Annotated in this window: 102 protein-coding genes, 3 tRNA genes and 2 riboswitches (1 of these 107 running past the window's edge); of the genes, 37 read left to right on the forward strand and 68 right to left on the reverse strand. The window is 71.0% G+C overall.

From position 1 onward, the window contains the following. Positions 1-191: 191 nt before the first annotated feature. The 5 genes from BLT97_RS23205 to ehuB all read right to left on the reverse strand — a co-directional run bounded on the left by BLT97_RS23205 (position 192) and on the right by ehuB (position 4,360). A complete protein-coding gene (locus BLT97_RS23205) occupies positions 192-953 on the reverse strand; it encodes an IclR family transcriptional regulator (protein ID WP_093613671.1) in 762 nt (253 codons plus the stop codon). 231 nt (positions 954-1,184) lie between these two features. After that, the gene (gene ehuA, locus BLT97_RS23210) at positions 1,185-2,015 is read right to left on the reverse strand and encodes an ectoine/hydroxyectoine ABC transporter ATP-binding protein EhuA (protein WP_093613303.1); all 831 of its coding nucleotides are present in this window, start codon (positions 2,013-2,015) and stop codon (positions 1,185-1,187) included. Next, positions 2,005-2,652 (reverse strand): ectoine/hydroxyectoine ABC transporter permease subunit EhuD, encoded by a 648-nt coding sequence (gene ehuD, locus BLT97_RS23215; RefSeq protein WP_093613305.1) that lies wholly within the window; start codon positions 2,650-2,652, stop codon positions 2,005-2,007. Before ehuD ends, ehuA begins: the two co-directional genes overlap by 11 nt. After that, complete coding sequence (gene ehuC, locus BLT97_RS23220) at positions 2,649-3,398, reverse strand: ectoine/hydroxyectoine ABC transporter permease subunit EhuC (RefSeq protein WP_093613307.1); 750 nt, start codon at positions 3,396-3,398, stop codon at positions 2,649-2,651. Before ehuC ends, ehuD begins: the two co-directional genes overlap by 4 nt. 2 nt (positions 3,399-3,400) lie before the next feature. After that, entirely contained in the window at positions 3,401-4,360 is a 960-nt protein-coding gene (gene ehuB, locus BLT97_RS23225) for an ectoine/hydroxyectoine ABC transporter substrate-binding protein EhuB (protein WP_176953871.1), read from the reverse strand. A 137-nt stretch (positions 4,361-4,497) separates the two neighbouring features. Here ehuB and BLT97_RS23230 point away from each other — a divergent pair, with 137 nt between their 5' ends. Next, entirely contained in the window at positions 4,498-4,986 is a 489-nt protein-coding gene (locus tag BLT97_RS23230; RefSeq protein WP_093613311.1) for a DUF3830 family protein, read from the forward strand. Between the two features lie 35 nt (positions 4,987-5,021). Here BLT97_RS23230 and BLT97_RS23235 read toward each other — a convergent pair whose 3' ends face one another. Both BLT97_RS23235 and BLT97_RS23240 read right to left on the reverse strand, forming a co-directional pair. Then, complete coding sequence (locus BLT97_RS23235) at positions 5,022-6,419, reverse strand: amidase (protein WP_093613313.1); 1,398 nt, start codon at positions 6,417-6,419, stop codon at positions 5,022-5,024. A 65-nt stretch (positions 6,420-6,484) separates the two neighbouring features. Beyond that, positions 6,485-7,450 (reverse strand): D-2-hydroxyacid dehydrogenase, encoded by a 966-nt coding sequence (locus BLT97_RS23240; RefSeq protein WP_093613315.1) that lies wholly within the window; start codon positions 7,448-7,450, stop codon positions 6,485-6,487. 602 nt (positions 7,451-8,052) lie between these two features. On the opposite strand from BLT97_RS23240, the gene BLT97_RS23245 reads away from it, so the two are divergent. Next, positions 8,053-8,976, forward strand: a complete 924-nt coding sequence (locus BLT97_RS23245) for a maleate cis-trans isomerase family protein (protein ID WP_093613317.1) — start codon at positions 8,053-8,055, stop codon at positions 8,974-8,976. Positions 8,977-9,009: 33 nt separating this feature from the next. Next, positions 9,010-9,747 carry a maleate cis-trans isomerase family protein gene (locus tag BLT97_RS23250; protein ID WP_093613319.1) on the forward strand — a complete coding sequence of 246 codons (738 nt, stop codon included), beginning with the start codon at positions 9,010-9,012 and terminating at the stop codon, positions 9,745-9,747. A gap of 97 nt (positions 9,748-9,844) precedes the next feature. Here BLT97_RS23250 and BLT97_RS23255 read toward each other — a convergent pair whose 3' ends face one another. Both BLT97_RS23255 and BLT97_RS23260 read right to left on the reverse strand, forming a co-directional pair. After that, the gene (locus BLT97_RS23255) at positions 9,845-10,948 is read right to left on the reverse strand and encodes an LLM class flavin-dependent oxidoreductase (protein ID WP_245769505.1); all 1,104 of its coding nucleotides are present in this window, start codon (positions 10,946-10,948) and stop codon (positions 9,845-9,847) included. Positions 10,949-11,119: 171 nt separating this feature from the next. After that, positions 11,120-12,847: a putative bifunctional diguanylate cyclase/phosphodiesterase gene (locus BLT97_RS23260; protein WP_245769519.1), complete on the reverse strand. Its 1,728-nt coding sequence runs from the start codon at positions 12,845-12,847 to the stop codon at positions 11,120-11,122. A 799-nt stretch (positions 12,848-13,646) separates the two neighbouring features. On the opposite strand from BLT97_RS23260, the gene BLT97_RS23265 reads away from it, so the two are divergent. The 3 genes from BLT97_RS23265 (at position 13,647) to BLT97_RS23275 (ending at position 16,841) form a co-directional block, all read left to right on the forward strand. After that, a complete protein-coding gene (locus BLT97_RS23265) occupies positions 13,647-14,795 on the forward strand; it encodes a M6 family metalloprotease domain-containing protein (protein ID WP_093613321.1) in 1,149 nt (382 codons plus the stop codon). 172 nt (positions 14,796-14,967) lie between these two features. Continuing rightward, entirely contained in the window at positions 14,968-15,945 is a 978-nt protein-coding gene (locus BLT97_RS23270; RefSeq protein WP_093613323.1) for an ATP-binding cassette domain-containing protein, read from the forward strand. Between the two features lie 62 nt (positions 15,946-16,007). Beyond that, positions 16,008-16,841, forward strand: coding sequence for an ABC transporter permease (locus BLT97_RS23275; RefSeq protein ID WP_093613325.1), 834 nt, complete (start codon positions 16,008-16,010; stop codon positions 16,839-16,841). Between the two features lie 69 nt (positions 16,842-16,910). Here the strand turns inward: BLT97_RS23275 and BLT97_RS23280 are convergent, their stop codons facing one another. Next, the gene (locus BLT97_RS23280) at positions 16,911-19,982 is read right to left on the reverse strand and encodes an ATP-binding protein (protein WP_245769507.1); all 3,072 of its coding nucleotides are present in this window, start codon (positions 19,980-19,982) and stop codon (positions 16,911-16,913) included. A 253-nt stretch (positions 19,983-20,235) separates the two neighbouring features. On the opposite strand from BLT97_RS23280, the gene BLT97_RS23285 reads away from it, so the two are divergent. From BLT97_RS23285 to BLT97_RS23295, 3 genes are all read left to right on the forward strand, one after another. Continuing rightward, positions 20,236-21,642: a family 2B encapsulin nanocompartment shell protein gene (locus BLT97_RS23285; RefSeq protein WP_093613327.1), complete on the forward strand. Its 1,407-nt coding sequence runs from the start codon at positions 20,236-20,238 to the stop codon at positions 21,640-21,642. Beyond that, the gene (locus BLT97_RS23290) at positions 21,633-23,861 is read left to right on the forward strand and encodes a terpene synthase family protein (RefSeq protein ID WP_342742767.1); all 2,229 of its coding nucleotides are present in this window, start codon (positions 21,633-21,635) and stop codon (positions 23,859-23,861) included. Before BLT97_RS23285 ends, BLT97_RS23290 begins: the two co-directional genes overlap by 10 nt. 90 nt (positions 23,862-23,951) lie before the next feature. Beyond that, entirely contained in the window at positions 23,952-24,428 is a 477-nt protein-coding gene (locus BLT97_RS23295) for a cupin domain-containing protein (RefSeq protein WP_093613329.1), read from the forward strand. Positions 24,429-24,895: 467 nt separating this feature from the next. Here BLT97_RS23295 and BLT97_RS23300 read toward each other — a convergent pair. The 7 genes from BLT97_RS23300 to BLT97_RS23330 form a co-directional block, all read right to left on the reverse strand. Further along, positions 24,896-24,969, reverse strand: a tRNA-Lys gene (locus BLT97_RS23300). 57 nt (positions 24,970-25,026) lie between these two features. Continuing rightward, positions 25,027-26,697 carry an AMP-binding protein gene (locus BLT97_RS23305; protein WP_093613681.1) on the reverse strand — a complete coding sequence of 557 codons (1,671 nt, stop codon included), beginning with the start codon at positions 26,695-26,697 and terminating at the stop codon, positions 25,027-25,029. 122 nt (positions 26,698-26,819) lie between these two features. Next, positions 26,820-27,278 carry a DUF3592 domain-containing protein gene (locus BLT97_RS23310; protein ID WP_093613331.1) on the reverse strand — a complete coding sequence of 153 codons (459 nt, stop codon included), beginning with the start codon at positions 27,276-27,278 and terminating at the stop codon, positions 26,820-26,822. A 156-nt stretch (positions 27,279-27,434) separates the two neighbouring features. After that, on the reverse strand, positions 27,435-28,034 hold the full coding sequence (locus BLT97_RS23315) for a lytic polysaccharide monooxygenase auxiliary activity family 9 protein (RefSeq protein ID WP_093613333.1): 600 nt from the start codon (positions 28,032-28,034) through the stop codon (positions 27,435-27,437). Positions 28,035-28,190: 156 nt separating this feature from the next. Next, positions 28,191-28,910 carry a nucleoside/nucleotide kinase family protein gene (locus tag BLT97_RS23320; protein ID WP_093613335.1) on the reverse strand — a complete coding sequence of 240 codons (720 nt, stop codon included), beginning with the start codon at positions 28,908-28,910 and terminating at the stop codon, positions 28,191-28,193. Continuing rightward, positions 28,897-30,159 (reverse strand): SPFH domain-containing protein, encoded by a 1,263-nt coding sequence (locus tag BLT97_RS23325; protein WP_093613337.1) that lies wholly within the window; start codon positions 30,157-30,159, stop codon positions 28,897-28,899. Before BLT97_RS23325 ends, BLT97_RS23320 begins: the two co-directional genes overlap by 14 nt. Positions 30,160-30,244: 85 nt before the next feature. Further along, the gene (locus BLT97_RS23330) at positions 30,245-31,537 is read right to left on the reverse strand and encodes a peptidoglycan-binding protein (RefSeq protein ID WP_093613339.1); all 1,293 of its coding nucleotides are present in this window, start codon (positions 31,535-31,537) and stop codon (positions 30,245-30,247) included. Positions 31,538-31,736: 199 nt separating this feature from the next. Between BLT97_RS23330 and BLT97_RS23335 the strand changes: the two genes are divergently transcribed. The 4 genes from BLT97_RS23335 (at position 31,737) to glxA (ending at position 37,119) form a co-directional block, all read left to right on the forward strand. Further along, positions 31,737-31,810 (forward strand) — tRNA-Lys (locus BLT97_RS23335). Positions 31,811-32,133: 323 nt separating this feature from the next. Further along, on the forward strand, positions 32,134-32,847 hold the full coding sequence (locus tag BLT97_RS23340) for a FadR/GntR family transcriptional regulator (RefSeq protein WP_093613341.1): 714 nt from the start codon (positions 32,134-32,136) through the stop codon (positions 32,845-32,847). Positions 32,848-33,190: 343 nt separating this feature from the next. Next, complete coding sequence (locus BLT97_RS23345; RefSeq protein WP_093613343.1) at positions 33,191-35,164, forward strand: glycosyltransferase family 2 protein; 1,974 nt, start codon at positions 33,191-33,193, stop codon at positions 35,162-35,164. Continuing rightward, positions 35,161-37,119 carry a radical copper oxidase GlxA gene (gene glxA, locus BLT97_RS23350; RefSeq protein ID WP_093613345.1) on the forward strand — a complete coding sequence of 653 codons (1,959 nt, stop codon included), beginning with the start codon at positions 35,161-35,163 and terminating at the stop codon, positions 37,117-37,119. The genes BLT97_RS23345 and glxA overlap by 4 nt, the downstream gene beginning before the upstream one ends. A 66-nt stretch (positions 37,120-37,185) precedes the next feature. On the opposite strand, the gene BLT97_RS23355 is transcribed toward glxA, so the two are convergent. Next, on the reverse strand, positions 37,186-38,205 hold the full coding sequence (locus BLT97_RS23355; RefSeq protein WP_093613347.1) for a glycoside hydrolase family 6 protein: 1,020 nt from the start codon (positions 38,203-38,205) through the stop codon (positions 37,186-37,188). 402 nt (positions 38,206-38,607) lie between these two features. Here BLT97_RS23355 and BLT97_RS23365 point away from each other — a divergent pair, with 402 nt between their 5' ends. From BLT97_RS23365 to BLT97_RS23375, 3 genes are all read left to right on the forward strand, one after another. After that, entirely contained in the window at positions 38,608-39,378 is a 771-nt protein-coding gene (locus BLT97_RS23365) for a GAF and ANTAR domain-containing protein (protein WP_245769508.1), read from the forward strand. 407 nt (positions 39,379-39,785) lie between these two features. Further along, positions 39,786-39,943: riboswitch (cobalamin riboswitch) on the forward strand. Positions 39,944-39,977: 34 nt separating this feature from the next. Next, positions 39,978-40,196: a CbtB domain-containing protein gene (locus BLT97_RS23370; RefSeq protein WP_093613351.1), complete on the forward strand. Its 219-nt coding sequence runs from the start codon at positions 39,978-39,980 to the stop codon at positions 40,194-40,196. Positions 40,197-40,213: 17 nt separating this feature from the next. Further along, a complete protein-coding gene (locus tag BLT97_RS23375) occupies positions 40,214-40,975 on the forward strand; it encodes a CbtA family protein (RefSeq protein ID WP_093613353.1) in 762 nt (253 codons plus the stop codon). 135 nt (positions 40,976-41,110) lie between these two features. On the opposite strand, the gene BLT97_RS23380 is transcribed toward BLT97_RS23375, so the two are convergent. The 13 genes from BLT97_RS23380 to BLT97_RS23440 form a co-directional block, all read right to left on the reverse strand. Next, complete coding sequence (locus BLT97_RS23380; RefSeq protein ID WP_093613355.1) at positions 41,111-41,770, reverse strand: class F sortase; 660 nt, start codon at positions 41,768-41,770, stop codon at positions 41,111-41,113. A gap of 4 nt (positions 41,771-41,774) precedes the next feature. Then, complete coding sequence (locus tag BLT97_RS23385) at positions 41,775-42,296, reverse strand: hypothetical protein (RefSeq protein WP_093613357.1); 522 nt, start codon at positions 42,294-42,296, stop codon at positions 41,775-41,777. A gap of 148 nt (positions 42,297-42,444) precedes the next feature. Then, positions 42,445-43,224, reverse strand: a complete 780-nt coding sequence (locus BLT97_RS23390; RefSeq protein WP_093613359.1) for an HAD-IIA family hydrolase — start codon at positions 43,222-43,224, stop codon at positions 42,445-42,447. Positions 43,225-43,346: 122 nt separating this feature from the next. Further along, entirely contained in the window at positions 43,347-44,888 is a 1,542-nt protein-coding gene (locus tag BLT97_RS23395) for an alkaline phosphatase family protein (protein WP_245769509.1), read from the reverse strand. A 103-nt stretch (positions 44,889-44,991) separates the two neighbouring features. Continuing rightward, positions 44,992-46,074, reverse strand: a complete 1,083-nt coding sequence (locus BLT97_RS23400) for an alcohol dehydrogenase catalytic domain-containing protein (protein WP_093613361.1) — start codon at positions 46,072-46,074, stop codon at positions 44,992-44,994. Continuing rightward, on the reverse strand, positions 46,071-46,889 hold the full coding sequence (gene phnE, locus BLT97_RS23405; protein ID WP_093613363.1) for a phosphonate ABC transporter, permease protein PhnE: 819 nt from the start codon (positions 46,887-46,889) through the stop codon (positions 46,071-46,073). The genes BLT97_RS23400 and phnE overlap by 4 nt, the downstream gene beginning before the upstream one ends. Continuing rightward, positions 46,886-47,608 (reverse strand): phosphonate ABC transporter ATP-binding protein, encoded by a 723-nt coding sequence (locus tag BLT97_RS23410; protein ID WP_093613365.1) that lies wholly within the window; start codon positions 47,606-47,608, stop codon positions 46,886-46,888. Before BLT97_RS23410 ends, phnE begins: the two co-directional genes overlap by 4 nt. Continuing rightward, positions 47,608-48,525: a phosphate/phosphite/phosphonate ABC transporter substrate-binding protein gene (locus BLT97_RS23415; protein WP_093613367.1), complete on the reverse strand. Its 918-nt coding sequence runs from the start codon at positions 48,523-48,525 to the stop codon at positions 47,608-47,610. The genes BLT97_RS23410 and BLT97_RS23415 overlap by 1 nt, the downstream gene beginning before the upstream one ends. 174 nt (positions 48,526-48,699) lie before the next feature. Then, positions 48,700-49,422 (reverse strand): phosphonatase-like hydrolase, encoded by a 723-nt coding sequence (locus BLT97_RS23420; RefSeq protein ID WP_093613687.1) that lies wholly within the window; start codon positions 49,420-49,422, stop codon positions 48,700-48,702. A gap of 5 nt (positions 49,423-49,427) precedes the next feature. Beyond that, complete coding sequence (locus BLT97_RS23425; protein WP_093613369.1) at positions 49,428-50,549, reverse strand: TIGR03364 family FAD-dependent oxidoreductase; 1,122 nt, start codon at positions 50,547-50,549, stop codon at positions 49,428-49,430. Between the two features lie 159 nt (positions 50,550-50,708). Continuing rightward, positions 50,709-51,488 carry a GntR family transcriptional regulator gene (locus BLT97_RS23430; protein WP_093613371.1) on the reverse strand — a complete coding sequence of 260 codons (780 nt, stop codon included), beginning with the start codon at positions 51,486-51,488 and terminating at the stop codon, positions 50,709-50,711. An 82-nt stretch (positions 51,489-51,570) separates the two neighbouring features. After that, entirely contained in the window at positions 51,571-52,905 is a 1,335-nt protein-coding gene (locus BLT97_RS23435; protein WP_093613373.1) for a hypothetical protein, read from the reverse strand. A 229-nt stretch (positions 52,906-53,134) separates the two neighbouring features. Next, positions 53,135-54,274 (reverse strand): ROK family transcriptional regulator, encoded by a 1,140-nt coding sequence (locus BLT97_RS23440; protein WP_093613375.1) that lies wholly within the window; start codon positions 54,272-54,274, stop codon positions 53,135-53,137. Between the two features lie 72 nt (positions 54,275-54,346). On the opposite strand from BLT97_RS23440, the gene BLT97_RS23445 reads away from it, so the two are divergent. Both BLT97_RS23445 and BLT97_RS23450 read left to right on the forward strand, forming a co-directional pair. Further along, positions 54,347-55,420: a Gfo/Idh/MocA family oxidoreductase gene (locus BLT97_RS23445; protein ID WP_093613377.1), complete on the forward strand. Its 1,074-nt coding sequence runs from the start codon at positions 54,347-54,349 to the stop codon at positions 55,418-55,420. An 88-nt stretch (positions 55,421-55,508) separates the two neighbouring features. After that, on the forward strand, positions 55,509-55,973 hold the full coding sequence (locus BLT97_RS23450) for a heme-degrading domain-containing protein (RefSeq protein WP_093613379.1): 465 nt from the start codon (positions 55,509-55,511) through the stop codon (positions 55,971-55,973). A 75-nt stretch (positions 55,974-56,048) separates the two neighbouring features. Here BLT97_RS23450 and BLT97_RS23455 read toward each other — a convergent pair whose 3' ends face one another. The 6 genes from BLT97_RS23455 to BLT97_RS23480 all read right to left on the reverse strand — a co-directional run bounded on the left by BLT97_RS23455 (position 56,049) and on the right by BLT97_RS23480 (position 61,237). Continuing rightward, on the reverse strand, positions 56,049-56,900 hold the full coding sequence (locus tag BLT97_RS23455; RefSeq protein ID WP_093613381.1) for a fumarylacetoacetate hydrolase family protein: 852 nt from the start codon (positions 56,898-56,900) through the stop codon (positions 56,049-56,051). Between the two features lie 186 nt (positions 56,901-57,086). After that, positions 57,087-57,833 carry a YidC/Oxa1 family membrane protein insertase gene (locus BLT97_RS23460; protein WP_093613383.1) on the reverse strand — a complete coding sequence of 249 codons (747 nt, stop codon included), beginning with the start codon at positions 57,831-57,833 and terminating at the stop codon, positions 57,087-57,089. A 251-nt stretch (positions 57,834-58,084) separates the two neighbouring features. Continuing rightward, the gene (locus BLT97_RS23465; RefSeq protein WP_093613689.1) at positions 58,085-58,372 is read right to left on the reverse strand and encodes a DUF6412 domain-containing protein; all 288 of its coding nucleotides are present in this window, start codon (positions 58,370-58,372) and stop codon (positions 58,085-58,087) included. An 89-nt stretch (positions 58,373-58,461) separates the two neighbouring features. Then, a complete protein-coding gene (locus BLT97_RS23470; protein ID WP_093613385.1) occupies positions 58,462-59,961 on the reverse strand; it encodes a sodium:solute symporter family protein in 1,500 nt (499 codons plus the stop codon). Further along, the gene (locus tag BLT97_RS23475) at positions 59,958-60,167 is read right to left on the reverse strand and encodes a DUF3311 domain-containing protein (protein ID WP_245769510.1); all 210 of its coding nucleotides are present in this window, start codon (positions 60,165-60,167) and stop codon (positions 59,958-59,960) included. The genes BLT97_RS23470 and BLT97_RS23475 overlap by 4 nt, the downstream gene beginning before the upstream one ends. A 197-nt stretch (positions 60,168-60,364) precedes the next feature. After that, positions 60,365-61,237 carry a class E sortase gene (locus BLT97_RS23480; protein WP_425442751.1) on the reverse strand — a complete coding sequence of 291 codons (873 nt, stop codon included), beginning with the start codon at positions 61,235-61,237 and terminating at the stop codon, positions 60,365-60,367. Positions 61,238-61,409: 172 nt separating this feature from the next. Between BLT97_RS23480 and BLT97_RS23485 the strand changes: the two genes are divergently transcribed. Both BLT97_RS23485 and BLT97_RS23490 read left to right on the forward strand, forming a co-directional pair. Further along, complete coding sequence (locus tag BLT97_RS23485) at positions 61,410-62,432, forward strand: SEC-C metal-binding domain-containing protein (RefSeq protein ID WP_093613389.1); 1,023 nt, start codon at positions 61,410-61,412, stop codon at positions 62,430-62,432. After that, positions 62,432-63,331, forward strand: coding sequence for an SRA domain-containing endonuclease (locus BLT97_RS23490; RefSeq protein ID WP_093613391.1), 900 nt, complete (start codon positions 62,432-62,434; stop codon positions 63,329-63,331). The genes BLT97_RS23485 and BLT97_RS23490 overlap by 1 nt, the downstream gene beginning before the upstream one ends. Before the next feature lie 10 nt (positions 63,332-63,341). Here BLT97_RS23490 and BLT97_RS23495 read toward each other — a convergent pair whose 3' ends face one another. Next, positions 63,342-63,899, reverse strand: coding sequence for a GNAT family N-acetyltransferase (locus BLT97_RS23495; RefSeq protein ID WP_093613393.1), 558 nt, complete (start codon positions 63,897-63,899; stop codon positions 63,342-63,344). A gap of 621 nt (positions 63,900-64,520) precedes the next feature. Here BLT97_RS23495 and BLT97_RS23500 point away from each other — a divergent pair. After that, the gene (locus BLT97_RS23500) at positions 64,521-65,423 is read left to right on the forward strand and encodes an SDR family oxidoreductase (RefSeq protein ID WP_093613395.1); all 903 of its coding nucleotides are present in this window, start codon (positions 64,521-64,523) and stop codon (positions 65,421-65,423) included. 88 nt (positions 65,424-65,511) lie between these two features. Here BLT97_RS23500 and BLT97_RS23505 read toward each other — a convergent pair whose 3' ends face one another. Together BLT97_RS23505 and BLT97_RS23510 are read right to left on the reverse strand one after the other, a co-directional pair. Next, positions 65,512-67,002, reverse strand: coding sequence for an MFS transporter (locus tag BLT97_RS23505; protein WP_093613397.1), 1,491 nt, complete (start codon positions 67,000-67,002; stop codon positions 65,512-65,514). A 118-nt stretch (positions 67,003-67,120) separates the two neighbouring features. Next, a complete protein-coding gene (locus BLT97_RS23510) occupies positions 67,121-68,332 on the reverse strand; it encodes a DUF445 domain-containing protein (RefSeq protein ID WP_093613693.1) in 1,212 nt (403 codons plus the stop codon). A 477-nt stretch (positions 68,333-68,809) separates the two neighbouring features. Between BLT97_RS23510 and BLT97_RS23515 the strand changes: the two genes are divergently transcribed. Both BLT97_RS23515 and BLT97_RS23520 read left to right on the forward strand, forming a co-directional pair. Continuing rightward, positions 68,810-70,120 (forward strand): SGNH/GDSL hydrolase family protein, encoded by a 1,311-nt coding sequence (locus BLT97_RS23515; protein ID WP_093613399.1) that lies wholly within the window; start codon positions 68,810-68,812, stop codon positions 70,118-70,120. Positions 70,121-70,129: 9 nt separating this feature from the next. Then, a complete protein-coding gene (locus BLT97_RS23520) occupies positions 70,130-70,648 on the forward strand; it encodes a GNAT family N-acetyltransferase (protein ID WP_245769511.1) in 519 nt (172 codons plus the stop codon). 14 nt (positions 70,649-70,662) lie between these two features. Here BLT97_RS23520 and BLT97_RS23525 read toward each other — a convergent pair whose 3' ends face one another. Genes BLT97_RS23525 through BLT97_RS23540 form a run of 4 tightly spaced genes read right to left on the reverse strand, consistent with a single transcriptional unit; the run spans position 70,663 to position 74,040 of the window. Next, positions 70,663-71,343 (reverse strand): DUF1707 SHOCT-like domain-containing protein, encoded by a 681-nt coding sequence (locus BLT97_RS23525; RefSeq protein WP_093613403.1) that lies wholly within the window; start codon positions 71,341-71,343, stop codon positions 70,663-70,665. 34 nt (positions 71,344-71,377) lie between these two features. Then, positions 71,378-72,367 carry an ABC transporter ATP-binding protein gene (locus BLT97_RS23530; RefSeq protein ID WP_093613405.1) on the reverse strand — a complete coding sequence of 330 codons (990 nt, stop codon included), beginning with the start codon at positions 72,365-72,367 and terminating at the stop codon, positions 71,378-71,380. A 1-nt stretch (position 72,368) separates the two neighbouring features. Continuing rightward, positions 72,369-73,235: an ABC transporter permease gene (locus BLT97_RS23535; RefSeq protein WP_245769512.1), complete on the reverse strand. Its 867-nt coding sequence runs from the start codon at positions 73,233-73,235 to the stop codon at positions 72,369-72,371. Further along, positions 73,228-74,040 (reverse strand): ABC transporter permease, encoded by an 813-nt coding sequence (locus BLT97_RS23540; RefSeq protein ID WP_093613409.1) that lies wholly within the window; start codon positions 74,038-74,040, stop codon positions 73,228-73,230. The genes BLT97_RS23535 and BLT97_RS23540 overlap by 8 nt, the downstream gene beginning before the upstream one ends. A gap of 205 nt (positions 74,041-74,245) precedes the next feature. Between BLT97_RS23540 and BLT97_RS23545 the strand changes: the two genes are divergently transcribed. Then, positions 74,246-76,723 (forward strand): transglycosylase domain-containing protein, encoded by a 2,478-nt coding sequence (locus BLT97_RS23545; protein ID WP_093613411.1) that lies wholly within the window; start codon positions 74,246-74,248, stop codon positions 76,721-76,723. 96 nt (positions 76,724-76,819) lie between these two features. Here the strand turns inward: BLT97_RS23545 and BLT97_RS23550 are convergent, their stop codons facing one another. Then, positions 76,820-77,122, reverse strand: a complete 303-nt coding sequence (locus BLT97_RS23550; protein WP_425442758.1) for a GroES family chaperonin — start codon at positions 77,120-77,122, stop codon at positions 76,820-76,822. A gap of 108 nt (positions 77,123-77,230) precedes the next feature. Continuing rightward, positions 77,231-77,551 (reverse strand): DUF3618 domain-containing protein, encoded by a 321-nt coding sequence (locus BLT97_RS23555; RefSeq protein ID WP_093613415.1) that lies wholly within the window; start codon positions 77,549-77,551, stop codon positions 77,231-77,233. A 167-nt stretch (positions 77,552-77,718) separates the two neighbouring features. Between BLT97_RS23555 and bcp the strand changes: the two genes are divergently transcribed. The 3 genes from bcp (at position 77,719) to BLT97_RS23570 (ending at position 79,539) form a co-directional block, all read left to right on the forward strand. Continuing rightward, positions 77,719-78,186, forward strand: coding sequence for a thioredoxin-dependent thiol peroxidase (bcp, locus tag BLT97_RS23560; RefSeq protein WP_093613417.1), 468 nt, complete (start codon positions 77,719-77,721; stop codon positions 78,184-78,186). Positions 78,187-78,396: 210 nt separating this feature from the next. After that, positions 78,397-79,290 (forward strand): ATP-grasp domain-containing protein, encoded by an 894-nt coding sequence (locus BLT97_RS23565; protein ID WP_093613419.1) that lies wholly within the window; start codon positions 78,397-78,399, stop codon positions 79,288-79,290. A 165-nt stretch (positions 79,291-79,455) separates the two neighbouring features. After that, positions 79,456-79,539, forward strand: a tRNA-Leu gene (locus BLT97_RS23570). Positions 79,540-79,644: 105 nt separating this feature from the next. On the opposite strand, the gene rdgB is transcribed toward BLT97_RS23570, so the two are convergent. The 4 genes from rdgB to BLT97_RS23590 form a co-directional block, all read right to left on the reverse strand. After that, a complete protein-coding gene (gene rdgB / locus BLT97_RS23575) occupies positions 79,645-80,247 on the reverse strand; it encodes an RdgB/HAM1 family non-canonical purine NTP pyrophosphatase (protein WP_093613421.1) in 603 nt (200 codons plus the stop codon). Between the two features lie 93 nt (positions 80,248-80,340). After that, the gene (locus tag BLT97_RS23580; protein ID WP_093613423.1) at positions 80,341-80,727 is read right to left on the reverse strand and encodes a hypothetical protein; all 387 of its coding nucleotides are present in this window, start codon (positions 80,725-80,727) and stop codon (positions 80,341-80,343) included. 139 nt (positions 80,728-80,866) lie between these two features. Further along, positions 80,867-81,601 (reverse strand): ribonuclease PH, encoded by a 735-nt coding sequence (rph, locus tag BLT97_RS23585; protein ID WP_093613425.1) that lies wholly within the window; start codon positions 81,599-81,601, stop codon positions 80,867-80,869. 174 nt (positions 81,602-81,775) lie between these two features. After that, on the reverse strand, positions 81,776-82,099 hold the full coding sequence (locus BLT97_RS23590; RefSeq protein WP_281251149.1) for a PTS sugar transporter subunit IIB: 324 nt from the start codon (positions 82,097-82,099) through the stop codon (positions 81,776-81,778). Between the two features lie 147 nt (positions 82,100-82,246). Here BLT97_RS23590 and BLT97_RS23595 point away from each other — a divergent pair, with 147 nt between their 5' ends. Both BLT97_RS23595 and BLT97_RS23600 read left to right on the forward strand, forming a co-directional pair. Continuing rightward, on the forward strand, positions 82,247-83,548 hold the full coding sequence (locus tag BLT97_RS23595; RefSeq protein WP_093613429.1) for a PTS transporter subunit EIIC: 1,302 nt from the start codon (positions 82,247-82,249) through the stop codon (positions 83,546-83,548). Between the two features lie 275 nt (positions 83,549-83,823). After that, the gene (locus tag BLT97_RS23600) at positions 83,824-85,071 is read left to right on the forward strand and encodes a PTS transporter subunit EIIC (protein ID WP_093613431.1); all 1,248 of its coding nucleotides are present in this window, start codon (positions 83,824-83,826) and stop codon (positions 85,069-85,071) included. 103 nt (positions 85,072-85,174) lie between these two features. Here BLT97_RS23600 and BLT97_RS23605 read toward each other — a convergent pair whose 3' ends face one another. Continuing rightward, entirely contained in the window at positions 85,175-85,930 is a 756-nt protein-coding gene (locus tag BLT97_RS23605; protein ID WP_093613433.1) for an MBL fold metallo-hydrolase, read from the reverse strand. A 199-nt stretch (positions 85,931-86,129) separates the two neighbouring features. On the opposite strand from BLT97_RS23605, the gene BLT97_RS23610 reads away from it, so the two are divergent. Beyond that, a complete protein-coding gene (locus BLT97_RS23610) occupies positions 86,130-86,591 on the forward strand; it encodes a type II toxin-antitoxin system PemK/MazF family toxin (protein WP_093613435.1) in 462 nt (153 codons plus the stop codon). Between the two features lie 131 nt (positions 86,592-86,722). Here BLT97_RS23610 and BLT97_RS23615 read toward each other — a convergent pair whose 3' ends face one another. The 11 genes from BLT97_RS23615 to clpS form a co-directional block, all read right to left on the reverse strand. Continuing rightward, the gene (locus tag BLT97_RS23615; protein WP_093613437.1) at positions 86,723-87,673 is read right to left on the reverse strand and encodes a PLP-dependent cysteine synthase family protein; all 951 of its coding nucleotides are present in this window, start codon (positions 87,671-87,673) and stop codon (positions 86,723-86,725) included. A 1-nt stretch (position 87,674) separates the two neighbouring features. Continuing rightward, positions 87,675-87,953, reverse strand: a complete 279-nt coding sequence (locus BLT97_RS23620) for a MoaD/ThiS family protein (protein ID WP_093613439.1) — start codon at positions 87,951-87,953, stop codon at positions 87,675-87,677. A 148-nt stretch (positions 87,954-88,101) separates the two neighbouring features. Further along, positions 88,102-88,203: a putative leader peptide gene (locus BLT97_RS39005; RefSeq protein WP_328707661.1), complete on the reverse strand. Its 102-nt coding sequence runs from the start codon at positions 88,201-88,203 to the stop codon at positions 88,102-88,104. A 44-nt stretch (positions 88,204-88,247) separates the two neighbouring features. Beyond that, entirely contained in the window at positions 88,248-89,072 is an 825-nt protein-coding gene (locus BLT97_RS23630; RefSeq protein ID WP_093613443.1) for an ABC transporter ATP-binding protein, read from the reverse strand. A 58-nt stretch (positions 89,073-89,130) separates the two neighbouring features. Then, positions 89,131-90,177, reverse strand: a complete 1,047-nt coding sequence (locus BLT97_RS23635) for a FecCD family ABC transporter permease (protein WP_093613695.1) — start codon at positions 90,175-90,177, stop codon at positions 89,131-89,133. A gap of 14 nt (positions 90,178-90,191) precedes the next feature. Beyond that, positions 90,192-91,184 (reverse strand): ABC transporter substrate-binding protein, encoded by a 993-nt coding sequence (locus BLT97_RS23640; RefSeq protein WP_425442752.1) that lies wholly within the window; start codon positions 91,182-91,184, stop codon positions 90,192-90,194. 38 nt (positions 91,185-91,222) lie between these two features. Next, positions 91,223-91,394: riboswitch (cobalamin riboswitch) on the reverse strand. After that, positions 91,365-91,787, reverse strand: coding sequence for a M67 family metallopeptidase (locus tag BLT97_RS23645; RefSeq protein ID WP_176953872.1), 423 nt, complete (start codon positions 91,785-91,787; stop codon positions 91,365-91,367). (Overlaps the previous riboswitch by 30 nt.) A gap of 84 nt (positions 91,788-91,871) precedes the next feature. Continuing rightward, positions 91,872-93,338, reverse strand: a complete 1,467-nt coding sequence (locus tag BLT97_RS23650; protein ID WP_093613445.1) for an amino acid permease — start codon at positions 93,336-93,338, stop codon at positions 91,872-91,874. Positions 93,339-93,732: 394 nt separating this feature from the next. Continuing rightward, positions 93,733-95,268, reverse strand: a complete 1,536-nt coding sequence (locus BLT97_RS23655; RefSeq protein ID WP_093613447.1) for an alanine/glycine:cation symporter family protein — start codon at positions 95,266-95,268, stop codon at positions 93,733-93,735. Positions 95,269-95,755: 487 nt separating this feature from the next. After that, positions 95,756-96,346, reverse strand: a complete 591-nt coding sequence (locus tag BLT97_RS23660) for a DUF2017 domain-containing protein (RefSeq protein ID WP_093613449.1) — start codon at positions 96,344-96,346, stop codon at positions 95,756-95,758. Between the two features lie 49 nt (positions 96,347-96,395). Beyond that, entirely contained in the window at positions 96,396-96,713 is a 318-nt protein-coding gene (gene clpS, locus BLT97_RS23665; RefSeq protein ID WP_093613451.1) for an ATP-dependent Clp protease adapter ClpS, read from the reverse strand. Between the two features lie 141 nt (positions 96,714-96,854). Between clpS and BLT97_RS23670 the strand changes: the two genes are divergently transcribed. Both BLT97_RS23670 and BLT97_RS23675 read left to right on the forward strand, forming a co-directional pair. Further along, positions 96,855-98,183, forward strand: a complete 1,329-nt coding sequence (locus tag BLT97_RS23670) for a nicotinate phosphoribosyltransferase (protein ID WP_093613453.1) — start codon at positions 96,855-96,857, stop codon at positions 98,181-98,183. A gap of 131 nt (positions 98,184-98,314) precedes the next feature. Further along, positions 98,315-98,902: an isochorismatase family protein gene (locus tag BLT97_RS23675; protein WP_093613455.1), complete on the forward strand. Its 588-nt coding sequence runs from the start codon at positions 98,315-98,317 to the stop codon at positions 98,900-98,902. A 27-nt stretch (positions 98,903-98,929) separates the two neighbouring features. Here BLT97_RS23675 and BLT97_RS23680 read toward each other — a convergent pair whose 3' ends face one another. After that, positions 98,930-99,277 (reverse strand): hypothetical protein, encoded by a 348-nt coding sequence (locus BLT97_RS23680; RefSeq protein WP_093613457.1) that lies wholly within the window; start codon positions 99,275-99,277, stop codon positions 98,930-98,932. Positions 99,278-99,400: 123 nt separating this feature from the next. After that, on the reverse strand, positions 99,401-101,821 hold the full coding sequence (locus BLT97_RS23685; protein WP_425442753.1) for an immune inhibitor A domain-containing protein: 2,421 nt from the start codon (positions 101,819-101,821) through the stop codon (positions 99,401-99,403). 409 nt (positions 101,822-102,230) lie between these two features. Between BLT97_RS23685 and BLT97_RS23690 the strand changes: the two genes are divergently transcribed. After that, on the forward strand, positions 102,231-102,512 hold the full coding sequence (locus tag BLT97_RS23690) for a hypothetical protein (protein WP_093613461.1): 282 nt from the start codon (positions 102,231-102,233) through the stop codon (positions 102,510-102,512). A 128-nt stretch (positions 102,513-102,640) separates the two neighbouring features. Here the strand turns inward: BLT97_RS23690 and BLT97_RS23695 are convergent, their stop codons facing one another. Next, positions 102,641-103,465 (reverse strand): RDD family protein, encoded by an 825-nt coding sequence (locus tag BLT97_RS23695; RefSeq protein WP_093613463.1) that lies wholly within the window; start codon positions 103,463-103,465, stop codon positions 102,641-102,643. A 78-nt stretch (positions 103,466-103,543) separates the two neighbouring features. Further along, entirely contained in the window at positions 103,544-105,163 is a 1,620-nt protein-coding gene (locus BLT97_RS23700) for an RDD family protein (protein ID WP_093613465.1), read from the reverse strand. A gap of 478 nt (positions 105,164-105,641) precedes the next feature. On the opposite strand from BLT97_RS23700, the gene BLT97_RS23705 reads away from it, so the two are divergent. Then, on the forward strand, positions 105,642-106,121 hold the full coding sequence (locus BLT97_RS23705) for an SsgA family sporulation/cell division regulator (protein WP_093613467.1): 480 nt from the start codon (positions 105,642-105,644) through the stop codon (positions 106,119-106,121). Between the two features lie 39 nt (positions 106,122-106,160). Here the strand turns inward: BLT97_RS23705 and BLT97_RS23710 are convergent, their stop codons facing one another. Further along, positions 106,161-107,579 carry an FAD-binding oxidoreductase gene (locus tag BLT97_RS23710; protein ID WP_093613699.1) on the reverse strand — a complete coding sequence of 473 codons (1,419 nt, stop codon included), beginning with the start codon at positions 107,577-107,579 and terminating at the stop codon, positions 106,161-106,163. Between the two features lie 98 nt (positions 107,580-107,677). On the opposite strand from BLT97_RS23710, the gene BLT97_RS23715 reads away from it, so the two are divergent. Next, positions 107,678-109,720 (forward strand): hypothetical protein, encoded by a 2,043-nt coding sequence (locus tag BLT97_RS23715; protein WP_176953873.1) that lies wholly within the window; start codon positions 107,678-107,680, stop codon positions 109,718-109,720. A 108-nt stretch (positions 109,721-109,828) separates the two neighbouring features. Here BLT97_RS23715 and hppD read toward each other — a convergent pair whose 3' ends face one another. After that, positions 109,829-110,974, reverse strand: coding sequence for a 4-hydroxyphenylpyruvate dioxygenase (hppD, locus tag BLT97_RS23720; RefSeq protein WP_093613469.1), 1,146 nt, complete (start codon positions 110,972-110,974; stop codon positions 109,829-109,831). Positions 110,975-111,102: 128 nt separating this feature from the next. On the opposite strand from hppD, the gene BLT97_RS23725 reads away from it, so the two are divergent. Next, positions 111,103-111,600 (forward strand): Lrp/AsnC family transcriptional regulator, encoded by a 498-nt coding sequence (locus BLT97_RS23725; RefSeq protein ID WP_093613701.1) that lies wholly within the window; start codon positions 111,103-111,105, stop codon positions 111,598-111,600. Between the two features lie 36 nt (positions 111,601-111,636). After that, positions 111,637-111,794, forward strand: the beginning of a protein-coding gene (locus tag BLT97_RS23730; RefSeq protein WP_093613471.1) for an ABC transporter permease. Its footprint extends 490 nt past the window's final position; 158 of the gene's 648 nt are visible here — the first part of the coding sequence; it begins with the start codon at positions 111,637-111,639; its stop codon lies beyond the right edge, outside the window.

Consider the following 111,794-nt stretch of genomic DNA (forward strand, 5'->3'; position numbering starts at 1 on the left):
ATGAAAGCAGCATCAGCGGGTCCGGGGTTCGAGTCCCTGGCGGCGCACGCGAAGACAAGGCCCTCCGCTTCGGCGGGGGGCCTTCGTCATGCCCGCAGTGGTAGGGCCGTCACAAGCGGCCGGCCGGCCTTACGCCCACAAACGGGCGGGACCGGCACTCGCCCGCCCCGCCCGCAGCTCGAATCGAACCCTCAGATCGCCAAAGACAACAGCACCGGCGCCGCGCCCCGGTTCAGCGTGTCCGCGGCGGCGCGCAGGCGGTGGGCGTGCTCGACCGGCATCGACAGCGCCAGGCAGCCGACCGCCGCGCCCGCCGTGATCGGGACCGCCGCGCAGACCGTGCCGACCGCGCACTCCTGGAGGTCCAGGACCGGGACGGTCGGGGGCTGGGCGTCGAGGCGGCTGAACAGCAGGCGCTCGTTCGTGATCGTGCGCGAGGTCAGGCGGGCCGGCTTGTGGCGGGAGAGGTGGTCCCGGCGGCCGTTGATGTCGAGCTGGGTGAGGAGCGACTTGCCGACCGCGCTCGCGTGGGCCGCGGAGCGGAAGTCCACCCATTCGTTGACCGCGGGGGCCTCGGGGCCCGCCGCGTACTGCATGATGCGGACCTCGCCGTCCACGTACCGGCTGATGTAGACCGCCGCGCCCACGGAGTCGCGGAGGCGGTCGAGGGTGACCTGGAGCTGGTCCGTGATGGCCTGCTCGCGGCCCGGCGAGGAAGAGCCGAGGCGGGAGAGCGCGTCACCGCTCACGTACGCACCGTCGGTGTCCTGCTGGATGTAGCCCTCGCGGCGCAGCATGAGCAGCAGGGCGGACAACTGCCCTGCGGGCAGGCCGGTTTCGCGGGCGATCTGGACATCCGTCACGCCCGCAGCGTGCCGCGCCACGGTTTCGAGCACGCGTAAGGCGTGCTGCACCGAGTGGTACGGCGCGGTCGACTCAGGCTTCAGCGCCACGGTTTCCCCCTGCATGGACCGGTTCCGGACAGCTGGGCTCGGTACCACGATAGCCGCCAAACGGGTTGCACGGAGGGGCTGTTGACGAGATTGATGGCGCGCTCCCGGCGGCGGACGGGCCGCCTGTCCAGGAACGCGCCACCCTGGCATATGCCACAGTCACTCGCTGGAGCCACTAGCTCGGTGATTGTGCCGGTCACCGGTCCGGCGGCCGCCGTTCACCCAGCGAAGTCACAGGACTGCGCTGAGGAATTCCCGGGTGCGTTCGTGATCGGGATCACCGAAGATCTTGTCCGGCGAGCCCGACTCGATGACCTTGCCGCCGTCGAACATCAGGACCTGGTCCGAGATGTCGCGGGCGAAGTTCATCTCGTGGGTCACGCAGAGCATCGTGATGTCGGTGGTGCGCGCGACGTCGCGGAGCACGTCGAGGACCCCCGCGACGAGCTCCGGGTCGAGCGCCGAGGTCACCTCGTCGAGCAGCAGCACCTGCGGCCGCATCGCCAACGCGCGGGCGATCGCGACACGTTGCTGCTGACCGCCCGACAGGCGCGAGGGGTAGTCGTTGCAGCGGTCCGCGAGCCCCACCATGTCCAGGAGTTCGCGGGCGCGCGCCTCGGCCTCGTCCTTGGACAGGCCGAGCACCTGCACCGGCGCCTCCATGATGTTCTGAAGGACCCGCATGTTCGGGAACAGGTTGAACTGCTGGAAGACCATCCCGATGTTCTTGCGGACCTCGCGGATGTGCTTCTCGCCGGCCGGCACCAGCTTGCCGCCGCGCTCCTCGTGGGTGAGGTAGTCCCCGTTCACCTTGATGGTGCCCTCGTCGGGCTTCACCAGGGTCATGAGCAGCCGCAGGATCGTGGTCTTGCCGGAGCCCGACGGGCCGATGAGCGTCACGTGCTTGCCCGAGTCCACGGAGAAGCAGAGGTTGTCGAGCACCGTGTTGCCGCCGAAGCGCTTGGTGACCTTGTCGAAGCGGATCAGTTCGCTGCCGTCGACCGCGGGGTTCTGATGCGGGTCGGCGGGCGTGGGATCGGTGGGAGTGGTGTCAGCGGACAAGACGACGCTCCAGGGCTCGGAGAAGTACAGAAGCCGGGTAGGCGATGACGATGAAGGCGATGCCGACGACGCTGATCGCCTCGAAGGTGAAGGTCTCGTTGCTGAAGCCGCGTGCCTCGCCGAGCATTTCGAGGGCACCGATGGCGGCCAGCTGCGGGGATTCCTTCAGCATGACGATGACGTAGTTGCCGAGTGCGGGTACCACGCGGCGCACGGCCTGCGGCAGGATCACCGCGTACCACGTACGGGACTTGGGCAGGCTGAGCGCGGTGGCCGCCTCCCACTGACCCGCGGGCACGCCGTCGATGCCGGCGCGGTAGACCTCGCTGGTGTACGTGGAGTAGTGCAGGCCGAGGCCGACGATGCCCGTGACGAGCGGGGACATCGACGGACCCCAGGACGGCACCACGTAGAAGAGGAAGAACAGCTGGACGAGCAGCGGAGTGTTGCGGACGAACTCCGTGAACGCCGCGACGGGCCAGCGGACCCAGCGGTGCGTGGAGCGCAGCGCGATCGCCCAGACCAGGCCGAGGGCGAAGGCGATGACCACACCGCCGGCCAGCGCCTGGAGGGTGACGAGGACGCCGTCCCAGAACCGCGGCATGAACGCGTCGACGTTGGACCAGTCCCAGTTCACTTGGCACCCCCCGTACCCGCAGTGCCGGCCGTACCGGTCACCGCGTCGATGGCCCCGCGCTCGCGCAGGCCGCCGAACAGGCCGCCCTTCGGCGGCGCCTGGCCGAGCTTGGCCTTGGCGCGCCGCTCCAGGAGGCGCATCCCGCGGGTGAGCAGGAAGGCGAGGACGAAGTAGACGACGAGGAGCAGCGTGTAGACGGGCGCGCTGTCACCGGTGACCAGGCGCTGGAGGTTCCCCGCGAAGGTCATGTCGGCCACGACGATCAGGGAGACCAGCGAGGTGCCCTTGAGCAGCTCGATCAGCAGGTTGTTGAACGGCGGCAGCATCTCGGGCCAGGCCTGCGGGATCTCGATCCGGCGAAGGCGCTGCACGCGCGTGAAGTTGAGGGCGATGCCGGCCTCGCGCTGGGCGGGCGGCACCGCGGCGAGGGCGCCGCGCACGATCTCGGAGCCGTACGCCCCGTAGGTCATGCCGAGCGCGATGACGCCGGCGGCCATGCCGATGAACTTGATCTGGAACAGCATCGGGACCGTGAAGGCGATCCAGAACATGAAGACCAGGGAGGAGGTCGAGCGGAAGACCTCGAAGTAGATGCCGGCCAGGATCCGCACGATGCGGCTGGGTGCGGTGCGCGCGAGGCCGATCACGAAGGAGATCACGAAGGCGAGCGCGGCGCTGAGGAAGGTGACCTGGACGGTGATCCACACACCGGGCAGGAACCAGCTCTGGAAGAAAGCTCCGGTCATGGTCAGGCGCCTCCCCTTCCGGCAGGCGGACAGAGCTTCTCGACGGTGAGGTCGGTCATCTCGTCCTGCGTGAAGCCGAACGGCTTGACCACGCGCAGGAGTTCGCCGCTCTCCTTCATCTTGTGGAGCTCTTCGTTGAAGGCGTCGCGCAGGTTGCTCTCGGAGAGCCGGAACGCGAACCCGCCCGCTCCGTAGGCCGGTTCGCCCTCGACGATCGGCTGGAAGGGTTCGGTGGCCTCGACGCCGCGCTTGCCCTTCACGACCTCCTTGACCGTGACGTTCGTGCCCGCGAAGGCATCGACGCGGCCCTGGCGCACGGCGTCGAGTCCGGCCACCTGGTCGGGCAGCACCATGACTTCCTTGACGCCGTTGGCCTTGGCGTACTCGATCTCGGCGTACGCGGTGCCGCTCGCGAGTCTGAGGCCCTTCTTGGCGATGTCCTCGTACGTCTTGATGCCGTGCGGGTTGCCCGCCTTCACGATGAAGGCGTCGAGCATGAGGTAGTCGGGGTCGGAGAAGAGCACCTGCTCGCAGCGGTCGGGCGTGATGTACATGCCTGCGGACACCACGTCGAACTGCTGGGCCTGGACGAGCCCCGGTATGAGCGCGCCGAACTCGGTCGGCACCGCGGTCACCTTGGGCACGCCGAGCCGGGGAAAGACGACCTTGGCGATTTCCGGCGCCTCGCCGGTCACGTCGCCGTTCTTGTCGATGTAGCCGAACGGCACCTCGCCGGCGACACCGATCCGTACCGTCCCGGCATCCCTCAGCCGGTCGAGCAGGTCACCACCCTCCATCTTGCCCGGCGCGGGCACGCGGCTGCACGCGCTCACGCCGAGCGTCCCGAACGCCGCCGCGCCCGCGAGCACGGACCGGCGGCGCAGCGTCCGGCCCGTCCATGGCGTGCGGAGCCGGTGCGTCGGACGGTCTTTCCCGTAGTCGTTCCCAAATGGTGGAGCCATGGCCGCGCGGCTACCCGAAGTCATTCGAGATATGCCGATCAATTTCAGCCCCGATTCGGATGGGGCGTTTCCACTTGCCTTCTCACATGCTCACAAGGCGGTGTTGACCCCGTACGGAGCGCCGGGACCATGAAGGGATGACGGAACGCCACATCGAAGTCTCGCTCGACAAGCGCGGTGTCCGCTGCACCGCCCGACTCCTGACCGACCGGGCCCCCGTGACCTGCGCGGCCGTCTGGGACGCGCTGCCGCTCGGCTCGCCGGTCTACCACGCGAAATACGCGCGGAACGAGATCTACGCGCTTTTCCCCGCCTTCGCGGAAAAGGAGCCCCCGCTGGAAAATCCCACGGTGACCCCGATTCCCGGCGACCTGTGCTATTTCACCTTTTCCGATACGGAATTGGGGACAAAGGCGTATGGATACGACACCGAGCAGCGCGGCACGGTGGTCGACCTCGCCCTGTTCTACGAGCGCAACAACCTGCTGCTCAACGGCGACGTGGGCTGGGTCCCCGGCATCGTCTGGGGCCAGGTGGTGGAGGGCCTAGACGCGATGGCCGAAGCCTGCCAGGACCTGTGGCGGGCGGGGGCGCTCGGCGAGACGCTCAGCTTCCGCAGGCTGTGAGTCGGGCTCCGCCCCGCACGTAACTCACGCTCTTGTCACGGCAGTTGCGGGGCGGGGACCGAAGCGGCCCCCGCCTCGTACAGCGCCTGGGCCGCCCGCAGGACCAGCGCGTCCTTGTGCCGGGCCGCCACCAACTGCACCCCGATCGGCAGCCCGTCGCCGTCCACCCCGCAGGGGACGGTGGCGGCGGGCTGCTGGGTGAGGTTGAAGGGGTACGTGAACGGGGTCCAGCCGGTCCAGCGGCCGCGCCCGCTCGGGGTCTCGCGGCCCGCCTCGAAGGCGGTGAGCGGCAGCGTCGGGGTGACCAGGAGGTCGTACGCGGAGTGGAAGCGCCCCATGCGGCGGCCCAGGTCCATGCGGACGTCCACCGCGGCGAGGTAGTCCAGGGCCGAGTAGCGGGCGCCGCGCAGCGCGACCTCGCGCAGGCCCGGATCGAGAGCGGCGCGCTGCTCCTTGTTGAAGTGCTGGGTGACGCGGGCCGCGCCGGAGAACCACAGGGTGTGGAAGGCCTCGACGGGGTCGCTGAAGTCGGGATCGGCCTCCTCGACGTACGCGCCGAGCTGCGCGAGCCGCTCGACGGCCTTGCGCACGGCGGACGCGACCTGGGGCGCGACGGCGACCTGGCCGCCGAAGGAGGCCGAGTAGGCGACGCGCAGGCCGCGCACCCCGTCGCCGAGGCCCTCGCGGAAGGAGCCCTCGGCGGGCCCGAGCCCGGACCAGTCGCGGTGGTCGGCGCCGCTGATCACGTCCATGACCAGGGCCGCGTCGGCGGCGTCCAGGGTCATCGGGCCCACGTGCGCGAGGGTGCCGAAGGCGCTGGCCGGGTAGAGCGGGACCCGGCCGTAGGTGGGCTTGAGCGCGAAGATGCCGCAGAAGGCGCCGGGGATGCGCACGCTGCCCCCGCCGTCCGTGCCGAGCGCGACGGGTCCGGCGCCGAGGGCCACGGCGGCCGCCGCTCCCCCGCTGGAGCCGCCGGCGGTGCGCGAAGGGTCGTACGGGTTGCGCGTGATGCCCGAGACCGGGCTGTCGGTGACGCCCTTCCAGCCGTACTCGGGGGTGGTGGTCTTGCCGAGGAACACCGCGCCGTGCTCGCGCAGCCGCGCCACGGACGGTGCGTCCTCGTCCCAACGGCCGTCCAGACGCGTGGCCTTGGAGCCGCGCAGGGTGGGCCCGCCCTTCTGGAGCAGGATGTCCTTGACGGACACGGGCACGCCGTCGAGCAGGCCTTCCGGCTCCCCGCGCCGCCAGCGCGCCGCCGACTCCTCGGCCTGGCGCAGGGCCGCCTCGGCGTCCACGCGCACGAACGCGTTGACCGCCGGTTCCGTCTGCTCGATCCGGTCGAGCGCCGCGCGGGTGGCGTCTACGGGGGTCAACTCCCCTTTCCCGTAAGCCGCGACGAGTTGTACGGCGGTCATCCTGCCGAGCTCGGCCATGCGCCCTCCCCTGTCCGCTGACGGTCGACCCATCGACGATCACTCCAGGCGATCATCGCCCGCGGTCAATGTCCAGGGACATACCCGCGTTTCTTGTCGATCACGTTCTTGAGCGGCTTCCCGGCCGCCCACCGCTCGTACAACTCCACGAACTGCACGGCGAGTTCGTCGCGCCAGCCGATGATGTCCCCGCTCATGTGCGGTGAGACGACCAGCCCCGGGACCTCCCACAGCGGGCTGTCCTCGGGCAGCGGCTCGGTCTCGAAGACGTCGAGGGCGGCGCCCGCGATCCAGCGCCGCCGCAGCGCCTCCACCAGGTCGTCCTGGACCACCAGCGGCCCGCGGCCCACGTTGACGAAGTACGCCGACGGCTGCATCACGCCGAAGCGGCGGGTGTCGAACATGCCGCGGGTGGAGTCCGTGAGCGGCGCCGCGCACACCACCCAGTCCGCGTGTGCGAGCAGCCGGTCCAGGTCGCCGGGGCCGTGGATGCCGGTGCGCGGGGTGCGGCCGACCACGGCGGCCTGGATGCCAAGTGCCTTGAGACCGGCGGCGATCGCCCGGCCGATCGGTCCGGAGCCGACCACACACGCCCGCGTCCCCGCGACCCGCCGGGTCTCGCGGTGCCGCCACTCGCGGCGGCGCTGGAGGTCGAGGGTGCGCGGCAGGTCCTTCGCGAAGGCCAGCACGAGCCCGGCCACGTACTCGGCGATCGGCTCGTCGAAGATGCCGCGCGCGTTGGTCACCACCGTGTCGGAGGCGACGAGTTCGGGGCTCATGAGGTGGTCGGCGCCGGCGCTCGCGGTGTGCACCCACACCGGCCGCGGGCCCTCGCCGGGCCAGGCGGTGCGCAGGGCCTGGGAGTGGAAGTCCCAGACCAGCAGCACATCGGCCTCGGGCAGCCGCTCGGCGAGCCGCGCCTCGTCGGTGTGCACGATGCGGGCGCGCCCGGTGAGCTTGCCCAGGCGCGGCGGCGGGTCGGCGTCGAGCACCAGCAGCGTGGGGCGGGTGGCGCGCGACCGTCCGGTCATGGCGGGGAAACCGTTCTGCAATGCGGGTCCGCTTCCCTGGAGTTGGCGTGGTCCGGCGCGGGCGCCCGGTGCGGGCACCCGTGTTGAGCTGCGCGCAGGCACGGCGGGGCGCTATGCGGAGGCCTCGCGAAACGCCTCCGAAGGCAACCGTCTGAAGTGCACGGATTGACCACGCTGGCACCCGAATCTACCTTCGTCAACACGGGCTCTGCACAAGCCCGTACTCCTCGGCACACCTACAGACAGGTACCGACACTTCAGTCGATCGGGCCTCACATCGGGCTTCACCACGAGGCGCACCACCGGGCTTCACCACGAAGCGCACCACCGGCTTCGGCACGAAGCACACCACCGGGCTTCCGCACGAAGTGCACGACCGGCTTCGGCAAGAAGCGCACCACCGGGCCTCACTCGCCACCCGTCCCGACGTCCCGGCAGCCGCTGCCGGTCTCCGCTCGTCACCTGTCCCGACGTCCCCGGCACCCGCTGCCGGTCTCCGCACCACCGGCGCGCTGCCGCCGGAACCGCACCCTCCGGCCCCCGGCCGGCCCTTGGAGCTGCTCAGCTCTCCTCCCCAACTGCTCTGTCCAAAGGGGCCAGTCATGGACGTCTCCTGTCTCGGTGGACCTCACCCGCAGCGCGGCATCGGCGTGGTCGCGCCCTTCGACTTCGCTCTCGACCGCGAGCTGTGGCGCTGGGTCCCCGACGAGATCTCGCTGTACGTCACGCGCACGCCGTACGTCCCCGTCGAGGTCAGCCTCGATCTCGCCCGGCTCGTCAGCGAGCACCAGACCCTGCACGAGGCGGTACGGGCGCTCATCGCCGCCGAGCCCGAGGTGATCGCGTACGCCTGCACCTCCGGCAGTTTCGTGGACGGCGCCCTGGGCGAACGCACGATGTGCGCGGCCATGGAAGCGGCCGGCGAGGTGCCGGCGCTGACCACCTCGGGCGCGCTGATCGCCGCGCTGCACGAGCTCGGCGCCCGGCGGATCGCGCTGGTCACGCCGTACACCGCCTCGGTGACCCGGTCCCTGGAGGACTATCTCGGCGAGGCCGGGATCGAGGTCGCGGGCCGCTCGTACCTGGGCCTGACCCGGCACATCTGGAAGGTCCCGTACCGCGATGTGGTCGACATGGCGCGGCACGCGGTGGGCCGGCTGCCCGCGATGGTCGACGCGCTCTTCATCAGCTGCACGAACCTGCCCACGTACGACGTGATCCCGCAGCTGGAGGCGGAGCTGCGCATTCCGGTCATTTCGGCGAACCAGGTCACGATGTGGTCGGCCCTGCGTCACATGGGTACGCATGCGGTGGGCCCGTATCAGGCGCTGCTGGATACGGCTGCGAGGCGCATGCTGGTGGGGAGCGACGCGTTACCGGACGGCCCGGTCGTGCCGCTCGTGGACCCGCCGGGCGTCGCGCTGACGGACCCCTCGGCGCTCCCGCTGAAGGAGCTGACGGAGCTGCCGGGGGTGCCGCTGCCCGAGCCGCCGGTGGTGCCGGAGGACCCGGCACTGCCCGAATGACCGCCCGTCCGCCCACGTACCGGGAGGCCGCCCATGACCGCACTCGGATTCCTCTATCCCGGCCACAGCGCCGAGGACGACTACCCGCGGATCGAACAGCTCCTCGGCAGCGACATCCGCCTGACCGTGATCCACACGGACATCGGCGAGGACGCGCACCGCGTGGACGCCCTGCTCGAGATGGGGTCGCCCGAGCGGCTCGCGGCCGGGGTCGAGCAGCTGCGGCACTCGGGCGCCGAGGCCGTGGTCTGGGCGTGCACCAGCGGCAGTTTCGTCTTCGGCTGGGACGGCGCGCACGAGCAGGTGCGCGCGCTGGCGAAGACGGCCGGCCTGCCGGCGTCCAGCACCTCCTTCGCCTTCGCCCACGCCGTACGGGAGTTGGGGGTGGCGCGCGTCGCGGTGGCCGCGACCTACCCGGAGGATGTCGCGGACCACTTCGTGGAGTTCCTGCACGCGGATGGGGTCGAGGTGGTGGCGATGCGCGGCAGCGGCATCATCACGGCCGCCGAGGTGGGCACCTGGGGCCGCGAGGAGGTCCTGGCGCTGGCCCGCGCCGGCGACCATCCGAACGCCCAGGCCGTGCTGCTCCCGGACACCGCCCTGCACACCGCGGCCCATCTGCGCGACCTGGAGGCCGAGTTGGGCAAGCCGGTGCTCACGGCCAACCAGGTCACGGTGTGGGAGGGGCTGCGGCTCGCGGGGCGGCGCGTGAACGCTCCCGAACTCGGCACCCTGTTCATGAAGGAGCCGGTGATCCAGGTACCGGAGTGAGGACGGGGGCGGGCCCGGAGTGCGCGCGGAGCCCTGAGCAGGGTGCGTGCCGGGGCCGGGCGCCCCGGGTGTCGGGCCCGGGCACCGGTCCGTCGGCTCAGGAAGCGGCCGTCATCCCGTACGCGTCCGCGACGAGCTCGTACGAGCGCAGCCGCGCCTGGCCGCTGTGGGCGTTGGCGGTCAGCATCAGCTCGTCGGCGCCGGTGCGCTTCTGCAGCTCGTCGAGGCCCTCGCGGACGGCGTCGGGGGTGCCGTGGACGATGTTCTTCAGCCAGCCGTCGACGAACTCCCGCTCCAGCGGGCTGAATTCGTACGCCTCCGCCTCCTCGGGCGTCGGGATCAGGCCGGGCCGTCCGGTGCGCAGGCGCAGCATGGACAGCGCCCCGGTCATCACCTGGCGGCGCGCCTCGCGCTCGTCCTCGGTGGCGAGCGCGGCGACGCCGATCATCGCGTACGGCTCGTCGAGCACCTCGCTCGGCCGGAACGTCTCGCGGTAGAGGTCGAGCGCCGGGAGCGTGTTCTGCGCGGAGAAGTGGTGCGCGAAGGCGAAGGGCAGGCCGAGCACGGCGGCGAGCCGCGCGCTGAACCCGGAGGAGCCGAGCAGCCACACGGGCGGCCGGCCCGCGGGCCCCTGCACCGGTCCGGGAACGGCGTGGATCCGCGCGTACGGGTGCCCGTCCTGGAAGTCGTCGTCGAGGAACCGGGTCAGCTCGGAGAGCTGCTGCGGGAAGTCGTCGGCGCCCTCGTTGAGGTGGTCGGTGCGGCGCAGGGCGGCGGCGGTGGCGCCGTCGGTGCCGGGCGCGCGCCCGAGCCCGAGGTCGATCCGGCCCGGGGCCATGGCCTCCAGCGTGCCGAACTGCTCGGCGATCACCAGCGGGGCGTGGTTGGGCAGCATGACGCCGCCCGAGCCGAGCCGGATGCGCTCGGTGTGGGCGGCGAGGTGGGCGAGGATCACGGCGGGCGAGCTGGAGGCGACCCCGGGCATCGAGTGGTGCTCGGCCACCCAGTAGCGGTGGTAGCCGCGGGACTCGGCGGTGCGCGCGATACCGACGCTGGTGCGCAGGGCCTGCGTGGCGGTGCTGCCCTTGCCGACGGTGGCGAGGTCCAGGACGGAGAGGGGGACGGGGGCGCTGCCCCTGGCCTGTCCGCGGATGTCGTCCCCTCCGCGGATTCCGTCTCGTCCGCGGCTGTCGTCGCTCACCGGGTGCCTCCTGTACGTGGCCTTGCGTCGTGGTGCGTCAGGAGAACCCCGGCCGGGGGCGGGTCTATTCCGGTGGAATGGTGTGGGCCGGGCCACGCCGGTGCGGCCGGGGCGGGGGTCAGGCGGGGCATGCGGGGTCAGGCGGCGCGGCAGGTCAGACGCGCGGGCGGGTCAGGCAGGCCCGTCGCCCCTGAGGAGCGCCGAGATCCGCTCGGGCGGCACGGCCCGCGAGTAGTGCCAGCCCTGCCCCGTGTCGCAGCCGATGGAGCGCAGGCGGTCCGCCTGGAGGGCGGTCTCCACGCACTCCGCGGTGACCGTGAGGCCGAGCCGGTGGGCGAGCTGGACCATGGCCTCGACGATGGTCGCGTCCGCCGGATTGGCGTGGGCGCTGCCGTCCTCGTACTGGAAACCGCGGACGAACGAGCCGTCCAGCTTCAGGACGGAGACCGGCAGGCGGCTGAGGTAGGCCAGGTTCGAGTAGCCGGTGCCGAAGTCGTCGATCGCGATCCGTACGCCCATGTCCGCGAGGGACTGGAGGGCCTGGAGGGGGCGGCCCGCGGAGCCCATGACGGCGGACTCGGTGAGCTCCAGCTGGAGCAGTTCGGGGGCGAGACCGGTCTCGGCGAGGATCGAGGCGACGTCCGCGACCAGGTCGGAGTCCCAGACCTGGCGCACCGCGACGTTGACCGAGACGAACACCGGCGGCACGTCCGGGTGCTCCAGTTGCCAGCGGCGCGCCTGGGCGCAGGCCGTGCGCAGGACCCAGCGGCCGAGCTGGACGATGGAGCCGTCCTCCTCGGCCAATGTGATGAACCGATTCGGCGTGAGCGTGCCGAACTGCGGGTGGTGCCAGCGCACGAGGGCCTCGACACCGCGGACGCCGCCGTCCTCCAGGCCGACCAACGGCTGGTATTCGAGGGCGAATTCACCGCGCTCGACGGCGGGCCGCAGCGTGGAGGAGAGCGCCTGCCGGGTCATGCGGTGCGCGTTGCGCTCGGGGTCGAAGAGGGTCCAGCGGGCCTTGCCGTCGGCCTTCGCCCAGTACAGCGTGGTGTCGGCGGCCTGCATGAGGTGGGTCGCGGTGGTGCCCGCGGCGCGGCGCTCGACCACGCCGATCGACGCGGAGACCGAGAGCCGCTGGCCGGCCAGGTCGAAGGGCTCCTGGAGCGTCTTCAGAACCGATTCGGCAAGGTCGGCGAGCTGCTCGGTGCCCGTGGAGTCCTCCACGAGCAGCGCGAACTCGTCCCCGCCGAGCCGCGCCACGAGCGGCGCCGCGTGGCCGTGCTTCCAGCGGTCGTACGCGACCTGGTCGGCGCACTGGGTGAGGCGGGCGGCGGCCTCGGCGAGGAGCCGGTCGCCGATGCGGTGGCCGAGGGTGTCGTTGACCGCCTTGAACCCGTCGAGGTCCAGGTAGCACAGACCGATCCGGCCGGTGCCCCCGTCGTCGTACGAGGCGGACTCCAGGGCGCTGGTGAGGCGCTCGAAGAACAGGGTGCGGTTGGGCAGCCGCGTCACCGCGTCGTACATCTGGAGGTGCCGCAGCTGGGCCTGGAGCTCGCGCCGGGCGCTGACGTCGGCGAGCGCGAGCAGCACGGTGGCGGTGCCGGGCACGGGCGAGACGGTGATCTGCGCCCACAGGGCGTGGCCGTCGGAATGCTTGAGCCTGCGGGTGCAGCGGAGCTTGGCCTGCCGGCCGCGCAGCACCTCGCGGTAGGCGTGCCAGGTGCGCGCGTCGGAGGCCAGGTCGACGAGGTCGGCGGCGACCTGGCCGGGCAGCTCGCCTGCGGGGGTGCCGAGGAGCGTGGCGAGCGCGTCGTTGCCGGAGACGACGAAGCCGTCGCGGTCGACGACCGCCATGGCGAAGTGCGCGGCGTGGAAGGCGGCCCGGTAGTCGCGCAGCTCCGCGGCGCTGCGGCCGAGGTGCTCCGCGGGAGCGGGAGCGGGAGCGGGGACGGGCGGGTCGGGCACGGCCGCGTGCAGGGGCGGGTCGGGCACGAGCGGGTCAGGCACGAGCGGATCGACGCCCGCAGGCCCCGTACCGGCCTCGGCACCGAGCGCTTCGGCTCCGAGCGCCTCCGCACGAAGCGCCTCCGCGCCGAGCACCTCCGCACCACCGGCCGGGACCAGGGGTGCGCGGCCCAGGACCGAGGCGGTGTGACGTTCCGTGATCGCCGGCCGGGGGCCCTCGGGGGCCGGGCCCGCCGTGGGTGCCTGTCCTTCGGACGCTCCGCTCACCGCACACTCCCGCTGGCAGTCGTCGTGTTCAGGTCTGGTCGGGGGTGGGCCGGCCGGAAAGTGTGCCGATCATAGAGGCTGGCCGGAGGCCCGTTCCAGTTCCGCCGCGGCCCCGGACCCCCCTCAGGGTCAACTTCCGGACTCCCTTTCCCCAAGCGGCTGTTGCCGACAGATCGTTTCTGCGCAAGTCCCGCCCGGATCGTTTCGTACGCCCTCGATCGCATGCCCGTTTCCTTGCCGGCTGTGACGTTCCGTGAACGCCGGGCATGTCCCCGTCTCACTCGACCGGGCCACCCGAACAGGACGAAGTTGAACAAACCACCACAGGCTGAGGGAGGTGTTCCGTCATCCGCATACGGAGGTCTACGTGCCGCGTCAGCTCCCCTCAGGGGGCCTGCCTCGTGAGGGGGACCGGGCGCGCAGTGCCGCTGCGGCTTTCACGTCTCTTGCGGCGCTCGCATCCATGTCCCTCGTGGCGGGTCCGGCGGTGGCCGAACCGGTGGCGGGCCCCTGCGCCCTCGAGCGCACGGCCGCGCACCACTCGGAGGGCCTGGACACCTGGAACGCCTCGTATCCGCGGCCGGTCGAGAAGCTGGACGCGGTGATGGTGTTCCTCTCCTTCCCGGACGCCGCCCCGCTCGCGACGCCGAAGGAGCTCACGGCCGACTATTTCCCCTCGACCAGCCGCTTCTTCGAGCGCGCCTCGTACGGCCGGTTCCAGCTGCGTCCGCATCCGCGCACGGACTGGATCGAGATGCCGCAGGCCTCGACCGAGTACGGCATAGCGCGGGACTGGGACGCGGACAAGCGGAGCATGTACCTCAAGGACGCGCTGTCCGTGGCCGATCCGGTGGTGGACTTCGGCCGGTACGACATCGTCTACTTCGTGGCCGACCCGGACGCGCCGGGGGTGGACTCGGACGCCACGAAGGTCGTCAACTTCGACGAGCCGCTGCGCGCCGACGGCACCGACGTACGGCGGATCGTCACCGTCTTCGAGCAGCACCCGCCGGACCGCAACGTGCTCGCACACGAGACCGGGCACGTCTTCGACCTGCCGGACCTCTACCACCGGCCGCGCGACGGCAAGGGCGACTGGGACACGCACGTCGGCGACTGGGACGTCATGGGCAGCCAATTCGGCCTGGCCCCCGACCTGTTCGGCTGGCACAAGTGGAAGCTCGGCTGGCTGGAGCCGCACCAGGTGACCTGTGTGCAGGGGTCCGATCCGGGGCTGCTCACGCTCGACCCCGTCGCGGCGCCGGCGGAGCGCGGGCAGGCGGGCGGCACCCGGCTCGCGGTGGTGCGCACCGGGCGGGACAGCGCCATCGCCGTCGAGGCGCGCGGCTCGTCCGGCAACGACGGCCAGACCTGCACCGAGGGCGTCCTCGTCTACCGCGTGCGCAACGAGACGGAGTCCGGCGGCGGCCCCATCCAAGTCCTGGACGCCCACCCGGAGTCGGAGGCCTGCTGGGACGCCTCGGTCTACCCGCCGCTCGCGGACGCGCCCGTACGCGTGGGCGAGACCTTCAAGGTCCCGGGCGAGCGCACCCGGATCCAGGTGGTGGGACGGACGCCGTCGGGGTCGTGGACGGTGAAGATCAGGCCCTGACGGCGCCTCCTCGCCGGCGGAGCTCCCGCCGCTGACAGCCCTCTCCGGTCCGCTGACACCCCTGTCAGACCCCCCGTCAGCTCTGTCAGCCCGCTGTCCGCGTGCTGTCAGGAGCTCCCGGCAGTGTCTTGCCCATCGAGAACGGCAAGCCACCACCGAGGAGTTGACCACCATGTCGTACGCGATCGAGGCCGAGGGTCTGGTCAAGAAGTACGGGGACTTCACCGCCCTGGACGGGGTGGACCTGGAGGTCCCGGCCGGCAAGGTCGTCGGGGTGCTCGGCCCCAACGGCGCCGGCAAGACCACCACCGTGCGCATCCTCGCCACGCTGATGCGCCCCGACGCCGGGCACGCCGTCATCGGCGGGCACGACATCGTCAAGGACCCGGTCAAGGTCCGGCAGCTGATCGGTCTCACCGGGCAGTACGCCTCGGTGGACGAGACCCTGACCGGCACCGAGAACCTCGTCCTGATCGGCCGGCTGCTCGGCCTGTCCCGCCGCGACGCCAGGGCCCGCGCCGCCCAGCTGCTCGAGAACTTCTCCCTGACCGACGCGGCCCGCAAGCCGATCGCCACCTTCTCCGGCGGTATGCGCCGGCGCCTGGACCTCGCGGCGAGCCTGGTCGGACGGCCGCGGGTGCTCTTCCTCGACGAGCCCACCACCGGTCTCGACCCGCACGCACGCAACGAAGTCTGGGACGTCGTACGGAACTTGGTCGCCGACGGCTCCACCGTGCTGCTCACCACGCAGTACCTGGAGGAGGCCGACCAGCTGGCCGACTCCATCACCGTCTTCGACCAGGGCCGCAAGGTCGCCGAGGGCCGCCCCGGTGAGCTCAAGCGGCGCGTCGGCGGACAGGTCCTCCAGGTCCGGCCCACCGTGGCCGCCGACGTGCCGGTGGTGGCGTCGCTCCTCGCCGAACTGTCGGGGCACTCCCCCGCCGAGGACTCCGGGGTCCTGACCGTCCCCGTGGACGACCCGCTGCTCGTCGCCGCGGTCGCCCGCCGGCTCGACGGCGCCGGGATCACCGCCGACGAACTCGGGCTGCGGCTGCCGAGCCTGGACGAGGTCTTCCTCGCCCTGACCGGTCACGCGCCCTCCGCCGCCGAGGACGCGAAGGCCGACGTCCAGCAGCCGGCCACCGTCTGAGCCCCGCCCCCCTTGCCCCGCTCAACTCGCCTTCCCCGTACAGCTTCCCGAGAGGACCCGTCATGAGCACCCAGACCATCTCCGCGCCCGCCCCCGCCACCACCCCCGCCGAACTCTCCGGCCGCGTCGGCCTCGCGCAGACCGTCTCGCACAGCTTCGCCCTCGCGGGCCGCGGCTTCACGAAGTTCATGAAGTCCCCGATCCAGCTGGTCGATGTGGTCCTCACGCCGATCATCACCCTGCTGATGTTCATCTACCTCTTCGGGGAGTCGATGGCCCAAGGAGACACCGACTGGTATCTGCACCACGTCGTCCCCGGTGTGATGGTGATGGCCGTCTTCCAGGCCAGCGTCGGCATCGGCTCCTCGCTCGCCGCGGACGCCAGCACCGGCATCTTCGACCGGTTCCGCTCCATGCCGATCGCCCGCTCCGCCCCGCTGATCGGCGCCGTCCTCGCGGACATCGTGCGTTATGTCGGCTGCCTGGCCACGCTGGTCGTCCTCGCCCTGGTGATGGGCTACCGCTTCGGCACCAACCCGGTCGCCTGGCTCGGCGCGCTCGTGCTGCTCATCGGCTTCGCGCTCAGCTTCTCCTGGATGTCCGTCTACCTGGGCATGCTGATCAAGAACCCGACGTCCGTGCAGGGCCTGATGACCATCCTGATCCTGCCGCTGACCTTCGCCAGCAACGTGTTCATGAAGCCGGAGGGCATGCCCGGCTGGCTCCAGGCCTGGTCCGATGTCAACCCGGTCTCGCTCGTCGCCGACGCGGTGCGCGGTCTGCTGAACGGCGGCCCGGTCGCCGAGGGCCTCACCGGCAGCCTGATCTGGATGGCGGCCATCGTCGCGGTCTTCTTCCCGCTGGCCATGCGCGCCTACCGCAGGAGCGCCGGCTGACCTGGGCCGTGGACAGCGCGCAGTGCCGGGCGGGCCCGCACCTTCACGGTGCGGCCCGCCCGGCTTCTCTCATCCGCTCAGCGCCCGTTCCTCCAGCCACCGCAGCGCATCCGTACGCGAATACGCCGCGCCCTTGTCGTACGCCTCCTGGAAACCGTCCTCGCCGAGGGCGGCCCTGAGCCGTTCGACCAGCTCGCACCACTCCGGTTCGCCCCAGTCGAAGGCGCCGCGCAACACCTGGCTCATGCCGAGCGCCATGACGCCCTCGGCGGGCGCGCCCTCCAACGGGAGCAGCCCGCCGAGGAGTTCGGCCACCCAGGCGAGCGCGGCTCCCGCGCCTTGGGCGAGGAGCGCGCCCGCCGCCTCGGGCAGGAGCGCACGGGCGGCTGCCGCGTCTCCCGCGGCGAGACGGTTCTCGATCCGGGTGGACACGATCAGGTCCCTTGCCAGTTCCCGCAGTTGGGGCCGGCGGACGCTGAGCGCCTCCAGGCGGTCGAGGGTCGCGTCGGACTGGGCGAGGTCGCCGGCTCTGCGGTGCACGTTGGCGAGACCGACCAGGATGTTCGCCTCCAGGCGCAGCTGTCCGCGGGCGCGGGCCTGCCGGTGGGCGGCGCGCAGATCGCGGAAGGCGCCCTCGAGGTCGCCGCTGCGCCGCCGCTCGCGCGCGAGGCGCGCCTTGCTGAGGTACAGGTAGTCCTCGGTGCCGAGCTCGGAGGAGATCGCGACCGCCCGCTCCCAGGTGGCGATCGCCTGCGGGTAGGCGGCGCGCAGGGAGTGCTCGGTGCCGATGGGCAGCAAGGCGAGCACGATCCCCCAGCGGTCGCCGACCTCCTCGAACCCGCGCAGCGCCTCCCTGCGCGAGGCTCTGCCGCCCTCCAGGTCGCCCTGCTCGCTGAGCGCGAAGTCGTGCGCGAGGTGTGCGCTCGCCCGGATCCACGGGTCGGGCGAGTGCAGCAGCTCGTCGAAGCCGGGCTGCCCGCCGGAGAACACCGCCCGGGTCAGCTGGAGCAGCTGACCCGCGGGGTGGAACTCGCGGCCGATGGCGCTGCGGTCGGTGCGGTCCGCGGTGCCGGGCAGCTGTCCTGTCATGCCGCGGATGCCCCAGTACCAGGCCATCGCCGCGCCGAAGCGCCGTGCCGTCTCCCCGTCGCCAGGGTCGGTGGACCTGGTGAGGGCCTTCAGGGCGTGGGCGAGGTTGGCGTGCTCGGCGTCGAACACGGCGATGGCGCGCAGCTGGTCGCGGGTGCGCAGCAACGGCTCGTGCCGCTCGGCGAGTTCGAGGCAGTACGCGGTGAAGCGGTCGTTGAGCCGCCGCTGTTCGCCCGGCGCCTCGGCGAGGCGGCGGGCCGCGTAGGCGCGGACGGTCTCCAGCATCCGGTAGCGGCCCTCGTCGCCCGCCGTGGTGTCCTCCGTCACGAGGGACTTCTCGATCAGGGAGCCGACCGTGTAGAGGATGTCGTCGGCCGGCAGCTCCTCGTCGGCGCAGACCGCTTCGAGCGCGTCGAGGGTCGCGCCGCCGGGGAAGGCGGACAGGCGCCGGGCGAGGGTGCGCTCGCCCTGGTCGAGCAGGTCCCAGCTCCACTCGACGAGCGCGAGCAGGGTGCGCTGGCGGGGCAGGGCGGTGCGGCTGCCGGAGGAGAGCAGCCGGAAGCGGTCGTCGAGGCGGCGGGCGATCTGCTCGACGTTCATGGAACGGAGCTTGGCCGCGGCGAGTTCCAGGGCGAGCGGCATCCCGTCGAGGTCGCGGCAGATCCGCAGCACCGCGTCGAGGGTGGAGTCGTCGAGCCGGAAGTCCTGGCGTACGCCGGTGGCCCGGTCCACGAAGAGCCGTACCGCGGCGGTCCGCAGGGCCTCGTCGGGCTCGGGATCGCCCGGCGGCAGGTCGAGCGGGCCGAGGTGGAAGAGGGATTCGCCGGTGATCGCGAGGGGTTCGCGGCTGGTGGCGAGGATGCGCAACTCGGGCAGCCGGACGAGGAGTCGGTCGGCGAACTCGGCGGCCGCCTCCACCAGGTGCTCGCAGTTGTCGAGCATGAGGAGGGTGTCGCCGCTGCCGAAGAGTGCGGCGAGGCGGTCCACGGGGGAGGTCCGGCGGCCGCCGCCCGTCTCGTAGAGCCCGCCGTCGGTGGTGCCCAGCACGCCGAGCACGGCGTCGGCGAGCTGCCCTGGGTCGCTGACGCCCGCGAGCGGGACGTAGTACAGGCGGCCGCGGTCGTGGGCGGGGTCGCGGGCCGCGGCCTCCAGGGAGAGCCGGGTCTTGCCCGCCCCGCCGGGGCCGACCAGGGTGACCAGGCGCGAGGCGGTCATGAGGGCGCCGAGCCGGGCGAGTTCCTCGTCGCGGCCGACGAAGGTGGTGAGGCGGGCGGGCAGGGGGCTCGCGGTGGCCCGCCGGTCCTCGGTGCGCTCCAACTCGCCCCTGAGCAGGGCGAGATGGATCTCCTTCACCTCGGCGGACGGATCCACGCCCAGCTCGTCGCCGAGCCGGGACCGCAGCTGCTCGTAGACGGCGAGCGCGTCGGACTGGCGGCCGGCGGCCGCGAGCGCGCGCATCCGCAGGCCCGCGAGGCGTTCGCTCAACGGGGTGCGTGCGCCCGCCGCTTCGAGGTCGGCGAGGACGTCGGCCGCGCGCCCTTCCCGTATCTCCGCGTCGAATCCGTCCTCGGCCGCGGCGGCCCGCAGGTCGTCGAGGCGGGTGGCGACGGGCCCGGCGAAGGGTGCGTCGCGCACGTCCGCCAGGGCGGGGCCCCGCCACAGGTCGAGGGCGGCCCGGAGCGCGCGTGCGGCCTCGCCGCTGCGGCCCGCGGCGAGGGCGCGCCGGCCGCTCGCGGCGAGCTGTTCGAAACGGTGCGCGTCCACGTCCGCTTCCAGGACGTCGAGGCGGTAGCCGCCGGCGACCGATTCGAGGGAGGCGTGGCCGCGCAGCGCCTTGCGCAGCCGGGAGACCAGGGCTTGCAGGGCGTTGGCCGCGTCGGCGGGCGGCTGCTCGCCCCACAGCCCGTCGACCAGGCCGTCGGCGCCGACGGGCCGGCCGCCTTCGAGGGCGAGCCGGGCGAGCAGCATCCGCAGCCGTACGCCGCCGATCTCCACGGGTCCGGACGCGCTCCCGGCCCGCACCGGGCCCAGCAGGTCCACTTTCAGTGCCACGACTCCCCCGGCCTCCCCTTGTTCGAGCGAATGCGCTCAACGGGGGCCAAGGATCACGCAGTTGGGGTCCGCGGTAAAGGCCCGTCCGGCATACGACGGGCCTGCGGGCCGTCTGCGGCGGCGACCCGCCTCGAACATCGCGCACCTGGAGGGTCCGCTCCGCGCCGCGCGGGTGATCACACCATCACTCCGTGTTGCACAGTGATCACGCGTACAACAACCGCGCTATGAGCGCACTTTGAAAGGCACACGCATGTCCGTAGGCGAAGAGATCCGTACTGCCGAGTCCCGGCCGCAGCAGAGTCTGGGCACGGCGGCCGCGCGGAATCTGGCCACCACGACCAAGTCCACCCCGCAGATGCAGGAGATCAGCTCGCGCTGGCTGCTCCGGGCGCTGCCGTGGGTGCAGGTGCAGGGCGGCGCCTACCGGGTGAACCGGCGGCTCAGCTACTCCGTGGGTGACGGCCGGGTCACCTTCGTGAAGACCGGTGAGCGCGTCGAGGTGATCCCCGCCGAGCTGGGCGAGCTGCCGCCGCTGCGGGACTTCGAGGACATCGAGGTGCTCACCGAGCTGGCGCGGCGGTGCGAGCAGCGGGAGTTCGCGCCCGGCGAGGTGCTCGCGCACTTCGGCAGCCCGTCCGACGAGGTGTTCCTGCTCGCGCACGGCCGCGCGGCGAAGATCGGCAGCGGCCCGTACGGGGACGACGCCAAGCTCGGCGTGGTCGGCGACGGCTCGTACTTCGGCGAGGCGGGGCTCGTCGACCCGGAGGCCATCTGGGAGTACTCGGTGCGCGCGGTCACCACCTGCACGGTGCTCGTCCTGCCCTTGGGCTCCTTCCAGCAGGTCGTCGAGCGCACCCCGGCGCTCCAGGCGCACCTGGAGCAGCTGCGGACGATGCCGAACCAGCGCACCAACAAGTACGGCGAGAAGGAGATCGACCTCTCGGCCGGCCACGTCGGCGAGGCGGACATCCCGAGCACCTTCGTGGACTACGACGCCTCGCCGCGCGAGTACGAACTCAGCGTCGCGCAGACCGTGTTGCGCATCCACACGCGCGTCGCCGACCTCTACAACCAGCCGATGAACCAGACCGAGCAGCAGCTGCGGCTCACGGTCGAGGCGCTCAAGGAGCGCCAGGAGCACGAGTTGGTCAACAACCGCGAGTTCGGTCTGCTCGCCAACTGCGAGTACGACCAGCGGCTCCAGCCGCACGACGGTGTGCCCAGCCCCGACGACATGGACGAGCTCCTGAGCCGCCGCCGGGGGTCGAAGCTGTTCCTGGCGCACCCGCGGGCGATCGCCGCGTTCGGGCGCGAGTGCAACAAGCGCGGGCTGTACCCGGAGCCGGTGATGTTCGACGGGCACCAGGTGCCGGGCTGGCGCGGCGTACCGATTCTGCCGTGCAACAAGATCCCGATCAGCGAGGCCCGTACGACCTCGATCCTGTGCATGCGTACGGGTGAGGACGAGGCGGGTGTGATCGGTCTGCGGCAGGCGGGCATCCCGGACGAGATCGAGCCGAGCCTGTCGGTCCGCTTCATGGGCATCAACGAGCAGGCGATCATGTCGTACCTGGTCACCGCGTACTACTCGGCGGCCGTGCTCGTGCCGGACGCGCTGGGCGTCCTGGAGAACGTCGAGATCGGACGGTGGCGTTGAGCACGCAGGCCTCGCCCGCCTCGCACGCCTCCCGGACGGCGGGGCCGTCGCAGCCGTTCGTGCTGCCGGCCCCGTATCTCCCGTATCCCGCGCGGCTGAACCCGCACACCGCGCGGGCCCGGGAGGAGTCCACGGAGTGGGCGCGCGGCCTGGGCATGCTGGAGGGGTCGGGGGTCTGGGACTCCGCCGACCTCGCGGCGCACGACTACGCGCTGCTGTGCGCGTACACCCATCCCGACTGCACGGCCGAGCAGTTGACGCTGGTCACCGAGTGGTACGTGTGGGTCTTCTTCTTCGACGACCACTTCCTCACCCTCTTCAAGCGGACGCTGGACCGGCGCGGCGGCAAGGCGTACCTGGACCGGCTGCCCGCCTTCATGCCGCTCGACCCGTCGGCGCCGGTGCCGGAGCCGCAGAACCCGGTGGAGGCGGGCCTCGCGGACCTGTGGAAGCGGACGGTCGGGGAGATGACCGGGGCCTGGAGGGAACGTTTCGCGACCAGCACCCGGAACCTCCTCAACGAATCGCTCTGGGAGCTGTCGAACATCAACGAGGGCCGGATCGCCAACCCGGTCGAGTACATCGAGATGCGCCGCAAGGTCGGCGGCGCGCCGTGGTCGGCGCAGCTCGTCGAGTACGTGACGGCGGAAGTCCCCGCCTCGGTCGCCGCCTCCCGCCCCCTCCGCGTCCTCATGGACACGTTCTCGGACGCGGTCCACCTGCGCAACGACCTGTTCTCGTACCAGCGCGAGATCGAGGAGGAGGGCGAACTCAGCAACGGAGTCCTCGTCCTGGAGACCTTCCTCGGCTGTACGACGCAGGAGGCGGCGGACGCGGTCAACGAGCTGATCACCTCGCGGATGCAGCAGTTCGAGAACACCGCACTCACCGAACTGCCGCCGCTCTTCCTCGAGAAGGGCCTGCGCCCGGACGAGTGCGCCGCCGTGGCCGCGTACGTCAAGGGCCTCCAGGACTGGCAGTCGGGCGGCCACGAGTGGCACATGCGCTCCAGCCGCTACATGAACGAGGGCCTGGCCACCGGGCCTTCGCCCCTCGGCATGGGCGCCCTCTCCCTCAAGGACCTGCTCGCGGCGACGGGCGCCGGCCGCGTCCGCAGCCACACCCACATCCCGTACCAGCCGACCGGCTCCTTCCAACTCCCCGAGATCCGCATCCCCTTCCCGCTCACCCTCAGCCCGCACCTGGACGCGGCGCGAGCCGAAGTCCTGCGCTGGGCACGGGAGATGGGCCTGACACGCCCGGACCCCCTCCTCCCCGGCTCCGACATCTGGGACGAACGCAAACTGGCGGGCTTCGACCTCGCGCTCTGCGCGGCCGGCATCCACCCGGACGCGACACCGGAGGGGCTGGACCTGACCACCCAATGGCTGGCGTGGGGCACGTACGGGGACGACCTCTTCCCCGTCGTCTACGGCCGCACGCGCGACCTGGCCGGCGCGAAGGCCTGCGTGGAACGCCTCCGCCTCTTCCTGCCCCCGGACCTCTCACCCGCCCCGCCACCGGCCACGGCGCTGGAGCGCTCCCTCGCCGACCTGTGGCGACGCACCGCGGCCCCGATGGACCCCGCGGCCCGCGCCGCGTTCCGCCGGGCGATCGCCGACATGCTCGACAGCTGGCTGTGGGAGCTCGCCAACCAGGCTCAGCACCGCGTCCCGGACCCGGTGGACTACGTGGAGATGCGCCGCCGGACCTTCGGCGCGGACTTCACGATGAGCCTGTCCCGCATCGGCCACGGCACCTCCGTACCGCCCGAGGTCTACGAGAGCGGCACGATCCGCGCGCTGGAGAACGCGGCGGCGGACACGGCGGGCCTCCTCAACGACCTCTTCTCCTACCGGAAGGAGATCGAGTACGAAGGCGAACTCCACAACGCGGTCCTGGTGGTCCGCACCTTCTTCGCCTGCACCCTCCCCCAGGCCACCGCGATCGTCACGGACCTCCTGCACTCGCGCCTGGCCCAGTTCCAGCACGTGGCAGCCCTCGAACTGCCGCTCCTCCACGAGGACTTCGCCCTCCCCCAGGAGACCCGCACGGTCCTCGACGGCTACGTACGCGACCTGCAGAACTGGCTGAGGGGCATCCTCAACTGGCACGAGAACATCCACCGCTACCGCCCCGAGGACCTGGGCCCGGGCCCACTCCCGCCCTTGACGGGGATGGGGACTGCGGCGGCACGGATGTTCACCTGTCCGGGGTGACACACAGCACGCCGCAACCGCCCGCCCAACTCCCCTCCCCCTCACTACGGTTGCCCCGTATTGATCACCCAAGGGAGGGGACCCACACCCATGTCCGACACCACACGCCCCACGCACCGCCGCACCCGCCTGTACCGGGCCGCCGCGGCGGTGGCCGCCGTGACCGGGCTCGCTCTGCTGCCGTCCGCGGCGGGGGCGACGCCCGGAAGCGGCGTCACCGGGACGAACCTGGCCAAGGGCACCTCGGAGGACACCCTCCGCCTGAAGGCCAAGGGCCGCACGGACGTCACGGTCCGCACGATCACGATCGCCCCGGGCGGCTCCACGGGCTGGCACCACCACCCGGGCCAGGTCCTCGCCGTGGTCCAGGAGGGCACCCTGACCCGCACCCTCGCCGACTGCTCGGTCGAGGTCACCCCGGCGGGCGGCTCCTTCGTGGAGGAGGGCGGCCCGAAGGACATCCACATCGGCCGCAACCTGGGCACGTCGCCGGTGGTCCTCTACGTGACGTACCTCCTGCCGGAGGGAAGCCCGCTGTCGGTGGATGCTCCCGACCCGGGCTGCTGATCTCCGCCCCCGAAGGCGAGGAGGGCCGTACGCTGCGGCGCAGGGCCCTCCGTGCGGGCACGTGGCCGGAGACCGGGGAGCGGCCGTCCGCTACGTCAGATCCTGCCCGTGACCACTCCGCGCCAGGTCCAGCCGGCACTCAGGACGGCTTCCTGGAGGGGGCGCTTCATGTCCGCGGTGTCGAAGGCTCCCTCGACCAGCAGTACGAGGTCACGTGGCTCGGTGACAGGCCGCGGCTCACGGTGCCGGCCGATGCTCAGTGTGGACAGATGCAGACGGACTTCCCGCTGTCGGGAACAAGGCGCATGCGCACCTGGAACACCCGGTTCACCTGCGTACGGCCGACCCCGTCGGCGGGGCGCTTGGTTCCGGCCAGCGGCTCGGTGGGCCCTGCCTCGCCGGAGACGGAGCAGCCGACGAGGATACGAGCGAAGGCCCCCCGCCGAAGCAGAGGGCCTTCCGTCGTGTGCGCCGCCAGGGACTCGAACCCCGGACCCGCTGATTAAGAGTCAGCTGCTCTAACCAACTGAGCTAGCGGCGCTTGACGAGTAAATAGTACCTGGTCCCCGAGGGTGCTCCTGACCATTTTCGCGGGAGGTCAGCGGCCGAGGAGGTCCTCCCTGCCCTGGTCCCGGTAGCGGGACAGGAGGTCCGTCAGGTCCGAGGGCGTGAAGCGGCGGTAGGGCGCGGTCGGGGTCTCGTGCCACCACACCGGGTCCGGGCAGCGGAAGCCCGCGCGGCGCAGGGCCACGCGGTGGACCTTGTTCGTGGCCGTGACCGGCATCTCGTCCACCAGGCGGAGGTAGGTGGGGATCATCTTCGGGCCGAGGTCCGGCTGGGAGGAGAGGAAGTGGGTGAAGGAGGAGGGGGAGAAGGAGGAGGCGCCCTCGTGCAGGGCCAGCGTGGCCATGACCTGGTCGCCCGCGACCGGGTCGGGTACCGCGTAGACCGCGACGGCGGAGGCCGCCTCCCAGCGCGACAGGATGTGCTCGATCATCGCCGCGGCCAGGTTCTCGCTGTCCACCCGCAGCCGGTCGTCGGTGCGGCCCGCGAAGTAGAGGAAGCCGGCCGCGTCCCGGTAGAAGAGGTCTCCGGTCCAGTACCAGCCGTCGCGGACGCGGGCCGCGTCCGCCTCCGGGTTGCGCCAGTAGCCCTCGAAAGGGCTGCGGCCGCGGTTGACCAGCTCGCCGATCGCCTCGTCGCCGTTGAGCAGGCGCCCACGCGCATCGAAGCATGCCGGTGGGCACTCCGTGCGGGTGGCGGGGTCGACCACCGCCAGGTCGTCTCCGGGGGTGGCCCGGCCGATCGCGCCGGGCGGGGTGTCGGCCGTGCGCTGGATGGAGGCGCCGCCCTCGGAGGACCCGTACCCCTCGACGAGCCGCACGCCGAAGCGTTCGGCGAAGCGGCGTGCGTCCACCGCGCCCGCCTCCGTGCCGAACCCGACGCGGAGCGGGTTGTCGTGGTCGTCGGGAGCGGGTTCGGTCGCGAGGAGGTACTGGATCGCGCGGCCCACGTAGGTGAAGTACGTGGCGTTGTAGCGGCGTACGTCCGCTAGGAAGGCCGAGGCCGAGAAGCGGCGGCGCAGGGCCACGCCCGCGCCCGCCGCCAGCGCCGGGGCCCAGTCGGCGATCACCGCGTTGCCGTGGAACATCGGCATGCAGATGTAGTGCACGTCCTCGGGCCGTACGCCGTGGAAGCGCACGAGCGACCGCCCGGCGCCCGCGAGCCGCGCCTGGGTGCAGATCGCGGCCTTGGGCGCGCCGGTCGAGCCGGAGGTGAAGTAGAGGAGGACGCGGGAGCGGGGTTCGACCGGGGCGACGGTGTGTTCGCCCGGCTTCGCGCCCTCGTAGGAACGGAGGAGTGCCGCGTACTCCTCGGTGTCGGTGACGAGCGTGCGGACGCCCGGCAGGTCGAGGCCTTCGACGAGCGGCAGGTGTGCGCGCTCGGTGACGAGGATGCGGGCCTCGGTGTGCAGGATGTCGCGGGCCAGTTCGGGGCCGCGGCGCGTGGGGTTGATACCGGCGACGGCCGCCCCGGCGAGGGCCGCGGCGCTCAACCACTGCGGAAATTCAGGGGTGTTGTCGAGCAGCACGGCCACATGCGGCTCGGCCCCGCGCGGCAGCAGATCGGCGAGCAGCGCGGCACGGGCGGCCGCGCCGGCCGTGACCTGGTGGTGGGTGGCCGTCTCGTCCTCGAACCAGAGCCCTGGACGGTGGTCCGCCCAGCGGGCCTGGACGAGTTCCGCGACGGTTGCGCCTTGGGTGGCCATGCGCCGCACCATAATTGACGGGTCGTCAGATGTGGAGTCCGCGGACGGACCTCGGTGGGCCGGCACGCCCTGCACGGCATCCCGGCGATGACACCCTCACGGCATCCCGGCGAGAGCACCCCTCACGGCATCATCGAGTCCATCCCCGAGTTCATCGACGCGAAGGTCCCGATGAAGAACACGCAGAACGCCACCCCCACGGCGAGGAAGACCAGCGTCCCCGTCGTCTGCGCCGTGAGCGCCCCGCCGCGCGGCGGGCGGGCCGTGGCACGCTCCGGGTGCTCGGCCGTGTAGTGGACGGTCACGATGTCGCCCTCGACGGTGGTGGCGGGCCCGTTCTCCTCCTCGAAGCGGACCGTGCGCCCCTCGCGCGTGACGAACTCGTACACGTGGTGCAGCGTCGTGGTCCTGCGGTCGTCGCTGCCACCGGTCGTGGTGAAGAAGCGCACGCAGCGCGCCTCGGCCGTCAGACCGCTCGACCAGGCGGCCCGCACCTGCTGGTCCCTGCTCAGGATCTTGATCGCCATGCCGACGAGCACGGTGATCATTCCCAGCGGCACGGCGTAGAAGAAGAAGTCCATGGCGTCCCCCCGGATCCGCGCACACCGCCGACTGCGGTGTGCGCGGACCTCATGCCCGCGGCCCCGAGGGGAAGAACCCGGACCGGAAAGATCTGAGCAAGATCTGAGCAAGATCCGAGCCGTGGGCCCGCGGGCCCGGACGGAACCGCTCAGAACTCAGAACTGCACGTCCGAGCACGCGTAGAACGCGTTGCCCGTGTCCGCGATCGTCCAGACCGCGAGGATGACGTGCCGCCCCGACTTGCCGGACGGCAGCTTGCCCGAGTGCGAGAGCGTCGCCGGGGGCTGGCCGCTGAAGGGGACGGTGAGGAACGGCGTGAGCTCCAGGGACGACCGCGAGAGCGGCGCGTTCTGGTTCCAGCCGTTCTTGGTGATGTAGTAGCGGAAGTCGGTCGTGGAGTGCCGCGCCGTGAACTGCCAGCGGAAGGTCTGCGTGGCCCCGTTCGTGACCGGTGTGGCCGGCCAGGCGCCGCCGCCGGGCTTGGTGGGCGAGTTGAGCACGTCGAACTGGCCGAGGCCAGCCGAACAGATCTTGCCGTCCGCCGGACCCGCGGCCGGGAAGCCCTTCGGGCCCTCGACGCTCTGCGGTTCCCACTGGATGGCGCCGCAGCCGGTGACCGTGCCGTTCTGGCAGAGCTTCTGGCGGCTGATGGGCAAATCGGTGTAGCCGTGACCGCTCGCGCCGCCGGACGAGAGCGCGAACGCCCCCGCGGTCGCGAGGCCCACCAAGGCCGCGTACGTCTTCTTTCTCCGCATCCTGCTGCTCCTGTGGCTCGTGAAGTGGGGGTGAGCTCGAGCGCTGCGCAGTGCTGTGTGAGAGGTGCGGGCATGCCTGCGGGGAGGCATGCCGGTGGTGCGTGGGGTGGAGACAGGGAATCCCCGGTACATCTCCGGTCTAGACCAAGTCCCAGATTATGGCCGGGAGTTGAACATGTCCATACCAATAGTGGAGACGATCCGGTCGGCCCGGGCGCGCGAGCCCTCGACCAGTTCGCCGTTGGGCCCGTCGTTCGTCCGCACCCAGTCCTCGGCGCCCTGCCGGGTCCGGCCGCCTGCCAACTGCCGCTCGACCAAGCGGAGTTGACGCACATCGCCAGGCGCCTCGACGTACCACAGCGCCCCCATGAGGCCGCGTGCATCGCGCCAGCCCGGCAGGTCGCAGGCGAGGTAGTTCCCCTCGGTGATCACGAGGCGGGCGGCGGGTGCGACGCGGTGGCGCGCCGCCACCGGTTCGTCCAGGGTCCGGTCGAAGTCGGGTACGTAGAGGTCCCGGCCGGTCTCGGCGAGGACCCGGCGCAGCAGCGCGAGGTACCCGTACACGTCGAAGCTCGGCTCCGAACCCTTGCGCGCGGTCAGCCCGAGCCGCGCCAACTGCGCGTTGGACAGGTGGAATCCGTCGAGCGGCAGATACGCGGCCTCCTCGCCGATCCGCTCCACCAGCGCCCGCGCCAGCGTGGACTTGCCGGCGCCGGGCGGCCCCGCGAGCCCGAGCAGGACGCGCGGGCCCGCGGCCGTGAGCCGCCAGGCGTCGGCGGCGAGGGAGTCCAGGGAAGGGGCGTCCGGGGAAGGGGCGTCTGAGGAAGGGGCGTCCGAGGAAGGGGCGTCCGGGTGCGGCGGCTCAGCGATCTCCATGCCCCGTATAGAACGCCACCGTCAGGTCCTTCACCAAGGCCTTGCGCTCATAGTCGTCCAGTTCGACCAGGCCCCGCATCGTCAGCCGCGTGACCGTGTCCTCCACCGAGTCGACCACCTGGGTCAGGACGCTCTCGCGGTGCCGCAGGTCCAGGGCCGCGATCCGGCGGCGCCGCATCACCTCGGCCACCTCGGGCGCGTACTCGATCCGGGTCGGCTGCGCCGAGAACACCTCGAGTCCGGCGGGTCCGGCGTCCGCGACGAGCAACCGGGTCAGCGCGTCACCGACCGCCTCGGCGTCCCGGAGCGTCGGGCCGTCCCCGTGGAAGGCGTCGGCGGGCAGCTGCGAGAACACCCGCGCCATCGCCGCCTCCACGCACTCGCGCAGATACGTCTCGTGGTCCTCGACGCCGAGCGTGGCCCGCGCGGTGTCCTGCACCCGCCACACCACGAGCACCACGACCCGCAGCGCGGCCCCCTGCGCGTCCACGGCGGGCAGCGGTTCGCTGCGCCAGTGCCGAAGGCGTACGTCCACCCGGCGCCGCTTGAGGAACGGGTTGACCCACACCAGGCCGGTCCGGCGCACACTCCCCCGGTACCGCCCGAACAGCGAGACCACCCACGCCCGCCCGGTCCGCCCGCGCCCGAGCCCGCCGAAGGAGCAGAGCGCCAGCGCACCCGATCCTGCGAGCAGCGCCCACTGCGCCGGTCCCGGCTGGGCGCCCGCGAGCACGGGCAGCCGGGCGAGCTCCAGGACGGCGGGCGGGACGAGGCCCGCCCACCACAGTCCGGTCCCGCAGCCCGCGAGGCCGGCCGCGCCGGCGGCGACGGCCAGGGCTCCGGAGCGGGCGGCGGCCGGGCGCTCGACGAGGGTCTCGTCCACGGGGAGTACGGCGCGGGCGGCGGCCTCGGGGGTACGGCGCCCGTGCCCCGCGGGCCGCGGCCTTGCCGCCCCTCCGGCCCCCACCACCGCGGGCCGCCCTGACCCGGCGGCGGGCCGCCGCACCGCCCGCTCGCCCCGCACGACCGCCCGCTCACCGGCCACGCCCGGGACCGGCTCACCGCTCCTCACCCGGGGCTGCTCCCCCGACCCCTGCCGCGCGGGACCGAGCCCGAGGACCGGAGCCCCGGGCCCCGCGGCCCCGTCGTCGTCCCGGAACAACAGGTGCACCGGGATCTCCGTGGTCGCCTCGTTCTGGATCAACCGCACCCGCTCGGGGCCGGGGACGCCCCCCGCTTCCGCCGTCATCGCACCCTCCGTACCGCCGAACCCGACACCGACCTGCGCCTCTCCGCCGAACCCGACACCGACCCGCGCCTCTCCGCCGAAACACTCACCGGAACAACCGCCGCCAGGTCTCCGGACCCGGCATCCCGTCCGCCGCACCGCCGCGCCAGCCCTGGGCCCGCTGGAACGCCTCGACCGCGCGCCGGTCCGCCTCGCCCCAGCGCGGCCCCGGGCCCTGCGCGTAGAAGCGGCCGTATCCCTTCTTGACGAGCTGCCGACCGAGCTGCGTGATGTACGCGTTCGACTGCCCGGGCCGGAAGAACGCGCGACCGGGATACGCCGGCACCCCCTGCACCGGACCCGCCGCACCGGCCGCCGGGATGTCCCGGCCCTTGCCGCTCACCAGGTACTCCCAGGTCAGCGGGCCCGGCAGACCGTCCGCGTCCTTGCCGCGCCAGCCCTGCGCAAGCTGGAAAGCCTGCGTGGCGCGGCGGTCCGCCTCACCCCACACCGGCCCCGGACCCTGGCGGTAGAAGCGCCGGCCGCCGCGCTCGACGAGCAGCTTGCCGAGCTGGGTGACGTACGGGCTGCGCACGCCGGGGCCGAAGGACGCGCGGCCCGGGTAGCGCGCGGGGGCACCGGACGCGGCGGCCGTCAGGGCCTTGTAGCGGTAGGCCGTATAGCGCTTGGAATGACTCCAATACGCGTACGGGGTGGCCTGTTTGCGGGTGTGCGGCCGGGCCTGCTCATAGGCGAGGTAATGCGAGCGGGTGTAATCCGTCCAGCCGCCGAAAATCGTCACGTGCGAACCCCTTTCCGGATCGGCGGGATTGTGGAACAGCAGAATGTCGCCCGGCTGGAGCTGGTCGCGCGTGACACGCACGGCGAAACGGTCGAGTGTTCCGGTCCATTGGTTCGAACCGAGATTCCAGGCCATCGAGACGAAGCCCGAACAGTCCTGCCGGTAGCCGTCGCGCCAGTACCGTTCGAGGCTGTACGGGACCTTCGCGGACACCCACGTCTTGGCCCGCCTGATGATGTCGGCGCGCGTCGTGGGCTTCAGGGCGGCGGCGGGCGCGGGGGCTCCGGGCGCGCCGTGCAGCGGGGCCGCGGTGCCCTGCGGGTGGTCGTGCGGGTCGTCGACGACGGGGCGCACCTGTGGGTGCGCGACGGCGGCCCCGACCGATGAGCCCGCCGAGAGCAGGGTGCCCGCGGCGGTCACGGTGATCAGTGCGCGGCGTGCGCAGTCGGCCGCGGAGAAACGTACGGGCGCGGCCGCCGACGTATTCCCGATGCTGCGGCACCCCTCGCACGCGCACACATCCGCGGGGTCGAATTCCTGGAAGGCGGGCCGGGCGGATTCCCCGAATACCGGCAGGCCGTCCGCAGAGGATTGCATGCGATCTACCTCACACTCGGGAATCGTTCGGGAAATCGCCGTACGCGGATCTGCATGGTCGTCAGTTTCCCAACTGCTTGCGGATACCGCATGTTGACGGTCCGAATGCTGTACGCACACGGCGCACCGCCCCGGCCCCCGCGCCCGGGCGTGGTCACGAGCACCCCTCGGAGTCCGGTAGAGTTCTCCAGGTCAGCAGGCGCCGCTAGCTCAGTTGGTTAGAGCAGCTGACTCTTAATCAGCGGGTCCGGGGTTCGAGTCCCTGGCGGCGCACGCGAAGACAAGGCCCTCCGCTCCGGCGGGGGGCCTTCGTCATGCCCCGACGCTTCTGCGGCACGCAACAGGCGGCTGGGGGTCCGGGGGTTATCCCCCGGATGAAAGCAGCATCAGCGGGTCCGGGGTTCGAGTCCCTGGCGGCGCACGATGGCGGATGGCGAGTCGTGTCCACGGAAAGCGTGGACCGGCTCGCCATCGTCGTTTCTGCGCGGACTTCGTCCGCGCGGGGCGGGGGCTCCGCCGCCCGCACCCCCTTTGCCGCGCACCCCCTTTTGCCTCGCACCCCCCGTGGAACGGCCTGGCCGGATACGGTGTCGCCCATGGCGAGCGACATACAGGAGCGGATCAAGAAGCTCATCATCGACCGGCGGCTCGCGTCGGGGGCCTCGCTGCCGACCGAGCCCGAGCTGATGGCGCTCCTCGGCGTGAGTCGCAATTCCGTGCGAGAGGCGCTCAAGGCGCTCCAGGCGATGGGAATCGTGGAGATCCGGCATGGATTCGGTACCTATGTGGGACCGATGTCCGTCGCACCCATGATCGAAGGACTCACCTTCCGCACGGTCGCCGGCCACTACCGGGGCGAGGACAGCCTTTTGCAGCTGCTCGAGCTGCGCGAGGCCGTCGAGACCGGGCTCATCTCCCGTCTCGCGGGGCAGCTTCCCGCCTCCGACCTGGCCGAACTCGACGCGCTCGTCGAGCGGATGGAACAGGAGGCGGCGGTCGGCGCCGTGGCCGCCGAGACCGACCGCGCCTTCCACGCCACGCTCTACCGCGGCCTGGGAAACCTGCTGCTCGGAGAGGTGCTCGAGGCGTTCTGGGACGCCTTCCACCGCGTCCGTACCGATCTCGGCCCGCACGACGTGCCGCCGGACCCGAAGGTCACCTGCCGGCAGCACCGCGAGATCCTCGACGCGGTGCGCTCGGGGGACGGCATCCGGGCCGAGCAGGCAATACGCGAGCACTTCGGTAACATTCGTACGCGGCTCGGCTCACCTACCTCAAGTGGCCTCCCAAATCACGCGTATGACAAGTAAACACCTTGTATCGCTCTTGCGATCAAGCCGCCGGTCGTAGAACCCTGGCGGAAGATTGGGAGCCTTGGGCTTCCATGTGGCGCGCGGTACGGGACAGTTGGGGGTTCCCGGACCCCGCCACGCGTGGAGGGGAAGCAACGGGCGGGTGGCCCCGGCTGTGAATCGGTGGGGTCCCGTTCATGAAGCAAGGCGGGGCGGGCATCATGCAACCGGAAGGCAGCTCTTCCATGTCCTAGTGACAGGTGGGGTGCCAGCCAGTGACGCGCCTGGGGGAGTCGAGGGGGACTCCGGCAGGCGGAAGGACCGACGAACACGCAGACCAGTGCGTGCGGGGGGATGACTCATGACGTCGACGCCGACGGGCGCCCGGCCGGGCTCCGACCCGACCGAGACGACCCAGTTGCGCGTGCCATCGCATCGGACGGGCGGCTTCAGGCGGATCAAGAAGACGCTGCCGCGCTACGACTACGAGCACTACAGCCGTCTCGCGGGGCCGTTGACGAACCCCGATCCGAGCAAGCCGTACAAGGTGCAGTACCGCTCGCTGCTCTCGCAGGAGCCGCACCGCATCCGGGCCGCGCTCATGCTCGGTGCCGCGCCGCTGCTCTCGCTGATCCTCCTGGCCTGGCTGCTCCAGCCGGAGCACTGGACGAAGCGCGACTACGTTCCGAACGCGTATCTGGAGCACCTCGACCTCGTCATGCTGATCTCGATCGGCCTGATCGAGTTCTTCCGGTGTATGAACGTGCTGTCGAACGCGCACGCGACCCTGGTCGCCCGCGACCCGATCCCGGTCGTCCCGGAGACGGGCACGCGCGTCGCCTTCCTCACCTCGTTCGTGCCCGGCAAGGAGCCGATCGAGATGGTGACGAAGACCCTGGAGGCGGCCGTCAAGCTGCGCCACCGCGGTCTGTTGCACATCTGGCTGCTCGACGAGGGCGACGACCCGGAGGTCAAGGAGGTCTGCGCCCGGCTCGGCGTGCACCACTTCTCCCGCAAGGGCGTCGCGAAGTGGAACCAGAAGAAGGGCCCGCACCGCGCCAAGACCAAGCACGGCAACTACAACGCCTGGCTGGACGCGCACGGCGACGACTACGACTTCTTCGCCTCCGTCGACACCGACCACGTGCCGCTGCCCAACTACCTGGAGCGGATGCTCGGCTTCTTCCGCGACCCGGACGTCGGCTTCGTCATCGGCCCGCAGGTCTACGGCAACTACGACTCGTTCGTCACGAAGGCCGCCGAGTCCCAGCAGTTCCTCTTCCACGCGCTGATCCAGCGCGCGGGCAACGCCTACGGCGCCCCGATGTTCGTCGGCACGTCCAACGCCGTACGCATCAGCGCGCTCAAGCAGATCGGCGGTCTGTACGACTCGATCACCGAGGACATGGCGACCGGCTTCGAGATCCACCGCCACCGCAACCCGAAGACGGGCAAGAAGTGGCGTTCGGTCTACACCCCGGACGTGCTGGCCGTCGGTGAGGGCCCGAGCGCCTGGACGGACTTCTTCACGCAGCAGATGCGCTGGTCGCGCGGTACGTACGAGACGATCCTCAAGCAGTACTGGAAGGGCTGGTACTCGCTGCCGCCGACCAAGCTCTTCAACTACACGATGATGATCATCTTCTACCCGATGGCCGCGATGAACTGGATCCTGGCGGCGCTGAGTTGTGCGCTGTTCCTGGGTCTGGGCGCCTCGGGTGTGAACATCGACCCGGCGATCTGGCTGATGCTCTACGGCAACGCCTCGGCGCTCCAGATCGGTCTGTACATCTGGAACCGCCGCCACAATGTCTCCCCGCACGAGCCCGAGGGCTCCGGCGGTGTGGCCGGCATGGTGATGTCCGCGCTGTCGGCGCCGCTGTACGCGAAGGCGCTGATCGACTCGGCCCTGCGGCGCAAGTCCAAGTTCGTGGTCACGCCGAAGGGCGACTCGGCCTCCCCCGACCGCTGGTTCGGGACGTTCCGGTACCACTGGTACTTCATCTTGATCTTCGCCGCCTCGATGGCAGCCGGGTTCCACTACGGGCACGCCCACCCGGCGATGATCATCTGGGCCACGATCGCCATGCTGATCACCGCGACGCCGATCTTCGTCTGGCGCTGGCAGATCAAGCAGGACAAGAAGAAGCCCAGTGCGCAGACTCCCGGTGGCGGTCCGGGCGGCGGCGTGCCGCAGCAGCAGCCGTCCGCGGTGCCGCCCCAGGCGTCACACGACCGCAACCGGCCCAGCTGGGCCTCGGCCGGGCGCGAGCCAGGCCAGCCCGGACGCCCCGACCAGACCATGCAGATCGCCCTTGGGGGACGTAAGAAATGACCGTCGGCTCCACGCCGGTGAAGCACACTCGCCGCCGCGCCCGCCGCATAGCGATAGGCGCGGCGGTGGTGCTTGCACTCGCCGGAATGAACGGTCCCGCGCTGTGGCGCTTCGCCTCGGACCAGTACCACGACTACAAGATCAACCGGCCCGAGTACAAAGCCGACAACGGCAAGTGGGACATCGTCGAGCTTCCCGACGAGTACAAGCTCAACACGATCCACGCGGCGCTCCTGCACACCGGCAAGGTGCTGCTCGTCGCGGGCTCGGGCAACAACCAGAAGAACTTCGACGCGAAGAAGTTCGACACCGTCCTGTGGGATCCGGTGAAGAACACGTACAAGAAGATCCCCACCCCCAACGACCTGTTCTGCACCGGGCACACCCAGCTCCCGGACGGCAAGCTCCTGGTCGCGGGCGGCACCAAGTCGTACGAGAAGCTCAAGGGCGACGTCACCAAGGCCGGTGGCGTGATGAACGTCTACAACGAGAACCCGGACGAGCCGATCACCCTCGCCAAGGGCACCAAGCTCACGGGCAAGGAGAACGGCAAGACGTTCGTCATCACCGAGTCGATCGTCGTCGAGCGCGCCAAGAAGCGCTTCGACAAGGAGACCGGCAAGTTCCTGGGCAACACCCCGGGTTACGCGCGTGTCTACGTCGAGGCCGAGAAGCGCGGCAAGAAGTACGAGACCGGCACCCAGGACAACTACAAGATCGTGGGCCTCTCGGGCGCCGACGCCAAGAACACGTACGGCATCGCGCAGAAGCTCGCCCTGGACAAGAAGGACTTCCAGGGCATCGACGACGCCTACGAGTTCGACCCGGTGGCCGAGAAGTACATCAAGGTCGACCCGATGAACGAGGCGCGCTGGTACCCCACGCTGACCACGCTCGAGGACGGCCGGGTGCTCGCCCTGTCGGGTCTGGACGACATCGGCCAGATCGTGCCCGGCAACCGCAACGAGGTGTACGACCCGGACACGAAGAAGTGGACGTACGTCAAGCAGAACCGGCAGTTCCCGACGTATCCCGCGATCTTCCTGCTGCCCAACGGCAAGCTCTTCTACTCGGGCGCCAACGCCGGCTACGGGCCGGACGACGTCGGCCGCGAGCCCGGCATCTGGGACTTCGACACCAACGGCTTCACCAAGCTCAAGGGCCTGTCGGACCCCAAGCTGATGGAGACGGCCGGCACGGTGTGGCTGCCGCCCGCGCAGGACGAGAAGTTCATGGTGGTCGGCGGCGGCGGTGTCGGTGAGTCGGAGCAGTCCAGCGACAAGACCCGCATCATCGATCTGTCCGAGGACGCACCGGAGTTCAAGGACGGGCCGAGCTTCGACAAGGGCACGCGCTACCCGCAGTCCTCCGTGCTCCCGGACGACAGTGTGCTGATCTCGGGCGGCTCCGAGGACTACCGCGGCCGCTCGGGCTCGAACATCCTCGAGGCGCGGATGTACGACGCGAAGACCGGCGAGATGCGCCGGGTCGCCGACCCGCTCGTGGGCCGCAACTACCACTCGGGCTCGCTCCTCCTGCCCGACGGCCGTGTGGTCTTCTTCGGCTCGGACTCGCTCTTCGCGGACGAGGCCAACACCAAGCCGGGCGAGTTCGAGCAGCGCCTGGAGATCTACACGCCGCCGTACCTGTACCAGGGCGCCCAGCCCACGCTGACCGGCGGCCCGGACTCCATCGAGCGCGGTGAGTCGGCCACGTTCAAGACGCAGCACGCCTCGTCGATCAAGAACGCCCGGCTGATCCGCCCGAGCGCCTCCACGCACGTCACGGACATCGACCAGCGGTCGATCGCCCTCGACGTGAAGAAAGGCGCGGACAGCGTCACGGTGACGGTCCCGGAGAACAAGAACCTGGTGCAGCCGGGCTGGTACATGCTGTTCGTCACGGACGACCAGGGTGTGCCGAGCAAGGCGCAGTGGGTGGAGATCCCCGAGTAGCACCCGCCTGACATGAGTTGAGGGCGCCCCCTGGATCAGGGGGCGCCCTCAGCTGTCGTACGTGCTCTACTTCGCGTTCTTCGCGAGCTCCAGCGCGTACTCCGGCCACCACTCGCCGGCCTTCGGGCCGCCGCGGCACTCGCCGTCCGACTCCCCGGGGCGCTTGATCCACAGATAGGCGTCGACGCGCTCGTCGGAGGTCTGCACCGTGGGAGCCTCACCGAGGGCGCGGCCCGGCGGGTTGCACCAGGCGTCCTTCTCGCTGCTCTGCCACGGCCCGTTGCCGTTGCGGCTGGTGTCGATGACGAACGGCTTGCCGCCCACCTTGTCCGAGAGCTTCTTGCCGTAGTCGACGGACTCCTCGGTGGTGTAGTAGTTCGACACGTTCACCGCGAAGCCGTCGGCCTTGTCGATGCCCGCCCACTTGAGGGGCTCCCAGAACGAATCGGGCTGGGCCGCGCCGGGGTTGCCGCCGTCGATGTAGACCTTGGTGTTCTTCAGCGTGTGCAGCTTGTCGATGGCGCCCTTGAGCAGGTCGTAGCGCTCCTCGTGGAACTCCTCGGGTGTGCATCCGTCCACCAGGTGCAGCAGGGCGTCCGGTTCGAGGATGACCGTGGCCTTGCGGTCCTCGATGCCCTTCGCGACCTCGTCGATGAAGGCGCGGTACTCGTTGCCGTCGGCGGCGCCGCCCTTGGAGTACAGGCCGCAGTCCCGGTGCGGGATGTTGTAGAGCACCAGGACCGCCTCGCGGTCGGCCTTCTCGGCGGCCTCGGTGAATCCGCGCGCCTGCTCCTGCGCGGACTCGGGGACGATCCACTCGCCCTGCGGCTGCTCGGCGATCTTCTTGATCAGCTCGGCGTCCGCGTCCTTGTTCTCGCTCTGGTACGTCTGCAGCTGCTCGGCTGCCTTCGTATCGGGATTGACCCAGAACGGGTCCTTGTCCTTGGGCTGCTGCTTCGCGCTGCCCTTGGGCTCCTCGGGGTCCTTGCCCCCGTCCGACGAGCAGCCGGTCAGAAGCAGCGCCGCCCCCACGAGCGCCACACCCGTCTTCACCGCCCCCCGGATCGCCGCGGAACTGCTGTACATCCACTCCCCCTTGGGTGCACTGTCGGAAGGTCCGAGGCTGTCCGCGAGCCCCCGTCGTCCGCCCGAAGGGCGGGCGGGGCGGCGTCCGGTGCGTGCGATCGCAAGGCGCCGGAGCGCCCTCGTGGCGGAGCCACTAGGGCGTTTCGGCAACGTGGCGAGCGTGCGTGCCGGGCGTCGCCCCGCAGGCGGGGGCTCGCGGACAGCCTCTCAATCCTGACATAGGTGTACGGGGGTCACGAGAGCTGCCCTGCTCCACGGGCCTCTTCGTGCACGACCTGTTACAGCGTCCGCGACCGGGGTAGGCGCTGCAGTGGCACGTAGTGAGACAGGCGTGCACAGGCGCGCACGGAAACGGGCGTGCACAGGCACGCACGGAGGCAGGCGTGCCCAGGACGTCGGAAGGTGCACTCGGAGTTCCCGATGGTCGATACGGGGAGAGATCTGCAGCTGGCAGCAGCCCTCGTCGCCCTCGCCGACACTCTGGGCGAGTCCTTCGACGTGACCGCCTACCTGGAGCGGTTCGCCGAGGACTGCGCGCAGCTGCTCGGGGCGGACGCGGCCGGAGTGCTTCTCGTCGGCGTGGGCGCCGAGATCACCATCGTCACCAGTGACGATCCGCGGGGCCGGGTGCGCGGGCTCCTGGAGATCCAGCACCAGGGCGGCCCCTGTCTCGACGCCTGCACCTCGGGCGAGGCGGTGCCGCCGGTGCGGCTCGCGGGAGATCAGGCGGCCGAGCGCTGGCCGCAGCTGGCCGCCCGCGCCTTGGCGGAGGGCATCACCGTGACCTGCGCGGTGCCGCTGCGCCGCGGCGAGACCGTGATCGGTGCGCTCAACCTGTTCGCCAACGGTCAGCCCCAACACCACGTACTGCAAATGGAATTGGCGCAGCTGATGGCCGACGCGGCGGCGACCGGCCTGGCCCAGCGGCGGATGTACGACGACTGCCGCGCGCTGACCGGGCAGCTCCAGTCCGCCCTGTCGAGCCGGGTGCGGATCGAACAGGCCAAGGGGCTGCTCGCCGAACGCTGGGGCGTCAAGGTGGACGCCGCGTTCACGGCCTTGCGGGCCCACGCGCGGCGGGCCCGGCGGCCGATCGACGAGATCGCGCAGGAGATCCTGGACGGCCACCTCGACGACGGAGCGCTGGAAGCGGACCGCCCGGAGCGCCCATGACGCAGCCGGACAGCGCCTATCGCTTCGCTTTCCGGACGAACTGCCCTGTATTCCGGTCGAGTTGGCGACGACCGGCACTGGGCGAGCCCAGGCTTCCGTTCTACAGTGAGGGCAAACGGCCCCAGCCCCCGGCCATCGTCGACGCCCCCGTCCTTTCGTCGGGCGGCCGTGCCGGCCGCGCCCGTCATGGCGGCGGCTGCGTCTTCTGCGACGACTTCAGCGACCGGACCTCCAGACCTCCCGTGCAGGCGCCGGGTTTCTCCCGCAGCCCGAGCGCGCACGGTCGAGGACCGACCCGGCCGGCGGCTCCGGGGGGAGCGGGCCACCGGCCGGGTCAGGTGCGTCCGGATCAGGCACGTCCACGGCACCCCGGGCACAGGCCCGGTTGACAGCTCTGCCCGGGAGTTGGGACTCTCCGGACGACAAGTCCATACATCGAGGCGACGGTTGACAGGAACCCGGTGCGAATCCGGGACGGTCCCGCCACTGTGACCGCGTATGCGCCCGTACTCACGTACCGGCGCATCCACGGGAGTCAGGAACTGACCCGTCGTCCTCCTGCCATGGGGCGTGGAAACCCCGGAAGGAGACCCACCCGGATGTCCCTGCACGCAGGCCAGCACCCGAGCACGACAGCCGCACCGGACGCGACGACCGGCACCCGTGACTGGCTGATCGCCTCCGCTGCCGCGATCGTGGCGCTCATCGCCCTGTACGCGGTGTTCTTCGACAACGGCTCGCTGATCGCGGCGACCGGCAGCTACCTGCACGAGTTCGCCCACGACGGACGGCACCTCTTCGGCGCCCCCTGCCACTGATCGGGGCCCGTTCCGACATGTCCATTCCTGTACTCCCGTTGCTCGGGCGCGGATTGACGGCGGGAGGAGCGGCCGGTCTCACGGCCGGTCTCTTCTCCCTGCTGCTCGCCGAGCCCCTGATGGACCGGGCGATACGGCTCGAGGAGGCGCGCTCGCACGAGCACGCCGACTCGGGCGCGGCCGCCGTCCAGCACCATGAGGAACTCTTCTCGCGCTCCACGCAGCACTTCGGCCTGGTCGTCACCTCGCTGGTGTTCGGCCTGGCGCTCGGCGTGCTCTTCGCGATCGGCTACGCCCTCGTGCACCGCCGCGACCCGGAGGCCGCGCCCTGGCCGCGCGCGCTGTTGTTCTCGGGGGCGGCCTTCCTCGCCGTCTCCCTGCTCCCCGCCCTGCGCTACCCGGCCAACCCACCCGGCGTCGGGGACGGGGCGACCGTCGCCGAGCGCCAGGGTCTGTGGCTGGCCGCCGTGGTCATCGGCGTGCTCGGCATGGTCCTGGTGTGGCAGGTGTACGTGCGGCTCGCGGGCCGCAGCGCCCCGGTGCGGCAGCTCGCGGCGGCCGGCACGGCGGTCGCGGTGCTCGCGGTCCTGTTCGCGCTGCCCGGCAACCCGGACGAGGTCCCGGTGGCGGCCACGCTCCTGTGGGACTTCCGTGTCCTGTCGATCGCCTCGCACGCGCTGCTCTGGGCGGTGTTCGGGGTGGTCTTCGGCGCGCTCGGGCTGCGCGCCCTCGGCCGTACGGCGGCACCGGCGCCTTCGGGGGCCGTGCCGGCGGGCTGACACGGGCGGCCTGGCCGCAAGGGTCCCTGACGGGTTGGGTCAGGGGCCCTTGCCGGTCACCCCAGCTCCGCTCACGGACCCTTGCCGGTCACCCCAGCTCCGCTCACGGGCCCTTGCCGGTCACCCCAGCTCCGCTCACGGACCCTTGCCGGTCAGGAACGCGGAGACCACCACATTCGACGAGTACGTCTTCGTCGTCCGGTCGAAGGTGCCGCCGCAGGTGATGAGCCGCAGTTCGGCGCGGTCGTCGTGGCGTACCCCGTACGCCTTGTGCGGGTCGAAGCCGGCCCGGTCGTAGACCGCGACCTCCTCGATGGTGAACTCGGCGACGGACCCGTCCGCGCGGGCCACCCGCACCTTCTCGCCGGGCTTGACCGTGCTGAGGTCGTAGAACACGGCGGGCCGCGAGGTGGTGTCCACATGGCCGACGAACAGCGCCGTGCCCTTCGCCCCCGGCTTGACCCCGCCCCCGTACCAGCCGACGACACCGGCCTGGTCGTACGGCGGCGGCGCGATCGCGCCCTCCTCGTCGAGCCCGCGCTTGACCACGGGGGCCTGCACCCCTATCGACGGGATGTCGACGCGGTGCGGGCCCGCCTCGGGCAGCGGGTCGATGGCGGGCGGGAGTTCGACGGCGACCAGCGGGCGGCCGACGGCGGCGACGTCACCGGTCGTGGTGGAGCCGCCGGGCACCCCGGCGATCTCGCGGCCCCACAGCCACAGGCCCACCAGGAGCACGGCCCAGGCGACCCCGGTGAGCAGCCTGCCGCTCCCGGAAGAACGGTCCTGACCCATGGGGCTATGCGCCGCCCCGGCGCCGGCGCACGAGGCGTCCGGTCACCGCGAGGCCCGCGGCGGTCGCGAGCAGCAGCCCGATCAGGGCGTGCCGCCAGCCGGGGCCGCCGCCCGTGTCCTCGGCGCTCAGCTGGGCCGTGCCCCCGCCGCCCGCGCGGATGGGGGCGGTGGGCGTGGGCGTGACCTGGGTGACGACGGTGACCGTGCCCTTGGCCTTGGTCTCGCCGTCGCAGGTCACGGAGACGTCGTAGGTGCCCGGCGTCGCGGTGGACCGGATCATCGCCTCGCCGGTCAGGCTGTAGCCGGCGCCGTCGCGGCCGGTGAGCGCGGCGTCGGCGACGAACACCTGCGACTTGGCCGCACCGGTCGTGCCGTCGCAGCCCGTGGCGGTCAGCTCGACCTGGGAGCCGGGCGTGGCGGTGCCTGGGGTGACTTTGACGGTGCCGTCCGCCGCGAGGGCGGGCGTGGTCAGGGCGAGGGCGGCGACGGTGGCTGCGAGGGTGACGCGGACCCGGGCTGAGGGCATGGTGGACCTCCTGCTCCGAGCCTCGCGCCAGGGGGTCCGGGGTGCATGCGGGTGTGGGCCGTACGGGTGGCGGCCCGCGGCCTGGCGGCCCGCGACCGGGCGGTCCGTGCCCGCGGGGCCGCCCGCAGCCCCCGGTCCTGCCCCGGTCTCAGACCAGATCCACCAGGTCCGCGATCGAGTCCACGATGTGCGAGGGCCGGAACGGGTACTTCTCCACCTCTTCGGAGCCGGTCAGACCGGTCAGGACGAGGTACGTGACCATGCCGGCCTCCAGGCCCGCGAGCACGTCGGTGTCCATGCGGTCGCCGATCATCGCGCTGGTCTCGGAGTGCGCGCCGATCGCGTTGAGCCCGGTGCGCATCATCAGCGGGTTGGGCTTGCCCGCGAAGTACGGCTCCTTGCCGGTGGCCTTCGTGATGAGCGCGGCCACGGCCCCGGTGGCCGGCAGCGGGCCTTCGAGGGACGGGCCGGTCTCGTCGGGGTTGGTGCAGATGAAGCGGGCACCGTTGTTGATCAGGCGGACGGCCTTCGTCATGGCCTCGAAGGAGTACGTGCGGGTCTCGCCGAGGACCACGTAGTCGGGGTCGGCGTCGGTGAGCACGTATCCGATGTCGTGCAGCGCGGTGGTCAGACCCGCCTCGCCGATCACGTACGCCGTGCCGTTCGGCCGCTGGTCGTCGAGGAACTTGGCGGTGGCGAGCGCGGAGGTCCAGATGTTCTCGACCGGGATGTCCAGGCCCATGCGCTTGAGGCGGGCGTGCAGGTCGCGGGCCGTGTAGATCGAGTTGTTCGTCAGGACGAGGAACGGCTTGCCGGACTCGCGCAGGCGCTTGAGGAAGGCGTCGGCGCCGGGGATCGGGACGCCCTCGTGGATGAGGACACCGTCCATGTCGGTGAGCCAGGATTCGATCGGCTTGCGCTCTGCCACGGGACTGCACTCCGCTCTCGGCCGGTTTCCGTATGTCCGGACACCGTCAGCGTAACGGGACGGGCCTGGTGGGGCCCGTCCCGTCCCAGCTCATGGACGGTGCCGCCCGGGGGACGTGCCGGTCAGCCGAGCCGCACGTCGTCCACGGCCCAGAACCAGTTGTTGGTCCCGGCGTAGCGGAAGCGCACCTGGACGTCCGAGACACCCGCGGGCACGTTCAGGGCGATGCTCTGCGGCTGCGCGGTCGCGTCGGCCGTGAAGGTCTTCACGAGCTGCGGCGCCCCGCCCCCGTACGAGACGAGGACCTGGGCCGTCTGGCCCGCCTCGTGCCGGTAGTGGGTCTGGAAGCGCAGGGTGCGCGAAGTGCCGCCGGTGACCGGGTACTTGGGGCTGACCAGCGTGGAGTCGAACTTTCCGCTGTTGGCCTTGTCGTCCCACTCGTCGGAGTCGGCGACGGCGAACACGTCGCGGCCGCGGACGTTGAGCTCGCGCCACTGGTCGCGCTGGGCCTGAGTCCAGAACTCGTCGGTGGTGAAGGACCAGCCGCGCCACTCGGTGACGCCGCCGGTGCCCATGGCGGAGTTGTCCACGGACCAGCCGGCGGGTGCGGTGTGCGTCCAGCCCTGCACGCCGGCCGGGACCGCGGTCTCGTCGGCGCGGGCCTGGAGCGATCCCCGTACGGTGTCGAACGCGTCGCTATCCGGGGAGTCGAGCGGTACGCCGTCGAGCCCTGCCGTGGGGACGCCCACCTGCTTGAGTGCGGTCGCGGCCACGTCGACCAGGCGTATGTCGTGGCGGACCGAACCGGCCGGTATTCCGGCGCCCTTGGCGATGACGAAGGTGCCGCGCTCCTTGATGGTGGAGCCGCCGTGGCCGCCGCCGTCCTTGTGGCCGTGGTCGGTGGTGACCAGGATCTTCCAGTTCTCCTGGGCGTACGTGGCCCGGGAGGTCACGGCGTTCAGGACCGTCCCGATGTGCCGGTCGGACCGGGCGATCGCGTCCAGGTAGGCCTGGCTGCCGGGGCCTGAGTTGTGGCCCGCGATGTCGATCTCGCCGAAGTAGACGAAGGACGCGTCCGGGTTGCCGTTCCTCAGCTCGTCGGCGGCGGCCGCGGCGATCTTCGGGTCCTCGACCCCGTATCCGTTGGCGTCGCCCTTGAGGCCGAGGCGCTTGTCCACGGCGGGCGAGAAGATCGGGCCGCCGGCGTCCGCGGAGGCGATGGGCTCCCAGTCGGCGGCCGCGTAGGTGTTGAGCGAGGGGTTCGCCTGCTCGGCGCGGGTCAGGAAGTCGGGATACGTGCCGAACTGCTTGCCCGCGAAGGAGTTGTCCTTCACGCCGTGCTTGTCGGGCCATACCCCGGTCGCGATGGTGGACCAGCCGGGCCCGGAGGAGGTGGCGGCCATCGGGGAGCTGTAGAGGGTGCTGGAAGCGGTGAGGCCCTCGGCCATCAGGCGCTTCAGGTGGGGGGCGTTCGCGGCCTTGATGCGGTCGAGGTTGGCGCCGTCGAGGCCGATCACGAGGACCTTGTCCTTGATGGCGGCCGGGGCGGCGGGGGCCGCGGACGCGGGGGCCGCCGCGAGCTGGATCGTGCCGGCGAGCAGAGCTGTGGCCGTGAGGGCGGCCGCCGCGGTGGTGCGGCTGCGTCTGTTGCGGACGATGAGCACGTACTCCTCCTATGTGGGGGCAGGGTTGAGCCGCCGAGGAGCCTCGGCGGCGGGATGGACGTGCGGTGACCGGTGTACGGCGTCCGGTCGTGGAACGGAAGGGTCAGCTGCCGACGGCGGCGGCCCGGGGCCGTACCGCCTGACGCGGCGCTCCCGCTCCCCGGGCACCCGCGAAAGCCGCGTCGAGGGTGCCCAAGTCGTAGTCGCCTTCGACCAGTTCGGCGAAGGGGTACGTCGTGTGGTGCGCGGCGAGGAAGTCCACGGCGCGCTTGAGGTCGGCGGGGCGGTAATTGTGCACGCCGACGACCTTGTGCAGCCCGCGGACCAGCCGCTCGGGGTCGAACGCGACCGCGGGGCCGGGGAAGACGGAACCGGCGAGTACCGCGGTGCCGCCGGTCGTGAGGGAGTGCAGACAGGTGCGTACGGCGTCGGGGTGGCCGGAGAGTTCCAGGGCCACGTCGGCCTCCGTCGCGCCGGTCGTGTGCACCTCGGCCGCTCCGAACCGCAGGGCCTGTTCCCGGCGGTACGGGTCGGGGTCGGCGGCGGTGACCCGCGCACCCGCTTCGGCGGCCATCGCGACCGCGGTGACCCCGAGCATGCCGGCGCCGGTCACCAGGACCCGGCGGCCCGCGAGTTCGCCCGCCTCCGCGAGCACGGCCGCCACCGTGGCGGTGGCGCAGGCGGCCGGTGCGGCCACCTCGTCGGGCAGGCCGTCCGGCACGGCGACCACGGCCGTTCCCGGGCGCAGGACGCAGTGGGTGGCGAACCCGCCGGTGAGCGGGGCGAGTTCGTCGAGTTCCTGGTGCCCGTACTTGAAGAGCGCCCGGCACTTCTGGGTCAGTCCGCGGGCGCACCGGTCGCACGTGCCGCAGGACGCGGCCACCGACCAGACGACCCGGAGTCCGGGGACGACGGGCGTGCCGTCCTCGCAGCGGACCTCTCCCCCGGCGGCGAGCACCGTGCCGACCTGCTCGTGCCCGAGCACACCCGGCGCCGGTGAGCCGCGGCGCCCCGTCACCGTATGGACATCGCTGCCGCAGACGGTGGCGAGGTCGATGCGGACCAGGACCTCCCCCGGCCCCGGTCCTGCCGTCACCGTGTCCACCACGGTGAACGGGCGGCCGGGTCCGTCCCAACGGGCGTACCGCACAGGGAAGTCGGCGGCGGAGGGCGGGTTGTCGGTCACGACAACCTGGCCCGTACGAGCGCGGACAGCCGGTCCACCGCGATGATCAGCACGAGCACCACGATGATGTGCGTGAGCATCTCGTCGAACTTGAAGGTGCGGATGGACTGGTTGATGAGGAAGCCGATACCTCCGGCGCCGACCAGGCCGAGCACGAGCGACGACCGCACGTTGACGTCGAAGCGGTACATCAGCAGGCCGGTGAGCTGCGGGGTGACCATCGGGAGCAGGGCGTGCGAGGCCACCTGCACGCGGCTCGCACCGGCCGAGCGCAACGCGGTGGCCGGCCCCGGGTCCACGTCCTCGATGGACTCGGCCCACAACTTGCCCATCACACCGACGTTGTGGCACACGAGCGCGAGCACACCGGGGAACGGACCGAGGCCCACGGCCGTCACGAAGATCAGCGCGAACACGATCTCGGGGACCGCCCGCAGGAAGGACAGGACCGAGCGCGCCGACTGGTAGATCCAGCCGGGTGCCATCCCCCGGGTGGCGAGCAGCGCGAGCACCAGGGAGGCCGGGACCGAGAGGGTGGTGCCGAGGAGGCCGATCCACAGCGTGGTGCGCGCGCCTTCGAGGCTGGGCTTCAGGACCTCCCAGGAGAAGTCCGGCGGGAAGGCCTCGCCGATGAAGTCCACCATGCCCTGCCAGCCCTCGACGAAGGCGGTCACCGAGATGCCGGTGGCGTTCCAGGCGAAGACGTGGGCGGCGACGACCACCGCGGTGATGGCGAGACCGAGGGTCTTCCGCTTGGCCCGCTTGGGCTTCGGCGGGACGGTCAGCTTGCGGACCTCCTGCTGAAGGACGGTCATGACACGGTCTCCACGCTCAGGGGGTTGATCGGGCTGTACAGGTCGTCGACCGGCTGGTCGGGCGCGCCGTCGAGCACCACGTGCCCGTCGCGCATGCCCACGATCCGGTCGGCGTGCCGGGCGGCGAGGGCCGGCTGGTGCAGGACGGCGAGCACCGCCATGTCCTCGTCGTGCGCGAGCTCGGCGAGCAGCGCGAGGACCTGTTCGGAGGCCGCCGGGTCGAGGGCGGATACGGGTTCGTCGGCGAGCAGCACCTTCGGGCGCTGGCACAGCGCGCGGGCCACGGCGACCCGCTGCTGCTGGCCGCCGGAGAGGCTGCCCGCCCGGTCGTGCGCCCGGTCGGCGAGGCCGACGCGGTCCAGGCAGGCCATGGCCTCCTCCTTGACCTCGGCCGGGAACAGCGCCGGCACGAGGGACTTGTGCAGCGGCAGCCGGCCGAGGGCGCCCGCGCACACGTTGTCGAGCACCGAGCGCCGCCGTACGAGGTGGATGTGCTGGAAGATCACGGCGATGTCGAGCCGCCCGGCGGGCTCGCCCCCGACCAGGACCTGGCCGGCGGTCACCGGCTGAAGGCCCGCGGCGGCGCGCAGGAGCGTGGACTTGCCGCATCCGTTGGCGCCGAGGACGGCGAGCAACTCGCCGTGCCCGACGGTGACATCGACGCCGTGCAGCACCTGCCGATCGCCGTACGTCACCTTGATCCCGGTCAGGGCGAGCATCAGACGTCCTTCTCGCTCAGGTTCAGCTTCTCGGCGAGGTCGAACAGCGGCTGGTAGGTCTTGTTGTCGACCTTCAGCAGCGGGCCCGCGGGGTCGACGTCGAGCAGCTTGCCGATCTCGGCGACCTTGTCCTCCGGCAGTTCGAGCAGCGCCTTCTGGAGGGCTTCCTTGAACTTCGGGTCCATGTCCCCGCGTACGGTGATCGGGTCGTTCGGGATCGGGTCCGAGGTCCACACCTGGCGGAACTTCGCCTGGTCGAACTTGCCCTCCTCCGTGGCCACCGCGAGCTGCTGCGAGTTGATCTCGGCGGCCTCGACCTTGCCGTTGGTGAGGGCGAGCAGCGCCTCGGGGTGGCCGCCCGCGTAGTCGATCTTGACGTCCTTCTCGTTCAGACCGGCGTCCGCGATGGCCTGGCGCGGCAGCGCGTCACCGGAGGTCGAGCCGGGTGAACCGAGCGCCAGGGACTTGCCCTTGAGGTCCTCGACCGACTTGATCTCCGAGTCCTTCGGCACCCATATGCCGGCGGTGTACGTGGAGAGCTTGCCCTGCGCGTCGCCGAAGGAGGCGAGGGCTTCGGCGTCGGCGCGCTTGCTGGCGAAGACATAGCCGAGCGGGCCGAACATGCCGATGTCGAGCTTGCCGTTCTCCATGGCGAGCACCTCGGCCGAGTAGTCCTCGGTGATGGTGAGCTCGACGGGGCAGTCGAGCTGCTTGCTGATGCCGTCGGCGAGCGCCTCGGCGGCCGGGGTCAGCTTGGCCGGGTCCTCGAAGGGCTCGACGCCGAAGCGGATCTTGCCGCCGGGGCAGGTGGCGGACGCCTTGCCCTTGCCGGCGCTGTCGTCACTGCCGCAGGCGACGGTGGTCAGAGCCAGGGAGGCGACGAGGACGCCGGCGAGGGTGAGTCGGCGCAGGGACATGGTGGTCTCCGGGGTGAGAAGGCAGGAAGCGGGGATGAGGGGTGGGGCTGGGGGGGAGGTGGTGCGGGGGGCGGAGATGGCGCGGGGGCGGAGATGGCGCGGGGGCGGAGGCGGCGCGGGGGCGGAGGCGGCGCGGGGCGCCCGGGCTTGCGGATGTGGGCGCCCCGGCAGGAGTTACGGCGCGGTGGCCTCGAACTCCGCGATGGCGTCTGGAAGTTGGGCGACGGAGGCGAGGACGTGGGTGGCACCCGCCCCCTTGAGCGCCTGCTCGTCGTGGGCGCCGGTGAGCACACCGGCCACCACCGAGGCCCCGGAGCGGACGCCGCTGAGCATGTCGTACGCGGTGTCGCCGGCCACGGCGATCTGCTGCACGCCGTCCGCCGCACCGGTGCGAAGCAGCGCCGCGAGCACCATGTCGGGGTAGGGGCGGCCGCGGCCCGCGTCGGCCGGGCACAGCGTGAGCTCCACCAGGTCGTGCCAGCCGAGGGCGGTGAGGATGGCGTCCTGGGTGGCGCGGGCGAAGCCGGTGGTCAGGACGACCGTGCGCCCTTCCGCGCGCAGTCGCCCGATCGCCTGCTCGGCCCCGGGCAGCGGCGCGATCTTCCCGCCGTCGACGAGCTCGCCGTAGGCCTGCTCGAAGGAGGCGTTGGCGAGCTGGGCCTTCTCCTCGTCGCCGAAGAGTGCCCGGAAGACAGTGATCTTCGACTCGCCCATGGTGTCGCGTACGTACTGGAGCTTCTTCTCGTGGTCGGCCGAGCCGGGCTCGACCCCGAGCCGTTCGGCGGCCTTGCTGAACGCCTGCTCGACGAGTCCGCCGTCGGCGACGGTCGTACCGGCCATGTCGAGGACGACGAGGCGTATGTCCGTACGTATCTCGGTTGCTGTGTCCGTGCTCATGTTGCTCACCATCCGAGGGAGTTGGCGGTGGTCTCGGCGATCGCCGGGGAACAGGTCATGCCGCGCCCGCCGGGCCCGGTCACGAGGGTCACGCCCTCGCGCACCCGCTTGCGGTGCACGATCGGGTCCGCGCCCTGGGTCTGCGCGTACACCCCGGCCCAGCGCCGGCGGATCTTCGGCAGCGGCCGCCCGAGCAGCTGCTCGGCGACCTGCACGAGGTGGTCGTACGGGTCCTCGACGGTGTCGAAGGCGAAGGGGTGCTCGTACTCGTGGGTGTCGCCGATGGTCAGCGAGCCGTCGAGGCGCTGCACCATGAGCAGCTGCATCTTGTGCGCGGCCGCGACCTCGGGCTGCTGCTGCCCGTCGTTGAGCGCGTCGAGGGCCTCGCCCGCGTACGCCGGGTAGTACCGGAAGCTGTCGGCGTCGGCGACCGTGGTGGTCAGCGGCTCGTCCAGCGGGTCGGTCTGCATCATCTGCAACCGGACCTTGCGCACGGGCAGTTCGGGGTCGAGCTCGCGCACGAGCCCGCTGAGCCAGGCACCGGTCGCGAGGATCACGTGGTCGCCGCGGTGGAGGTCCCCGTGGTCGTCGCGCACCCCGTCCTCACCGACCACGTCCCGCACCTCGCGTCCGGGCAGGAAGGTGTAGCGGCCGGTGGCGGCGAGCGCCTCGCGCAGGGCGAGCTGCGCGGTGCGCGACTCGACGGCGGCATCCCGCTCGCAGTACAGGGCGGCCTCGAACTCGCCGCGCAGCGCCGGGTTCAGGGCCCGCGCCTCGGCGGCCGTGAGCAGCTTGAAGCCGCGGGCACCGGCGTCGGAGCGGGCCAACGCGGCCTCCGCGACGGCCAGTTCGGCGGCCGTACGGACGGGAGTCAGCGACCCGTTCGCGCGGAAGCCCACCTTCGGGACGCGGGCGCCTATCTCCTCCCACAGCTCGCGGGCCCGCAGGGCCACGTCGAGCTCCTCCCCCTGGGCACGCCCGCCCACCCACACCAGACCGAAGTTCCGCAGCGAGGCGCCGCGCGCCTCAGCCTCCCGCTCGATCTGGACGACTTCGTGGCCGCGCTCGACGGCCTGCCAGGCGTGCATCGTGCCGATGACTCCGCCGCCTACAACGATGACTCTCATGGCCGATACGGTCCGGGGCGCGCGTGACCCGCACCGGTCCTGTCGGCAACGGGACGGTGAACGACCTCCCAAACTTGGCCTAGACCCGTTATCTTTCTGTTACCAACGGGCGGGGAGAGTGCCCCATATTGCGGCCTTTCATCTCTCAACTGACTGTCCTCATGGGCCCGTTGACCCGTCGAGCCCGCCCAACTGCGTGGTGAAGCTGAAGCGGTCCCCGCGGAACAGCATCCGCACCCGCTCGATCCGCCGCCCCTCCGTGTCCCGCGAGACCCGGTGCAGGAGCAGCATGGGCAGGGCCGGCGGCGTTCCGATGAGCAGCGCCTCGCGCGGCGTCGCGAGCACGGTCTCGATCCGCTCGGCGGCATCCCCGAAGGAGATCCCGAGGCGGTCGCGCAGATACGCGTAGAAGGAGGAGTCGGGGTCGAACTCAGTGTCCAGGTGCGGCACCCGCGCCACCGACACATACGTGGACTCGAGCCCCACCCGCTCGTCGTCGGCGAGCAGCACCCGCTCCATATGCCATACGGGCTCGCCCCGTTCGGCGTCGATCTCCGCGGCGAGCGCCTCCGGGCAGGGGAACCGGTCGAGCGAGATCAGCGTGCGGCCCGGGGTGCGCCCCTGGCGCCGTACGCCTTCGGTGTAGCTCGACAGCGCGAGCGGCTGCTCCAGCTTCGGGCCCGCGGCGACCGTGCCGCGCCCCGAGCGCCGCAGCCGCCCTTCGAGCACGAGCTCCCGCAGCGCCTGGCGCACGGTCTCCCGCGCCACCTCGTAGCGCAGGGACAAGTCCCGCTCCGTGGGCAGGGGTTGGCCCTCGGCCAGACCGTCCACGAGCGTGGCGATGCGCGCCTTCACGGCGTAGTACTTCGGAATCCGCCCGTGCTCGGGGATCCCGGCTTTGACGGGAGCGGCAGGATGCTGGTCGTTCGGGTAGTCCACGGGGGAACCCTATGCAAACGGCGCCCATGCCTTCGGCTGGAAAGGCATGGGCGCCGCTTGTGGAGCGTGGCGGGCCGGCTGGTCAGCGCCGTCGGATCAGGCGCCGAGATCCCACCACAAGGGCTCCGCCGCCGAGGAGGAAGGCGCCGGCGGTAACCCCAAGCCCGAGCAGCGATTCGTCACTGCCCCGGCCCGTCTCTGCGAGCTCTTCAGGGGTCTTGGCGACCCCCCGCTCGGAACTCCCCGCAATCGTGAACACGTAGTCCTCAGACTCCCCCACCCATTCCCCGTCGTCGTCCTGCCGCTGCACCACGGCGAGGCTCGCGGTGACGCGGTTGGGCTGGGTGTCGGCCGTGAACCGCAGCCGCACCGGCACGGTCACCGACTCGCCGGCCGGGATGGAGAACCCGCCGAACCCGTCGTCGAACACCCCGACGTGCTCGTCGACATCGGTCCGCTCGAACGGGACCGGGTGCCACTTCCCGTCGGGCGTACGGAACTCGAACTCGGCCTGGGAGGACTGCAGATCGCGGTCGCGGTCGAGGAAGACGACGAGCGGGTGGATGTTGCGGCAGGTGTCGTCCGAGGTGTTGGTCAGCGTCACCGACCAGTTCTCGAAGCCGCCGCCCGGGTGGTACGTCTTGGGGCCCGGCTGGATCGTCGACTCGATCGGGAATTCGTCGCTGTCCGCCACGGAACAGGTGGACTGCAGCCCGGCGGTGGTGTCGCTGAGACCCTGCTTGGCGGGCGGCTGCACCGCGGCCTGCCGGGGCTGCTCGACGCTGGTGACCACCGGGGTGTTGCCCGTGTCGGAGTCGCCGGTGCCGGTGTTGCTCGTGTCGGTGCCGTCCTCGGCCGGGTCGAGGACGGCGGGGACGACGGAGGCGCCGGCGTCGGTGTCGGTGTCGGTGCTGTCCGTGCCCGTGGCGTCCGTGCCGGTGGTGTCGGAGTCGGAGGTACCGGCATCGGTCGCGTCCGACGTATCGGCGTCGCCCGTGTCCGTACCCGTCGTGTCCGTGCCCGTCGTGTCCGTACCGGTCCCGTCCGCGTCCCCGGCGTCCGCGTCACCTGCGTCCGCGTCGCCCGTGTCCGTGACCGCCTCGTCCGTCCCGCTGGTGTCCGTGTCGTCCGCCGGTACGTACGGCTCGCCCACCGCGCCGACGTCCTCACCCGTACCGACATCGGTCGCGGCGTCGGAGGCGTCCGTCGCGTCGGCCGTGTCGGAGGAGTCGGCGGCCGAGGTGTCCGCCGCGCCCGCCCCGCCGCACTCCTGCGCCAGCCCGAGCAGCGCCACGCTCAGGCAGGTCTTGCTCTTGAGCAGCGGATCGCTGTCCGCGGTCGCCGGCACTGCGACCACCGCGGGCGTGAGTGCGGCGGCGGAGACGCCGACAGCGAGAGCAGCACTGCGCAGTCGCATGGAGGAGGCCTTTGCGGATCGGGGACGTGCGGTTCGAGGAGCACCCCGCCACGTACCGACCGTCAGGAACAAGTCCGCACGCCCAGTTCAACCGGGACATGCGGACCCCGGAACGAATCAGCCGTAAGGGGCGACCGCGACCCTGCCACGCGCGCGCGGCCTCTCGCGCGCGCCACGGCCCCCTGCGGCCGAATGGCCGCCGAATCCCCCTCTATCAGCCGAGTTTCCGTCAATTCCGATTGGCGGGAAAGGCCACATTCGCCCGTCCGAACAGGGGCGCAAGGACCAGGTGTGCGGCGCCCTCGGCCACCAGGCGTGTGCCCCCTTCGGCCTGCCGGACCGACACCTCCACGGCCGGGCGGGCGCGGCCGCGGACCACGTCCGCGACCCCCCGCACGAACACCTCCGAGGCCCCCGCGACCGTGCGTCCGCCGAGCAGGACGAGGTCGATGTCCAGCAGTCCGACGAGGTTGGCCGCGCCTTCGCCGAGGACACGCGCCGCCCGCTCCAGGTCGCCGTCCGCGACCGCCGCGAGGCACAGCGCCTCGATGCAGCCGCGGTTGCCGCAGGAGCAGAGCGGCCCGTCCAACTGAAGGATCTGGTGGCCGAATTCACCCGCCCCCGTGCGATCTCCCCTATATAGGGCGCCACTCAGCACGAGGCCCGCCCCAAGTCCCGTACCGAGATGGAGATACGCGAAGGAGCCGCCGCCGGAGGGGCGGGCGAGGGCGAGTCCGAGCGCGGCGGCGTTGGTGTCCTTGTCGACCACGACCGGCAGGGCGAGCCGTTCGGCCAGCGCGTCGCGCAGCGGGAAGCCGTCCCACTCGGGGAAGCCGGTCACCCGGTGCAGCACTCCCCCGCGGTGGTCGAGCGGGCCGGGGAGGGCGACCCCGACCCCGAGCACGGATCCCGGAGCCGACCCCTGCCCCCGTACCGACTCCTGCTCCCGTACCGCCGTGAGCGCCGCCACCTCGCGTGCGACCGCGCCGAGTACCGCGTCCGATCCGGCGCCCAGGTCCAGCGGCGCGCGGCGCTCGTCCACCACCGTGCCCGCGAGGTCCATGAGGACCGCGATCAGCGCGTCCCGGTCCAGGTGCACCCCGACCGCGAGGCCCGCCCCCGGCGCGAGCCGCAGCACGGTGCGCGGTTTGCCGCCGGTGGAGGCGCGGCGGCCCGCCTCCGCGGCCAGGCCCTCCGCCCGCAGCCGCCCGACGATCTTGCTGACGGCCTGCGGGGTCAGCCCGGTGCGCTCGGCGATCTCGAGCCGGCTGATGCCCTCCTCGCCCGAGGTGCGCAGCAGGTCGAGGACGAGTGCGGCGTTGTGCCCGCGCAGGGCCGGCAGGTTCGCTCCTGCGTTGCCTGTGTTCACGCGTTGCTCCTGTTCACGGGCCCATTGTCACCCCGGCTTGCACTTTGGCAACAGCGTTGTTTAAGTAGAGGCATGACTTCCACGCTGAGGGTCGGCCTCGTCGGCTACGGCCTCGCCGGTTCCGTGTTCCACGCCCCGATGATCGCCGCGACCGAGGGCCTGACGCTCGACACGGTGGTCACGTCCAACCCCGAGCGGCAGGCGCAGGCGCGCGCCGAGTTCGGCGACGGGCTGCGGTTCGCGGCCTCGCCGGACGAGCTGTGGGAGCGGGCGGACGAGCTCGACCTGATCGTGATCGCCTCCCCCAACAAGACCCATGTCCCGGTCGCCACGGCTGCGCTCAAGGCCGGTCTGCCGGTGGTCGTGGACAAGCCGATCGCCGGTACGGCTGCCGAGGCCCGTGAGCTCGCGGCCCTCGCGGACGAGCGCGGCCTGGTCCTGTCGGTCTTCCAGAACCGCCGCTGGGACAACGACTTCCTGACGCTCCGGAAGCTCCTCGCCGACGACGAGCTGGGCGACGTGCTGCGCTTCGAGTCCCGTTTCGAGCGCTGGCGTCCGCAGCTCAAGGGCGGCTGGCGCGAGTCGGGCGACCCCGAGGAGATCGGCGGTCTGCTCTACGACCTCGGCAGCCACGTCGTCGACCAGGCGCTCACCCTCTTCGGCCCGGCGGTCCAGGTGTACGCGGAGGCCGATGTGCGCCGTCCGAACGCCCAGGCCGACGACGACACGTTCATCGCCGTGACCCACGCGAGCGGGGTGCGCTCGCACCTGTACGTCTCCGCCACCACCGCCCAGCTCGGCCCGCGCTTCCGGGTGCTCGGCACGCGCGCCGGCTTCGTGAAGTACGGCCTCGACCCCCAGGAGGCCGATCTGCGCGAGGGCAAGCGCCCGACGGACGGGGGTCCGTGGGGCGTGGAGCCCGAGTCGATGTGGGGCCGGGTCGGCTCCGGCGAGTCCCCGCTGACCGGCGGCGGCCGCCCGCAGCCCAGCGTCCCCGGCGACTACCCCGCGTACTACGCCGCGGTCGCCGCCGCCGTACGCGACGGAGCCCCCAACCCGGTCACGGCGTACGAGGCCGCGAACGCCCTCGACGTCATCGAGGCGGCCCACCGCTCGGCCCGCGACGGTGTGACGGTGCGACTGTGAGCGACGCACGCGCGGCCGCCGGGCCGCAGACGACGACGATGTCCGCACCTCTGCGCCGCGCGGGCGGAGAAGCGAACAAGGAGACACCGTGAGCGCGCACCTTTCCGTAGCGGAGCTTGAGGCCCAGGAAGAGCGGCTGGTCCTGGACCACTTCACCTACGACGACGCCTGGGAGCTGGGCTCGATGCTGGTGAAGACGGCCCGCGAGCGCCAGGCCCCGGTCGCCATCGACATCCGCCGCGGCGGCCAGCAGCTCTTTCACGCCGCGCTGCCGGGCTCCACCCCGGACAACGACGCGTGGATCGACCGCAAGCGCCGCGTCGTGGAGCGCTACGGCTGTGCGTCGTTCCTGGTGGGCGCCCGCTACCGGGCGAAGGGCACCACCTTCGAGGAGTCCTCGCGGCTCGACCCCGACACGTACGCGGCACACGGCGGCGCGTTCCCGATCGCGGTGCGCGGCGCGGGCGTGATCGGCACGGTCGTCGTGTCCGGGCTTCCCCAGGCCGAGGACCACGCGATGGTGGTGGAGGCGCTGGAGCGGTTCAAGGGCTGAGCGGCCGAGTGCGTACGCGGACGGGGCGCCCCGGCAGGAAGGGGCGCCCCGTCTTCGTATGCCTGCAGGGATCGCTTATGCGTCCTTCAACTCCTGGCGCTGACGGCCCAGGCCCTCGATCTCCAGCTCGACCACGTCACCGGCCCGCAGATACGGCTTCGGCTCCGGCTGGCCCATGGCCACACCGGCCGGCGTACCGGTGTTGATGATGTCGCCCGGGTACAGGGTCATGAACTGGCTGACATAGCGCACCACTTCGGCCACCGGGAAGATCTGCTCGGCGGTGGTGCCGTCCTGCTTGAGCTCGCCGTTGACCCACAGCTTGAGGCCGAGGGCCTGCGGGTCGGGTACCTCGTCGGCGGTCACGAGCCAGGGGCCGAGGGGGTTGAACGTCTCGCAGTTCTTGCCCTTGTCCCAGGTGCCGCCGCGCTCGATCTGGAACTCGCGCTCCGAGACGTCGTTGGACACCGCGTACCCGGCGACGTGCGCGAGCGCCTCCTCGTCGCTCTCCAGGTAGCGGGCGGTGCGGCCGATGACGATGGCGAGCTCGACCTCCCAGTCCGTCTTCACGGACTTCCGAGGAATGAGCACCGTGTCGTTCGGGCCGACCACCGTGTCCGCGGCCTTGAAGAAGACGATCGGCTCCGCGGGTATCTCGGCGCCGGTCTCGCGGGCGTGGTCGTGGTAGTTGAGGCCGATGCAGACGACCTTGCCGATCCGGCCGAGCGGCGGGCCGATGCGCCGCCCCTCGGCGTCGAGCACGGGAAGCGTCGGGGCCGCCTCCCGGATCCGGGCGAGCGCCGCCGGATCGGCGAGCAGCTCTCCGTCGATGTCCGCGACGATGCCGGACAGGTCCCGCAGGGTGCCGTCCTCGTCAAGCAGCGCCGGGGTTTCCGCACCCGGGTTTCCGACTCGCAGCAGCTTCATCGTTCACTCTCCTGTGGTCGAAGGGTCGGCCGGGCGCCGCGTCTGAGGGGGACGGGCAGCCCGAACCGGCCGATGGGTAGCGGCCATCGGAGTAATTGGCCGATCCTCCAAGAAAACGGTCCAGCCTGCAATACCCCGTTCACGTACTGGACCGTCACAAGGCGTGAGGCGCCGGGATCCGGGCGCTCACACCGCCGCGGCGAGGGTGGCCGGGGGCGCGTCCCGGTAGAGGAAGTAGCGCTCGGCGGCGCTCCATACGGTGCTCGTCACCACGTAGAGCGCGGCGGCGAGCGGGACGACGGCCACGGTGAACAGGGTCATGAAGGACATCAGCGGCATGACCTTGAGCATCGCCCCCATCCCGGGCGCGGCCTCGGTGGCCGCGGCCGGAGCGGTGGCCATCTGCTGCTTCGTACGCCGGTAGTTGAAGGTGGCGACGGCGGTCACGAGCGCGAACAGGGCGAGGTAGACCAGGCCCGCACCGCCGAACAGCCCGCCGTCCGCGAGCGCGTCGTGGAAGCGGCCGCCGAGGGGCGCGGCGCCGAGGGTGTGCCCGAGCAGCGGGTTGGCCTCGCCGCCGAGCTCCTTGCTGGAGAACAGGTGGTACATCAGGAAGAAGGCGGGCAGTTGGAGCAGGCTCGGCAGACAGCCGGCGAGCGGTGAGATGCCCTCCTTCTTGTGCAGCTCTAGGGTCGCCTTCTGCAGCTTCTCGGGGTTCTTGCCGTGCTTCCTGCGCAGCTCCGCCAGTTGCGGGGCCAGCTTGGTGCGGGCCTTCTGGCCGCGGGCGGCGGCCCGGGACAGGGGGTGCACGGCGAGGCGTACGGCCATGGTGAACAGGACGATCGCGGCTGCGGCGGAAGCGCCCTGGAACACGGGCGCGAGGAGGTCGGAGAACTGGTCGACCAGAGTGGCGAAACCACTGAAAACGGACACGGTGGGCCCCTTCGGGGAGTCTCGTCGTACCGGAAATGCCTGAAATGCCGGAGAACCGGCGGGATTTCGGTGTGACGGACCGCGCAGAGGTGCCGGTGGGCGAGGCTCGGAGCCGCTCGTGGGCGAGGGCGCAGAGGTGCCCGGAGGCGAGGCTCGGAGCCGCTCGTGGGCGAGGGCGCAGAGGTGCCCGCAGGTGCCAGGGCGCAGAGGTGCCCGGAGGCGAGGCTCAGAGGTCCCCGGGGCGGGGAAGGTTACGCGGCCGTCGGGGCGAGACGCCCCGGTGCTCGCGGACGCGTGCGGCCCGCGGCGTCCGGGTCCCGCTGCGGCAGGAAGGCCGTCCGTTGCTCCCGGTCGCGGATCGCGGTGCGCACCCGGGCGGGCTGCACCCGCGGGACGCTGCGCGAGGCGAGCAGGACGCAGACGGCCAGCGCCGTACCGGCCGCGGCGGTCGCGGCGAGGGTGACGGCGGCGGTGAGGGAGCCCGCGTCGGTGAGCAGCACCTGGCCGACGAGCAGAAGCAGCGCGCCGATGACCCGCATGTCACGCAGTCGCTTGAACCCGTCGCTCACGGCCGCCTCCTCTCGTCCTCGCGTCGCCCTCGTATCGCCCTCGTGGGCGCCCCTCGATCCTAAGCGTTCACGGCCTCGTCCACGAGAGGCTCCTTGGCCAGCACCTCGCGATCGGGACGTACGTCACGGTCCTTCGGCCCCGCGAACGTCACCACAAGTGCCACCGCGAGATTCGCCGCGAGGGCCACGAGCCCGGCGTTGATCCCCCACACCGGATCGTTCTCCGTGAACACCAGCGCGCAGACGATCACGACCCCGACGACCAGACCGCTGACCGCCGCGACCAGGGTCAGCCGCCGCCACACGAGCCCGAGCAGCAGCATCGGCAGCAGCTGCGCCATCCCCTCGTACGAGATGAGCGAGAGCCGGACGAGGGTGTTCGGTGCGGTGTACGTCATGATCAGCGCGAGGGTGCCGGCGATGACGACCACCGCCTGCGAGGCGTTCTTCTGCCGCACCTGGCTGTGCAGGCGCGGTACGTGGCTGAGCACGCTGCGTCCCCACATCGTGCCGATGACCAGCATGAACACCGCCATCGGCACGATGGACGACAGGGCCGCCGCCACCCCGATGACGCCGACGGCCCAGGCGGGCAGCGAGTCGACCACCAGCTTGAAGAGCGCCAGGTTCGAGTCCGCGCCGGTCAGGCCGGGCACGACGAACAGCGCGGCCATGCCGAGCAGCATCGGGACGAAGAGCAGGATGTTGTACCCGGGGAGCAGGATGGCGTTGCGGCGCAGGGCGTCGGCGTTGCGCGCGCCCAGGTAGCCGGCGACGGTGGTCGGGAAGATCACCACGGTGAAGGCGTTGAGCACGGTGGTCGAGGCGAACCAGGCGAGCCCGAGACCGCTCTCGCCGTGCCCGGGCAGGGTGAGCCACTCCCCCTTCTCCTCGACGAGCCGGTCGAGGAAGGGCCCGTATCCGTCGAAGTAGTGCAGCGGGACGTAGATCGCGAGGAAGGCGAGCGTGCCGATGACGAGCACGTCCTTGAGCACGGACACCCAGGCGCTCCCGCGCAGGCCGCTGACCACCACGAACCCCGTGGTGATCGCGAAGGCCAGGAAATAGGCCCAGTTGAGGCTGATGCCGCCGTACGAGATCGTCGAGACGACCACGCCCATGCCGGTGATCTGCAACTGGATGTACGGCAGCAGGAACACGGTGGCGAGCACGGCGACGGCGGCGCCCAGCCAGGGTCTGCCGTACCGGTGGCTGATCATGTCCGTGATCCCGACGAGCCCGTGGTCGCGCGCGTACGCCCAGAGCATCGGCCCGACGACGTACCCGACCACGTATCCGCAGGACATGTACGCGACCACGTACAGCACGGGAGCGCCGTAGTTGTAGCCCCAGCCCGCGGCCCCCAGATAGCTGAAGCTGGTGTAGCCCTCCCCGGCCATCAGCACCCAGATGAACACCACGCCGAGACTGCGCCCGCCCACGGACCACTCGGCGAGCCCGCCCTGCCCGCCCCTGCCGCGCACGGCGAGCAGACCGAGGGCGACCGTGGCGAGCATGAAGACGGCGAAGACGGTGGTGGCGACGGCGGCGTTGCTCATCGACCGCTCCCGGCCCGGCGGGAGTTGCGGTCCCCGCGCCAGGTCAGCCAGACGGCGACCGGCGCGAGGAGGGTGGCTCCCAGCAGCCAGACGAAGAAGAACGGCAGCCCGAGCACCACGGGCTCGACCTGGTTGACGAACGGCAGGGCGCCCACGTACAGCACGAACGGGACCAGCAGCCAGAGGAGATGAGGGCGAGCGATCACTCGGGTGAGCCTAGGCGGTGAGCCGGCCGATGCGGTGCACCGGTGGGGCGGGTGGGGGCACCTGTGACGGGTGGGCGGCACCTGTGACGGGTGGGCGGCACCCGTGGCGAGTCGGCCTCACCTCTGCCAAGCGGACGTCACCGGTGGCGAGTCGGCCTCACCTCTGACGAGTCCGCCTTACCCCTGGCGACCGAGCCTCACCGCTGCTTCACGGCGGTGAGCTTGCCCCAGACGATCAGGCGGTACTTGGACGTGAACTCCGGGGTGCAGGTGGTCAGCGTGATGTAGACCCCGGGCTCGCTGTAGCCGTACGAGGGCTTCACGATGCTGCGCGGCACCTTCGCGATCACCCCGCTGTCCCGCGCGGAGGTCTGCGGCAGCCCGCGGTCGACGGTGTACGTGAACGTGGCGCTGCGGGTGTCCACGACGATCCGGTCGCCCTTGGCGAGCCGGTTGATGTAACGGAACGGCTCGCCATGGGTGTTGCGGTGCCCGGCCAGCGCGAAGTTCCCCGCGGCCCCGGGCTGGGCCGTGCCCGGATAGTGGCCCACGTACCCCTTGTTGAGCACGCCCTGCTTGCTCACACCCTGCGCCACCGGCACCCGCACCCCGAGCTTGGGGATGGACAGCACCGCGTAGGCCTGCTCGTAATCGGGCGTCCGGCGCTCGCCGCCACCCGCCGGCCGCTGCCCGCCCTCCCCGGGCGGCTCGGCGAGCTCTCCGGGATCGGGCGCCTCGGCCTGCTGCCCCTCCTCCTGACCCTCCTCGCCGCTGAACGCGGGGTCGCCGCCGACCGCGGGATCCACCCCCTCCGCCTCCTGAGCCCACTGCTGTTCGAGGGCCTCGACCTGCCGCTCGGCGCCCTCCCGGGCCTGCCGGTTGGTCCACCACAGCTGGTGCACGACGAGCAGGAGCAGCACGATGCCGACGGTCACGGCGACTTCGGCGCCGGTCCACAGCCCCCGCACCCACGGAGAACGCCACCGGGACGCGCCCGGAGCCCGGCGCCTGCCCTGGCCGCCCCGCCCCTGCACGACCACGGGAATCCGCTCCCGACTGCGCACCCGCACGGCCACTCCCCTCCTCGCAGGGGTGCAGGGTAGGTCGCTCGCGGACAAGTGGCCAGGGCGATGCGGGGGTTGTGTGCCGTCCCCCGCAGCGGTGGGCGGGAGCCGCCGTTCCGGTGAGGAGGCCCCGAAGGGACCTGCCGCAAGCTCAGGGCCGGGCAGTACGGTGAACCCCATGCGCCCCGACACGCCTGCCGATCCCACGGATCACATCGCCGAAGCCGAGCGTCTGCTGCGCACCGCGGCGCAGTACCCCGAGGACGCCGAGCAGCTGCTCCTGCACGCCGCCGCCCACCTCGAGCTGGCCGGCGACCGCCCCCAGGCCACCGCCCTCTACGACCGCCTGCTCTCCGGCGAGGACCTGGACGACCCCGCCCTGATCCGCGCCCTGAAGGCGGCCAACCTCTGGGAGTACGGCCACGAGGCCGAGGCCCGCGCGATCATCGAGGGCATCCGCACGACGGCCCCGCGCTCCCCGGGAGCCTGGGTCATCGCAGCCGAATCCCTCGAGTCCCACGACGAACTCCCCACGGCCCACGCGGTCTTCACGGAGGGCGTGGAGCTCCTCCTCACCCAGGGCGAGGAAGTCCCGTACGACTGCACGTCGTTGCTCCTCGGCCGCCACCGCGTCCGCCGCCTCCTGGCCCTGCCCCACGACGTCTGGGACATCCTGGCCGACGACGCCCACTCGTCCTCGTCCCCGATCACGCTCGACGAACTCCACGACCCGAAGCGCCTGTGGTCCCTCGGCTCCTCGGACCCGGCCGAACTCACCGCGGAAATCGCCCGCCTGCGCGCGGAACTGGGCACGTACCGCACGGCGCTGTCCCGCCCGTTCCCGGTGGCGGTCCTCCACTGGCCCGCCACGGAACTCACCGAACTCCTGGCCGCCTACCCCTCCCTGACCTCGGAATACCCGTCCCACGAGGAGCACTTGGCCACCATAGAGTCCTCCCTGCGCGAACTCGCCGCCTCGGGCACGGAAAACCTGGGCATCGTGACCGCCACGGTCCCCTCCTACGAGGCCTTCGCCGCCTCGGAGGGCACGTCCCCGGACGATGCGTCACTGCTCCCGCAGTACGCGACGACGCTGGCGGCACGGGGGCGGGCGGTGGCTTGGCCGCCCAGTGGGGTTTGTTGGTGTGGGTCGGGGGTGGCTTACGGGGAGTGCCACGGAGCTCCCGAGGTCGACGCCTGATGCTCGACATACGCATCAACGAGCAACTTCGCAGACGAACGGTGCACGACAGGTTCGGCGGAAATCGGCAGCAAGGGATCACCCCCGCCACCAAGGCGGATAACGAGCTCATGCTCTTCAGCAGCCTCAAAGGCGCACGCCTATATGGCTACGTCGACGGCTGGGGAGCAGACGGCCACTATCACTACACCGGCGAAGGTACGGTCGGCGACCAGGACATGGTCGGAGGAAATCTCAACATCCTCCACCACCGAAAGGATCGCCGACCCGTCTACGTATTTCGTCCGGTATCCCCTGGCGTCGTGGAACACCTTGGCGAGTTCACGCTTGCCGAGGACAAGCCTTGGTATCGCATGGACCGCCCGGACAAGTTTGGCGAGATGCGAAGCGTCATCACTTTCCGGCTCAAGCCCGTGTCCGAAGAGCGAGTTGACCTGCCACAAGGGCCACCACGCCACTCGCAGACGACGGTAGAGGATGTCGCCGTCGAGCAAAGCATCGTCAAGAAGACGAGGGTCCCAGCGCAGGCGGAACGTGAGGCAGAGCGGCGCGAGGCTGTCTTGGTTGACCGGTATCTGCGTCATCTTCGCCGGCAGGGAGTCACGGCAACGCGGAAGAAGATCACCCTTGGGGATGAGCGCACGGTGTTGCGTACAGATATCTACGTCGCAGCAGACAACTTTCTCATCGAGGCCAAGGGGACGATCTCGCGCGAAGCCATACGAAGCGCGATAGGGCAGCTCTTCGACTACCAGAGATACATCAGCCCACGCCCCGCTCTCGGACTGCTTCTTCCCGATCAACCGCGCGAAGACATGATCGATCTCTGCGCAGCTCTCAACATCACCAGCATTTGGGCAGAAGGTGACTCCTTCCAAGTGCACAAGGCGTCACCTTGAGGCCTGCTCCTTACGCCGCCAACTCCGCCCGAGGATGCCCAGGAGCCAAGAACACCACCACATCACTCCCCGCCCCACCCGCCTCCGGCAACGGAGCCACCTCGTGCCAGCCCAGCCTTCGGTAGCTGGCCACGGTCGACGTGGCGCGGCGGGACATGGGGACCCATGCGCGGCCCGACGGGGCGTCGTCGACCAGTTCTGACAGGAGTGAGCGGCCCACGCCGGCCGGGCGGGCGTGGCGGCGGACGGCGAGTTCGTCCAACTCCAGCGCTCCGACCAGGAGTTCGCGGACGCGGTCCGGGCCCAGTTGCGCCGCGACCTTCGCGTAGGTGCGCGTGTCCGGGAGGGACTTCGGGGTGAGCCAGGCGATGGCGAAGCCGTCGATGCCCTGGCGGGACTGGGCCAGTACGGCGCGGAAGCCGGGGCGGTCGGCGTCGTTGCACAGGCGGTAGTGGAAACGCTGGATCGATTCTTCGTTCTCGTTCCACGGCGGGGCCGAGAAGACCTCGGCGTACGCGTCGACCAGGTCTTCCACGAGGTCGAGGACAGTGGCTCCGTAACAGATCACCTGAACTGCTCCTTGCTCCGCTTCTTGGATCGCGGTCCCGCCCCCGCGAGGTTGCGAGGTGGCAGGGTCGCGCCGATCCGGTTGATCCGATGCGTCCGCTGGGCGCGCCCCACGTGGTCGCGTGTGGCCGGTGGCCGATGCCGAGGGCCGCGAGGTCCGTGTGCCGCGTGCGCTATGACCGAATGTAGGGCCTACGGGGCGGTATTGGGCACCGAGCACCTTTGAACACCCTGTGATGCAGAAGGTGTTGGTCGGGGCGGATCTTCAACTTCCGTACCGTAAAGCCGAGATGAGCATGGGTCATGCGCCTTCAGGGCCTTTGGGAAGCTGCTCCCCTCGCGCCCCGAAATGGCCTTCCCGTACGGGCGTGTCGCGCGCGCCATTGGTCCTACGGTACGAACACCGTGCCCCTCCCGTACGCCTCATCCGGGAACTGGTCACCCCTGAACTCCCGTACGAGGGTGTGGTGTTGCCCCCGGGCAGGCGCCGGGTGGTCCGCTGCGGGAGGCGTACACATTGAGGACAGAAGTTGTCCGCTTCTCTTTCTACTGTGTGGGTGTCGGAGCAAGTCCCGGCAGGGGCAAGGCTCACAGGGAGAAGCAGAGAAGCAGGGGAGATCGCATGATTCTCGTCACCGCAGCCACCGCGCCCGTCGGCCGTTCCGTGGTCGAGCAGTTGGCCGGGCAGGGGGTCGGAGTGCGGGCGCTGACGCGGGAGCCCGAGCGGGCCGGGCTGCCGGAGCAGGCCGAGGTGGTGCAGGGGGATCTCGGCGATGCGGGGAGTCTGAGGGAGGCGCTGCGCGGGGTCGACGGGGTCTTTCTGCTGGCGGCCTCGCCCGCGTTCGATGCGGGTGCTTTCGCTAAGGCGGCGAAGGAGGCCGGGGTGCGGCGGATTGTCTTCCAGTCGTCCGGGGCGATCGAGGAGGGCGTGGAAGTCCAGTCGAATCCCGTGGCCGGGTTCCACGAGGCGATCGAGCGGGCGTTGGCCGGCTCGGGGGTGGACTGCACCTTCCTGCGGCTGGCCGTCGAGTCGTCCGGGTCCCTGGAGTGGTCCTTCGACGTGGCGGGGCAGTTGGCCGCGGGGGATGTCGTGCGGGGGCCGTCTGCCGATGCGGTCGAGACGCCGATCCACCCGGCCGATTTCGCGGCCGTCGTCATCGCCGCGCTGCGGGATGAGCGGGATGAGGAGGATAAGGGCGATGAGGGGGATGAGGGGGATGAGGGGGAGCGCGTGCGCGCCTCGCGTGTGTACCCCGTGACCGGGCCGCACCGCCTCAGCCTGGCCGAGCAGGTTCGGTTGATCGGGGAGGCGCTGAACCGGTCGGTGACGTATGAGGAGTTGAGCGAGGCGGAGGCCGCGGAGGCCATCAGTCCCTACGCTCCGGCGGAGGTGCTGCTCGGCACGTGGGCCCGGCATGTCGCGAGCCCTCCGCCGGTCGCCGACACGCTGCACCGGCTCACCGGCACAGCGGGCCGCAGCTCTCAGGAGTGGGCCGCCCACACCGCCGCGAGGCTCGCCTCCTGAGACGAAGGCGGCGGGGCCCACGTGCGAGGGCGGCCACCACACCGCGGTGGCCGCCCCGATCGGCAATCGGGCGAGCGCCTGACGCGCGTCAAGCCGTCCGCGCCCCGCCCGCCGTCGCCGCGCTCGCCACCGACAACGGCACCGCGATGTCCTCGAGCGAGCGCCGTTCCGCCCGTACGGCGAAGAAGGCCGCCACCAGCCCCGCCGCCACCATCAGGCCGGCCCCGATCTGGAAGGCGAGGACCGTGTCGGCGACCACGCCCGACTCCGTGAGCTTGGCGAACAGGAGCGGGCCGCTGATGCCGCCGGCCGCCGTGCCGACCGCGTAGAAGAAGGCGATCGCCATCGCGCGCGTCTCCATCGGGAAGATCTCGGAGACGGTGAGGTACGCGCTGCTCGCGCCCGCCGAGGCGAAGAAGAGGACCACCGACCAGCAGGCCGTGAGGGTCATGGCGCTCAGCGAGCCGCGGTCGAACAGCCATGCCGTGCCGAACAGGAGCAGCCCCGACAAGACGTACGTCGAGGTGATCATGATCTTGCGGCCGACCGTGTCGAAGAGCTTGCCGAGCAGCAGCGGGCCGAGGAAGTTGCCGGCCGCGATCACCGCGAAGTAGTAGCCGGTGCTGCCCGTCGGGACGTCGAAGAACTTGGTGAGGATCGCGCCGAAGCCGAAGGTGATCGCGTTGTAGAGGAAGGCCTGGCCGATGAAGAGGGAGAGGCCGAGGACTGTTCGCTTCGGGTACGCCGTGAAGACCGTGCGCGCGATGGTCAGGAAGCCGATCGACTTGCGTTGGTGGATGGTCATCTCCGAGGCGGGCTCGGGGAGTTCGGTGCCCTTTTCCGCTCGTACGCTGTCCTCGATCGAGGAGACGAGTTCCTCCGCCTCCTCTCCCCTGCCGTGGATGAACAGCCAGCGTGGGGATTCGGGGACGTTGCGGCGTACGAGGAGGATCACGAGGCCCAGGACCACGCCCAGCGCGAAGGTCAGGCGCCAGCCCACGTTCATCGCGAACAGCGAGGTGTCGAGCGCGACGATCGAGAGCAGCGAGCCGCCGATCGCACCCAGCCAGAAACTGCCGTTGATGATCAGGTCCACGCGGCCGCGGTACAGGGACGGGATCAGTTCGTCGATGGCCGAGTTGATCGCCGCGTACTCGCCGCCGATACCGAAGCCGGTCAGGAAGCGGAAGAGGAAGAACCACCAGGAGTGGAAGGAGATCGCGGTCAGGGCGGTCGCGGCGAGATAGACGGCCAGCGTGAGGATGAAGAGTTTCTTGCGGCCGAAGCGGTCGGTGAGCCAGCCGAAGAAGAGGGCGCCGCTGCACGCGCCCGCCACGTAGAGGGCCGCCGCGATGCCCGTGACCTGCGCGGAGCTGATCGGCAGGCCGCTGCCCTCCTCGGAGAGGCGGCCCGCGATGTTGCCGACGATCGTGACTTCCAGACCGTCGAGGATCCATACCGTGCCGAGTCCGATCACCACCGTCCAATGCCAGCGCGACCAGGGCAATCGGTCGAGACGGGCGGGTACGGCTGTGGTGATTGTTCCGGTGGAGCCCACGGATCCAGAACCGGCGGACATACGGCACCTCCTTGTGACGGTGCCGTCCGAGTCCCCTCGGCCTGGGGTTTTACGCTCTCCTCCGCGCCCGGAGCCCGTAACCCCTCCGCGCCCCGAGCCGCGCGTGACCCCGTACCCCCTACGCGCCCAGAGCGTGCGTGAGCGTGTAGATCAGGAGTCCCACCAGCGAGCCCACCACCGTGCCGTTGATCCGGATGAACTGCAGGTCGCGGCCGATGTGCGCCTCGATCTTCCTGGTCGTCTGGTCGGCGTCCCAGCCCGCGACGGTGTCCGTGATCAGCGAGGTGATCTCGCGGCGGTACGTGTTCACCACGTGCACCGCGACATCCTCCGCCCAGCCGTCCACCTTGGCCCGCAGCCGGGCGTCGGCGGACAGGCGGGCGCCGAGCGACAGGAGCCCGGCGCGCACGCGCAGACGCAGCTCGCTGCGCTCGTCCTCGGCCGCGGCCACGATCATCTGGCGCACGGAGGACCAGGCCGAGGCGATGATGTCCTGCACCTCGCCGCGGCCGAGCACCTCGGACTTGAGGCGCTCCACGCGCATCCGCGTGTCCGTGTCGGACTGGAGGTCGGCTGCGAAGTCCCGCAGGAAGCGGTCGATGGCGCCGCGCGCGGGGTGCTCGGGCATGTCGCGCATCTCGGTGACGAAGCGCAGCAGCTCCTTGTAGACCCGCTCGCCGACCTTCTTGTCCACGAAGCGCGGGGTCCAGCCGGGGGCGCCGCCCTGCACCGCGTCCATGACCTGGTCGCTGTGCACGACGAGCCAGTCGTGGGCCCGTACGCAGACCAGGTCCACGACCTTGCGGTGGCCGCCGTCCGCGACCACCTTCTCCAGGGTCTTGCCGATGCCGGGGGCGATCTCGGCGGCGTCCGCGCGCCGCGTGATGGCCTCGCCGACGACGGCCTGCACGTCGGAGTCGCGCAGGACGGTGAGCGCGCCGCGCAGGGCGGTGGACAGCTCGGAGGTGACGCGGTCTGCGTTGGCGGGCTCGGCCAGCCACTCGCCGAGCCGGGCGCCGAGGGCGACGGTGCGCAACCTGCGGCGTACGACGTCCTCGGAGAGGAAGTTCTCACCCACGAACTCACCGAGCGAGGCGCCGAGTTGGTCCTTCTTCGTGGGGATGATCGCGGTGTGCGGGATGGGCAGGCCGAGGGGATGCCGGAAGAGGGCGGTGACCGCGAACCAGTCGGCCATCGCGCCGACCATGCCGGCCTCGGCCGCGGCCGCCACGTAACCGGTCCAGGGGCCCATGCCGGAGTTCTGCGCCCACTTGGCGAGGATGTAGACCACCGCGACGAAGACCAGCAGGCCGGTCGCGGTGGCCTTCATACGGCGCACACCGCGGCGCCGCTCCTCGTCGGCGGCGTTGAATGAGAAGCCGGAGCCCGGGGCATGCTGCCTGCGCGAGGCCGGTCCGGATTGCTCCGTATCCCTCACGTTCGTCCGTTCCATCCGCCCTACCGCTCCATCCGCCGGCCGGCACCCGAGGTCAGGTCTCGCTGCTGCCGGTACCCGGGATCTCGCACCTATTGTCCCTGCCTGACTCGTCCCTGCCCGACTTGTCCCTGCCTGACCCGTTCATCGAACGCATCACATCTGACCGACTCCTGGAACGCATCAGGAGTTCCCGGCGTCCTTCCCTGTCGACACGGAACCGGGGAAACATCAGGGATGTCCCCGGTACGGAGTCGGGGATGACGGCCGGGCACGACACGGGGGGTACCGTGCGCGACCTCGGGCTGCATACCGCAAAATGGGATTGTCGAACCGGAGCCGAGGGCTCCCCTGCCCGAGGAGCTCACGCGCATGACCAGGCGTCACGGTTATGCCCTCCTGGCCGCCATGGCCGCTCTGGTGGTCCTTGTCGGCACCGCCATATACGTCACCTTCTCGGGCGGCGGCGACCGCGACACCACGGTGAGCGCCGGCCCCTCGCCGCAGGGTTCGGCCGACCGCGCCTCCGCGGGTTCCTGGGTCGGTACGTGGTCCACGGCCCCGGCCGGTGCCGAACCGCGTACGGGCGCGGGCTTCGCCGGGCGCACGCTGCGCAATGTGGTGCACACGAGCGTCGGCGGTACGAGTGCCCGCATCACGCTCTCCAACCTCTTCGGCACCGCGCCGCTGACCATCGACCACGCCTCGATCGCGGTGGCCTCCGCGCCCAGCAACCCGACCGCGCTCCCGGAGTCGCTGCGCCGGCTGACCTTCGGCGGCAAGCCCTCCGTGGTGATCCCGGCGGGCGGGCAGGTGGTCTCGGACCCGGCGCACCTCGGCGTGCCCGCGGACGCGGACCTGCTGGTGAGCACCTACTCGCAGCGGTCGTCCGGACCGGTCACGTACCACCCGCACGCACGGCAGATCTCGTACGTGGCGAACGGCGACCAGACGCAGAACCCGCGCGGTGACCGCTACACCGGGCAGAGCCCGTACTGGCGTTATCTGACCGCGGTCGACGTCCTCACGCGCGAGGCCGCCGGCTCGGTGGCCGTCCTCGGCGACTCGCTGACCGACGGCGTCAGCTCCACCCTCGGCGCCAACGCGCGCTGGACGGACATCCTCGCGGACCGGCTGCGCGAGGAGGCGGGCGCGCCCCGGCTCGGCGTGCTCAACGCGGGGATCAGCGGCAACCAGCTGGTGCCCGGCGGCCGTTACAAGCCCGCGGGCCCCAGCGGGGTGAGCCGCTTCGACCGCGACGTCCTGTCCCGTACGGGGATCAGGGCCGTGGTCGTCTGCCTCGGTGTGAACGACCTGCTGCGCAACCCCGAGGGCGCGAGCGCCGAGGAGATCCTCGACGCGATGCGCGAGCTGACCCGCCAGGCGCACGCCCGCGGGCTGCGCGTGACGGGCGCGACGCTGATGCCGTTCAACGGCCACCGCGGCTACCGCCCGCACCTGGAGGCGATGCGCCGCACGATCAACGCGGAGATCCGCGCGGGCCGCGTCTTCGACGAGGTGGTCGACTTCGACCGCGCCCTGCGCGATCCGTACGCACCGGACCGGCTGCGGGCCCCGTACGACTCGGGCGACCACCTGCACCCGAGCGACGCGGGCTACCGCAAGATGGCCGAGGCGTTCAACCTGGCGCATCTGCGGGGGCGGGCTCCGGCGGAGCTCTGAGGCCGGCCGATGGGCGAAATGATGCTGTCCGACGGGACCGTCACGCTGTCACCGCTGCGCCCTGAGGACGTGGACGGCCATCTCGCGGGCGAGGACGCCCTGCTCGTGCGCTTCCTCAACGGCGGTCCGGGCACGCGGGAGAGCGTGGACGCGTACGTGCGGCACTGCATGGAGCAGTGGGCGGACGCCGGGCCGCTGCGCGCGTTCGGCATCCGGGTGGACGGTGGCGGGACGCTCGTGGGGACGGTCGATCTGCGGTTCGCCGCGGAAGGGCTCGCCCCCGGCCAGGTGAACGTCGCGTACGGTCTCTACGCTCCGTGGCGCGGGCAGGGCCTTGCCACCCGCGCCGTGCGGCTCGTGCTGCCGTACGCGGCACGCGAAGGCGGGCGGGAGGCGGTGATCCAGGTCGAGCCGGAGAATCCGGGCTCCGCGGCGGTCGCGCGGCGGGCGGGGTTCACGCCCCGGGCGGTGCGGGGCGGCACCGGGCTCGACTGGTACGTGAAGGATCTGCGCACCGACATCCCGTGACGCCGCCGTAGGCCCTACTCTCCCAACTCCCTGCGCTCCGCCTTCTTCTCCAGCTTGGCGCGGCGGCGCTCCTCCTTCTGGCGCTGCTTCTCCGCGCGGGTGACCTTGCGCAGGACGCCGATGCCGCCCATCAGGGCGAAGCCCGTAAGGATCACGCGGGGGGCGCCGGGGTCGCCCGGGACGCCCTCCTGGCTGTGGTCGAAGCCGCCCATGATGCCGAAGCCGCGCACGACGACCTCGACGCCGGGCGGGACGGTGACCGTCATGCCGCCCATGATCGCGACGCAGTTGATGACGATCTCGCGGTCCTCGAAGCGGGCGTCGCGCAGATCGATCTCTCCGCCGCCCCAGAACGTGAAGCAGGAGAAGCGGCGCGGCGCCGTCCACATGCCCTTGCGCTGGAAGCCGCCCATGATCGCGATGCCGCGGCGCGAGGTGGCCTCGCCGCCGATGCGGGATGACCAGTCGCCGGCCGCCGCGAGGCCGGTGGGGGCGGGAGCGGCGGCGGCGCCGGTCGGCAGGTCGCGGGTGAGCGGCTCCAACTCCCCGTATGTGCGCGCCTGGTACGCGGCTCCGAGGCGCTCGTCGAACTCCTCCATGTCGAGGCGGCCCTCGGCCAGCGCGTTCCGCAGCACCTCGGCGACCCGCTCGCGGTCGGCGTCGGAGGCCCTCAGCTCGGGCAGCTCGTCGGTCATACGAATCAGCCTAGCCGGGCCGCTGCGGCGAAGGTCACCCCAGCTCTGCCCGGTCCGCGTACATCTTCGCGATCACGGCCTCGATGTCCGGTTCGCGCACGGACAGGTCGACGAGCGGGTACGAGGAGGCGACCTCGGTGACGAGCGGGGCCGCGGAGGCGGTCGCCGGGAACGCCAGCCACTGGCGCGGCCCTTCGACCCGCAGCACCCGTGCGCCCGTGATGTCCAGCGGCGGCAGTTCGCGCTCCAGGTCGACCACGAGCGTGCGCTCGCTCTCGCCGATCTCGTGCAGCCCGGCGAGCGCCCCGTCGTACATCAGACGGCCGTGGTCGATGACCATGACGCGTTTGCAGAGCTGCTCGATGTCCTGGAGGTCGTGGGTGGTCAGGAGGACCGTGGTGCCGGCCGTGGCGTTCAAGTCCCGGAGGAATTCCCGGACTCTGGCCTTGCTGACCACGTCGAGGCCGATGGTCGGCTCGTCCAGGTAGAGCACCTCGGGGTCGTGCAGGAGGGCCGCCGCGATGTCTCCGCGCATCCGCTGTCCGAGCGAGAGCTGGCGGACCGGCACGGCCAACAGGTCGGCGAGGTCGAGGAGTTCGACGCAGCGGTCGAGGTTCTCGCGGAAGCGCGCGTCGGGGATCCGGTACATGCGGTGGGCCAGCTTGTACGAGTCGATCAGCGGCAGGTCCCACCACAGGGTGGTGCGCTGACCGAAGACGACACCGATGCGGTGCGCCAGCTTCGTGCGCTCGCGCGAGGGCTCGATGCCCGCGACGCGGATCCGGCCGCCGCTCGGCGTGAGGATCCCGGTGAGCATCTTGATCGTGGTGGACTTGCCCGCGCCGTTCGGCCCGATGTAGCCGACGATCTCGCCGCGCGGCACGGTGAAGCTGATGCCGTCCACGGCGCGCACCTCGTGCCGCTCGCGCCGCAGGAAGCCCTTCTTCCTGCGGACGTCGAACACCTTGCGCACGTCCTCGAGCTCGATGAAGTCCGAGACGGCGTCCGTCTCTCGGTCGGTCACATCAACTCCCCGTGCTGCGGTACGAACGAAGGCCGGCCCGCCAGCACGCCCCGGCCGCGAGCGCGCACACCGCCGTCACCAGCGGCGGCAGGAAGGCCGTGGACTCCGGCAGGTCCACCGGGTAGGGGCGGCCGAGGACGTAGAGGGCGGGCAGCCAGTTGACGAAGGCGAGCGGCAGGACGAAGGTCACGCCGCGCACCAGCTCCCTGGCGAAGATCGTCGGCGGGTACTGGAGCAGCGTATTGCCGCCGTACGTGAAGGAGTTGACCACCTCGGCGGCGTCGCGCGCCCAGAACTGGAAGGCGGCGCCGGCCACCATCACCGACCCGAAGATCCCCGCCCCGGACAGCACCATCAGCGGCACCAGGCACACCTTCAGGACGGTCCAGTCGAGGTCCAGCAGGACCAGGGACCAGACCAGGACGAACAGCCCCTGGCTGACCCGGCCCAGGCGGCGCAGCGCGAACCGGTCGGCGGCGACCTGTGCGAGGACCGGGGCGGGCCGGACGAGGAGGGTGTCGAGCGTGCCGTCGCGCACGCGCCGGCCGATCCGCGAGACCTGGCCGAGCGCGAGGTCCGCCAGGCCGAAGGCGGTGCTCGTCGTCCCGTAGAGGAAGGCCACCTCCGCGAAGCCGAAGCCGCCGAGGCCCTCGACGTGCGTGAACATCAGCAGGATCACGACGAAGTCGAAGAAGGTCACGACGAAGTTGGCGAGCAGCGTCATCGCGAACGAGAAGCGGTACGTCATCGTGGAGCGGATCCACATCGCCGCGATAATCCGGAACGCGGCGAGCCCGCCGACGCCCGTGGCCCGCGCGGTCCCCGGAGCACCCGGTGCGGTCGGTGCGCCCGGTGCGTGCTCAGCCACCCTGCACCACCACCCTTCGCCGCGCGGCCAGTTGGAGGACGCGGCCGGCCGCGAGCAGCACCACGGCCCAGCCCGCCTGGAACCCGTACGCCTTCGCCAGGCCCCAGCCCGTGTACTTGCCGAGGAACACATCGGCCGGCACCTGGAGCATCGACGCCCACGGCAGCACCCGCGCCACCTCGCCGAGCGCCCCGGGGAACACCGTCAGGGGCAGCAGCATCCCGGAGAAGAACAACCCGCACAGCCAGGCGACCTGGACCACGCCGGCGCCGTCCATCAGCCAGAAGGCGCTGAGCGAGACGAGGAACCAGATGGCGAAGCCGACCACGACCCCGAGCGCCACCGAGCCGAGGAAGGCGGGCCAGCGCCACAGGTCCCCGGAGGCACCGGGCAGCGCGAGGTCGAAGGCGAGCGCGCCCACGGCCATCGGGACGATCCCGCGGCCCGCGAGCTCGAAGGCGGCCCGCCCCAAGTCGGTGGCCAGCCACCACAGTTGGAGGTCGGCGGGCCGGTAGAGGTCGACGGCGACATCGCCCGTCTTGATCCGCTCGATCAGCTCCTCGGCGAACCCGCCGCCGCCCATCAGGCCGCAGGTCGCGAGCAGCGCCTGCCCGATCCAGACGTACGTGAGCGCCTCGGGCTTGTCGTAACCGCCGAGGTTGGGGCGCTCGTCCCACAGGGCGTTGAAGGTGAAGGCGAGCACGAAGCCGAAGACCGTGTTGGTGAAGACGCCCGCGGCGGTCGCCACCCGGTACGTCGCATGCCGCCGGAAGCTGCCCGCCGCCACCGCCGCATACAACCGCACGGATCCACCCCCTTGCCTTCCGGCGGCCAAAGACGAAGACCCTAGCCGCCCGCGGCAACAGGGCGCCACGCGTTTTCACCCGTCCGGCCGATCGGGGAGCCGTCACGGGCGCGCGGCGAGCAGGGGGCGCACAGAGCCGGATGCAAAAGTGTCCATCAGGGTTCAGAACAGGCTCTCCACTGGCGAAACGGGAGTTCCGGGAGATATGAGCGACGAGCCGCGTGAGCAGGAGGGGCCGGAGGGCGGGCCGGACAGCGGGCGGCAGCCGGACCGGTCCGCGGAGCACCCGGGCTGGGCGCCACGCGAACCGGAGCTCGCGGGCGCGCCGCAGCCGGGCCCGGAGGGTCAGGCCGAGTCCGCCGAGACGGCCAAGTCCGCGAAGGGCAGGAAGCAGCGCCGCAAGCGCACCGGCTGGCGGCGCATCATCCCCACCTGGCGGATGGTCCTCGGCACCTTCCTGCTCGTGTGCCTGCTGCTCGGCGGCGCGCTCGTGGCCGGCTACCTGATCGTGGACATCCCGCCCGCAAACTCCGCCGCGACCGCGCAGACCAACGTCTACCTGTACGCCGACGGCAAACAGCTCGCGCGCGACGGCGGCGTCAACCGCGAGAACATCCCGCTGGCCCAAGTCCCGGAACACGTACGGCAGGCGGTGCTCGCCGCCGAGGACCGCGACTTCTACTCGGAGTCCGCGGTGGACCCGAAGGCGATGCTGCGCGCGGCCTGGAACACCGTCACCGGCAAGGGCAAGCAGTCCGGTTCGACGATCACGCAGCAGTACGTGAAGAACTACTACCTCAGCCAGGACCAGACGATCAGCCGCAAGGTGAAGGAGTTCTTCATCGCGATCAAGCTGGGGCGCGAGGTCAGCAAGGACGACATCCTCGAGGGCTACCTCAACACCAGCTACTTCGGCCGGAACGCGTACGGCATCTCGGCCGCGGCGCACGCGTACTACGACAAGAAGCCCGAGGATCTCACCACCGCCGAGGGCGCGTATCTCGCGACGCTGCTCAACTCCCCCAGCGCGTACGACGTGACGGCCCACCCGGAGAACAAGCCGCGGGCCGTGGGGCGCTGGAACTACGTCCTGGACGGCATGGTCAAGGAGAAGTGGCTGAGCCCGGCCGAGCGGCAGGCGATGAAGTTCCCCGCGCCCGAGGCCGAGGCGGGCCTGTCCTCCGGCCTGTCCGGGCAGCGCGGCTATCTGGTCAACGCGGTCAAGGACTATCTCCTCGCGAACGAGATCGTCACCGAGGACGAGCTCAAGACCGGCGGCTACCGCATCACGACGACGATCGACCCCGATCAGCAGGACGCGTTCGTCGAGGCGGTGGACGAGCAGCTGATGTCGAAGCTGGACCCGAAGGCGCGGAAGATCGACGGCAGCGTCCGGGTCGGCGGCGCCGCGATCGATCCGGCCACCGGGCGGGTCACGGCGCTTTACGGCGGAATCGACTACGTCAAGCAGTTCACCAACAACGCCACCCGGCGCGACTACCAGCCCGGCTCCACCCTCAAGCCCTTCGTCCTCACCTCGGCCGTGGAGAACAACTCGACGACCCAGGACGGCCGTCCGATCACCCCGAACACCATCTACGACGGCACCAGCGGGCGTCCGGTGCAGGGCTGGAACGGCGAGCGGTTCGCGCCCGAGAACGAGGACCACGTCGACTACGGGAACATCACCGTGCGCACCGCCGCCGAGAAGTCCGTGAACTCGGTGTTCGCGCAGATGGCCGTGGACGTCGGCCCGGAGAAGGTGATGAACACCGCCGTCGACCTCGGCATCCCGAAGACCACGCCCGGTCTCGGCCCGTACCCCTCGATCTCGCTGGGCACCCCGACCGCCAGCGTCCTCGACGTCACCCAGGCCTACGCCACGCTCGCCAACCACGGCCGGCACGGCACGTACGCGCTGGTGGACAAGTTGGAGAAGAACGGCGAGGAGATCACGCTGCCCGCCCGGGACACCCGCCAGGCGGTCTCCCGCGCGGCCGCCGACACCACCACGTCCGTGCTGCAGAGCGTCGTGGACGACGGCACCGGCAGCGCCGCGCTCGCCGCGGGCCGCCCGGCCGCGGGCAAGACGGGCACGGCGGAGGAGGACAAGGCGGCCTGGTTCGCGGGCTACACGCCCGAACTCGCCACCGTGGTCGCCGTGATGGGCCAGGACCCGGAGACAGCCATCCAGACGCCCTTGTACGGGGCGGTGGGGCAGGCGCGGATGAACGGCGGCGGGTATCCGGCGCGGATCTGGGCCCAGTTCACGCGGACGGCGCTGGAGGGTGAGCCCGTCAGCGAGTTCGACCTGGAGATCCCCTCCGGCTCCGAGGAGCCCCCGCCGCTGCCCACCGTTCCGCCGCAGGACGGCGGCACGGAGGGCCAGGACGAGGGCCGGACGCAGGGCGGCGAGAACGGCGGCGCGAACCAGGGCCAGGACGAGGGACAGACCCAGGGCCCGACGCAGGGCGCGGACCAGGGGCAGACGCAGGGGGCCGACCAGGGTCAGACGGAGGGCCAGGACCAGGGCCAGACCCAGGGGACCGACCAGGGACAGTCGGAAGGCCAGGTCCAGGGGCAGACCAACGGGGGCGCGGACGGCGGGGGCGATGTCGGCGGGCAGGACGGGGGCGGCTCCGGGGGCGGGGAGAACGGTGGGGCGGATGCGGGGAGTACGTAGGAGGGCCATGCAGCGCATACGGCGAGGGGCCGGCGAACTGTTCGCCGGCCCCTCGCCGTATGGCACCTGCGTCAGCAGCCGCACGCACTCCAGGGGCTACAGGTACAACCCCGTCGAATCCTCGGCCCCCTCGAAGCGGTCCGCCGCCACGGCGTGCAGATCGCGCTCGCGCATCAGCACGTACGCGACCCCGCGCACCTCGACCTCGGCCCGGTCCTCCGGGTCGTACAGGACGCGGTCGCCGGGCTCGACCGTGCGCACGTTCTGCCCGACCGCGACGACCTCCGCCCAGGCGAGCCGCCGGCCCACGGCCGCGGTCGCCGGGATCACGATCCCGCCGGTCGAACGCCGCTCGCCCTCGACCGTGTCCGTACGCACGAGCACGCGGTCGTGCAGCATCCGGATGGGCAGCTTGTCGTGATGGGTACTGCGTTCGATTCCTCTGGCACTCACGTTCCGCAACCTACCTGGCTCCGCCCCCGCCGTTCCCTCCAGGGCCCCGGCCCGCTAGCCCCTGCGGCGCCGCGAACCGAGGGCCAGCAGCCCCACGACACCGACGACGAGCAGCGCCACCGGCACCACGCGCTCCATGCGCGGCGCCCCGTCACCGTCCACGAACTGCGCCTTCACCTCGCTGACCGCCCGGTTCGCGCTCACATACGCGCGGCCGAGCGTCTGGTCCACGCTGCCGACGAACTTGGCCTTGGCTTCCCCGGCGATCGTCTTCGGGTGCATGCGCACCCCGATCTCGTCCAGGGTCACGGCCAGCTGCGCCCGCCGGCGCTTGATGTCCGCCTCGATCTCAGCGGGGGTCCTGGCATCCGACACCGCGCCGCCTCCGTTTTGTCGTACGTCTCTGGGAAGAGACAGTCTGTCAGTTCCCACGATCCGGCACCTCACGGCGGCCCCGTTACGCTCATTCCGTACCGGTCCCGACCGAGCGACCGGGACGGACCGCCCGACCGACACCGACCGCCTCCCGAGGAGCCTGACCGATGAGCGAGCGCCTGCAGCCCGGCGACACCGCCCCCGCCTTCACCCTGCCCGACGCGGACGGCAACGAGGTCTCCCTCGCCGCGCACAAAGGCCGCAAGGTCATCGTCTACTTCTACCCGGCGGCCCTGACCCCGGGCTGCACGAAGCAGGCCTGCGACTTCACGGACAACCTCGACGCGCTCGCCTCCGCCGGCTACGACGTCATCGGCGTCTCGCCCGACAAGCCGGAGAAGCTCGCGAAGTTCCGCGACAAGGAGAACCTGAAGGTCACCCTCGTCGGCGACCCGTCGAAGGAGGTCCTCGAGGCCTACGGCGCCTTCGGCGAGAAGAAGCTGTACGGCAAGGTCGTCACGGGCGTGATCCGCTCCACCGTCGTGGTCGACGAGGAGGGCAAGGTCGAGCACGCCTTCTACAACGTGAAGGCGACGGGCCACGTGGCCAAGATCATGCGGGACCTCGGGGTCTGAGACCTCCCGGCCCGAGTCCGTCCTCCCGGGCCGTCGCCGCGGTGCGGACGTGCGGCCCGGGACGGCGCGCCCCTGGTGCGCGCCCCCGGGTTCGCCCCAAGTGCTCCGAGCGCGCTCGCTCGGACGGATCAGCGGGCCACGGGGCCGAAGTTCCCTGTTCGGCAGGGTGGAAGGCGCTTTGCGTCCACCCCCGTACAGAGGAAATCCCCCATGCATGCGTCCATCGACGTCGCGTATTTGACCTCCGGCATCCACGACCCGGATCTCGACGGTTCCCTCCAGGCACTGAACCGGTCGGGCCTCACCTGCGAGGCGGTCAACTGGTCCTGCCGTGACACCGACTGGAGCCGGTACCGGTCGGCCGTCGTCCGCAGCACCTGGGACTACATCGAGGACCGGGAGGCGTTCCTGGGCGCCCTGCGCACCATCTCGAGCACCTGTCTGCTGCTCAATCCGCTGGATGTCATCGAGTGGAACACCGACAAGGGGTATCTCGCCGATCTCGCGCGGGCGGGCTGCCCCACGGTGCCGACCCTCTGGGTGGACCCAGAGGTGTGCAGCAGCGCCTCGGCGCTCTCCCGCTCGATCCCCTCCGACTGGGAGGACCTGGTGGTGAAACCCGCCGTCGGCGCAGGCGGCACCGGCGCCATGCGCACCCGGGACAGGGAGAAGGCCTGCGCCTACGCCATGTCCTCGGGCCGGATGCTCGTGCAGCCGTACCTGGACGCCGTGGACAGCGAGGGCGAGAAGTCCTTCGTCTTTCTGGGCGGCGAGTTCAGCCATGCGGTGACCCGGGGCCCCTATCTGCCGGAGGAGATCCACCGCGACACCCTGCTGCCTCCGGGGAGCGAGGAGTCGGCATGGACGGTCGAATCCTTCGAGCCGGACGCCGAGTACCTGGCCCTCGCCCATGCGGCGCTGGCCGCCGTACCGGCCGCATCGCCGCTGCCGTATGCGCGGGTGGACGTCATCCGTGACCAGCGGGGTGCGCCGCGGGTGGCCGAGGTGGAAGTGGTGGAGCCCTTCCTGTTCCTCGGCTACAGCGACAGCGCTTCCGCGCGGTTCGCCGGTGCGCTCCGCGAAGCCATCGTCAGCGCGGCCTGAACCTCCGTACGCCCGCCGCCTGAATCCCCCGTACGCCCGCCGCCTGAACCTCCGTATGCCTTGCGGCACTTGACCGGCGTCCGCGGGCACGCTCCCGCCCCTGACCGCTCCCCCGTACACTGACCGGGCGGGTACGCGCCGGACCGGCGCGATGCCCGCTTTGTCGCGGTCGTGGTGGAATTGGCAGTCACGCCAGGTTTAGGTCCTGGTGGGAGAAATCCCGTGAGGGTTCGAGTCCCTCCGACCGCACAGCAGGAAGGGCGCCCCCGTCGTGGGGGCGCCCTTTCGCGTACGGCCGCGGGAGGGTCCCTTTCCGTACGGCGGAAGCGCGCCCCTTCGCGTACGCCAGCGTGCTCAGCCCAGGAGTTCCTGGACGACCGGCACCAGGGCGCGGAACGCCTTGCCGCGGTGGCTGATCGCGTTCTTCTCCGCGGCCGTCATCTCGGCGCAGGTCCGCGTCTCGCCGTCGGGCTGAAGGATCGGGTCGTAGCCGAAGCCGCCGTCGCCCGCCGGTGCGTGGCGCAGGACTCCGCGCAGCTGCCCCTCGACCACACGCTCCGTGCCGTCGGGCAGGGCGAGGGCGGCGGCGCAGGCGAAGTGGGCCGCGCGGTGCGGGGCGTCGATGTCGGAGAGCTGGGCGAGGAGCAGGTCGAGGTTGGCCTTGTCGTCGCCGTGCCGGCCCGCCCAGCGGGCGGAGAAGATGCCGGGGGCACCGCCCAGTACGTCCACGCAGAGGCCGGAGTCGTCGGCCACGGCGGGCAGGCCGGTGGCCCGGGCGAGGGCGTGCGCCTTGAGCAGGGCGTTCTCGGCGAAGGTGACGCCGGTCTCCTTGACGTCCGGGATCTCGGGATAGGCGTCTGCGCCGACGAGTTCGTGGTCGAGCCCGGCTTCCGCGAGGATCGCGTGCAGCTCGGTGATCTTTCCGGCGTTGCGGGTGGCGAGGATGAGGCGGGTCATGGGGCGATTATCGCCGCCGGGCCGCCCGGCCACGGCAGGGGTCCGGGGGCTGTGGCCGCCCGGACCCGTGCGCGTTGACGGCTACGGCTGTCGCTACGGCTTGCAGGCCTTCGTCAGCTCGCCGGTCGCGTCGAGGACCGGGCTCACGTCGGGCGTGGGGTCGCCGTCCTCGATGGCCTTGCGCACGTTGCCGACGGCGGCCGAGAGGTCCTCGACGGCCTTGCCCACATCGGCGTTGTCCGTCTTGTCGGTGATCTCGTCGAGGTTCTTGTCGATGTCGTCGAGCGCCTTCTCGGCCTCGAGCGGGTTCTCGGCCGCGTCCTGGATGGCCTGCTGCAGGTCGGAGGCGCTCTGGGCGACGGCGCCCGCGGTCTGGGCGCAGTCGAGCGCCTTCTCGACGGCGCTGCAGCCGAGGGCGAACGGCGCGAGCAGCGCGACGCCGGCGACGGCGAGGGCAATACGGCGGTGGCGCGAGGCCATGGAACGGTTCCTCCCCTTGTGGCGGACGGGCGTACGGCGGAGTGCCGTACGCCCGTATCCCTAAGAACGCCGGTGACCACGTGCACGGTTGCGCGGCCCGCCCCGGGGTGGGGCGGCTCACGCGACCCGCGGGCGCAGCTCAGCCCGCGGTCTGCTCCAGCGCCTTGCGCTGCAGGGCGGCGAGCTCGTCGCAGCCGGCGACCGCGAGGTCGAGCAGCGCGTTGAGCTCGTCCCGGGCGAAGGGCGCGGCCTCGGCGGTGCCCTGCACCTCGATGAATCGGCCGTCGCCCGTGCAGACCACGTTCATGTCGGTCTCGGCGCGCACGTCCTCCTCGTAGCAGAGGTCGAGCAGCGGGACGCCGTCGACGATGCCGACGGAGACGGCGGAGACCGTGTCGGTGAGCGGCTTGCGGCCGTGCTTGATCAGCTTCTTGCCCTGGGCCCAGGCGACGGCGTCGGCGAGCGCCACGTACGCGCCGGTGATGGCGGCGGTACGCGTACCGCCGTCGGCCTGAAGGACGTCGCAGTCAAGCACGATCGTGTTCTCGCCGAGCGCCTTGTAGTCGACGACGGCGCGCAGGGAGCGGCCGATGAGCCGGGAGATCTCGTGCGTACGGCCGCCGATCTTGCCGCGCACGGACTCGCGGTCGCCACGGGTGTTGGTGGAGCGGGGCAGCATCGAGTACTCGGCGGTGACCCAGCCCTCCCCGCTGCCCTTGCGCCAGCGCGGGACGCCCTCCGTGACGGAGGCGGTGCAGAAGACCTTGGTGTCGCCGAAGGAGACGAGGACGGATCCTTCGGCGTGCTTGCTCCATCCGCGTTCGATGGTGACGGGGCGGAGCTGTTCGGGGGTGCGGCCGTCGATACGAGACATGAGGGCGAGCCTATCCATCCAGCCCCTCCGGCGTTTGAGGAGATCCGGCCGACTCAGCCCCTCCGGCGTTTGAGGAGATCCGGCCGGAGGCCGGATGCACCGCGACGGAGCCGCGGCAGCACGAGGGCCCCGCCCGGAAACTCCGGCAGCGGGGCCCTCGAAAAGCTCAGTCGCTCACATCATGTCTTCGATGTCCGCCGCGATCGGGTCGGCGTCCGTACCGATCACAACCTGGATCGCGGTGCCCATCTTCACCACACCGTGGGCGCCGGCGGCCTTGAGCGCGGCCTCGTCGACGAGCGAAGCGTCGACGACCTCGGTGCGCAGGCGGGTGATGCAGCCCTCGACCTCTTCGATGTTGTCGATACCGCCGAGGCCGGCAACGATCTTCTCAGCCTTCGTGGCCATGGTTTTCTCCCTGATTTTTCGCGCGCTCTCGCGAGCGACGGCCGGCCCACCATTGGCCCGCTTTGTCACGGTAACGCACGGTTGGCCCATCTTCGCGAGCAGTCATCATCCACGTACCGAATGATGGCGATCATCGGCATACGCACGGGTTTTCCCGCGCAGACCGACGCCGGTCCCTCACTGGTCTACACCAATCTACAACGGCCGCCACGTCCGGCCTATTCCGGGAGGACTCCCATGAGCGCAGACGCCGCCGCGGCACCGCGGCCGAGTCCCTGGAGCAATTTCTTCCAGGGCCTGCAGAAGATGGGACGCAGCCTTCAGCTGCCCATCGCGGTGCTCCCCGCCGCCGGTATCGTCAACCGGCTCGGCCAGCCGGACGTCTTCGGCGACGACGGCCTCGGCTGGACGAACGTCGCCAAGGTGTTCGCCGGCGCGGGCGGCGCCCTGCTCGACGCCGACCTCGGCCTGCCGCTGCTCTTCTGCATCGGTGTCGCGATCGGTATGGCCAAGAAGGCGGACGGCTCGACGGCCCTCGCGGCGGTGGCCGGGTTCCTGGTCTACCGCGGGGTGCTGCGCAGCTTCCCGGTGGACTGCCCCGACGGCCAGACGCTCGCGGGCAACCAGTGCATCGACTACGCGGCCAAGGCCGCCGCCAACGCCACCTATCAGAACCCGGGCGTCTTCGGCGGCATCATCATGGGCCTGCTCGCCGCCTTCTTCTGGGTGCGCTTCCACCGCACGAAGCTGGTCTCCTGGCTGGGCTTCTTCAACGGCCGCCGGCTCGTCCCGATCATCATGGCGTTCATCGGCATCCTCTTCGCCGCGCTCTGCCTGTGGATCTGGCCGCCGATCGGCGACGGCCTGGAGAGCTTCTCCAACTGGCTCGAAGGACTGGGCGCCTGGGGCTCCGGCATCTTCGGCCTCGCCAACCGCGCGTTGCTCGTCATCGGCCTGCACCAGTTCCTGAACGTGCCGCTCTGGTTCCAGTTCGGCTCGTTCACCAAGCCCGACGGCACCACGGTGCACGGCGACATCAACATGTTCCTCAGCGGCGACCCGAGCGCGGGCATCTACCAGACGGGCTTCTTCCCGATCATGATGTTCGCCCTGCCGGCCGCCTGTCTGGCGATGGTCCACTGTGCGCGGCCCGAACGCCGCAAGGCCGTCGGCGGCATGATGCTCTCGCTCGCGCTGACCTCGTTCGTCACCGGCATCACCGAGCCGATCGAGTACTCCTTCGTCTTCATCGCGCCGGCCCTGTACGCGGTCCACGCACTCCTCACCGGTGTCTCGATGGCGGTCACCTGGGCGCTCGGCGTGAAGGACGGCTTCAGCTTCTCGGCCGGTCTGATCGACTACGTCATCAACTGGAACCTCGCCACCAAGCCCTGGATGATCATCCCGATCGGCCTGTGCTTCGCGGTCGTCTACTACGCGGTGTTCCGCTTCGCGATCACCAAGTTCGACATCAAGACGCCGGGACGCGAGCCTGAGGAAGAGGCCGAGGCCCTGGAGCGGGAGAACACCAAGGCGTAGCCCCCGAAAGCCCTCGACCGGGCCCCGTCCAGCGGCCCGTACACGACGAAAGACCCTTGAATCCCTTGCGATTCGAGGGTCTTTTGTCATGTCTGTCCCGCTGTGCGCCAGGCCACTGGAATCGGAGGTTCCTTATCTGGTCTTCACCGTGTTACAACTGGTCTACACCACTAATTGGTGTAGACCACGCGGCCGATCAGGACCGCGTCCCTTGAGCGACGTCGCCGTCCCCGTACTTCTGTTCCAGGCGGCGTCATGCCCACTGGAGGAAGTTCATGAGTACGGCCACCGCCGCCGCTGCTCCCGCGAAGAAGCGGGGCTCCGGCCTGTTCCAGGGCCTGCAGAAGGTAGGCCGAAGCCTGCAGCTGCCGATCGCCGTGCTGCCCGCCGCGGGCATCATGGTCCGTCTCGGCCAGCCCGACATCTTCGGCGCCGACGGCCTCGGCTGGGACAAGGTCGCCGCGGTCTTCAACAACGCCGGTGGCGCCATCACCGGCAGCCTGCCGATCCTGTTCTGCATAGGCGTGGCCATCGGCTTCGCCAAGAAGGCGGACGGCTCCACCGCGCTCGCCGCCCTCGTCGGCTTCCTCGTCTACAGCAAGGTCCTCGAGGCCTTCCCGGTCACCGAGGCGGTGATCCAGAAGGGCGAGGACGTCGCCGCGACGTACAACAACCCCGGTGTCTTCGGCGGCATCATCATGGGTCTGCTGTCGGCCGTGATGTGGCAGAAGTTCCACCGCACCAAGCTCGTCGACTGGCTCGGCTTCTTCAACGGCCGCCGTCTCGTCCCGATCCTGATGGCCTTCGTCGGCATCATCGTGGGTGTCTTCTTCGGCCTCGTCTGGGAGCCGATCGGTGAGGGCATCTCCAGCTTCGGTGAGTGGATGACCGGCCTCGGCGCCGGTGGCGCGGCGCTCTTCGGTGGCGTCAACCGCGCGCTGATCCCGGTCGGCATGCACCAGTTCATCAACACCGTCGCGTGGTTCCAGCTCGGCGACTTCACCAACGCCGCCGGCGAGGTCATCCACGGTGACATCCCGCGCTTCCTGGCCGGTGACCCGACGGCCGGCATGTACCAGTCCGGCTTCTTCCCGATCATGATGTTCGGTCTGCCCGCCGCCGCGATCGCCATCGCGCACTGCGCCCGCCCCGAGCGCCGCAAGGTCGTGATGGGCATGATGGTCTCGCTCGCCCTGACCTCGTTCGTCACCGGTGTGACCGAGCCGATCGAGTTCACCTTCATGTTCATCGCGCCGATCCTGTACGTGCTGCACGCGATCCTGACCGCCGTCTCCATGGCCGTCACCTGGGGCCTCGGTGTGCACACCGGCTTCAACTTCTCGGCCGGCTTCATCGACTACGCCCTGAACTGGACGCACGCGACGAAGCCCTGGATGATCATCCCGATCGGTCTGGTCTTCGGTGTCATCTACTACGTGACCTTCCGCTTCGCGATCATCAAGTTCAACCTCACCACCCCGGGCCGCGAGCCCGAGGAGGAGATCGAGGACATCACCAAGTGATCCCTGTGATCCACGGCTGATCCTCGCCTGAACACGGAGAAGGCCCCGGAACCGAAAGGTTCCGGGGCCTTCTGCCGTATCCGCGCAACGGCCGGGTACCGGCTCAGAGTTCGTACGTCGCTCCGGGCGCCGCGAGCTCCACCGGACCCGCGAACGCCTCGCGCGCGTCCGCGAGGTTGACCTGCGCGTCCGTCCACGGCGGGATGTGCGTGAGGACCAACCGGCCCACGCCCGCGCGGGTGGCGCTCTCGCCGGCCTCGCGGCCGTTGAGGTGGAGGTCGGGGATGTCCTCCTTGCCGTGGATGAAGGAGGCCTCGCACAGGTACAGGTCGGTGCCGGAGGCCAGCTCGTCGAGCTGGTCGCAGGCGCCCGTGTCACCGGAGTAGACGAGCGAGCGGCCGCCGTGCTCGACGCGGAGCGCGTACGCCTCCACGGGGTGGGCGACCCGCTCCGTACGGACCGAGAACGGGCCGATCTCGAAGGCGGCGCCCGGCTTGAGCGTGTGGAAGTCGAACACCTCGCCCATGGCCGAGGCCGAGGGGCTGTCGCCGTACGCGGTGGTCAGGCGCTCCTGGGCGCCCTCGGGTGCGTGCACGGGGATCGCATCGCAGCGGCCGCCTTCGTGGCGGTAGTAGCGCGCGACGAAGTACGCGCACATGTCGATGCAGTGGTCGGGGTGGAGATGGCTGAGGAAGATGGCGTCGAGGTCGTAGAGACCGCAGTGGCGCTGCAGTTCGCCCAGGGCACCGTTGCCCATGTCGAGGAGCAGCCGGAAGCCGTCGGCCTCGACGAGGTAGCTCGAGCAGGCCGAGTCCGCGGACGGAAACGACCCCGAGCAGCCGACGACGGTGAGCTTCATGGAGACAGGAACCTCCGTGCTGGCAGGACGTGACGGGGGTCGTGCGGTTTGTTGAGCGTAAGGCGCAAAAGACCGCGTCGCCCCTGCGTCATGGGCCGTTGTGGGCGAACTCACCTGCCGTGTCACCGGTTCGGATGGATCCGGCTCGACGAGGAGGTCCGGCGCGCCGGGTGTGCGGGCCGCCGGTAGATTCGGGCGTATGGACACGTCCTGGTGGCTCGCGCTGGCCGCCGTCGTGGCGATTGCGCTGGTCGCGGCGGTGGTCGACGGCCGTGCGCGCTCGCGGCGCCGGCCGGGCGGCGAGCGGCGGCCGCCGGCGCGGCCGCGTCCGCGGGGCCGGGGCGCCGGACGCAGGCCCCAACCGGCCGAGATCTGGTGGGCGGACGTCCCGTACGAGGACGGCCCGGGCTCGAAGGACCGGCCCTGCCTGGTCCTCGAGGTGCGCGGGCGCAGGGCCGTGGTCGTGAAGATCACCAGCAAGTACCACGACGAGCGGGCCGGGGTGATCCCGCTGCCGCCCGGCGCGGTGGGCGACGCCCGGGGGCGGCCGAGCTTCCTGGAGACGGACGAGCTGCGCGAGGTGCCGCTCGGCGCCTTCCGGCGGCGGGCGGGGGTGGTGGACCCGGTCCTGTGGGACCAGGTCCGTCACTTGCACAGCTGACCGCGGCGCCCCTCGGTGTCAGTGGGCGCCGATAGCCTGGAAGGGCTGGCGCGGCCCCCGGGAGGGAGGGGACTGTCCAGCTCCCCTGTGCGAGGTCTGACCCCGCCCCCTGGCACGAACTCCGCCCCGCCCTACGCCCAGAGCTGCCCCTGCAGCAGTTCGATCGCCGCCTCCGTCGAGGCCGCCGTGTAGATGCCCGTCGACAGGTACTTCCAGCCGCCGTCGGCGACCACGAAGACGATGTCCGCGCTCTCGCCCGCCTTGACGGCCTTGCGGCCGACGCCGATCGCCGCGTGGAGTGCGGCTCCGGTGGAGACGCCCGCGAAGATGCCTTCCTGCTGGAGGAGTTCGCGGGTACGGGTGACCGCGTCCGCCGAGCCGACGGAGAAGCGGGTGGTGAGCACCGTCTCGTCGTAGAGCTCGGGGATGAAGCCCTCGTCGAGGTTGCGCAGGCCGTAGACCAGGTCGTCGTAGCGCGGCTCGGCGGCGACGATCTTCACGTCCGGCTTGTTCTCGCGCAGGTAGCGGCCGACGCCCATGAGGGTGCCGGTGGTGCCGAGGCCCGCGACGAAGTGGGTGATCGACGGGAGGTCGGCGAGGATCTCCGGGCCCGTGGTCGTGTAGTGCGCGCCCGCGTTGTCGGGGTTGCCGTACTGGTAGAGCATCACCCAGTCCGGGTGTTCGGCGGCCAGTTCCTTGGCCACGCGGACCGCCGTGTTGGAGCCGCCGGCGGCGGGCGAGGAGATGATCTCCGCGCCCCACATGGCGAGCAGTTCGCGGCGCTCGGACGAGGTGTTCTCGGGCATGACGCAGACGATGCGGTAGCCCTTGAGCTTCGCGGCCATCGCGAGCGAGATGCCGGTGTTGCCGCTGGTCGGCTCGAGGATGGTGCAGCCGGGCGTCAACCGGCCGTCCTTCTCGGCCTGTTCGATCATGTGCAGCGCGGGCCGGTCCTTGATGGAGCCGGTGGGGTTGCGGTCCTCGAGCTTGGCCCAGATCCGCACGTCGTCCGAGGGCGACAGCCGCGGCAGGCGCACCAGAGGGGTGTTGCCCACCGCGGCCAGCGGGGAGTCGTACCGCATCTCAGACCGATCCGCCCGCGACGGCGGGCAGGATCGTTACGCTGTCGCCGTCGGCGAGCTTGGTGGAGATGCCGTCCAGGAAGCGGACGTCCTCGTCGTTCAGGTACACGTTCACGAAGCGGCGCAGCTTGCCCTCGTCCACGATGCGGGCCTCGATGCCCGAGTGGCGGGAATCCAGGTCGGCGAAGAGCTCGGCGAGGGTGTCCCCGCTGCCCTGGACGGCCTTCTCGCCGTCAGTGTAGGTGCGGAGGATGGTCGGGATGCGGACCTCGATGGCCATGGCTGCGGCTCCTGTCGGATGAGGAAAGTGTGGGTGCGCGCGGTGCGGTGCGCGCGGAACTGCCGGGTCGTACGCGGAGGAGTCGCCGTGTCGCCCAGGCCGCGGCGCGGCTCTCGGCCCCCTGGGACAGCAGGGTCGGCGGCAGGGGTCAGCGTGGACAGATGGCGCTGTTCAGCCTGCACAGGTCGACGTGGAGGCGCGCCACGAGCAGCATGCCCGGCGTCTTGTCACTCACGTCGTGTTGAACCATGCGGTCATCGTATCGATTCCCGTCCGGGGAATCGGAGTGTGATCTCACATCGCGGACGTTTTCTGTTCGGCACTCGGACGAGAGGCGGGGGCTGTGGTCGCGTGCGGCGTCCGCGGGCCCGGCAGGTACGTGACCGTGGGCGCCCCGGTCGCCGGGTGGACCGCCACCTCGGCGCGCACCCCGTACACCTCGGCGAGCAGGTCCGGGGTGAGGACCTCGGCGGGCGTTCCCGAGGCCACGACCGCCCCGGTGCGCAGCACGTGGATGCGGTCGCAGAAGTACGCGGCCAGGTTGAGGTCGTGCAGGGCGAGGAGGTTGGTGGTGCCGAGCTCGCGGACGAGAGTGAGGATCTCCAGCTGGTAGCGGATGTCGAGGTGGTTGGTGGGCTCGTCGAGGACGAGCAGGCGCGGCTGCTGCACCAACGCCCGTGCCACCAGGGCGCGTTGGCGCTCGCCGCCGGACAGGCCGGGGAAGGGGCGCTCGGCGAGGTCCGTGACGCCGACGCGGGCGAGTGCCTCGTCGACGAGCAGCCGGTCGGCCGCCGAGTCGGGCTCCCAGAACTTCTTGTGCGGGGAGCGGCCCATCGCCACGACCTCGCGCACGGTCAGCTCGAAGGCGGACTGCCCGTCCTGCGGCACGGTGGCGATCCGCCGGGCCCGCTCCTTGGCGCCGTCGAGCACGGTCCCGTCGACGCGCACCTGTCCGGCGCTCGGCTTGAGCGTCCCGTACACGCAGCGCAGGAGGGTGGTCTTGCCGCTCCCGTTGGGGCCGACGAGACCCACGGTCTCGCCGGGCGCCGCGTGCAGGGTGACGGCGTCGACGAGGGTGCGCCCGCCGGTCTCGTACGAGAGGTCCTCGATGTGCAGCATCAGGCGCCGCTCCTTCGGTGAGCAGGGGCATCACGTCCTTCGGTGATCCGGCGTCGCATCACGCCACCGCCCCTTCCGCCGACCGCCCCCGGTGCAGCAGCCACAGGAAGAACGGGCCGCCGGTCAGGGCCGTGAGGACGCCGACCGGGATGTCCTGGGGCGCCGCCACCGTGCGCGCCGCGAGATCCGCGACGACCAGGAACAGCGCGCCGCCCAGCGCCGCGACCGGCAACAGGCGGCGGTGGCCCGCGCCCACCACCATCCGCGCGGCGTGCGGCACCATCAGGCCGACGAAGCCGATGGCCCCGCTGTAGGCCACGGCCGCCCCGGTGAGCAGCGAGGTGAGCACGAAGACCGCGGCGCGGAAGCGTCCTGTGTCCAGGCCGAGCACCGTCGCGCCCTCCTCGCCCGCGAGCAGCAGGTCGAGCGGCCGCGCGAGCGTGACCAGGACGAGGGTGCCGATGAGCAGGGTCGCGGCGGGCAGCGCGAGCATGTGCCAGCGGGCGCTGCCGAGTCCGCCGAGGGTCCAGTAGAGGACCTCCTGGATGTGGTTGGCGTCGGCGGAGGTCACCAGGAGCAGGCTGGTCAGGGCGGACAGGATGTACGCCACCGCCACACCGGCGAGGACGAGCCGCGCCCCGGTCATGGCGCCGCTGCGGCCGCGGGCGAGCACGTAGACGAGGGCCAGCGAGGCCATCGCACCCGCGAAGGCGGCGGCCGGGACGGTGACGGTCATGGCCACTCCCCCGCCGATCCCGAGCACGATCACCAGGACCGCGCCCGCCGAGGCCCCCGAGGAAACACCGAGCAGGAACGGGTCGGCCAGCGGGTTGCGGACCAGGGCCTGGAGGACCGTGCCGATCACGGCGAGGCCCGCGCCGATCACCGCGCCGAGCAGCACCCGGGGCAGCCTGACGTCGAGCACGATGGTGCGCAGCGGGCCCGGCTCGGCCCCGCCGGTGAGGATCCGTACGACCTCGCCCGGCGCGATCCGCACCGGACCGAGCGCGAGCCCGGCGACCACGGCCACCACGAGGGCGCCCGCGAGCACCGCCACCACCACGGCGGAACCCCGCCCGGCCGGACCGGCCCCGTTCCTCAACAGGCCGGACCCGCCCCTCACTTGACCGCGTCCGGATGCAGCTGGGCGGCCAGCTTCGCCACGGCGGCGGGTGCGCGCACGCCGAGCACCGCGTCCGAGAGCGGCAGCACGGCGAAGCGCTTGTTCCGGATCGCGGGGACGTCCGCGAGCGCCGGGTCGTCGAGCAGCCGCCGCTTCTTCTGCTCCACGGTCTGCGCCCCGTAGTCGTAGATCACGATCACCTCGGGGGCGCGCTCCACCACGTTCTCCCAGGAGGCGTCGCCGAAGGACTTGTCGAGGTCGGCGAAGACGTTGCGGCCGCCGGCCCGGGTGATGATCTCGTTGCCGATGCCGCGCCCGCCCGCGGTGAACGCGGTCTTGTCCCCGCTGTCGTAGACGAAGACGGAGAGCGGCTGCACGCCTTTCAACCTCCGCGCGGTATCGGCGAGTTCACGCTCCGCACCGCTCACCCAGGCGTCCGCCCGCTTCCGCACCCCGAAGGTGCTGCCGACCTCCCGGACCTCCCGGTACAGGTCCTTCATGGTCACGGCGGAGTTGGTGCAGCCCTCGATGTTGAGCCGGGTGTCGATGCCCGACTTGGCGAGCGCGTCGCGCGAGCGCCCCTCGTTCCCGGCGAAGGCGCTGGCGTAGCCGCCGTAGACGAAGTCGGGGTTCGCGGACAGGAGTTTCTCGTACGAGGGGTACTCCTCGGCGAGCACCGGGCGGGACTTGTAGTCCTTCGCGTACTCCGGCAGGACCGCGTCGTCGAGGTAGGCGGTGCCGGCGATGCGGTCCTTCAGGCCGAGCTCGAGGAGCACCTCGGTCACGTGCTGGTTCATCGTGACGGCACGCTCGGGCGGTGCGGTGAAGGTGGTCTTCACTCCGCAGTTGGTCACGGTGTACGGGAAGCCGGGGGTCTTCGCCTCGGGCTTCGCGTCGCCCGCGGCCGACGAGCAGGCGGCGAGCGGGACGAGCAGGGCGGTGGCCACGAGGACGCGCACCGGGGTACGTGCAGGTATCGGCCAGGACATGGCAGAGCCTCCTCCGGGGATTTCCGCGTCCCCAGTCGGTGGAGAGAAGGCAGCAGGTCAGTTCCTGACTCTCCGGCCGGTACGCGTGCAGCGGCGTGCACGTCGACCCGGCCGGTCACAGTGGCGGGACCGTCCCGGATTCTCACCGGGTTCCTGGGTCCTGCTGCCTCGGGTCGAGGCTCAGTATGCCTGGACCACCTTCACCTCTTCCTCGGTGACCTCGCCTTCGACGATCCGGTACGAGCGGAACTGGAACTCGCCCGCCCCGTCGGTGTCGGCGGTGGAGACCAGCACGTAGTGCGCGCCGGGCTCGTTCGCGTACGTGATGTCGGTACGCGAGGGGTAGGCCTCGGTGGCCGTGTGCGAGTGGTAGACGATCACCGGCTCCTCGTCGCGGTCGTCCATCTCGCGGTAGAGCTTGAGCAGATCGCCCGAGTCGAACTCGTAGAAAGTGGGCGAGCGCGCCGCGTTCAGCATCGGGATGAACCGCTCGGGGCGGCCCTCGCCGACCGGCCCGGCGACGACACCGCAGGCCTCGTCGGGGTGGTCCGCGCGGGCGTGGGCCACGATCTGGTCGTACAGGGCCTGGGTGATGGTCAGCATGTGCAGGAGCATAAGCAGGTGGGCCGGGGATCCGAGATCCCCGGCCCACCTGGTGAGACGCGGTCGTGAGACGGCCTGCCGCGGTTACGCGGAGGTCTTCGTGAGGTCCGCCTCGGCGCGCGCGCCCTTGCGCTGGATGAACTGGTAGCCAATAAAAAGAATCAGCGCCCAGACCGGAGCCGCGTAGAGCGAGATCCGCGCGTCCTTGTCGATGCCCATGAGCACGATCACCATGCCGATGAAGGCGAGCGCGAACCAGCTGGTGAACGGGGCACCGGGGGCCTTGAAGGAGGACTGCGGCAGCTCGCCGCGGTCGGCCTTGGCGCGGTAGCGGATCTGGCTGATCAGGATCATGATCCAGGCCCACATGCCGGAGATGGTCGCGAAGGAGACGACGTAGTTGAACGCCTCGCCCGGCCACTCGTAGTTGATGTACACGCCGACCAGCATCAGAGCGGCGGAGACCGAAGTGCCGTACAGCGGAAGGCCGTTCTTCGTCAGCTTGGTGAAGAACTTCGGGCCCTGGCCGTTGAGCGCCAGGTCGCGCAGCATGCGGCCCGTCGAGTACATGCCGGAGTTGCAGGAGGAAAGGGCCGCGGTGAGCACGACGAAGTTCACGATGGCCGCGCCGACGCCCAGGCCCATCTTCTCGAAGGCCGCCACGAACGGGCTGACTCCGGGCTGGAAGTGCGTCCACGGCACGACCGAAAGGATCATGATCAGCGCGCCGACGTAGAAGACGGCGATACGCCACGGAACCGTGTTGATGGCCTTCGGGAGGACCGTCTTCGGGTCCTTGGACTCGCCCGCGGTCACACCGACCAGCTCGACGGCGAGGAAGGCGAACATGACCATCTGGAGGGTCATCAGGGTGGAGCCGACGCCGTTCGGGAAGAAGCCGCCCTGGTTCCAGAGCATGCCGACCGAGGCGGTGTCGCCGGCGTCCGAGAAGCCGATGGTGAGGATGCCGGCGCAGATCAGGATCATGCCGATGATGGCCGTCACCTTGACCATCGAGAACCAGAACTCCAGCTCGCCGAAGAGCTTCACCGAGATCAGGTTCGCGCCGAACAGGATGACGGTGAACAGCAGCGCGAAGACCCATTGCGGCTGATTGATCCAGCCGTCGGCGTTCTTCGTCCAGTACTGCATGTACTCGGACGCGGCCGTGACCTCGGTGATGCCGGTGACGACCCAGAACAGCCAGTACGTCCAGCCGGTCACGAAGCCCGCGAACGGGCCGATGAACTCGCGCGCGTACTCCGAGAACGAACCCGAGACCGGGCGGTACATGAGGAGCTCGCCGAGCGCGCGCATGATGAAGAAGATCACCAGGCCCGCGATGGCGTACGCGAGGATCAGGCTCGGGCCCGCCTTGTGGATGCCCTTGCCGGCACCGAGGAACAAGCCGGTGCCGATGGCACCGCCGATCGCGATCATCTGGATCTGCCGGGCTCCCAGTCCTCGCTGGTAGCCCTCCGCGGACGTGCTCTCGCCGTCCGCCACGGCCTCACTGCCGTCGTTGTGCTGGTCGACCTGCACTGAGGTCATGGTGGTGCGCCTTTCTCCATGCCGACCCGTGCCGTACCTGCGTCGTACGTGCCCGGATCGGGTCCCGATCCCCCCGGATGTGGATGGAGCTCTGCCTACCGGCGGTCAGCCGGCGGGGCGCCCCGCTCGGGCCATGGGTGGCGGCCCGGCAGGTGGTCGTGAACATTTATCACGCGCACAAGAGGGGCGAAACGCCGCCAATGTGGCGGACAGCACAGGAAGAAGCGGACATACGTCGTCAGGGAGACGAAGTGTGGCGCCAGTTTTTGAGTGTTCTTTATGTGGAATTGAGGGTCCTCTGAGCGAACGGCCGCTCACCCTTCCCGTGCAGCACGAACGGGCCCGCCCGCACCGGTGAAGGTGCGGGCGGGCCCGTCGGCGGCCGCGGAGAGCGTCAGACCTTCAGGAGGTCCTTCTCGTCCTCCTCGGGCTCCGGCTCACCGGCGTCACGGCGCCCCGCGTACTCCAGGAACTTGTGCAGTTCCTTCCGGACGACCGGGAAGAGCAGGTACAGGCCGATGATGTTGAACACCGCGAGGATGAACAGGACCGCGTCGGCGAGGCTGAACAGGGCCGTCAGCGTGAGCAGCGAACCGCCCGCGGCGCACACCGTGTACAGGACGCGGAACAGCGTGAGGCTGGACTTCGAGCGGCCGAAGAGGTGCGACCAGGCCTTCTCGCCGTAGTAGCCGTAGGTCAGCGCGGTCGACAGCGCGAACAGGATGACCGCGACGGTCAGCACGTACGGGAACCAGGGCAGGACGGTCTCGAAGGCGTCGGAGGTGATGACCACGCCACCGGGGCCGTCACCGGTCCGCGCCGCCTCGAGCGACGGCGGGCTGACGACCACGACCGTCAGGGCGGTCATGGTGCAGATGACCACGGTGTCGATGAACGGTTCGAGCAGCGCGACCAGGCCCTCGCTCGCGGGGTGCTTGGTCTTCACGGCGGAGTGCGCGATCGGGGCGGTGCCGAGACCGGCCTCGTTGGAGAACGCGGCCCGCTGGAAGCCCGCGATCAGGGCGCCGATGAGGCCGCCGACGAAGCTCTCCGGGTTGAACGCGTAGCTGAAGATGTCGACCACGGCGCCCGGCAGCGCACCGGCGTTGACGGCGAGAACCGCGAGGCAGCCGACGATGTAGATGATCGCCATGCCCGGCACCAGCTTGGAGGTGACGTTCGCGATCGACTTCATGCCGCCGATCAGGACGACTCCGATGAGCAGGGCCACCACGATGCCGAAGATCAGGGCGCCGGCCGAGGAGTCGATGAAGCCGTTCTCGCCGCCGGTGGTGTTGGCCAGCTGGCTGTAGGCCTGGTTGACCTGGAGCAGGTTGCCGCCGAAGAGGCCGAAGAACAGCACGAAGATCGCGGCGCAGACGCCGAGCACCTTGCCGAGCTTGTGGCCGAGGGAGCCGGTGCCGAAGCGGTCGGCGAGACCGGCGGGCAGGTACTGCATGGGGCCGCCGGAGACCGTGCCGTCGGCGTGCACCTTGCGGTACTTCACACCGAGGGTGACCTCGACGAACTTGGTGGCCATGCCGAGCAGACCGCAGACCGCCATCCAGAACGCGGCGCCCGCGCCACCGATGGTGATGGCCACCGCGACACCGGCGATGTTGCCGAGCCCGACGGTCGCCGAGACGGCGGCGGTCAGCGCGCCGAAGTGGTTGACCTCGCCGACCGCGCCCTTCTCGTCGTACTTGCCGCGCACGACCTTGAAGGCGAGCTTGAACTTCCGTATCTGGATGAAGCCGAAGAGACCGGTGAAGAGCAGACCGGCGATGACGAGCCAGGCCACGATCAGCGGAAGTTCGGCGTCGCCGACGGGGACGGCGTAGAAGACCCACTTCGACAGGAAATCGGCGACAGGCGTGACGACGCTGTTGACCGACTCCTCGATGGAGTTCGTCAGGGATTCAAGAGACATCGGACTACCTCGGGGCACACAGGGTGTGCGGAACGGCGACATCCGGAAGGGGGGATGCTCGCAGGCAGGGCGGTGGGGGCACGAGAGAAGCGAACGCCGTTGTCCGGTCGGCGACTTGAAGGCGGCACTCCATGGACGGGAGCGCGGGCCAGGGTCGTACGGGTCGTGCGGTCGTGCAGAGGCCAAGCTGCCTGGCGGTGCGCCAGGGCTCCGAGAGCGGCGAGGGGTGGTGCCGCCACCGAAGTGCCGAAGTTTTACCACGGCCTTAATGCTTGTTTACGTGATGCACATCACGGCATGACCTGCGCAAACGCCCACTGCCAGGCAATACGGCAATGGGCGTGATGCGATCGTTATTCGGACGCTCGTCACCGGATAACGGACAGCGAGCGCGGTATCGCACAGGCGATACCTCGGTGGCCTGTGCAGCTATTTCCGCCGCCTCGCGCAGCTGTCTCGCCGGCTCGCGCAGCCGTTTCACCGCCGGCTACGGGAGCAGCGTCTCGACGAGGGTCTCCTGGAGGCCGCCCAGCCACAGATAGGCCATCACCATCGGCTTGCGCTCGTCGGTGTCGGGCAGGCGGTAGAGGAGCTCGGTGTCCTCCTCGCTGATCACGTCGAGGCGCGAGGCGATGGCGAGGCGGAGGTCGTTGAGCGCGCCGAGCCACTGCTTGGACTCGTCCGGGGTCAGCTTGAGCACCGCGCCCTCGTCGCCGCCGAGCGTGAGGGCGTCGAGGCTCTTGACCACCGCGAGCGCGTTCTCGCGCTTGCCCGCGCGCAGGTCGTTCTCGGTGAAGCGCCGGAACTCGGCGGAGTACGCCTTGAGTTGATCGTCGGGCACGGCCTCGGGATCGCCGTACGCGTCGGGGAAGAGCCGCTGGAGCACGGGGTCGGAGGGCGGCTCGCTCGGACCTTCGGCGAACAGCTCGGCCAGCGGGTCGGCGCCCTGCTCGCCGCCGGGACCGGGACCGATCAGCTCCAGGAGCTGCACGGCGAGGGAGCGCAGGATGGAGACCTCGACCTCGTCGAGCAGCACGGCCGCGCCGCCGCCGGGTACGGGCTCGAACATGCCGGCCATCAGTTCCTGTCCTGACTCGGTGCCATCGGTTCGCGTCCGGCCTTCGCCATCAGTTCCTGTCCTGACTCAGCGTGGCCCACAGGCCGTAGCCGTGCATCGCCTGCACGTCGCGCTCCATCTCCTCGCGGGTGCCGCTGGAGACGACGGCGCGGCCCTTGTGGTGGACGTCCAGCATCAGCTTGTGGGCCTTGTCCTTCGAGTAGCCGAAGTAGGCCTGGAAGACGTAGGTCACGTAGCTCATCAGGTTCACGGGGTCGTTGTGCACGATCGTGACCCAAGGGACGTCGGGTTCGACGACGGCGGACACATCCTGTGCCGGGTCGGTCTCTACGGGTGCCACGTCGGGAGCCACACTCACTTTCCCCATGCTGCCACTTGGGGCCACCCGGCGCACAAACGGGGTGCTTCGGCGGGCGAGCCGCGGGTTCCCGGCGGGCGGGCGCGGGGTTTCCCGGCGGCCCGCGATTTGAAATCGTCAATCTGACGAGATGGGGGTACGATCCGACGTATGAACACAGCGGACCTCGGGTTGCCGGTGGATGTTCCCTCGACGGCACTCTTCACGGACCAGTACGAGCTGACGATGCTGCAGGCCGCCCTGAAGGCCGGTACGGCCGAGCGGCGCTCCGTCTTCGAGGCGTTCACGCGGCGGCTGCCCGAGGGGCGGCGCTACGGCGTCGTCGCCGGGACCGGGCGGGTGCTCGACGCGGTGGAGAACTTCCGCTTCGACGCCGCGGTGCTCGACTTCCTGCGCGAGCGCGCCATCGTCGACGAGCCCACCCTCGAATGGCTCGCGGACTACCGCTTCCGCGGCGACATCTGGGGCTACCCCGAGGGCGAGGTGTACTTCCCCGGTTCGCCCATCCTGCGGGTCGAGGGCTCCTTCGCCGAGTGCGTGCTCCTGGAGACGGTGATCCTGTCGATCCTCAACCACGACTCGGCGATCGCCGCGGCCGCCTCGCGGATGTCCGCGGCCGCCGGCAGCCGGGGCCTGATCGAGATGGGCGCGCGCCGCACCCACGAGCTGGCCGCGGTGGCCGCCTCGCGCGCCGCCTACGTCGGCGGCTTCAACTCGACCTCCGACCTCGCGGCCGGCTTCCGCTACGGGATCCCCACCGTCGGCACCTCCGCGCACGCCTTCACGCTGCTGCACGACAGCGAGCGGGACGCCTTCACCGCCCAGGTGGAGTCGCTCGGCCGCGGCACCACGCTGCTCGTGGACACGTACGACGTGACCGAGGCCGTGCGGCTCGCGGTCGAGGTGGCCGGGCCCGAGCTCGGGGCCGTGCGCATCGACTCCGGCGACCTGCTGCTCGTCGCGCACCGGGTGCGCCAGCAGCTCGACGAGCTCGGCGCCGCCCGTACGAAGATCGTCGTGACCAGCGACCTCGACGAGTACGCCATCGCCTCGCTGGCCGCCGCGCCCGTGGACGCGTACGGCGTCGGCACCCAGCTGGTCACCGGCTCCGGGCACCCCACCTGCTCGATGGTCTACAAGCTGGTCGCGCGCGCGGAGTCGGCCGATGTGAACGCCCCGCTGGTGCCCGTGGCCAAGAAGTCCCTCGGCGCCAAGTCCTCGATCGGCGGCCGCAAGTGGGCCGCGCGCCGGCTCGACCGGGACGGGGTGGCCGAGGCCGAGGTGATCGGCACCGGCGAGGTGCCCGGCGAGCTCGCCGACCGTCAGCTCCAGGTCGAGCTGGTCAAGGGCGGCGAGGTCGTGGGCCGCGAGCCTCTGGATGTCGTACGGGACCGGCACGCCGCCGCCCGCGCGGGGCTGCCGCTGTCGGCGACCCAGCTGTCGCGCGGGGAAGCGGTCATTCCGACCGAGTACCTGTGACCGACGGGTGAGCGGCCGCCGCAGGGACGCCGGCGGCCCTCTCCCGTATCGGACGTGAAGTCTCTAGGCTCGGACGGTACGTCCGAGCCCCTGCCCACCGACCCGCACCAAAGGACCGAAGGACTAGCCTCATGCGCCGCGCCTTGATCGTCGTGGATGTGCAGAACGACTTCTGCGAGGGCGGCAGCCTCGCCGTGGCAGGTGGTGCGGACGTGGCCGCCGCGATCACCGATCTGATCGGCCAGGCCGGCGGCGCCGGCTACCAGCACGTGGTCGCCACGCGCGACCACCACATCGAGCCGGGCGGCCACTTCGCGGAGCACCCCGACTTCCACGACTCCTGGCCCGCGCACTGCGTGGCGGGCACGGAGGGCGTGGGCTTCCACCCGAACTTCGCCCCGGCCGTCGCCTCCGGCGCCATCGACGCCGTCTTCGACAAGGGCGCCTACGCGGCCGCGTACAGCGGTTTCGAGGGCGCGGACGAGAACGGGGTGTCGCTGGCCGAGTGGCTGCGCGCCCGCGAGGTCACCGAGGTGGACGTGGTCGGCATCGCCACCGACCACTGCGTACGGGCCACGGCCCTGGACGCGGCCCGCGAGGGCTTCCGCACCCAGGTGCTGCTCGACCTGACGGCCGGGGTGGCCGAGGACTCCACGGAGCGGGCCCTTGAGGAGCTGCGGGCCGCGGGCGTGGAGCTTTCGGGCAAGCCGGTGGTCTAGCCCCGGCTCACCCTCGTACGCACCCCGTCACACCACGTACGGGCTCGTCTGCGGTGTCATCGTGCGCAGCAGCGCCCTGATCGGGTGCCACAGCTCCTCGGCGGAGCCCGGGCACTCGCCGCGCGCCCCGCGCCAGATCAGGCCGTCCGGATGGTGCAGGACCGCCGTGATCTCGTCCGGTGTGGGCGGCGAGGCGTTCCCCCGCAGGTAGACCGCGCGCAGACCCAGGTTCCTCAGGCGTGTGAGGGCCCGGGCGCGGTTCGCGGCGTGCACCACCACGCGCACCTTCGGGGCCCCGTCAGGGCAGGGGTTCGCCAGGTCCAGGGCCACGACCACGTCGCCGCCCGGAAGTCTGCAGAATCCGCCACCAGCCATGCGTTATGCCTCCCCCGTGAGACGTCATGTCAATAAGAAATCCACAGCAGGCACATAAGCACGTTCGGCCGCCGCCCGCTAGAGGGCGACGGCCGAACATGCTGTGACCTGCGGTTTAACGGATTACTTCGCGGAGGGACCCACCTGGACGGTGATCGTCTGGCCGCTCAGCGGCTGCTTGACGATCGCGATCCGCGTGTTGGTGTCAGTGATCTTGACACCGCCGGTCGGGTTGGCCTCGTCGTAGTAGCTGCTGCGCCCGTCGTCGAAGACCGGGACGCCCGCCTTCCAGTTGATCTTGGCCGGGACCCCGTTGCGGTGCAGCGTGAAGCCCTGCGCCGGGAACCAGCTGAAGGGCGAGTCGTAGGACTGGATGCGGTTGCGCATCAGGTCCTTGCCGGGAACCTTGTCCAGGTCCTCGGTCCAGCGCTCGGCCTTCGGGTGGGCGTCGACCGGAAGGATCAGGCCCTCGCCGGGGTGCACGGACGTGTTGTTGTCCGGCTGCGAGGTGTCCCACTTCCAGATCATCAGGCCCTTCTGGTACGGGAAGTGCTCCACCCAGTTCTCACGGGTGGTGGACCAACCGAAGTTGTACGGGCCCGTCTTGAGGGTCTTGTCGTACGACACGTACTGGCGGTTCTCGGCGATGTAGAACTGGTCGTAGTCGTTGGTGATCGACTCGCCCACGCGCGAGAAGCCCTTGGGCGTCCAGCCGTTGTCGTCGCCCTCGGCGCCGTCCGTGAACAGGGCGGTGCCGTCGGCCGTCACGGAGATGTCGTCCGCGGCGAAGCCGGTCATGTTGACGCCGCCGTCGGTCTGGTAGCGGAAGCGCAGGTCGATCTTCTTGCCCGCGTAGGCGTCCAGCGGGTACACGAGCTTCTTGTACGCGCCCGAGGCACCGGTCAGCGACGGGGCGCCGGAGGCGTCCTTGGGCAGCGCGGCGCCGTCGGCGGTGCCGTCGAGCGCGGTGTAGCTGGCGCCGCCGTCCGTGGAGACCTCGGCGTACAGGAAGTCGTACTCCGCCTCGATGTCCCACCAGCCCGAAAGCTCAAGGCTCGCCTTGGACTTGCCGGTCAGGTCGACCGAGCGGGTCAGGGTGTTCTTGAGGTCGTCACCGCGACCGGACCACCACTGCTTGGCGCCCGAGGCCGGCTTCACGACCGGCGTGGTGACCGTCTTCTTCGGCAGCTCGACGACGAGCGCCTGCGGGTTGGCGGTGTTGTACTCCGCGACGCCCAGCTTGTGCGTGGACTTCGTGCCGGCCTTGGCCGTGTCGTAGTCCAGCCAGCCCAGCTGGAGCTTGTCCCAGGCGGTCATGTCGCCCGGCAGGTCGCCGATCGACTCCTCGCCGCGGCCCAACCAGGAACCGGAGGACATCAACGACCAGTAGGCGGTGGAGTTCTCGCCGCCGCCGGAGGTGTCGTACAGGTCCGGCAGGCCCAGGTCGTGACCGTACTCGTGGGCGAAGACACCGAGGCCGCCGTTCTCCGGCTGGACGGTGTAGTCGCCGACCCACATACCGGTGTCACCGATCTGCGTGCCGCCGGCCTTGTTGTCGGCCGGGCCGGTCTTGCCGGCGTCCGTGCCGTAGGCGTACCAGCGGTGCGCCCAGATGGCGTTGGTGCCCTCGGCGCCGCCGCCGGCCGACTCGTCCTCGCCCGCGTGGACGATCTGGAAGTGGTCGATGTAGCCGTCGCGCTCGTTGAAGTTGCCGTCGGCGTCGAAGTCGTAGCGGTCCCACTGGTCGTACTCGGCCAGCATCGCCTTGATCTCGGCGTCCGTCTTGCCGGCGGCCTTCTGGTCCGCGGCCCAGGCGTTGGTGCCGTCGCGGACGACGTCCCAGACGTTGGAGCAGTTGGTGGCGCCGCAGTAGTTCGAGCCGTAACGGGCCTCGTTGTACTCGACCTTGACCCAGTCGGAGACGTGACCGTCGACCGAGTAGCGGCCCGAGGACTGCTTCTCGTAGTACTTCTTGACCGACTCCTTCTCCTTGTCGGTCGCGAAGTACAGGTCCTGGTAGTGCTGCCGGTTGAAGTCCGGGATCCAGTCCGTGGAGTTGTCGTTCTTGCGGTCCGGCTCCGCGATCTCATTGTGCTGCGGGCCCGGCGTGCCGCCGTACTTCTTGACGGGAGGCTTGGGGCCCTCGCCGTCCGGGTCGTACATCGTGGTGTCGTCGACCTTGTCGCCGAACTCCACGAGGATCGTGAAGATCTTGTCGGTCTTCTCGCGGCCGAGCTCGACGTACTTGCCGTCGTCCAGCTTCACGACCTTGGAGGCGCCGCGCTTCTCGGCCTTGGCGTCACCGGAGACGAGCTCCTGGAGCGCCGCCTCGCGCTCGGCGGCCTGCTGCTCGCTGAACGGGCCTTCGAGGTCGTGGTCCACATGGCCCTTGTGCGGAGCCGGGTCCTGGCGCTCGACGGCAGGGGCCTGCCCCTGCGAGTCGGCCGCCTGCGCGCTCCCGTACGTCATCGCACCGGTGGCGGCCAGGGCCACACCGACGGCGAGCGCGCGTATGGAACGGCGTCTGCCTGACTGACTGTTCACTTGGATGTTGTCCTCCCCCGCGACAGCGTCTGCGGATGGGGGGCCCGGATTCGGAGCGATCCGCGCGCAGTGTCGCGTCACAAGTGACGACATTCGACCGGAGTTACGGAAGAAAAGACAGACCTTGACTTCCAAGCCCCAAGTACGTTAGTTGCAGCGCGAGTTGCACTATCCGGACACTTCCGTGAGCCCGTACGGCGCGCTCGTCTCAGGGCATGAGATACGAAATGAGCCCGTGCGCCCCCCGTGCATCGGCACCGTGGGTTAGGTCACGCTTACTGGCCGTTCCGTCCGGGAACCCAGCTCAATAGAGTCAGTTGACGGTGTTTTTGCCCGAGCAGAACGAGCAGCCCCGACCGAGCAGCCCGACCGAACGACACCCCCGCACCCTCCATGAGGACGGTTCGCCATGCCGCGCCCGACTGCCGCACAACTCGCCTACGGATCCCTGACGGTCGTGACCGCCACGCTCGCCATGCTGCTGCTCTCCCAGACCAGTACGGGCCTGGGGATCGCCGTCATCACCGTGGCCGCCCTCGGGCTCGGCCTCCTGGTCGCGCTGACGGTGCCGGTGCCGCGCCCGGCCCCGGCGAAGATGGCCGTGATCACCACCGAACGGGCCGAGGAGCGCGTGCCGTTGCCGCGTACGCACCACGAGGCCGAGACGCGCGCGGAGTCGCACGCGGCCTGACGCGCAGGCGGCCTGACGCGCAGGCGGCCTGTCTACGCCGCTCCACCGTCCCGTCCACCGGACACACGACAACGGGGCCGTGCTCACGCACGGCCCCGCCGGTCTGTTTCCGCCACCCCTGATACGGGTCAGACGGTGCTGACCACCACCGTCTTCGCGGCCTTGTCGTGCAGGGCCTGCCGGTAGGGCTTGTCGGTCATCACCATCACGATGAGGATCAGCCACCACAGGCACGGGCAGCACAGGAGCGCCGGCAGCCAGAGGACCGCGGCGCGGGTGAGCGCCGGGCTCGACGGCGGGGTCGAGCCGTCCTGGAGCATCGCCACGCGCAGGTTCATCAGCTTCTTGCCGAGGGTCTGGCCGTTCTTCTTGACCATGAACCACTCGTAGCCGACGAAGGCCACGACCGCGATGAGCGTCCAGATGAAGGACGAGCCGCTGTAGCTCGCCGTCACGACCTCGCCGAGGTCGTCGGTGTCGGTCTCGACGATCCTGTTGTTGAACGGCAGCTGGATCAGGCCCAGCGGGATGCCGATGATCAGCGCGTCGATGATCCGGGCCGCGATGCGCTTGCCCATGTCGGCGAGCGGGGGCATGCCCTGGAGCGGGTCGGGCCCGCCGCCGTATCCGCCGAAGGCACCGCCTCCGCCGTAGGGGTCGCCGCCACCGGGGGGCGGGGGCGGCGGGGTGTTGTACGGGGAGCCGCCGCCTGGCGGCGGGGGCGGGGTGCCGAAGCCGCCGTCGTTCGGGGGCGGGGGCGGGGTGCCGTAGGGGTCGCTCGGCGGCGGTGTGCCGCCCTGCGGGGTCCCATAGGGGTCGCTCGGCGGCGGTGTGCCGCCCTGCGGGCTGTCGTACGGGGAGCCGCTGCCACTGCCGGCCGGCGGCTGCTTCTGGAACGGATCGTCCTCCGGCTGGCCTGAGCCTGAGCCCGGGGGCGGCGGGTTGGTGGTCATGGCCCGAGTCGACCGCGCGGGACGACGGGCCGCATCCGGGTGTGGGCCGGACGGGTTACCGCACGGGGCGGGGCCGGATCAGCCCGCCACGAACGTACGGGCCGCCTTGTCGTGCCAGCACTGGCGCCACGGGCGGTCGAAGAGACACCAGGCCACACCCACGACGCCGATCACCAGGACGCCCGGGAGCGAGTAGACCAGCCAGCGCTTGAGGGAGGCGCCGAACGACGGGGACGCGTGCTCCTCGATGTCGCGGACCTCCAGGCCGAGCAGCTTCTTGCCCAGCGTGCGGCCCCACTTGGCGGTCGGCAGCGCCTCGTAGAGCACGCCCGCGACGAGCAGCACGCCGAGGATGATGCCGAGATACGCGGAGACCGTGCCGTCGAGGATCCAGACGGTGGTCTTCAGACCCGACATCTTGGCCGCGTCGATCTTCGCCTCGATGTGGTCCAGAGCCTTCGGCACGAGCGGGACGGCGGCCGCGGCCGTGACACCGCCGACGACGAGGGTGTCCACGAGCCGGGCCGCGAACCGCTTGCCGAGGCTCGCAGGGCGGGCGGCGGCCTGCGCGGCGGCCGCGGCGAGGAACGGGTCCTCGACCACCGGCTTGAACGGCGTCACCGACTGCCCCTCGCCCGCGGGCGGCTGGGCGAGCTGGTGCACCTGCTGGGCCCAGGAGGCGTTGCCGCCGCCCGCGCCCGGGGTCAGCGGGGAGCCGGCGTTCTGCGCGGCGGAGGGCGCGGACGGCGCGGCGGGCGCGGCAGGAGTCGCGGGCTGCGGGTAGCCGTATGCGGGCTGGGGTACGGCGGGAGCAGCAGGTGCGGTGGGTGCGGCCTGGACGGAGGGGGTCGCGGGGGCCGCGGCCTGCGGGGCCGGGGCGGCGGACGGGTCGACGCGGCGGATCGACATGGTGCCGTCGGTCCGGTGGGACGGTCCCTGCGGGGCCGCGCTGCCCGCCTCGTTCTCACGGGGGCGCACGGCGCGCATGGTCATGGTGCCCTCGGACTTGACCTCGCCCGCGGCGGGGGCGACCGATGCGGACGCGGCACCCGGCTCCGTACCCGCAGAGGACGCAGAGGCCGAAGAAGCCGGAGCGGACGCAGAGGCCGTAGTCGACGCCGCCACGCGCGGGTCCTGGCCCGGCGCCGTCGGCGCACCCCAGGAGACCCGGCGGTCCTGCTCCCCGCCGAACCCGGACTGCCGGTTGGTGTCGGCCTGCCAGGCGGAGGCGGGCTCGGGACGCGCGCCGTGCAGCTCCTCCTGAGCGGAGGCGGCGGCGGGCGCGGAGCCACGGGAGGACGCGGAGTCCGAGGCGGGCACCGCATCCATGGGCTCGGCGGCGGAGGCTGCGGAAGAGGCGGAGGCAGAGGGAGAAGGAGACGGAGCCGGAGACGGAGAAGCAGCCGAGGGCGGCACCGCGTCCGCCGGCTCCTCGTCGAAGAACATCGGACCCGTCTCGTCCGCCCGCGGGCCCTGCTGGACCGGGACGGTGGGCCCCTGCTGGGCCGGGACGGAGGGCGCGGCCGCGACGCCGCCGGGCGGGGCCGGCATGGCCTCGCCCTCGGACGGGGCGGGGCGGCTGGTGCCGGGGACCCAGGCAACTCCGTTCCAGTACCGGACATATCCGGGAATGGACGGATCGGGGTAGTAGCCCGCGCGCGGGCTGGTCTCGCCGGGTGCCGGGGTGGGCGCGCTCATGGTCCGTCGTCCCGTATCTGCTCGGGGGTCTTGGTGTGGTGGGTCCACATCTATCAGACCACCGGCACCACCCGGGCCCGTCCCGCTTCTTCAGCCCCTTTCGAGCGGGCCGCGGACGCGCCCGCGGCGCGCGATGTCCAGCGCCGGACGTGAGGCCGGGCCCGCCGAAGCGCTCGCCTTCACCCGGCTCCACCTGGCCTCGGCCCTCAACACCGCGTCGCAGCAGTGCCCCGGGCAGAACACGCGGCGGGGCCGGACGGCGAGGAGACGCCTCCGTCCCGCGCCGGGACGCCTTCCGCCCGCGGCCGGACGACACCCCCGCCAGCCCCGCCCGCGAGCAGGGGGAACGGCCCGTGCGCTCCCCTCACGAACTCCCGGAAAAATTCCCGGAGAAAGTCGCGTAAGCAACCCGCACCACCGCGCTCTCTCCTTCCGTGGGCCGCTTCGGAGCCCGCAGGAGGAAAGGAAGAAGAGGGACATGCAGACCGTGGTGGAACGCGAGCTCGAGTTGCGGCTGGTCCTTTCGCCGGAGCGCAGCATCCCGGTGCCGGCCCGGCTGACCTACCGCACGGACGACCCGTACGCCGTGCACATCACCTTCCACGTCAACACCGACCAGCCCGTGAACTGGACCTTCGCCAGGGAGCTGCTCGTCGAGGGCGTGTTCCGGCCCTGCGGGCACGGGGACGTCAGGATCTGGCCGACCAAGGTGGAGGGGCGCAGCGTGGTCCTGATGGCGCTCAGTTCGCCGGACGGGGACGCGCTCCTGGAGGCGCCGGCGGCCGCCGTGTCCGCCTGGCTGGAGCGGACGCTGCGGGTGGTCCCGCCGGGTGCTGAGTCCGAGCAGCTCGGCATCGACGAGGGCCTGGCCGAGCTGCTCGCCCCCGCACCGCGCGGCCACGACGACCTGTGGCTGAGCGACCCGTGGCCCTCGGACGAGTCCAAGGACGGTGAGTGATCCCGTACAAGGTGAGTGGTCCCCGTACAGGTGAGAGGGCTAGAACAGCTTGCCCGGGTTGAGGATGCCGAGCGGGTCGAAGGTCTGCTTGAGGCTCCGCTGCACCTCGATGCCCACCGGGCCGATTTCGCGCGCCAGCCACTCCTTCTTGAGGACGCCCACGCCGTGCTCGCCGGTGATCGTGCCGCCGAGCTCCAGGCCGAGGGCCATGATCTCGTCGAAGGATGCGCGGGCGCGCCGGGACTCGTCGGGGTCCTGCGCGTCGAAGCAGACCGTGGGGTGGGTGTTGCCGTCCCCCGCGTGGGCGCAGACCCCGATCGTCAGGCCGTACTTGTCCGCGATGCGGGCGGTGCCTTCGAGGAGGGCGCCGAGCTGTGAGCGGGGCACGCAGACGTCGTCGATCATCGTGGTGCCCTTGACCGCTTCGAGTGCGGTCAGGGACAACCGCCGCGCCTGGAGCAGCAGTTCGGACTCGGCGTGGTCCTCCGCGGGCACCACTTCGGTCGCGCCCGCCGCCGCGCAGAGCGCACCGACCGCGGCGAGGTCGGCGGCCGGGTCGGGGGTGTCGAAGGCGGCGAGCAGCAGCGCCTCGGTGGTCTCGGGCAGCCCCATCTGCGCCATGGCGTTGACGGCGCGCACCGTCGTGCGGTCCATGAGTTCGAGCAGCGACGGGGTGTGCCCGCCTTCCATGATCTTGCATACGGCGGCGCAGGCGGCCTCGGTGGAGGCGAACTCGGCTGCCAGGACGAGCTGTTGCGGCGGCTGCGGCTTCAGCGCGAGCACCGCCCGTACGACGATCCCCAGGCTGCCCTCGGAGCCGACGAAGAGCCGCGTCAGGTCGTAGCCCGCGACCCCCTTGGCCGTACGGCGTCCCGTCTTCAGGAGCCGGCCGTCGGCGAGGACGACGTCGAGGCCGAGGACGTACTCGGCGGTGACCCCGTACTTCACACAGCACAGGCCGCCGGATGCCGTGCCGATGTTGCCGCCGATGGTGCACATCTCCCAACTGGAGGGATCCGGCGGGTAGAAGAGGCCGAGCTCGTTGACCTTGCGGGACAGGACCGCGTTGACGACGCCGGGTTCGACCACGGCGATCCGGTCCACGGGGTCGATCTCGAGGATCCGGTCCATCTTGAGCAGCGAGAGCACGATGCAGCCGTCGCTCGCGTTGGCCGCGCCCGACAGGCCGGTGCGCGCGCCCTGCGGGACGACCGGCACGCGCAGCTCGGTCGCCGTGCGCATGACGTGCTGCACCTCCTCGACCGTGCGCGGGAGCACCACCACCGCGGGGGTGCCCGCCGCGCAGAAGCTCGCCATGTCATGGGCGTACGAGGCGGTGACGTCGGGGTCGGTGAGGAGGGACTCGGCGGGCAGTGCGGTGCGCAGCCGCGCGATGAGGTCGGGGGCTGCAGGGGCGGTGGCGAGGTCCGGGGCGGCGGGGTCCGGGGCGGCGGTCATGATCTCCAGCCTGGCACCCGGGGCCATCGGTGTGAACCCCGTCCGTGAACGACCTCCGGTACACCGGTGTGCTCTTCATACTGGCGCACAGTGGCGCCATGGAGAACGAACAGGAACGTGAGGCTCCGGACTCCTCCTGGCCGCCGCCGCTCGGGCGGGGCACGGGCGCGCAGGGGTACGGGGGCGGGCCGGGCGAGCGCGCTCGGGGATACGGCGACCGGCCCGGCGAGCGCTCCCAGGGATACGGGGAACGGCGGACGTATGAGGCCCAATGGCCCCTGGCGGATGCGGGGGCCGAGGGCGGCGGGGGCACGGCGGACGGCCACCCGCGGCAGCCCACGGCCGCCGCGGACGCGCCGGCCCTGAGCCCACTGGACGCCCTCGACGCCGAGCACGCCCGGGAAGCCGCCGGGGCGCCGGACACCCGTGATTCCGCGGCGAGTTCGGCGACCGCCAGCGCCCGCACCCTGCGCCGCACCCTGGTCACCTCGGTCGTCGGCTCGGTGGTCCTCTCCTGCACCGTCTTCGCCCTGCCCCTCCTCGTCGACCACGGGCCGCCACCCGCGCCGGGCCCGGTCGGCCGCGCGATGCAGGCGGTGGGGATCGGCGCGCCGGCCTCGCTCACCGACCTCGGCGCGCTGATCGCCGACCGCGAGGCGCACCTCGCCAAGCACCCCGGGGACGAGGAGTCCTGGGCGGTGCTCGGCACCGCGTACACCGAGCACGCGCGGCGGACCGCGGACCGCGGCCTGTTCGCGCAGGCGGAGCAGGCGCTGAACCGTTCGCTGGCGGCGCGGCCCGCCGACGCGGGCAACATCGAGGCGCTCGCCGGGATGGCGGCCCTGGCCAACGCGCGGCACGACTACCGGGCCGCGAAGAAGTGGGGCGAGCTCGCGGTCATGCAGGCGCCGGGGCGCTGGACCCTCTACCCCGTACTGATCGACACGTACGACCGTCTCGGGGACTACAAGGCGGCCGACAAGGCGCTGGAGAAGCTGCAGGAGCTGCACTCCAACACGGCGGTGCGGGCCCGCGCGGCGCAGGTGTACGCGGACCGGGGCTGGCGCGAGATGGCCGCCACCGAGATCACGGACGCGGCCGCGCTGGCCCAGGCGCCCGCCGAGCAGGCCGCGTACCAGCACAGCGTGGGGGTGCTGGCGTGGGAGCGGGGCGAGGCGGCGGAGTCGCTCCGCTGGTTCGAGGCGGCCCTGCGCGCCGACCCCGAGCACTACCCGTCCATCGCGGCGCGGGCGCGCTCGCTCGCGGTGCTCGGGCGGACCGCGGACGCGCTCACGGCGTACCAGGACGTGCTGCGCAAGCTGCCGCTGCCGCAGTACGCGACGGAGCTGGGCGAGCTGTACGAGTCGATCGGGCTCGACGAGGCGGCGAACGCCCAGTACGACGCCGTACGGCGGCAGTCGGCGGACAGCGGGCCCGGCGCGGACCAGCTGGCGCTCGGGCTGTTCGAGGCCGACCACGGGGACGCGGACGCGGCGGTGGCGCGGCTGACCGCGGAGTGGAAGCGGCACCCCGGGCGGCAGGTGACGGACGCGCTGGCCTGGGCGCACTTCCGGGCCGGTGACAGCAAGAAGGCGCTGGCGTTCAGCAAGCGGGCGATGGACAAGGACGCGCCGCGCAGCGCCCTGTTCGCCTACCACCGCGGGGAGATCGAGCGGTCTCTCGAGAAGTACGGGGCGGCGCGGCGCTTCCTCACGGAGGCTCTGAAGATCAACCCGCACTTCTCGCGGCTGCACGTGCCCGCCGCGGAACAGGCGCTGGCCGCGCTGGGCGAGCCGCCGCCGGGCGGTCCCGTGAACGTCACCGGCGAGAAGCCGCAGGCGCCCTCGCTGGGCCGTACCTCGGGCTCGGGCAGCGGTCAGCAGGCCAAGCCGTCCGGGCGCGGCGGCCCCAACTCCTCGGTGCAGGGCGGGGGTTCAGCGGGCCGGGGCTCGGGGTCGTCCACGCCGAAGCAGCAGACGCCGCGGACGCAGCAGCAGAAGCCGCGCACGCAGCAGCCGGCACCGCAGCGCACCGCGCCGCGGACGGCTCCGCGCAAGCAGAGCGGGAGCACGGGCGCGGGCAGCGGCAGCGGCAGCACCGGCGGTGCGAAGAAGCCGGCGCCCAAGCGCACCGCGCGCTGAGCACGCGAGGTCGCCGAGCGCACGGGCTCACCGAACACGCGAGGGGCGGGGCCCTCAACAGGCCCCGCCCCTCACCCCTCTACGGCTCAGAGGCTGCCGCTGTACAGCTCAGAGGTTGCCGCGCTTCTCCTGCTCGCGCTCGATCGCCTCGAACAGAGCCTTGAAGTTGCCCTTGCCGAAGCCCATGGAGCCGTGGCGCTCGATCATCTCGAAGAAGACGGTCGGGCGGTCCTGGACCGGCTTGGTGAAGATCTGCAGCAGGTAGCCGTCCTCGTCGCGGTCGACGAGGATCTTCAGCTCGCGCAGGGTCTCGACCGGCACGCGGGTCTCGCCCGCCCACTCGCCGAGGGTGTCGTAGTACGAGTCCGGGGTGTCGAGGAACTCGACCCCGCCCGCGCGCATGGCGCGCACGGTGGCGACGATGTCGTTCGTGGCGAGCGCGATGTGCTGGACGCCGGCGCCGCCGTAGAACTCCAGGTACTCGTCGATCTGCGACTTCTTCTTCGCGATGGCCGGCTCGTTGATCGGGAACTTGACCTTGAGCGTGCCGTCGGCGACGACCTTGGACATGAGCGCGGAGTACTCGGTGGCGATGTCGTCGCCCACGAACTCCTTCATGTTCGTGAAGCCCATGACCTTGTTGTAGAAGCCGACCCACTCGTTCATCTTGCCGAGCTCGACGTTGCCCACGCAGTGGTCGATGGCCTGGAAGGTGCGCTTGGCCGGCGGCTCGACGATCGGCTTCGCGGCCACGTACCCGGGCAGGTACGGGCCCGTGTAGTCCTTGCGTTCGACCAGGGTGTGCCGGGTCTTGCCGTACGTGGCGATCGCGGCGCGCACGACGACGCCGTGCTCGTCCTTCGTCTCGTAGGGCTCCTCGATGCCGCGGGCGCCGTGCTCGACGGCGTACGCGTAGGCGGCGCGCGCGTCCGGGACCTCGATGGCGAGGTCGATCACGCCGTCGCCGTGCGCGGCGACGTGCTCCTCGAGGAAGCGGCCCCAGTCGGTGGACGCCTTGATGACGGAGGTGAAGACGAAACGGGCCGCGCCGTTGGTGAGCACGTAACTGGCGGTCTCGCGGCTGCCGTTCTCCGGTCCGGAGTAGGCGACCAGCTTCATGCCGAAGGCCGTCGAGTAGTAGTGCGCGGCCTGCTTGGCGTTGCCCACGGCGAAGACGACCGCGTCCATTCCCTTCACCGGGAAGGGGTCGGCCTGCCGGGCGGTTTCGGGGGTGGAGTGAAGGGTCTCAGTCATGGGCGTAGGGTCTCTCCGCCCTTCAAGGTGCGCAATAGTTGCGTGATTTGCTGGGCAATCTGCACAGCCGTACGCCAGGATGGCCGGACGATCTGTACATGATGACCAGTGGGAGTGTGAGCCACGCCATGCCCTCGCCCCCGACCTCGGGAATTGACGAGCTCGACGGCCGCCTCATCGTGCTGCTCGCCCGCGAGCCCCGGATCGGGGTCCTGGAGGCCTCGCGCCGGCTGGGGGTCGCGCGCGGGACGGTGCAGGCGCGGATGGACCGGCTTCAGTCGAATGGAGTCATCCGCGGCTTCGGCCCGGACGTGGATCCGGCGGCGCTCGGCTACCCGGTGACGGCCTTCGCGACGCTGGAGATCAAACAGGGCCAGGGCGCGGAGGTACGGGCGCACTTGGGCGGTGTGCCGGAGGTCCTTGAGCTGCACACGACCACCGGGCACGGGGACATGCTGTGCCGTCTGGTGGCCCGGTCCAACGCGGATCTCCAACGTGTGATCGACCGGGTTGTGGGTTTTGATGGCATCGTCCGGGCTTCCACGGCGATCGTCATGGAAAATCCCGTTCCGCTACGGATCATCCCGCTGGTGGAGCAGGCGGCCCGGGAGGACAGCGGCACCTGAGCCGAGCGGGCCGGAGATCCGAGAGGTGAGCTGAGGGTGAACTTCTGGGATTACCTGGGCAGTCGCCACGAACAGCTCCTCATGGACGCGTTCCAGCACGCCAGCGCCGTCTTCCAGTGCATGGTCGTGGCCACCGTCCTCGGCGTCCTGATCGGCATCGTCACGTATCGCAGCGAATGGGCGGGCAACCTCGC

It is taken from the genome of Streptomyces indicus (assembly GCF_900100315.1).
Lineage (GTDB): Bacteria > Actinomycetota > Actinomycetes > Streptomycetales > Streptomycetaceae > Streptomyces > Streptomyces indicus.

What these genes read in the sequence shown, in the direction of transcription:
- BLT97_RS23640 (WP_425442752.1), bottom strand. Translation starts at nt 91,184, where the DNA reads ATGTCCTGGCCGATACCTGCACGTACCCCGGTGCGCGTCCTCGTGGCC.
- BLT97_RS23355 (WP_093613347.1), bottom strand. Translation starts at nt 38,205, where the DNA reads ATGTACAGCAGTTCCGCGGCGATCCGGGGGGCGGTGAAGACGGGTGTG.
- BLT97_RS23470 (WP_093613385.1), bottom strand. Translation starts at nt 59,961, where the DNA reads ATGAGCAACGCCGCCGTCGCCACCACCGTCTTCGCCGTCTTCATGCTC.
- bcp (WP_093613417.1), top strand. Translation starts at nt 77,719, where the DNA reads ATGAGCGAGCGCCTGCAGCCCGGCGACACCGCCCCCGCCTTCACCCTG.
- BLT97_RS23305 (WP_093613681.1), bottom strand. Translation starts at nt 26,697, where the DNA reads ATGGCCACCCAAGGCGCAACCGTCGCGGAACTCGTCCAGGCCCGCTGG.
- ehuC (WP_093613307.1), bottom strand. Translation starts at nt 3,398, where the DNA reads ATGACCGGAGCTTTCTTCCAGAGCTGGTTCCTGCCCGGTGTGTGGATC.
- BLT97_RS23590 (WP_281251149.1), bottom strand. Translation starts at nt 82,099, where the DNA reads ATGGGCCAACCGTGCGTTACCGTGACAAAGCGGGCCAATGGTGGGCCG.
- BLT97_RS23510 (WP_093613693.1), bottom strand. Translation starts at nt 68,332, where the DNA reads ATGAAGGCCACCGCGACCGGCCTGCTGGTCTTCGTCGCGGTGGTCTAC.
- BLT97_RS23500 (WP_093613395.1), top strand. Translation starts at nt 64,521, where the DNA reads ATGATTCTCGTCACCGCAGCCACCGCGCCCGTCGGCCGTTCCGTGGTC.
- BLT97_RS23705 (WP_093613467.1), top strand. Translation starts at nt 105,642, where the DNA reads ATGCAGACCGTGGTGGAACGCGAGCTCGAGTTGCGGCTGGTCCTTTCG.
- BLT97_RS23435 (WP_093613373.1), bottom strand. Translation starts at nt 52,905, where the DNA reads ATGCGACTGCGCAGTGCTGCTCTCGCTGTCGGCGTCTCCGCCGCCGCA.
- ehuB (WP_176953871.1), bottom strand. Translation starts at nt 4,360, where the DNA reads ATGGCTCCACCATTTGGGAACGACTACGGGAAAGACCGTCCGACGCAC.
- BLT97_RS23380 (WP_093613355.1), bottom strand. Translation starts at nt 41,770, where the DNA reads ATGGGTCAGGACCGTTCTTCCGGGAGCGGCAGGCTGCTCACCGGGGTC.
- BLT97_RS23265 (WP_093613321.1), top strand. Translation starts at nt 13,647, where the DNA reads ATGTCCCTCGTGGCGGGTCCGGCGGTGGCCGAACCGGTGGCGGGCCCC.
- BLT97_RS23455 (WP_093613381.1), bottom strand. Translation starts at nt 56,900, where the DNA reads ATGAAGCTGCTGCGAGTCGGAAACCCGGGTGCGGAAACCCCGGCGCTG.
- BLT97_RS23650 (WP_093613445.1), bottom strand. Translation starts at nt 93,338, where the DNA reads ATGACCTCAGTGCAGGTCGACCAGCACAACGACGGCAGTGAGGCCGTG.
- BLT97_RS23310 (WP_093613331.1), bottom strand. Translation starts at nt 27,278, where the DNA reads ATGGACTTCTTCTTCTACGCCGTGCCGCTGGGAATGATCACCGTGCTC.
- BLT97_RS23285 (WP_093613327.1), top strand. Translation starts at nt 20,236, where the DNA reads ATGTCCGTAGGCGAAGAGATCCGTACTGCCGAGTCCCGGCCGCAGCAG.
- hppD (WP_093613469.1), bottom strand. Translation starts at nt 110,974, where the DNA reads ATGACTGAGACCCTTCACTCCACCCCCGAAACCGCCCGGCAGGCCGAC.
- BLT97_RS23565 (WP_093613419.1), top strand. Translation starts at nt 78,397, where the DNA reads ATGCATGCGTCCATCGACGTCGCGTATTTGACCTCCGGCATCCACGAC.
- rdgB (WP_093613421.1), bottom strand. Translation starts at nt 80,247, where the DNA reads ATGACCCGCCTCATCCTCGCCACCCGCAACGCCGGAAAGATCACCGAG.
- BLT97_RS23595 (WP_093613429.1), top strand. Translation starts at nt 82,247, where the DNA reads ATGAGCGCAGACGCCGCCGCGGCACCGCGGCCGAGTCCCTGGAGCAAT.
- BLT97_RS23600 (WP_093613431.1), top strand. Translation starts at nt 83,824, where the DNA reads ATGAGTACGGCCACCGCCGCCGCTGCTCCCGCGAAGAAGCGGGGCTCC.
- BLT97_RS23270 (WP_093613323.1), top strand. Translation starts at nt 14,968, where the DNA reads ATGTCGTACGCGATCGAGGCCGAGGGTCTGGTCAAGAAGTACGGGGAC.
- BLT97_RS23695 (WP_093613463.1), bottom strand. Translation starts at nt 103,465, where the DNA reads ATGACCACCAACCCGCCGCCCCCGGGCTCAGGCTCAGGCCAGCCGGAG.
- BLT97_RS23275 (WP_093613325.1), top strand. Translation starts at nt 16,008, where the DNA reads ATGAGCACCCAGACCATCTCCGCGCCCGCCCCCGCCACCACCCCCGCC.
- phnE (WP_093613363.1), bottom strand. Translation starts at nt 46,889, where the DNA reads ATGACCGTCCTTCAGCAGGAGGTCCGCAAGCTGACCGTCCCGCCGAAG.
- BLT97_RS23700 (WP_093613465.1), bottom strand. Translation starts at nt 105,163, where the DNA reads ATGAGCGCGCCCACCCCGGCACCCGGCGAGACCAGCCCGCGCGCGGGC.
- BLT97_RS23645 (WP_176953872.1), bottom strand. Translation starts at nt 91,787, where the DNA reads ATGCTGACCATCACCCAGGCCCTGTACGACCAGATCGTGGCCCACGCC.
- BLT97_RS23690 (WP_093613461.1), top strand. Translation starts at nt 102,231, where the DNA reads ATGCCGCGCCCGACTGCCGCACAACTCGCCTACGGATCCCTGACGGTC.
- BLT97_RS23375 (WP_093613353.1), top strand. Translation starts at nt 40,214, where the DNA reads ATGTCCATTCCTGTACTCCCGTTGCTCGGGCGCGGATTGACGGCGGGA.
- BLT97_RS23680 (WP_093613457.1), bottom strand. Translation starts at nt 99,277, where the DNA reads ATGGCTGGTGGCGGATTCTGCAGACTTCCGGGCGGCGACGTGGTCGTG.
- BLT97_RS23545 (WP_093613411.1), top strand. Translation starts at nt 74,246, where the DNA reads ATGAGCGACGAGCCGCGTGAGCAGGAGGGGCCGGAGGGCGGGCCGGAC.
- BLT97_RS23340 (WP_093613341.1), top strand. Translation starts at nt 32,134, where the DNA reads ATGGCGAGCGACATACAGGAGCGGATCAAGAAGCTCATCATCGACCGG.
- BLT97_RS23715 (WP_176953873.1), top strand. Translation starts at nt 107,678, where the DNA reads ATGGAGAACGAACAGGAACGTGAGGCTCCGGACTCCTCCTGGCCGCCG.
- BLT97_RS23710 (WP_093613699.1), bottom strand. Translation starts at nt 107,579, where the DNA reads ATGACCGCCGCCCCGGACCCCGCCGCCCCGGACCTCGCCACCGCCCCT.
- BLT97_RS23610 (WP_093613435.1), top strand. Translation starts at nt 86,130, where the DNA reads ATGGACACGTCCTGGTGGCTCGCGCTGGCCGCCGTCGTGGCGATTGCG.
- clpS (WP_093613451.1), bottom strand. Translation starts at nt 96,713, where the DNA reads ATGGGGAAAGTGAGTGTGGCTCCCGACGTGGCACCCGTAGAGACCGAC.
- BLT97_RS23325 (WP_093613337.1), bottom strand. Translation starts at nt 30,159, where the DNA reads ATGACGGCGGAAGCGGGGGGCGTCCCCGGCCCCGAGCGGGTGCGGTTG.
- BLT97_RS23580 (WP_093613423.1), bottom strand. Translation starts at nt 80,727, where the DNA reads ATGGCCTCGCGCCACCGCCGTATTGCCCTCGCCGTCGCCGGCGTCGCG.
- BLT97_RS23550 (WP_425442758.1), bottom strand. Translation starts at nt 77,122, where the DNA reads ATGCTGCACGACCGCGTGCTCGTGCGTACGGACACGGTCGAGGGCGAG.
- BLT97_RS23320 (WP_093613335.1), bottom strand. Translation starts at nt 28,910, where the DNA reads ATGGAGATCGCTGAGCCGCCGCACCCGGACGCCCCTTCCTCGGACGCC.
- BLT97_RS23485 (WP_093613389.1), top strand. Translation starts at nt 61,410, where the DNA reads ATGCGCCCCGACACGCCTGCCGATCCCACGGATCACATCGCCGAAGCC.
- BLT97_RS23655 (WP_093613447.1), bottom strand. Translation starts at nt 95,268, where the DNA reads ATGTCTCTTGAATCCCTGACGAACTCCATCGAGGAGTCGGTCAACAGC.
- BLT97_RS23295 (WP_093613329.1), top strand. Translation starts at nt 23,952, where the DNA reads ATGTCCGACACCACACGCCCCACGCACCGCCGCACCCGCCTGTACCGG.
- BLT97_RS23725 (WP_093613701.1), top strand. Translation starts at nt 111,103, where the DNA reads ATGCCCTCGCCCCCGACCTCGGGAATTGACGAGCTCGACGGCCGCCTC.
- BLT97_RS23385 (WP_093613357.1), bottom strand. Translation starts at nt 42,296, where the DNA reads ATGCCCTCAGCCCGGGTCCGCGTCACCCTCGCAGCCACCGTCGCCGCC.
- BLT97_RS23630 (WP_093613443.1), bottom strand. Translation starts at nt 89,072, where the DNA reads ATGCTGCACATCGAGGACCTCTCGTACGAGACCGGCGGGCGCACCCTC.
- BLT97_RS23330 (WP_093613339.1), bottom strand. Translation starts at nt 31,537, where the DNA reads ATGCAATCCTCTGCGGACGGCCTGCCGGTATTCGGGGAATCCGCCCGG.
- BLT97_RS39005 (WP_328707661.1), bottom strand. Translation starts at nt 88,203, where the DNA reads ATGGTTCAACACGACGTGAGTGACAAGACGCCGGGCATGCTGCTCGTG.
- BLT97_RS23315 (WP_093613333.1), bottom strand. Translation starts at nt 28,034, where the DNA reads ATGCGGAGAAAGAAGACGTACGCGGCCTTGGTGGGCCTCGCGACCGCG.
- BLT97_RS23505 (WP_093613397.1), bottom strand. Translation starts at nt 67,002, where the DNA reads ATGTCCGCCGGTTCTGGATCCGTGGGCTCCACCGGAACAATCACCACA.
- BLT97_RS23445 (WP_093613377.1), top strand. Translation starts at nt 54,347, where the DNA reads ATGACTTCCACGCTGAGGGTCGGCCTCGTCGGCTACGGCCTCGCCGGT.
- BLT97_RS23525 (WP_093613403.1), bottom strand. Translation starts at nt 71,343, where the DNA reads ATGACCGACGAGCTGCCCGAGCTGAGGGCCTCCGACGCCGACCGCGAG.
- BLT97_RS23250 (WP_093613319.1), top strand. Translation starts at nt 9,010, where the DNA reads ATGACCGCACTCGGATTCCTCTATCCCGGCCACAGCGCCGAGGACGAC.
- BLT97_RS23415 (WP_093613367.1), bottom strand. Translation starts at nt 48,525, where the DNA reads ATGTCCCTGCGCCGACTCACCCTCGCCGGCGTCCTCGTCGCCTCCCTG.
- BLT97_RS23345 (WP_093613343.1), top strand. Translation starts at nt 33,191, where the DNA reads ATGACGTCGACGCCGACGGGCGCCCGGCCGGGCTCCGACCCGACCGAG.
- BLT97_RS23675 (WP_093613455.1), top strand. Translation starts at nt 98,315, where the DNA reads ATGCGCCGCGCCTTGATCGTCGTGGATGTGCAGAACGACTTCTGCGAG.
- rph (WP_093613425.1), bottom strand. Translation starts at nt 81,601, where the DNA reads ATGTCTCGTATCGACGGCCGCACCCCCGAACAGCTCCGCCCCGTCACC.
- BLT97_RS23660 (WP_093613449.1), bottom strand. Translation starts at nt 96,346, where the DNA reads ATGGCCGGCATGTTCGAGCCCGTACCCGGCGGCGGCGCGGCCGTGCTG.
- BLT97_RS23240 (WP_093613315.1), bottom strand. Translation starts at nt 7,450, where the DNA reads ATGACCGGACGGTCGCGCGCCACCCGCCCCACGCTGCTGGTGCTCGAC.
- BLT97_RS23490 (WP_093613391.1), top strand. Translation starts at nt 62,432, where the DNA reads ATGCTCGACATACGCATCAACGAGCAACTTCGCAGACGAACGGTGCAC.
- BLT97_RS23670 (WP_093613453.1), top strand. Translation starts at nt 96,855, where the DNA reads ATGAACACAGCGGACCTCGGGTTGCCGGTGGATGTTCCCTCGACGGCA.
- BLT97_RS23230 (WP_093613311.1), top strand. Translation starts at nt 4,498, where the DNA reads ATGACGGAACGCCACATCGAAGTCTCGCTCGACAAGCGCGGTGTCCGC.
- BLT97_RS23370 (WP_093613351.1), top strand. Translation starts at nt 39,978, where the DNA reads ATGTCCCTGCACGCAGGCCAGCACCCGAGCACGACAGCCGCACCGGAC.
- BLT97_RS23425 (WP_093613369.1), bottom strand. Translation starts at nt 50,549, where the DNA reads ATGAGAGTCATCGTTGTAGGCGGCGGAGTCATCGGCACGATGCACGCC.
- BLT97_RS23420 (WP_093613687.1), bottom strand. Translation starts at nt 49,422, where the DNA reads ATGAGCACGGACACAGCAACCGAGATACGTACGGACATACGCCTCGTC.
- glxA (WP_093613345.1), top strand. Translation starts at nt 35,161, where the DNA reads ATGACCGTCGGCTCCACGCCGGTGAAGCACACTCGCCGCCGCGCCCGC.
- BLT97_RS23520 (WP_245769511.1), top strand. Translation starts at nt 70,130, where the DNA reads ATGGGCGAAATGATGCTGTCCGACGGGACCGTCACGCTGTCACCGCTG.
- BLT97_RS23605 (WP_093613433.1), bottom strand. Translation starts at nt 85,930, where the DNA reads ATGAAGCTCACCGTCGTCGGCTGCTCGGGGTCGTTTCCGTCCGCGGAC.
- BLT97_RS23615 (WP_093613437.1), bottom strand. Translation starts at nt 87,673, where the DNA reads ATGCGGTACGACTCCCCGCTGGCCGCGGTGGGCAACACCCCTCTGGTG.
- BLT97_RS23465 (WP_093613689.1), bottom strand. Translation starts at nt 58,372, where the DNA reads ATGCGGGTCATCGGCGCGCTGCTTCTGCTCGTCGGCCAGGTGCTGCTC.
- BLT97_RS23245 (WP_093613317.1), top strand. Translation starts at nt 8,053, where the DNA reads ATGGACGTCTCCTGTCTCGGTGGACCTCACCCGCAGCGCGGCATCGGC.
- BLT97_RS23515 (WP_093613399.1), top strand. Translation starts at nt 68,810, where the DNA reads ATGACCAGGCGTCACGGTTATGCCCTCCTGGCCGCCATGGCCGCTCTG.
- BLT97_RS23235 (WP_093613313.1), bottom strand. Translation starts at nt 6,419, where the DNA reads ATGGCCGAGCTCGGCAGGATGACCGCCGTACAACTCGTCGCGGCTTAC.
- BLT97_RS23620 (WP_093613439.1), bottom strand. Translation starts at nt 87,953, where the DNA reads ATGGCCATCGAGGTCCGCATCCCGACCATCCTCCGCACCTACACTGAC.
- BLT97_RS23410 (WP_093613365.1), bottom strand. Translation starts at nt 47,608, where the DNA reads ATGCTCGCCCTGACCGGGATCAAGGTGACGTACGGCGATCGGCAGGTG.